121 protein-coding genes, 2 tRNA genes and 4 pseudogenes (2 of these 127 running past the window's edge) are annotated in these 111333 nt (G+C 66.8%); 75 read left to right on the top strand and 52 right to left on the bottom strand.

Features of this window, described 5'->3' with window-relative positions:
- On the bottom strand, window positions 1–170 hold the 5' end (the start) of the coding sequence (locus tag OG884_RS17690; protein ID WP_326646452.1) for a MarR family winged helix-turn-helix transcriptional regulator. It extends 283 nt beyond the left edge of the window; 170 of the gene's 453 nt are visible here — the first part of the coding sequence; it begins with the start codon at window positions 168–170; its stop codon lies beyond the left edge, outside the window.
- 72 nt (window positions 171–242) lie between these two features.
- Here OG884_RS17690 and OG884_RS17685 point away from each other — a divergent pair, with 72 nt between their 5' ends.
- Both OG884_RS17685 and OG884_RS17680 read left to right on the top strand, forming a co-directional pair.
- The gene (locus OG884_RS17685; protein ID WP_326646451.1) at window positions 243–752 is read left to right on the top strand and encodes a VOC family protein; all 510 of its coding nucleotides are present in this window, start codon (window positions 243–245) and stop codon (window positions 750–752) included.
- Window positions 753–824: 72 nt separating this feature from the next.
- A complete protein-coding gene (locus OG884_RS17680) occupies window positions 825–971 on the top strand; it encodes a hypothetical protein (protein WP_326646450.1) in 147 nt (48 codons plus the stop codon).
- A 272-nt stretch (window positions 972–1243) separates the two neighbouring features.
- Here the strand turns inward: OG884_RS17680 and OG884_RS17675 are convergent, their stop codons facing one another.
- Complete coding sequence (locus OG884_RS17675; RefSeq protein ID WP_326646945.1) at window positions 1244–2206, bottom strand: asparaginase; 963 nt, start codon at window positions 2204–2206, stop codon at window positions 1244–1246.
- 155 nt (window positions 2207–2361) lie between these two features.
- Here OG884_RS17675 and OG884_RS17670 point away from each other — a divergent pair, with 155 nt between their 5' ends.
- From OG884_RS17670 to OG884_RS17650, 5 genes and pseudogenes are all read left to right on the top strand, one after another.
- Window positions 2362–2814, top strand: coding sequence for a sensor domain-containing protein (locus tag OG884_RS17670; protein WP_326646449.1), 453 nt, complete (start codon window positions 2362–2364; stop codon window positions 2812–2814).
- The gene (locus OG884_RS17665; protein ID WP_326646448.1) at window positions 2799–3155 is read left to right on the top strand and encodes a histidine kinase dimerization/phosphoacceptor domain-containing protein; all 357 of its coding nucleotides are present in this window, start codon (window positions 2799–2801) and stop codon (window positions 3153–3155) included. The genes OG884_RS17670 and OG884_RS17665 overlap by 16 nt, the downstream gene beginning before the upstream one ends.
- An 8-nt stretch (window positions 3156–3163) precedes the next feature.
- A complete protein-coding gene (locus OG884_RS17660) occupies window positions 3164–3577 on the top strand; it encodes a hypothetical protein (RefSeq protein ID WP_326646447.1) in 414 nt (137 codons plus the stop codon).
- Window positions 3578–3676: 99 nt separating this feature from the next.
- A complete protein-coding gene (locus tag OG884_RS17655; protein ID WP_326646446.1) occupies window positions 3677–4306 on the top strand; it encodes a TetR/AcrR family transcriptional regulator in 630 nt (209 codons plus the stop codon).
- A gap of 22 nt (window positions 4307–4328) precedes the next feature.
- Window positions 4329–4570: pseudogene (locus OG884_RS17650) on the top strand (family 1 glycosylhydrolase); the annotation flags it as partial.
- Between the two features lie 217 nt (window positions 4571–4787).
- On the opposite strand, the gene OG884_RS17645 reads toward OG884_RS17650, so the two are convergent.
- The 3 genes from OG884_RS17645 to OG884_RS17635 all read right to left on the bottom strand — a co-directional run bounded on the left by OG884_RS17645 (window position 4788) and on the right by OG884_RS17635 (window position 8349).
- Window positions 4788–5333, bottom strand: a complete 546-nt coding sequence (locus OG884_RS17645) for a COG4315 family predicted lipoprotein (RefSeq protein ID WP_326646445.1) — start codon at window positions 5331–5333, stop codon at window positions 4788–4790.
- Window positions 5334–5582: 249 nt separating this feature from the next.
- Window positions 5583–6731, bottom strand: coding sequence for a hypothetical protein (locus OG884_RS17640; protein ID WP_326646444.1), 1149 nt, complete (start codon window positions 6729–6731; stop codon window positions 5583–5585).
- Window positions 6732–7881: 1150 nt separating this feature from the next.
- Window positions 7882–8349: a hypothetical protein gene (locus OG884_RS17635; protein ID WP_326646443.1), complete on the bottom strand. Its 468-nt coding sequence runs from the start codon at window positions 8347–8349 to the stop codon at window positions 7882–7884.
- Between the two features lie 369 nt (window positions 8350–8718).
- Between OG884_RS17635 and OG884_RS17630 the strand changes: the two genes are divergently transcribed.
- The 3 genes from OG884_RS17630 to OG884_RS17620 all read left to right on the top strand — a co-directional run bounded on the left by OG884_RS17630 (window position 8719) and on the right by OG884_RS17620 (window position 10066).
- Entirely contained in the window at window positions 8719–8919 is a 201-nt protein-coding gene (locus OG884_RS17630; RefSeq protein WP_326646442.1) for a hypothetical protein, read from the top strand.
- 239 nt (window positions 8920–9158) lie between these two features.
- A complete protein-coding gene (locus OG884_RS17625) occupies window positions 9159–9797 on the top strand; it encodes an HNH endonuclease family protein (RefSeq protein WP_326646441.1) in 639 nt (212 codons plus the stop codon).
- Window positions 9794–10066, top strand: a complete 273-nt coding sequence (locus OG884_RS17620; protein WP_326646440.1) for a hypothetical protein — start codon at window positions 9794–9796, stop codon at window positions 10064–10066. The genes OG884_RS17625 and OG884_RS17620 overlap by 4 nt, the downstream gene beginning before the upstream one ends.
- A gap of 25 nt (window positions 10067–10091) precedes the next feature.
- Here the strand turns inward: OG884_RS17620 and OG884_RS17615 are convergent, their stop codons facing one another.
- The 9 genes from OG884_RS17615 to OG884_RS17575 all read right to left on the bottom strand — a co-directional run bounded on the left by OG884_RS17615 (window position 10092) and on the right by OG884_RS17575 (window position 17826).
- The gene (locus OG884_RS17615; protein ID WP_326646439.1) at window positions 10092–11267 is read right to left on the bottom strand and encodes an acyltransferase family protein; all 1176 of its coding nucleotides are present in this window, start codon (window positions 11265–11267) and stop codon (window positions 10092–10094) included.
- A 159-nt stretch (window positions 11268–11426) separates the two neighbouring features.
- On the bottom strand, window positions 11427–12356 hold the full coding sequence (locus tag OG884_RS17610) for an urease accessory protein UreD (protein WP_326646438.1): 930 nt from the start codon (window positions 12354–12356) through the stop codon (window positions 11427–11429).
- A complete protein-coding gene (gene ureG, locus OG884_RS17605) occupies window positions 12353–12988 on the bottom strand; it encodes an urease accessory protein UreG (RefSeq protein WP_326646437.1) in 636 nt (211 codons plus the stop codon). Before ureG ends, OG884_RS17610 begins: the two co-directional genes overlap by 4 nt.
- Before the next feature lie 11 nt (window positions 12989–12999).
- Entirely contained in the window at window positions 13000–13710 is a 711-nt protein-coding gene (locus tag OG884_RS17600; RefSeq protein ID WP_326646436.1) for an urease accessory protein UreF, read from the bottom strand.
- Window positions 13710–15431, bottom strand: a complete 1722-nt coding sequence (gene ureC, locus OG884_RS17595) for an urease subunit alpha (protein WP_326646434.1) — start codon at window positions 15429–15431, stop codon at window positions 13710–13712. Before ureC ends, OG884_RS17600 begins: the two co-directional genes overlap by 1 nt.
- Before the next feature lie 6 nt (window positions 15432–15437).
- Window positions 15438–15872 carry an urease subunit beta gene (locus OG884_RS17590; protein WP_326646433.1) on the bottom strand — a complete coding sequence of 145 codons (435 nt, stop codon included), beginning with the start codon at window positions 15870–15872 and terminating at the stop codon, window positions 15438–15440.
- Window positions 15824–16594 (bottom strand): sirohydrochlorin chelatase, encoded by a 771-nt coding sequence (locus tag OG884_RS17585; protein WP_326646432.1) that lies wholly within the window; start codon window positions 16592–16594, stop codon window positions 15824–15826. The genes OG884_RS17590 and OG884_RS17585 overlap by 49 nt, the downstream gene beginning before the upstream one ends.
- The gene (locus OG884_RS17580; RefSeq protein WP_326646431.1) at window positions 16594–16902 is read right to left on the bottom strand and encodes an urease subunit gamma; all 309 of its coding nucleotides are present in this window, start codon (window positions 16900–16902) and stop codon (window positions 16594–16596) included. The genes OG884_RS17585 and OG884_RS17580 overlap by 1 nt, the downstream gene beginning before the upstream one ends.
- A 21-nt stretch (window positions 16903–16923) precedes the next feature.
- The gene (locus OG884_RS17575; protein ID WP_326646430.1) at window positions 16924–17826 is read right to left on the bottom strand and encodes an urea transporter; all 903 of its coding nucleotides are present in this window, start codon (window positions 17824–17826) and stop codon (window positions 16924–16926) included.
- A gap of 389 nt (window positions 17827–18215) precedes the next feature.
- Here OG884_RS17575 and OG884_RS17570 point away from each other — a divergent pair, with 389 nt between their 5' ends.
- Both OG884_RS17570 and OG884_RS17565 read left to right on the top strand, forming a co-directional pair.
- Complete coding sequence (locus tag OG884_RS17570) at window positions 18216–19391, top strand: ammonium transporter (protein ID WP_326646429.1); 1176 nt, start codon at window positions 18216–18218, stop codon at window positions 19389–19391.
- A gap of 401 nt (window positions 19392–19792) precedes the next feature.
- Window positions 19793–20305: a hypothetical protein gene (locus OG884_RS17565; protein ID WP_326646428.1), complete on the top strand. Its 513-nt coding sequence runs from the start codon at window positions 19793–19795 to the stop codon at window positions 20303–20305.
- A gap of 15 nt (window positions 20306–20320) precedes the next feature.
- Here the strand turns inward: OG884_RS17565 and OG884_RS17560 are convergent, their stop codons facing one another.
- From OG884_RS17560 to OG884_RS17540, 5 genes are all read right to left on the bottom strand, one after another.
- Complete coding sequence (locus tag OG884_RS17560) at window positions 20321–20467, bottom strand: hypothetical protein (protein ID WP_326646427.1); 147 nt, start codon at window positions 20465–20467, stop codon at window positions 20321–20323.
- Between the two features lie 200 nt (window positions 20468–20667).
- Window positions 20668–21639: an NAD(P)-dependent alcohol dehydrogenase gene (locus tag OG884_RS17555; protein WP_326646425.1), complete on the bottom strand. Its 972-nt coding sequence runs from the start codon at window positions 21637–21639 to the stop codon at window positions 20668–20670.
- A complete protein-coding gene (locus OG884_RS17550; protein WP_326646424.1) occupies window positions 21636–21869 on the bottom strand; it encodes a helix-turn-helix transcriptional regulator in 234 nt (77 codons plus the stop codon). Before OG884_RS17550 ends, OG884_RS17555 begins: the two co-directional genes overlap by 4 nt.
- Entirely contained in the window at window positions 21863–22291 is a 429-nt protein-coding gene (locus OG884_RS17545) for a hypothetical protein (RefSeq protein ID WP_326646423.1), read from the bottom strand. Before OG884_RS17545 ends, OG884_RS17550 begins: the two co-directional genes overlap by 7 nt.
- Window positions 22292–22531: 240 nt before the next feature.
- Complete coding sequence (locus OG884_RS17540; RefSeq protein WP_326646421.1) at window positions 22532–23125, bottom strand: leucine-rich repeat domain-containing protein; 594 nt, start codon at window positions 23123–23125, stop codon at window positions 22532–22534.
- A gap of 784 nt (window positions 23126–23909) precedes the next feature.
- On the opposite strand from OG884_RS17540, the gene OG884_RS17535 reads away from it, so the two are divergent.
- On the top strand, window positions 23910–25427 hold the full coding sequence (locus OG884_RS17535) for a hypothetical protein (protein WP_326646420.1): 1518 nt from the start codon (window positions 23910–23912) through the stop codon (window positions 25425–25427).
- A gap of 193 nt (window positions 25428–25620) precedes the next feature.
- A complete protein-coding gene (locus OG884_RS17530) occupies window positions 25621–26829 on the top strand; it encodes a methyltransferase (protein WP_326646419.1) in 1209 nt (402 codons plus the stop codon).
- Here OG884_RS17530 and OG884_RS17525 read toward each other — a convergent pair.
- Window positions 26819–26989 (bottom strand): pyridoxamine 5'-phosphate oxidase family protein, encoded by a 171-nt coding sequence (locus OG884_RS17525; RefSeq protein ID WP_326646418.1) that lies wholly within the window; start codon window positions 26987–26989, stop codon window positions 26819–26821. The two genes, OG884_RS17530 and OG884_RS17525, sit on opposite strands and share 11 nt — an antisense overlap.
- Window positions 26990–26991: 2 nt before the next feature.
- Complete coding sequence (locus OG884_RS17520) at window positions 26992–27156, bottom strand: hypothetical protein (RefSeq protein ID WP_326646417.1); 165 nt, start codon at window positions 27154–27156, stop codon at window positions 26992–26994.
- Between the two features lie 15 nt (window positions 27157–27171).
- Here OG884_RS17520 and OG884_RS17515 point away from each other — a divergent pair, with 15 nt between their 5' ends.
- Window positions 27172–27489 (top strand): hypothetical protein, encoded by a 318-nt coding sequence (locus OG884_RS17515; RefSeq protein ID WP_326646416.1) that lies wholly within the window; start codon window positions 27172–27174, stop codon window positions 27487–27489.
- 29 nt (window positions 27490–27518) lie between these two features.
- Here OG884_RS17515 and OG884_RS17510 read toward each other — a convergent pair whose 3' ends face one another.
- Complete coding sequence (locus tag OG884_RS17510) at window positions 27519–28469, bottom strand: helix-turn-helix transcriptional regulator (protein ID WP_326646415.1); 951 nt, start codon at window positions 28467–28469, stop codon at window positions 27519–27521.
- Window positions 28470–28560: 91 nt separating this feature from the next.
- Between OG884_RS17510 and OG884_RS17505 the strand changes: the two genes are divergently transcribed.
- The 4 genes from OG884_RS17505 to OG884_RS17490 all read left to right on the top strand — a co-directional run bounded on the left by OG884_RS17505 (window position 28561) and on the right by OG884_RS17490 (window position 31091).
- Window positions 28561–28968 carry a VOC family protein gene (locus OG884_RS17505; protein ID WP_326646414.1) on the top strand — a complete coding sequence of 136 codons (408 nt, stop codon included), beginning with the start codon at window positions 28561–28563 and terminating at the stop codon, window positions 28966–28968.
- Between the two features lie 31 nt (window positions 28969–28999).
- Window positions 29000–29143, top strand: a complete 144-nt coding sequence (locus OG884_RS17500) for a YdeI/OmpD-associated family protein (RefSeq protein ID WP_326646413.1) — start codon at window positions 29000–29002, stop codon at window positions 29141–29143.
- Between the two features lie 307 nt (window positions 29144–29450).
- Window positions 29451–29756, top strand: coding sequence for a hypothetical protein (locus OG884_RS17495; protein WP_326646412.1), 306 nt, complete (start codon window positions 29451–29453; stop codon window positions 29754–29756).
- A 1083-nt stretch (window positions 29757–30839) separates the two neighbouring features.
- The gene (locus OG884_RS17490) at window positions 30840–31091 is read left to right on the top strand and encodes a GntR family transcriptional regulator (protein WP_326646411.1); all 252 of its coding nucleotides are present in this window, start codon (window positions 30840–30842) and stop codon (window positions 31089–31091) included.
- A gap of 425 nt (window positions 31092–31516) precedes the next feature.
- Here the strand turns inward: OG884_RS17490 and OG884_RS17485 are convergent, their stop codons facing one another.
- Window positions 31517–32302 carry an ABC transporter permease gene (locus tag OG884_RS17485; RefSeq protein WP_326646410.1) on the bottom strand — a complete coding sequence of 262 codons (786 nt, stop codon included), beginning with the start codon at window positions 32300–32302 and terminating at the stop codon, window positions 31517–31519.
- A gap of 24 nt (window positions 32303–32326) precedes the next feature.
- On the bottom strand, window positions 32327–33142 hold the full coding sequence (locus tag OG884_RS17480; RefSeq protein WP_326646409.1) for an ATP-binding cassette domain-containing protein: 816 nt from the start codon (window positions 33140–33142) through the stop codon (window positions 32327–32329).
- A gap of 66 nt (window positions 33143–33208) precedes the next feature.
- Here OG884_RS17480 and OG884_RS17475 point away from each other — a divergent pair, with 66 nt between their 5' ends.
- The 7 genes from OG884_RS17475 to OG884_RS17445 all read left to right on the top strand — a co-directional run bounded on the left by OG884_RS17475 (window position 33209) and on the right by OG884_RS17445 (window position 39464).
- On the top strand, window positions 33209–34678 hold the full coding sequence (locus OG884_RS17475) for a recombinase family protein (protein WP_326646408.1): 1470 nt from the start codon (window positions 33209–33211) through the stop codon (window positions 34676–34678).
- 223 nt (window positions 34679–34901) lie between these two features.
- A complete protein-coding gene (locus OG884_RS17470) occupies window positions 34902–35111 on the top strand; it encodes a hypothetical protein (RefSeq protein WP_326646407.1) in 210 nt (69 codons plus the stop codon).
- Window positions 35111–35485, top strand: coding sequence for a hypothetical protein (locus OG884_RS17465; RefSeq protein ID WP_326646406.1), 375 nt, complete (start codon window positions 35111–35113; stop codon window positions 35483–35485). Before OG884_RS17470 ends, OG884_RS17465 begins: the two co-directional genes overlap by 1 nt.
- Window positions 35482–37302, top strand: a complete 1821-nt coding sequence (locus OG884_RS17460; RefSeq protein WP_326646405.1) for a hypothetical protein — start codon at window positions 35482–35484, stop codon at window positions 37300–37302. The genes OG884_RS17465 and OG884_RS17460 overlap by 4 nt, the downstream gene beginning before the upstream one ends.
- A gap of 403 nt (window positions 37303–37705) precedes the next feature.
- Complete coding sequence (locus tag OG884_RS17455) at window positions 37706–38365, top strand: hypothetical protein (protein WP_326646404.1); 660 nt, start codon at window positions 37706–37708, stop codon at window positions 38363–38365.
- A 284-nt stretch (window positions 38366–38649) separates the two neighbouring features.
- Window positions 38650–38937 carry a hypothetical protein gene (locus OG884_RS17450; RefSeq protein ID WP_326646403.1) on the top strand — a complete coding sequence of 96 codons (288 nt, stop codon included), beginning with the start codon at window positions 38650–38652 and terminating at the stop codon, window positions 38935–38937.
- Between the two features lie 284 nt (window positions 38938–39221).
- Window positions 39222–39464, top strand: a complete 243-nt coding sequence (locus tag OG884_RS17445) for a hypothetical protein (RefSeq protein WP_326646402.1) — start codon at window positions 39222–39224, stop codon at window positions 39462–39464.
- A 235-nt stretch (window positions 39465–39699) separates the two neighbouring features.
- Here OG884_RS17445 and OG884_RS17440 read toward each other — a convergent pair whose 3' ends face one another.
- Entirely contained in the window at window positions 39700–39933 is a 234-nt protein-coding gene (locus OG884_RS17440) for a hypothetical protein (RefSeq protein WP_326646401.1), read from the bottom strand.
- The gene (locus OG884_RS17435; RefSeq protein ID WP_326646400.1) at window positions 39920–40135 is read right to left on the bottom strand and encodes a hypothetical protein; all 216 of its coding nucleotides are present in this window, start codon (window positions 40133–40135) and stop codon (window positions 39920–39922) included. The genes OG884_RS17440 and OG884_RS17435 overlap by 14 nt, the downstream gene beginning before the upstream one ends.
- A 114-nt stretch (window positions 40136–40249) precedes the next feature.
- Here OG884_RS17435 and OG884_RS17430 point away from each other — a divergent pair, with 114 nt between their 5' ends.
- Window positions 40250–40522 (top strand): GntR family transcriptional regulator, encoded by a 273-nt coding sequence (locus tag OG884_RS17430; protein WP_326646399.1) that lies wholly within the window; start codon window positions 40250–40252, stop codon window positions 40520–40522.
- A 217-nt stretch (window positions 40523–40739) separates the two neighbouring features.
- Window positions 40740–42134: a phage major capsid protein gene (locus OG884_RS17425; RefSeq protein WP_326646398.1), complete on the top strand. Its 1395-nt coding sequence runs from the start codon at window positions 40740–40742 to the stop codon at window positions 42132–42134.
- A 273-nt stretch (window positions 42135–42407) separates the two neighbouring features.
- Here OG884_RS17425 and OG884_RS17420 read toward each other — a convergent pair whose 3' ends face one another.
- On the bottom strand, window positions 42408–42548 hold the full coding sequence (locus tag OG884_RS17420) for a hypothetical protein (protein WP_326646397.1): 141 nt from the start codon (window positions 42546–42548) through the stop codon (window positions 42408–42410).
- A gap of 123 nt (window positions 42549–42671) precedes the next feature.
- Here OG884_RS17420 and OG884_RS17415 point away from each other — a divergent pair, with 123 nt between their 5' ends.
- The gene (locus tag OG884_RS17415) at window positions 42672–43421 is read left to right on the top strand and encodes a TetR/AcrR family transcriptional regulator (protein ID WP_326646396.1); all 750 of its coding nucleotides are present in this window, start codon (window positions 42672–42674) and stop codon (window positions 43419–43421) included.
- A gap of 117 nt (window positions 43422–43538) precedes the next feature.
- On the opposite strand, the gene OG884_RS17410 is transcribed toward OG884_RS17415, so the two are convergent.
- On the bottom strand, window positions 43539–43970 hold the full coding sequence (locus tag OG884_RS17410) for a hypothetical protein (protein WP_326646395.1): 432 nt from the start codon (window positions 43968–43970) through the stop codon (window positions 43539–43541).
- A gap of 61 nt (window positions 43971–44031) precedes the next feature.
- Here OG884_RS17410 and OG884_RS17405 point away from each other — a divergent pair, with 61 nt between their 5' ends.
- On the top strand, window positions 44032–44340 hold the full coding sequence (locus OG884_RS17405; protein WP_326646394.1) for a MiAMP1 family antimicrobial peptide: 309 nt from the start codon (window positions 44032–44034) through the stop codon (window positions 44338–44340).
- 178 nt (window positions 44341–44518) lie between these two features.
- On the opposite strand, the gene OG884_RS17400 is transcribed toward OG884_RS17405, so the two are convergent.
- Both OG884_RS17400 and OG884_RS17395 read right to left on the bottom strand, forming a co-directional pair.
- Window positions 44519–46021 carry an MDR family MFS transporter gene (locus OG884_RS17400; protein ID WP_326646393.1) on the bottom strand — a complete coding sequence of 501 codons (1503 nt, stop codon included), beginning with the start codon at window positions 46019–46021 and terminating at the stop codon, window positions 44519–44521.
- Window positions 46022–46450: 429 nt separating this feature from the next.
- Window positions 46451–46990 carry a hypothetical protein gene (locus OG884_RS17395; RefSeq protein ID WP_326646392.1) on the bottom strand — a complete coding sequence of 180 codons (540 nt, stop codon included), beginning with the start codon at window positions 46988–46990 and terminating at the stop codon, window positions 46451–46453.
- Window positions 46991–47232: 242 nt separating this feature from the next.
- On the opposite strand from OG884_RS17395, the gene OG884_RS17390 reads away from it, so the two are divergent.
- The 4 genes from OG884_RS17390 (at window position 47233) to OG884_RS17375 (ending at window position 51677) form a co-directional block, all read left to right on the top strand.
- The gene (locus tag OG884_RS17390) at window positions 47233–48576 is read left to right on the top strand and encodes an alpha/beta hydrolase family protein (RefSeq protein WP_326646391.1); all 1344 of its coding nucleotides are present in this window, start codon (window positions 47233–47235) and stop codon (window positions 48574–48576) included.
- A 339-nt stretch (window positions 48577–48915) separates the two neighbouring features.
- Window positions 48916–50043 carry a sensor histidine kinase gene (locus tag OG884_RS17385; RefSeq protein WP_326646390.1) on the top strand — a complete coding sequence of 376 codons (1128 nt, stop codon included), beginning with the start codon at window positions 48916–48918 and terminating at the stop codon, window positions 50041–50043.
- Window positions 50044–50107: 64 nt separating this feature from the next.
- Window positions 50108–50725: a response regulator transcription factor gene (locus OG884_RS17380; RefSeq protein ID WP_326646389.1), complete on the top strand. Its 618-nt coding sequence runs from the start codon at window positions 50108–50110 to the stop codon at window positions 50723–50725.
- 280 nt (window positions 50726–51005) lie between these two features.
- A complete protein-coding gene (locus tag OG884_RS17375; protein ID WP_326646944.1) occupies window positions 51006–51677 on the top strand; it encodes a DNA alkylation repair protein in 672 nt (223 codons plus the stop codon).
- 233 nt (window positions 51678–51910) lie between these two features.
- Here OG884_RS17375 and OG884_RS17370 read toward each other — a convergent pair whose 3' ends face one another.
- Together OG884_RS17370 and OG884_RS17365 are read right to left on the bottom strand one after the other, a co-directional pair.
- A complete protein-coding gene (locus tag OG884_RS17370; protein ID WP_326646388.1) occupies window positions 51911–52534 on the bottom strand; it encodes a DUF6461 domain-containing protein in 624 nt (207 codons plus the stop codon).
- Window positions 52535–52576: 42 nt separating this feature from the next.
- Window positions 52577–52729 (bottom strand): annotated as a pseudogene (locus OG884_RS17365) (IS5/IS1182 family transposase); the annotation flags it as partial.
- Here OG884_RS17365 and OG884_RS17360 point away from each other — a divergent pair.
- Window positions 52729–53219, top strand: a pseudogene (locus tag OG884_RS17360) (IS5 family transposase); the annotation flags it as partial. The pseudogenes OG884_RS17365 and OG884_RS17360 sit on opposite strands and share 1 nt — an antisense overlap.
- Before the next feature lie 442 nt (window positions 53220–53661).
- Here the strand turns inward: OG884_RS17360 and OG884_RS17355 are convergent.
- Both OG884_RS17355 and OG884_RS17350 read right to left on the bottom strand, forming a co-directional pair.
- Window positions 53662–53734 (bottom strand) — tRNA-Arg (locus OG884_RS17355).
- A 152-nt stretch (window positions 53735–53886) separates the two neighbouring features.
- On the bottom strand, window positions 53887–54450 hold the full coding sequence (locus tag OG884_RS17350) for a hypothetical protein (RefSeq protein WP_326646387.1): 564 nt from the start codon (window positions 54448–54450) through the stop codon (window positions 53887–53889).
- A 131-nt stretch (window positions 54451–54581) separates the two neighbouring features.
- Here OG884_RS17350 and OG884_RS17345 point away from each other — a divergent pair, with 131 nt between their 5' ends.
- Both OG884_RS17345 and OG884_RS17340 read left to right on the top strand, forming a co-directional pair.
- Window positions 54582–55763: a sensor histidine kinase gene (locus OG884_RS17345; protein ID WP_326646386.1), complete on the top strand. Its 1182-nt coding sequence runs from the start codon at window positions 54582–54584 to the stop codon at window positions 55761–55763.
- A gap of 123 nt (window positions 55764–55886) precedes the next feature.
- Window positions 55887–56522 carry a response regulator transcription factor gene (locus tag OG884_RS17340; protein ID WP_326646385.1) on the top strand — a complete coding sequence of 212 codons (636 nt, stop codon included), beginning with the start codon at window positions 55887–55889 and terminating at the stop codon, window positions 56520–56522.
- A gap of 137 nt (window positions 56523–56659) precedes the next feature.
- On the opposite strand, the gene OG884_RS17335 is transcribed toward OG884_RS17340, so the two are convergent.
- The gene (locus OG884_RS17335; protein ID WP_326646384.1) at window positions 56660–57124 is read right to left on the bottom strand and encodes a MaoC family dehydratase; all 465 of its coding nucleotides are present in this window, start codon (window positions 57122–57124) and stop codon (window positions 56660–56662) included.
- Window positions 57125–57259: 135 nt separating this feature from the next.
- Between OG884_RS17335 and OG884_RS17330 the strand changes: the two genes are divergently transcribed.
- The 4 genes from OG884_RS17330 to OG884_RS17315 all read left to right on the top strand — a co-directional run bounded on the left by OG884_RS17330 (window position 57260) and on the right by OG884_RS17315 (window position 62294).
- Window positions 57260–58468, top strand: coding sequence for an esterase-like activity of phytase family protein (locus OG884_RS17330; protein WP_326646383.1), 1209 nt, complete (start codon window positions 57260–57262; stop codon window positions 58466–58468).
- Window positions 58469–58809: 341 nt separating this feature from the next.
- Window positions 58810–59247, top strand: a complete 438-nt coding sequence (locus OG884_RS17325) for a hypothetical protein (RefSeq protein WP_326646382.1) — start codon at window positions 58810–58812, stop codon at window positions 59245–59247.
- Window positions 59248–60539: 1292 nt separating this feature from the next.
- Window positions 60540–60785, top strand: a complete 246-nt coding sequence (locus OG884_RS17320) for a hypothetical protein (protein ID WP_326646381.1) — start codon at window positions 60540–60542, stop codon at window positions 60783–60785.
- A gap of 198 nt (window positions 60786–60983) precedes the next feature.
- Window positions 60984–62294 (top strand): ISAs1 family transposase, encoded by a 1311-nt coding sequence (locus OG884_RS17315; protein ID WP_326638736.1) that lies wholly within the window; start codon window positions 60984–60986, stop codon window positions 62292–62294.
- Window positions 62295–62671: 377 nt separating this feature from the next.
- On the opposite strand, the gene OG884_RS17310 is transcribed toward OG884_RS17315, so the two are convergent.
- On the bottom strand, window positions 62672–62926 hold the full coding sequence (locus tag OG884_RS17310) for a hypothetical protein (RefSeq protein ID WP_326646380.1): 255 nt from the start codon (window positions 62924–62926) through the stop codon (window positions 62672–62674).
- A 984-nt stretch (window positions 62927–63910) separates the two neighbouring features.
- On the opposite strand from OG884_RS17310, the gene OG884_RS17305 reads away from it, so the two are divergent.
- The 14 genes from OG884_RS17305 to OG884_RS17240 all read left to right on the top strand — a co-directional run bounded on the left by OG884_RS17305 (window position 63911) and on the right by OG884_RS17240 (window position 79530).
- Entirely contained in the window at window positions 63911–66652 is a 2742-nt protein-coding gene (locus OG884_RS17305) for a hypothetical protein (RefSeq protein WP_326646379.1), read from the top strand.
- A 304-nt stretch (window positions 66653–66956) separates the two neighbouring features.
- Window positions 66957–67049, top strand: coding sequence for a hypothetical protein (locus OG884_RS17300; protein ID WP_326646942.1), 93 nt, complete (start codon window positions 66957–66959; stop codon window positions 67047–67049).
- A gap of 127 nt (window positions 67050–67176) precedes the next feature.
- On the top strand, window positions 67177–68454 hold the full coding sequence (locus OG884_RS17295; RefSeq protein ID WP_326646378.1) for an ISL3 family transposase: 1278 nt from the start codon (window positions 67177–67179) through the stop codon (window positions 68452–68454).
- Between the two features lie 1796 nt (window positions 68455–70250).
- Window positions 70251–71108, top strand: coding sequence for a helix-turn-helix domain-containing protein (locus OG884_RS17290; protein ID WP_326646377.1), 858 nt, complete (start codon window positions 70251–70253; stop codon window positions 71106–71108).
- A 99-nt stretch (window positions 71109–71207) separates the two neighbouring features.
- On the top strand, window positions 71208–71615 hold the full coding sequence (locus OG884_RS17285; protein ID WP_326646376.1) for an ATP-binding protein: 408 nt from the start codon (window positions 71208–71210) through the stop codon (window positions 71613–71615).
- A gap of 415 nt (window positions 71616–72030) precedes the next feature.
- On the top strand, window positions 72031–72873 hold the full coding sequence (locus tag OG884_RS17280) for a sigma factor-like helix-turn-helix DNA-binding protein (RefSeq protein WP_326646375.1): 843 nt from the start codon (window positions 72031–72033) through the stop codon (window positions 72871–72873).
- Between the two features lies 1 nt (window position 72874).
- Window positions 72875–73696: a protein phosphatase 2C domain-containing protein gene (locus tag OG884_RS17275; RefSeq protein WP_326646374.1), complete on the top strand. Its 822-nt coding sequence runs from the start codon at window positions 72875–72877 to the stop codon at window positions 73694–73696.
- Window positions 73697–73823: 127 nt separating this feature from the next.
- Entirely contained in the window at window positions 73824–74249 is a 426-nt protein-coding gene (locus OG884_RS17270) for a plasmid replication, integration and excision activator (protein ID WP_326646373.1), read from the top strand.
- Entirely contained in the window at window positions 74246–74572 is a 327-nt protein-coding gene (locus tag OG884_RS17265; protein ID WP_326646372.1) for a hypothetical protein, read from the top strand. The genes OG884_RS17270 and OG884_RS17265 overlap by 4 nt, the downstream gene beginning before the upstream one ends.
- Before the next feature lie 85 nt (window positions 74573–74657).
- A complete protein-coding gene (locus OG884_RS17260) occupies window positions 74658–76082 on the top strand; it encodes an FtsK/SpoIIIE domain-containing protein (protein WP_326646371.1) in 1425 nt (474 codons plus the stop codon).
- Window positions 76079–76273 (top strand): hypothetical protein, encoded by a 195-nt coding sequence (locus OG884_RS17255; RefSeq protein WP_326646370.1) that lies wholly within the window; start codon window positions 76079–76081, stop codon window positions 76271–76273. The genes OG884_RS17260 and OG884_RS17255 overlap by 4 nt, the downstream gene beginning before the upstream one ends.
- Window positions 76270–77982 carry a replication initiator gene (locus OG884_RS17250; protein ID WP_326646369.1) on the top strand — a complete coding sequence of 571 codons (1713 nt, stop codon included), beginning with the start codon at window positions 76270–76272 and terminating at the stop codon, window positions 77980–77982. The genes OG884_RS17255 and OG884_RS17250 overlap by 4 nt, the downstream gene beginning before the upstream one ends.
- 1 nt (window position 77983) lies before the next feature.
- On the top strand, window positions 77984–78184 hold the full coding sequence (locus OG884_RS17245; RefSeq protein WP_030926231.1) for a helix-turn-helix domain-containing protein: 201 nt from the start codon (window positions 77984–77986) through the stop codon (window positions 78182–78184).
- On the top strand, window positions 78184–79530 hold the full coding sequence (locus OG884_RS17240; protein ID WP_326646368.1) for a tyrosine-type recombinase/integrase: 1347 nt from the start codon (window positions 78184–78186) through the stop codon (window positions 79528–79530). Before OG884_RS17245 ends, OG884_RS17240 begins: the two co-directional genes overlap by 1 nt.
- A gap of 89 nt (window positions 79531–79619) precedes the next feature.
- Here the strand turns inward: OG884_RS17240 and OG884_RS17235 are convergent.
- Window positions 79620–79709: transfer RNA gene (locus tag OG884_RS17235), tRNA-Ser, on the bottom strand.
- Window positions 79710–79979: 270 nt separating this feature from the next.
- The gene (locus OG884_RS17230) at window positions 79980–80543 is read right to left on the bottom strand and encodes a YceI family protein (protein WP_326646367.1); all 564 of its coding nucleotides are present in this window, start codon (window positions 80541–80543) and stop codon (window positions 79980–79982) included.
- Between the two features lie 102 nt (window positions 80544–80645).
- On the opposite strand from OG884_RS17230, the gene OG884_RS17225 reads away from it, so the two are divergent.
- On the top strand, window positions 80646–81137 hold the full coding sequence (locus tag OG884_RS17225; RefSeq protein ID WP_326646366.1) for a MarR family winged helix-turn-helix transcriptional regulator: 492 nt from the start codon (window positions 80646–80648) through the stop codon (window positions 81135–81137).
- 365 nt (window positions 81138–81502) lie between these two features.
- Here OG884_RS17225 and OG884_RS17220 read toward each other — a convergent pair whose 3' ends face one another.
- Window positions 81503–82099, bottom strand: coding sequence for a SigE family RNA polymerase sigma factor (locus OG884_RS17220; RefSeq protein ID WP_326646365.1), 597 nt, complete (start codon window positions 82097–82099; stop codon window positions 81503–81505).
- A gap of 215 nt (window positions 82100–82314) precedes the next feature.
- Between OG884_RS17220 and OG884_RS17215 the strand changes: the two genes are divergently transcribed.
- Both OG884_RS17215 and OG884_RS17210 read left to right on the top strand, forming a co-directional pair.
- Window positions 82315–83265 carry a hypothetical protein gene (locus OG884_RS17215; RefSeq protein WP_326646364.1) on the top strand — a complete coding sequence of 317 codons (951 nt, stop codon included), beginning with the start codon at window positions 82315–82317 and terminating at the stop codon, window positions 83263–83265.
- A 5-nt stretch (window positions 83266–83270) separates the two neighbouring features.
- Window positions 83271–84110 carry a MauE/DoxX family redox-associated membrane protein gene (locus OG884_RS17210; protein ID WP_326646363.1) on the top strand — a complete coding sequence of 280 codons (840 nt, stop codon included), beginning with the start codon at window positions 83271–83273 and terminating at the stop codon, window positions 84108–84110.
- 254 nt (window positions 84111–84364) lie between these two features.
- Here OG884_RS17210 and OG884_RS17205 read toward each other — a convergent pair whose 3' ends face one another.
- Together OG884_RS17205 and rplK are read right to left on the bottom strand one after the other, a co-directional pair.
- On the bottom strand, window positions 84365–85537 hold the full coding sequence (locus OG884_RS17205; RefSeq protein ID WP_442811698.1) for an AAA family ATPase: 1173 nt from the start codon (window positions 85535–85537) through the stop codon (window positions 84365–84367).
- A gap of 452 nt (window positions 85538–85989) precedes the next feature.
- A complete protein-coding gene (gene rplK / locus OG884_RS17200; RefSeq protein WP_326646361.1) occupies window positions 85990–86415 on the bottom strand; it encodes a 50S ribosomal protein L11 in 426 nt (141 codons plus the stop codon).
- A 53-nt stretch (window positions 86416–86468) separates the two neighbouring features.
- Between rplK and OG884_RS17195 the strand changes: the two genes are divergently transcribed.
- The 3 genes from OG884_RS17195 (at window position 86469) to OG884_RS17185 (ending at window position 89909) form a co-directional block, all read left to right on the top strand.
- Window positions 86469–87371, top strand: coding sequence for a MerR family transcriptional regulator (locus tag OG884_RS17195; RefSeq protein WP_326646360.1), 903 nt, complete (start codon window positions 86469–86471; stop codon window positions 87369–87371).
- A gap of 57 nt (window positions 87372–87428) precedes the next feature.
- On the top strand, window positions 87429–88226 hold the full coding sequence (locus OG884_RS17190; RefSeq protein WP_326646359.1) for a M15 family metallopeptidase: 798 nt from the start codon (window positions 87429–87431) through the stop codon (window positions 88224–88226).
- Window positions 88227–88892: 666 nt separating this feature from the next.
- Window positions 88893–89909, top strand: a complete 1017-nt coding sequence (locus OG884_RS17185; RefSeq protein WP_326646358.1) for a TerC/Alx family metal homeostasis membrane protein — start codon at window positions 88893–88895, stop codon at window positions 89907–89909.
- A 143-nt stretch (window positions 89910–90052) separates the two neighbouring features.
- Here OG884_RS17185 and OG884_RS17180 read toward each other — a convergent pair whose 3' ends face one another.
- Window positions 90053–91150, bottom strand: coding sequence for a DUF4328 domain-containing protein (locus OG884_RS17180; RefSeq protein ID WP_326646357.1), 1098 nt, complete (start codon window positions 91148–91150; stop codon window positions 90053–90055).
- A 342-nt stretch (window positions 91151–91492) separates the two neighbouring features.
- Between OG884_RS17180 and OG884_RS17175 the strand changes: the two genes are divergently transcribed.
- From OG884_RS17175 to OG884_RS17165, 3 genes are all read left to right on the top strand, one after another.
- Window positions 91493–92356 (top strand): NUDIX hydrolase, encoded by an 864-nt coding sequence (locus tag OG884_RS17175; protein ID WP_326646356.1) that lies wholly within the window; start codon window positions 91493–91495, stop codon window positions 92354–92356.
- 43 nt (window positions 92357–92399) lie between these two features.
- Window positions 92400–93431, top strand: a complete 1032-nt coding sequence (locus OG884_RS17170) for a permease (RefSeq protein WP_326646355.1) — start codon at window positions 92400–92402, stop codon at window positions 93429–93431.
- Between the two features lie 73 nt (window positions 93432–93504).
- Window positions 93505–94224: a TIGR03943 family putative permease subunit gene (locus OG884_RS17165; protein ID WP_326646354.1), complete on the top strand. Its 720-nt coding sequence runs from the start codon at window positions 93505–93507 to the stop codon at window positions 94222–94224.
- A gap of 28 nt (window positions 94225–94252) precedes the next feature.
- Here OG884_RS17165 and OG884_RS17160 read toward each other — a convergent pair whose 3' ends face one another.
- Entirely contained in the window at window positions 94253–95062 is an 810-nt protein-coding gene (locus tag OG884_RS17160; RefSeq protein ID WP_326646353.1) for a PrsW family glutamic-type intramembrane protease, read from the bottom strand.
- 52 nt (window positions 95063–95114) lie between these two features.
- Window positions 95115–95396 carry a cadmium resistance transporter gene (locus OG884_RS17155; RefSeq protein ID WP_326646352.1) on the bottom strand — a complete coding sequence of 94 codons (282 nt, stop codon included), beginning with the start codon at window positions 95394–95396 and terminating at the stop codon, window positions 95115–95117.
- A 111-nt stretch (window positions 95397–95507) separates the two neighbouring features.
- Between OG884_RS17155 and OG884_RS17150 the strand changes: the two genes are divergently transcribed.
- From OG884_RS17150 to OG884_RS17130, 5 genes are all read left to right on the top strand, one after another.
- Complete coding sequence (locus OG884_RS17150) at window positions 95508–96278, top strand: hypothetical protein (protein WP_326646351.1); 771 nt, start codon at window positions 95508–95510, stop codon at window positions 96276–96278.
- Window positions 96279–96423: 145 nt separating this feature from the next.
- On the top strand, window positions 96424–96945 hold the full coding sequence (locus OG884_RS17145; protein WP_326646350.1) for a hypothetical protein: 522 nt from the start codon (window positions 96424–96426) through the stop codon (window positions 96943–96945).
- 3 nt (window positions 96946–96948) lie between these two features.
- Window positions 96949–97335, top strand: coding sequence for a hypothetical protein (locus tag OG884_RS17140; protein WP_326646349.1), 387 nt, complete (start codon window positions 96949–96951; stop codon window positions 97333–97335).
- Window positions 97336–97457: 122 nt separating this feature from the next.
- Window positions 97458–97694, top strand: a complete 237-nt coding sequence (locus tag OG884_RS17135; protein ID WP_326646348.1) for a hypothetical protein — start codon at window positions 97458–97460, stop codon at window positions 97692–97694.
- A gap of 833 nt (window positions 97695–98527) precedes the next feature.
- A complete protein-coding gene (locus OG884_RS17130; RefSeq protein ID WP_326646347.1) occupies window positions 98528–98902 on the top strand; it encodes a hypothetical protein in 375 nt (124 codons plus the stop codon).
- A gap of 184 nt (window positions 98903–99086) precedes the next feature.
- Here the strand turns inward: OG884_RS17130 and OG884_RS17125 are convergent, their stop codons facing one another.
- Together OG884_RS17125 and OG884_RS17120 are read right to left on the bottom strand one after the other, a co-directional pair.
- Window positions 99087–99773: a hypothetical protein gene (locus OG884_RS17125; RefSeq protein WP_326646346.1), complete on the bottom strand. Its 687-nt coding sequence runs from the start codon at window positions 99771–99773 to the stop codon at window positions 99087–99089.
- Between the two features lie 441 nt (window positions 99774–100214).
- Window positions 100215–100778: a flavoprotein gene (locus tag OG884_RS17120; RefSeq protein WP_326646345.1), complete on the bottom strand. Its 564-nt coding sequence runs from the start codon at window positions 100776–100778 to the stop codon at window positions 100215–100217.
- Between the two features lie 15 nt (window positions 100779–100793).
- Between OG884_RS17120 and OG884_RS17115 the strand changes: the two genes are divergently transcribed.
- A complete protein-coding gene (locus tag OG884_RS17115) occupies window positions 100794–101132 on the top strand; it encodes a hypothetical protein (protein WP_326646344.1) in 339 nt (112 codons plus the stop codon).
- A gap of 169 nt (window positions 101133–101301) precedes the next feature.
- Window positions 101302–101721 (top strand): protein-tyrosine phosphatase family protein, encoded by a 420-nt coding sequence (locus tag OG884_RS17110; protein WP_326646941.1) that lies wholly within the window; start codon window positions 101302–101304, stop codon window positions 101719–101721.
- 321 nt (window positions 101722–102042) lie between these two features.
- Here OG884_RS17110 and OG884_RS17105 read toward each other — a convergent pair whose 3' ends face one another.
- The 3 genes from OG884_RS17105 to OG884_RS17095 form a co-directional block, all read right to left on the bottom strand.
- On the bottom strand, window positions 102043–103683 hold the full coding sequence (locus OG884_RS17105) for a serine/threonine-protein kinase (protein ID WP_326646343.1): 1641 nt from the start codon (window positions 103681–103683) through the stop codon (window positions 102043–102045).
- A gap of 11 nt (window positions 103684–103694) precedes the next feature.
- A complete protein-coding gene (locus OG884_RS17100; protein ID WP_326646342.1) occupies window positions 103695–104078 on the bottom strand; it encodes a creatininase family protein in 384 nt (127 codons plus the stop codon).
- Between the two features lie 149 nt (window positions 104079–104227).
- Window positions 104228–105352 carry a DUF5685 family protein gene (locus tag OG884_RS17095; protein ID WP_326646341.1) on the bottom strand — a complete coding sequence of 375 codons (1125 nt, stop codon included), beginning with the start codon at window positions 105350–105352 and terminating at the stop codon, window positions 104228–104230.
- A 240-nt stretch (window positions 105353–105592) separates the two neighbouring features.
- On the opposite strand from OG884_RS17095, the gene OG884_RS17090 reads away from it, so the two are divergent.
- Both OG884_RS17090 and cutA read left to right on the top strand, forming a co-directional pair.
- A complete protein-coding gene (locus OG884_RS17090) occupies window positions 105593–106705 on the top strand; it encodes a hypothetical protein (RefSeq protein WP_326646340.1) in 1113 nt (370 codons plus the stop codon).
- A gap of 293 nt (window positions 106706–106998) precedes the next feature.
- The gene (cutA, locus tag OG884_RS17085; RefSeq protein WP_326646339.1) at window positions 106999–107343 is read left to right on the top strand and encodes a divalent-cation tolerance protein CutA; all 345 of its coding nucleotides are present in this window, start codon (window positions 106999–107001) and stop codon (window positions 107341–107343) included.
- Here cutA and OG884_RS17080 read toward each other — a convergent pair.
- Window positions 107309–108304, bottom strand: a complete 996-nt coding sequence (locus OG884_RS17080; protein ID WP_326647137.1) for an XRE family transcriptional regulator — start codon at window positions 108302–108304, stop codon at window positions 107309–107311. The genes cutA and OG884_RS17080 overlap by 35 nt on opposite strands.
- 252 nt (window positions 108305–108556) lie before the next feature.
- Window positions 108557–108739, bottom strand: a pseudogene (locus OG884_RS17075) (helix-turn-helix domain-containing protein); the annotation flags it as partial.
- A gap of 1842 nt (window positions 108740–110581) precedes the next feature.
- On the opposite strand from OG884_RS17075, the gene OG884_RS17070 reads away from it, so the two are divergent.
- Together OG884_RS17070 and OG884_RS17065 are read left to right on the top strand one after the other, a co-directional pair.
- Window positions 110582–110821: a hypothetical protein gene (locus OG884_RS17070; protein ID WP_326646338.1), complete on the top strand. Its 240-nt coding sequence runs from the start codon at window positions 110582–110584 to the stop codon at window positions 110819–110821.
- A gap of 106 nt (window positions 110822–110927) precedes the next feature.
- Complete coding sequence (locus OG884_RS17065; protein WP_326646337.1) at window positions 110928–111137, top strand: hypothetical protein; 210 nt, start codon at window positions 110928–110930, stop codon at window positions 111135–111137.
- A 192-nt stretch (window positions 111138–111329) separates the two neighbouring features.
- On the opposite strand, the gene OG884_RS17060 is transcribed toward OG884_RS17065, so the two are convergent.
- Window positions 111330–111333, bottom strand: the final stretch of a protein-coding gene (locus OG884_RS17060; RefSeq protein WP_326646336.1) for a hypothetical protein. The gene runs 416 nt beyond the window's last position; the window shows 4 of its 420 coding nt (coding positions 417–420); its start codon lies beyond the right edge, outside the window; its stop codon occupies window positions 111330–111332.

The raw sequence follows: 111333 nt of genomic DNA, 5'->3' as shown, positions 1-111333 counted from the left end.
CGCATCATCCGGCCGGGTGCCTCGGAGAGTTTCACCAGCATGGCGTAGTAGGCGTGCGGCATGCCGGAGTCGCGCTGCAGCTGCCGGTCAAGCTCCTCCTGGACGAGCTGCGAGGCGGCCATGAACGCACGCCAGGTGTGCTGCTCGTCATCGTCCAGCCATCGCGTCACGGCGCAAGCTTACTTGAACTCTCAACAAAGTGGGAGTAATCTACTTGAGAGTTCAAGTTTTTGGGAGGAACCATGCCGGTCCAGCGGCTCAACCACGCCGTTCTCTTCGTGCGCGACGTCAAGCGCAGCGTCGCCTTCTATCAGGAGACGCTCGGCTTCAAGGTGGTCATGGGCATGCCGGGCGCCGCGTTCCTGCAGGCCTCGGGGTCCAGCAACGACCACGACCTCGGCCTCTTCGAGATCGGCGCGCAGGCGGGCCCCTCGGGAGCCGGGCGCTCGACCGTCGGCCTCTACCATCTGGCCTGGGAGGTCGACACGCTGCGGGAGCTGGAGCGGATCGCCGGCAAACTCGGCGAGCTCAACGCCCTCGTCGGCGCCTCCGACCACTCCACCACCAAGGCCCTGTACGCCAAGGACCCCGACGAGCTGGAGTTCGAGGTCTCCTGGCTGGTCCCCGCCGACCTCCTCACCGAGGAGACACTGAGCGGGCGCGCCGGTATCAAGCCTCTCGACATCGCCAGGGAGAAGGAGCGCTACGGCGCCGACACCCGCGGCGGCCTCGGCGTCTCGATCCCCGTCTGATCGTCGAACGGACATCTCCGTCCGCGCGGCTCCGGAGAACGTACCCTGGAAAAAAGATGACCAGGAGGCGCTGTGGAGCGGAAAGCGTCAAAGAAGTGGCAAGACCTTCCTGAGCGAATCGCCGTCGAACAGATGACGACCAGCCACCCCGCCGGGGGCGCGCCCGACCTCCCGACGGACCTCGACTCCGAGCTCAGGTTCATCCTCTACGGGCTCTGACGGCCTTCCTTCCCCTACCGTACCGTCACGGTCTCATCTCCTGGCTCCGGCGCGACCGACGCGAAGGCCCCCCCCCGCCTGATTCACACGCCGATCGCGCACCTGGGGTGGCACGGGGAGAAGACCTGGGGTGGCATGGAGAGAAGGGGGTGATCCGGCGGAGGCCTCCCCAGCCCTCCGCCGGATCACGGACTCCCCCGACCTGCCCGCCCAGCTCGGGGATACTCCCCCTTTTTACGATTTTCACCCGGCTGTAAATTCCCTCGCGGGTGTCAGAGCCTGCCGAACCAGTCGCGTACGGCGTCGATCCCGCCGGTCCCGAGGGCGACCATCAGCGCGCACCGCGCCTTCGAGGGGGCCAGGCCGCGGGCTCCGATCGCCCCGACGCCGGCGGCGAGCCCCGTACCGAGGCGCATCTCCTCAAGCGGGACCGCACCGGTACGGCACCTCGACGCGACGACCACCGGGATCCCCCACTCCGTCAGCTCGGCGATCGTCGTGAAGAGCCCGACCGGCACGTTGCCCAGCCCGGTCCCCTCCAGCACGACGCCCTGCGCTCCGGCGTCCACCACGGCGGTGAGCAGCACGGGGTCGATCCCCGGATAGGTCTTGATCAGCGCGACGTCCGACGCCGGATCCCCGCCGAACGCGGGCGGCCGGTGCGGCGGGGCGGACAGCGTCTCGACCCGGCCGCCGACCACCCGGCCCAGCACGGGGAAGGGCGCCGACGAGAACGCCGCGATGCTGGTGGCGTCGACCTTGGTGACCCAGCGGGCCGCGTGGATCTCGTCGTTGACGCACACGACGGCCCCGGCGCCCCGCAACGCGCCGTCGGCGGCGGCCACGAGGGAGGAGGCGAGATTGCGCGGGCCGTCGGGGGAGAGCTCGTCCAGGGAGCGGACGGCACCGGTCAGCACGATGGCGCCCTGCTCGGCCGCCCGGCCCGCGAGCAGGTCCACGAGGTAGGCGGTCTCCTCCAGCACGTCGGTGCCGTGAGTGATCACGACCCCGTCGAAGCCGCGTTCCAGGATGGCCGAACGCGCCCTGCGGGCCAGTTCCAGCATGGTCGAGGGGGACATGTCCCAGCTGGGTTCCGCCATCACGTCCTCGGCCACCACGTCCGCCGCGACCGCGCCGGGCGGGAGTACCCTCAGGACTTCGGCCCCTGACGCGACGCCCGGACGGACGGCGTCGTAGGAGTGGGCGATGGTGTCACCGGTCGCCAGCAGCAGCACACGCTTCAAGGGCGGGATCCCTCCGACCACCGTCGCCCCCGAGCGCGCGTCAGCGCGGAGAGACCCGGCCCGACCGAGGATGGTGGGGTTTGCCCCACCTTTTCCAGGATACCTCGCCCATGTGCCCGGGTCGCCGCAATCTCTACGGTGGTCCCATGAGCGGCATCGAGGCGACCACCCCCTGGGCGAGGATCAGCGCCCACTGGTCGGCGTGGACCTGGCTCCGCACCGCGCACCTGGTGACGGGCCTGCCGATCGCCCTGCTGGGCGCGGCGGCGATCGTGGGGCTGACCGTGGCGTCGGTGCTGTTCGTGTGGACCGTGGTGGTCCCGGTGGTCGCGCTGCTGCTGTGCTTCTGGGTCGTGCGGCTGCTCACCCGGGTGCAGCGGTCCCGGTTCGCCGCCTTCCTCGACGTCGACATCCCCTCGGTCCCGCACCGTCCCCTGAGCAGGAATCCCTTCAGGCGGCTGCTCCAGGAGGCCAGGACGCGGAGCACCTGGCGCCGGCTCTCGTACCACCTGCTGGCCCCGCTGATCAGCGGCGTCGGCGCCGCATCGAACGGGACCTGCACGACGGCACCCAGCAGCGGCTGGTGTCGCTGGCGATGAACCTGGGCATGGCCCGCGCGACCCTCACCGACCTGCCGGAGCCCGCCCGAGAGGTGATCGTGCAGGCACACGAGGAGGCCAAGCAGGCACTGAAGGAGCTGCGCGACTTCGTCCGGGGGCTGCACCCGGCCGTGCTCAACGACCAGGGTCTGGACGCGGCGCTGTCCGGCCTCGCCACGCGGTCGCCCTCACCGGGCGCCACCTCACCAAGGCCGCGGGGGTCGCGCTCGGCCTGTCCTGCGCCGAGGTCACGGTGGAGCACCGCGGCGACCATCCAGGCGGCAACCGTCCAAGCGACGACCGTCCAAGCGGCCCGAACTGCCGGGCCGACTACACCCTGAGCCTGCCCGTGACCACCGACGTCGAGGTGACGAGCCGCTTCGGGACCGTGTCGGTCAACGGCATCTGGGGCGACCTGCGCCTCTCGACCGCCGCGGGCGACGTGGTCGTGGACGGCGCGCGAGGTGCGCTGCGAACGCGGACGGAGGTGGGGAACGTGAACGGCACCGGTCTGAGGTCCGCCGGGGCCGATGTCGAGACCGGCATCGGAAACGTCGACCTGGAGTTCGCGAGCCCGCCCGGCGACGTCAGGGCCGTGGTGCGGACCGCCGGAAACGTGGAGGTCAGGGTGCCGGGTGAAGACGATTACGATGTGCGGGCCGACGACGGGAACGCGATCGTCCAGGTGCGGCGCGACTCCGCCGCCCCTCGGCGGATCACCACCGTGACCGCGGCGGGCAGGCTCCGTATCCTTCCCTCGTGACCCGCACCCTCACCGGCGGCACATTGCACACATAGGTTTGACCGGATCAAAACCAGTACGTGGCCGTCTCCGCCCTCATGCGGGACTTGAATTGGATTCATGATTCCCTCCGACGACCCGCGAAGCCAGGCGGTCATCGACATCGCGATGCGGCTCTTCGCCGCGTTCGGTTACGACGGCACGTCGCTGCACGACATCGCGGAGGCCGCGGGGACGAACCTGGCGTGGTTGCAGCAGCGGTTCGGCGACAAGTATGAGCTCTACCTCACCGTCATCGACCACAGCAGCCGGATGGAGCGCGGCATCGTGGAGGATGTGCTCGGCGCGCTCCCCGCCTCCGACTCCGCGGGGGTCCGCGCCGTCGTGCGCAGGCTCCCGGAACGTTATCTGGAGCTCTTCCTCACCAACCCGCGAATCCCCGCGCTGTGGGCACACCGCTGGCTCGGGGACGCCGCCGACATCCCCGACCTTGAGGAAACCTACAAGGACCCCATCATCGACCTCATCTGCGACGCGTTGCGCCCCGCCGCTCAGGCCGGTCTGATCGACGACCGGGTGAACCTGAAGCTGACGGTGCAGACGTTGATCTGGAGCGTGTACGGGTTCATGCACGGCGAGGCGGTCGCCGACGCGAACCACTCCCTCGCCGCCGACCCGCAGGCACAGCAGCGCTTCCTCTCCCATCTCCACCAGCTGGTCGACCGCATGCTGACACCACGCGACGGCTGAAGGGCTTACTCCCCGCCTGTTGTCGGTGGCCTGGCCCCGGATCCAGCCGTCGGGCTCCGGACCCGCCAACGCCGCCGGACTCGACTTCTACGACCGGCTGGTGGACGAGTTGCTGGCGGCCGACACGCGCCGTACATGACGCTCTACCACTGGGATCTTCCCCAGGCGCTGGAGGACCTCGGCGAGTGGACCAACCGCGACACGGCCTACCGCTTCGCCGACTACACGCGGGTCGTGCACGACCGGCTCGGCGACCGCGTCAGAACGCACTCGGGGTCTCGCACACTGGACAAACAATCTCTCCGATCGGGCGTAGGGGATCGGCCTCATGACGCGCGCGCGGGGCTCGCCGTCGGTCCGGCGGGCCCCGCTTCGCGCTCCAGGCGTGACGAGCTCGGTCGTGCGCCTTCTGCCCATCCGCGTCGACCGCGTGACGTACGGGGGGCTCGCCGTCGATCCGGGCGGGGCGAGCTCGGTCGGCTCAGTCGTGCGCCTTCTTCCCATCCGCGTCGACCGCGTACCAGTCGGCGCCGAAACCCTCGATGTCCTGCCCGTTCGTCTCGCCGGCCATGGTGTCCTTGATGAAGTAGTAGAGCGGGTGGCGGTTGTAGGTCACCTGGGTCGTGCCGTCATCCCGCTTGGTGGTGCCGAGCAGTTTCTCCTTGACGCCCTTGCCCGCTTTGGGCTTCCCTTCCGTGACGTACGGCGGCCACGCCTGCGCGCAGGGTCCGGAACACGACGACTTCCCGTCCTTGTCCTTCTCGAAGAGGTAGAGCGTGTGGTCCTCCTCGCCGACCAGCACCTCTCCGATCTTCGTCTTTCCCAGCCGGACCTCGGCCCTGGCCGCCGACGAGGTGGGGGGCGAGGACGAGGTGGAGGGGGTGGGCGAGGTGGGCGACGCCTTGACCTGGTTCGCGACCATCGGCTCGGTCGTGCTCCCATCGTCGGCGGCGCCGCACCCGGCCACGAGCACCCCGACCGCGAACGCTCCGAGCGCGAGCACGCCGGTATGAAGCAACTTCCCCATCTCCGACCCTCCAGGTAAGCGGTGTCACTGCTGCTGCACAGCAGACACTCCGCGGCACTGGTTCAGAGTCACGACACGGACTGCTTGGCCATGCCTTTGCCCACCGCCGACACCCACCCGGCAGCGGCCGAACCGATTCACCGACCACCTCCGTCTCACCACACCGGCCCACCTCCGCCAACCGCAAGGCGCGGTCGTTCAACTGGGCGGCGTGAGCCAGGAATCCCCGTCTTCGGGTCGGGGAGGATGTCAGGCCCAGGCCAGCATGCGGCGCATGTCCTGGGCCAAGTCCGCCAGCGTCGACGTCGGACCCGTTCCGGCACGCTCGATGCGGTCGGCGACGCGGAGCAGCAGGTTGGACGTACGCGCCGAGCCGATTTCGCTCGCCTGTGCCATCACGTCCACGACGATCGGCTCGGCCTCCTGCCATGCCTGCGCGTGCACAAGGCCATTGAGCAGGCTGGCCCCGAAGTTATAGCGAGAACGCCCCCGGGTCGATCCGTAGGCGTCCATGAGCGGGGCGACGGCCTTTCCCCACTCGCCCAACTCCGCGTGCGCCAACCCTTGATGCCCGGCCAACTCGGCCTCGTCCATCCACCACGCCCAGTACGGATCGCGGATGCTGATGCTCTCGGCAAGTGCGGACCGTGCCCGCTGAAGCGCGTCGAACCCCCGCGCCCTGTCGCCCAGAGCGGCGAGCGCCCGCCCCCGCCGTACCTCGAATATCGCTTTGACACGAGGAGGAAGAACGCTGTCGGTGAGTACGTCGTCGGCGATGCGCAGCGTCTCGTGCGGGCGATGCTGGGCCAGGGAAAGCATCGAGAGGTGGGCCAGTTCGAACAGTTCCATGTCACGATCTCCCGCGAGGCGCGAGAGCATCATCGCCTCGTGAATGATCTGGCGTGAGGCATCCTGTCGATCGGCGTCATACGCTATCCACGCGGCGACCTCTCCGGCCTCTCCGGTGGCGGCTTCAAGATCTCGCTCGACGGCCGTCGTGAAGCTTCCCGCGGCGAGTTTGGCACTGGCGGTCCGGAAGATCCGCAAGGCAAGGGGAAAAATCTCGTTTCCCCCGTACACGGTGTCCAGTGAGACAAGCGCCTGCCCAGTGGTCCGGAGCGTCATCACATAGTCCGCGTCAGCCAGTCGGCCATCAGCGGCAAACGGATCAAGCGCACCGATGCCCACCACCGCTGATGCATCCGGACTAATGGAGATGTTCTCCTTGAACAGCTCCGCTTCACTGAAGCCGAATACCCGGCAGTACAGGGTGATATATGGCTCCCCGGGCCGGTGTTTTCCCGCTTCCCATCCCTTGATCGAGCGCACCAGCGATTCCCTGGTCGGGAGGCGTTCGCGGGTCCAATCGTCAGCCGAATCGGCCAGGCGTTTGGCCATCTCCTTTTGCGACCAAAGCCGGGCGCACCGCTCATCACGGAGCCGAACAGCCCATACAGGAAGCTTTTTCATCGTGTACCTCGGGCCGAGGGGGAAAAGCCAACTCCCTCATTTTCCCCAACGCCACCTGCCGATACATAGTTTTACGCTGTGTGATGGGAAGAGGATTCAAACAAGCGGGACCCGTAGGCGCTCGCAACGCCGTACGGGTCCCTTGACCAGGAAGTGAGTCCTGATCCGTGAACAACTCTAGTGCGCCGATTCTCGATAGGGCCATGGCAGGCGTCTGCGATTGTTTCGCCGATGCGCCGCCGCTGCCGATGGGGTGCGCCGTCTGCGGGCACGCGCCCTACGCGCACGGTTGCCCCGATCGGCCCGCCGATCACGAGTACGCACAGCCGTCCGGTGCGTCAATGGCCATTCGCCTGCAGGCCTGTCGCACCGGGGATCGCTCCCTGCCCTGCTTCGAGCAGCCCGCCCCCGTGGCCCCAGTCGAGACGATCCCGCTGGTACCCGCGCAGCGCCGTCCCGAGCAGACCCCGGCCGCCGCACCCGCCATACCGGCGCCGTTGTCCCGGCGGGTGCCCTGCCGTCTTCGGCCGGCGATCCCGCCCAGAGCCGCCCTCACCAGACCACCCCGGTTCGGCAACGCGCGTCGCCTCGCGGCCCGCCCCAGGCGATCGGCCATCTGCGCCCCGCGCCGCGTGGCGGTCACCCCGTCTCCGTACCGGCCACCCGGCCCGTACGGCGTACCCCCGCACGTCCCTACCCGCTCCACAGAGCGGGCTCGTCCACCGCTGGAAACGTCCGGACGGGCCCTTGATCGGATCGAGGTCCAATCTATGACCGATGTTAGATCCACCACCCCTGGGCCTACCAGGCCCGAGTCGACGATCCCCGGCCGGCGGCTCATCCTCAGCGACGCCGGACGGCTGTGGGCCAGCCGGGCCGGGAGGGGGACAGCCCCCGGCCGGGCCGCCGAGCGCGGTGACGTCGACCAGATCGCGGCGAGCGCGTGCGACGCGCTGGGCAAGGGCCGCTTCGCGGCCGGGTTCGAACGCGGCGGGCCGAAACCCGACGAGGCCCGGTCGATCATCGACCGGGCCCCTGTGACCCCCTGCACCCCCGTGCGAGGAGACGCTCATCAGATTCAGAAGGCGTCGCCCCAGCGACCGCAGTCGTCGAATTTGTCGGTGCCCTCGCACACCCGGATCTTGAAGTCGTCGAAGCCGCTGCTGCCCTTGAACCCGCCGAACCGGTCGATGTCACTGTGACCACGGGTCTTGAAGACCTTGGTGTGCGAGCCGAACCGGTCGTGCCACTTGAACCACACGTAGCTGTAGGAGCGGTCGCGGTCACGGTCGAACAGGTCGCCGTAGAACCAGTAGCGGCCGCTCTCCTTGGTCCAGTAGCCCTTGTAGTAGGACCGGTGGCCGAAGTCCTCGCCCTGCCCGAAACCGGAGTAGTACGGGCCGAAGAAGTTCTTGCTGGAGGTCTGCGCCTGCTGCGTGGCGGTCGCGGTGGAGGCCGAGGCCATCGCCGCGGGGGCCACGGCCACACCGGCCAGCAGTGAACCGGCCAGGGCCGCTCCGGCAAGAAGTGCGCGTGTCGTGCTCATTTTCATGCTCCCGTGAGTGCGGTGTGGAGACGTTGTCGTTCGGACACCACAGACATTAGGAAGATGCGAAGAACCCTTCTGCGTACGAATCCACACTCATCCCCGAGGGTGCACTATTACACATTCCACCCTTTTCCTGATCACGCTCTCCAGCAACTGCCCGCTACCGGGCGAACGGCTGTGGCGACGTGTCTGGTTTGATCGCTTGTTGACAACGGACGGGCTGGTCGGCGACGGTGAACCCCTGCGAACGGGACCGTACCGGGAGTGGCGAAAGCTTGGACGAGGTCGGGGAAGAAAACGCGGCACTCGCGCCCAGGCAGGTCAGGACCCTTTTCGCGAAGGCGAACGGACAGCGTCGACCAGCGCATGCTCGACATCCTTCGCAGCAAGGCCAGGCTCTTCGACACCTACGCCCGCCGCAGTGAACTGGCGGAATCCACCCCCGACGCGATCGACATCTCCGAGCAGGCACTGGCCCGCCAGATCGTCGAGGAGGAGCAGCGGCGCCTTGCCGTAGGACCCGTGTCCGAAGTCGCGGCACCCGCGGCGGCGCTTCCGGAGTCATGATCCGCTGCGCGTCGGGGTCACGACTCACCGCGAGAGTCATAGGCGCGGCGGGCCGTCGCACCCGGCAGATCCGTCATCAGAGGGGCCGTATCTGATCGATCGCCTTCGCCGCGATCTCCACAATCACCTCGACCGTCGGCGCCGCCCAAGTCATGATCGCGTCATCGTGCATGCAGGGATCTCCATGGGGGCGCGCCGACGCGGGCAGGCGACGGTATCGATCATTACGGTGCCGGTGCGTGAAGATCCTCATGCTGACGGGCGCCGTGGCGTCCGCCCTCGCCCTGTCCCTGCCCGCACTCGCCACCACGGCACCGGCCGCGCTGCCTGAGCCGCCGTCCGTCACCATCGCCCGAGCCGAACTCGACCAGTTGAAGACGGCGGAGCCGCGCCCGATGGCAGGCTACTCCCGCGCCAGGTTCCCGCACTGGTCCGCTCAGGGCAGCGCCTGCAACACACGCGAGAAGGTCCTCGCCAGGGAGGGCTCGTACGTCCTCCAGGACGGTCAGTGCCGGCCCGTCTCCGGCACCTGGAGCTCGGCCTACGACGGGAAGACCATCTCTTCCGCGAGCCACGTCGACATCGACCACATGGTCCCCCTGGCCAACGCGTGGCGCTCCGGAGCAGGCGACTGGACGACGGCGAAACGAGGCGAGTTCGCGAACGACCTGAAGAACTCCCAGCTGATCGCCGTTTCCGCCGCGTCGAACAGGAGCAAGGGCGACCAGAGCCCCGACCTGTGGCGCCCGCCGCTGGTGAGTTACTGGTGCACCTACGCGCGCGCCTGGACCGATGTGAAGTTCGACTACGGCCTCACCGTGACCGAGGCCGAGCGGGCGGCCCTGAAGGAGATGCTCGACACCTGCGGCGCGGAATGAGCGAGCGGTACCGGTCCGAGGTGACCACCGGTCCCGGTGGCGTGATGACCGACGAGGTCGGAGTCGTCACCGGGGACCTCACCGTGGTCACCGAGGTGGCCGACGGCCAGGCCGCCGTCCGCGTGCAGTACACCGGCGCGGAGGAGCGGTACATCGCGACGGGCAGCCCGCTTCCCGTTTCGGCGGGCAACGGTGAGGGGATCCACGAGGCGGTGGTGGCGATGATCCGGCACGGCGCCCCCGAGGGCGTCGCCGGGGCGACCGGCTGATCCCGCAGCCTCTTCCAGCGCCAGATCATTCGTGGCGTCGCCCGCACAGGTCTGGCGGGGGAGCGACAGAGGGGACGGCGGGGGGAGTGAGTGAAGGCCGGCCCAGTCGTCTGCCGAGGCGCTGGGCCGGGGCCTCGATCAGCCGATGGGTCAGGTAGCAGAGCGGCAGCAGCACGAGGAAGAAGAACGGAAGGTTCGGGCTCACCCGCAGCAGGAGCGGATGGAGCAGGTAGAGGGAGAAGCTGATCACCCCGAGATGGGCGAGCCAGCGGGGAAACGACCTGTGCCGCAGCGCGAACGCGCCGCCGAAGAAAACGGCGGCCAGCAGGAGCGCGGGTGCCCAACCGGGATCGTCCTTGGCGAGGGCCCCGCAGGCCAGGACCGTCAGCACGGCGGCGATGGCGTCGGGCCATCGGATCGTCCCCTGCTCGGCGCGGTAGACGGCCGTACCGGCGAACATCATGGCCGGCACGGTCAGCCCCTGCCAGGCACCGATCCTGCTGCCCAGGACCACCAGCGCCAGGCCGAGGAGGCCGCCCGTCACCGCGGCGGCCGCGCGCGCCCCGCCGCGCGCGGTCGCCGACACCACGATGACCACGACGACCACGACACTGAGGAGCGCGGCGAGCAGGTCGGCGCGGCCACCGATGACCGGGCGGGGCAGCAGGAGTCCGAGGGGGACGGCCGACACCGCCAGGACGATCGCGACCGTCACCGACCGATGCGCCTGCCGCACGGTGAACAGCCCGACCGCCATCAGGTAGAACGCCATCTCGTAGGAGAGCGTCCACATCACGTCGATGACGGCGGGCACGCCGAGCAGCTCCTGCAGCATCGTCAGGTTCCCCAGCGCGACGAGCGGCGCCGGGCGCGTGCTCACGCCCGGGTGCAGGACGAACGCACCGGCGTACGCGAGCAGGAGCGCCAGACCGAGTGCGGCGAGCAGCAGGGGCAGGAGGCGGCAGGCCCGGCCGATCCAGAAGGCCCGCAGGTCGCCGCGCCGTTCCAGCGAGGCGGGGATGATATAGCCGCTGACCAGGAAGAACACGAAGACGCCCCAGGTGCCGACGTCGATCCTGCGGTCCACCTCGGCCCAGAGGTCCGGGATGAAGGTCCACCCGGAGTGGTGCAGCGTGACGGCCAGCGCGGCGGGTCCCCGCAGGGCGTCCAGCCAGGCCAGCCGGGAGGGAGTCGGGGCCATTCGCCCGACTTTAGGGGATGAATATTAGTTCTCGGGCGTCCCCCGGCCCTCGGCGCCATCGGATCGGGCGGGAATCCTCACCTTCGCGGGGGAGGCTTCGAGGGTGCCCGGCCGGTGAACCGCGAACCGGCGAATCCGGCCGTCCAGCCGGGGAGGACGTCACTGCTTGTGGCGATCCGGCGCGGGCACTCCCAGCAGCAGCTCGCGGACCGCGCTCCAGGTCCGGTGGAAAGCGGCCTCGACCTCGGGGGACCGGTCCCCGAGGATGCGGGCCCAGGCACCCCGGTCTCCGGGCAGGACGCTGGCACCGGCCCGCAGCCCGGTGCGCGCGAGCACCGCGTGCATCGTGTCGGCCACGACCTGCGCGGGCTCCGCGGCGGTGATGACGTACAGGGAGGACAGGAGTCCGAATCCGGCCATCACCGCGGGTCCGGTCACCGGCCGTTCCCCCGGCACCAGGCGGAGCGGGTCGGCGAAGAGCAGCCGTCCCCCGGTGTCGAGCACCTCGACGTCGCTGCAGTACGCCGCGTACGCGTGCCGCTCCCCCCGTGCCAGCCTGCCGGCCATCAGCGTCTCGCCCAGCACGACCGTCGCGTCCGCCGCGACGGTGACGCGGAGCCGCTGGTAGTACCGCGAGTCGACGAACGGGATCGTGGTGTCCGGCAGGTATTCCAGGTAGCCGCCCGGCCCCGCGACGAGGTTGACGAGCTGGGTGGCGTAGTCCTGTTCCATCCGGTAGAGCCGGGTGGCGGCCTGGGTGGTCAGGTGGACGGACGAGCCCGCACCGCAGGAGACGTCGATGCGGTAGCGGTCGCCCTGGAGAACGCCGCCACCGGACGACATGAACATGAGGTACGGCATGTCCGGGCGCTCGGGGTCGTAGTACAGCGGGCGGGCGATCTGCAGCGGTGTCTTCTGGTAGTGGCCGGTCAGCTCGGTCCGGCCGCCGACCCGCTCGAACGCCAGGTGCAGGATCCCGACCTTGCCGGGGCTGCCGACCGGCAGCATGTCCGGGTCGGCGGCATGGCGCGCCACCGAGCCCGGCAGCCACTCCGGCTGGTAGCGCTCCGGGGCCAGATGGTCGATCACCGCCCCGGAGTGCACACCGCCTCCAGCCGCGCCTCGATGAAGTCGGCGACCTCGGTGACACCGGTGCCGGCCAGGCAGTCGGTCAGCACGACCGGGCCGGTCCCGCGCACCATGCGCGCGTCCCGTTCCATCACCGACAGGTCGGTGCGCACGTACCGGGCGATGTCAATCTTGTTGATGACCAGCAGGTCGGAGTCCGTGGTGCCGGGGCCGCGCTTGCGCGGCATCTTCTCGCCCTCGGAGGTGTCCAGGACGAAGATGTAGACGTCGGCGAGCACCGGGCTGAAGGTGAGCGTCAGGTTGTCGCCGCCGCTCTCGAACAGCAGCATGTCGATGTCGGGGAACCGGTCGAGCAGTTCGGCCGCCGCCGCCAGGTTCATGGTCGGATCGTCGCGGACCGCGGTGTGCGGGCAGGACCCCGTCTCGACCCCGACGATCCGCTCGGGGTCCAGCACCCCGGCCAGCGTACGGCGGACGTGCTCGGCGTCCTCCTGCGTGTAGATGTCATTGGTGATCACGCCGGGGCTGTGCCCCCTGGCTGCCAGGATGGGGACCAGCATCTCGATCAGGGCTGTCTTGCCGGATCCGACGGGCCCCCCGATACCGACCTTGAACACCTTCCGCAGTTCCATCTCGGGTCCCTTCAGGTGATGAACAGACGGGCCGCCGCCCGCTCGTGCGCGGCTGAAACCGTGTCGGCGACGGGTACCGAGCCGTTCAGGTCCCTGGGGTCCTCGGCGCCGAGCGCCGCCCGCGCGACCCGGGCGAGATCCGGCCGGACCTCGCCCAGGATCTGCTGGGCCCGACGGAAGTCGGTGCGGCCCAGCCGCACCGCCGCCGCCGTCCAGCCTGCGGCGAAGGCGTAAAGGTCACCGGCCACCGCGTGGGCGACGGGCACGCCCATGCCCGCGTGGATCGCGCCGACCACGACCGCGTGGTTGCCCGGCGTGGCCTTCTCCGCCACCAGGGCCGCCAGCCGGGCGGCCTCCGGCGAGGCGAACGCCCATACCGCCGTGTCCAGGACCTGCCGGCCGGTCCTGGCCGAGGCGGAGCGCTGCTCGCGGTTGAGTTTGATCGCGTGCAGCCGCCGGTCGACCTCGACCAGCCGGTCCCAGTCGCCCGCCCCGACGGCGCGGTGCGCCAGCACCAGGGCCGTCGCGTCCCCCGGCCCCACCGAGTTGTACAGCAGATCGGTCAGCAGGCCACGCAGGTCCGCCGATCCGGCCGCCCCGATCTGGACGTACCCCTCCAGCCCGTGCGAGAGCGTGTACAGCCCGCTCGGGAAACCGGAGTCGGTGAGCTGGAGCTGGGCGAGCAGCGGGTCCAGGTCCTTCGTGTCCTGCGCGAGGCTCATCAGACGAAGTACAGCCGGTTCAGCGGCAGCTTGCCGGCCGGCTCGATGCTGACCGTCTTGCCGTTCACCGAGACCTTGTAGGTCTCCGGATCGACCATGATGTCGGCCAGCGTCGAGTTGCGCAGCATGTGGCGCTTGTCGACGGTCCGGCACTGGCGCACCCCCCGGATGAGCCGCTCCAGGCCGAGCTTCTCGGGCACGCCCTCGTTGATCCCGGCCTGCGACATGAAGGTGACGCAGGTCTCCTTCAGCGCGGTGCCGAAGGCGCCGTACATGGGCCGGTAGTAGACCGGCTGCGGCGTCGGCAGGGACGCGTTCGGATCGCCCATCTGGGCCCAGCCGATCATGCCGCCCTTGACGACCATGAAGGGCTTGGCCCCGAAGGAGTGCACCTGCCAGAGCACGATGTCGGCCAGTTTCCCGTCCTCCAGCGAGCCGATCGTGTCCGCCATCCCGCAGGTACGGGCCGGGTTGATGGTCAGCTTTGCCAGGTAGCGCAGCACCCGGAAGTTGTCGTTGCGGGAGGAGTCCTCCGGCAGCGCCCCCCGCTTGTCCTTGCAGTGGTGCGCGATCTGGAAGGCACGGGTGAACGACTCGCCCACCCGGCCCATCGCCTGCGAGTCCGAGCCGATCATGCTGATGATGCCCAGGTCGTGCAGGACCGTCTCGGCGGAGATGGTCTCGGCACGGACCCGGCTCTCGGCGAACGCCACATCCTCGGGGACGTCGTAGCTGAGGTGGTGGCAGACCATCGTCATGTCCAGCAGCTCGTCCACCGAGTTGACGGTGTAGGGCAGCGTCGGGTTCGTGGAGGCCGGCAGCACGTTGGGCTCCCCGGTCACCCGCAGGATGTCGGGGGCGTGCCCGCCACCGGCGCCCTCGGAGTGGTAGGTGTGGATCGCGCGGCCGTTGATCGCGCTGATGGTGTCCTCGACGAACCCGGCCTCGTTCAGCGTGTCGGTGTGGATGGTTATCTGGATGTCGTACTCGTCGGCGACGGACAGCGAGCAGTCGATGACGGCGGGCGTGCTCCCCCAGTCCTCGTGCACCTTCAGCCCGCAGGCGCCCGCCCGGATCTGCTCCTCCAGGGAACCCGGCAGGCTGCTGTTCCCCTTTCCGTACACCCCGACGTTGATCGGGATGCCCTCGTACGCCTGCAGGATGCGGGCGATGTTCCACGGCCCCGGGGTGCAGGTGGTGCCGCGGGTGCCGTCGGCGGGACCGGTCCCCCCGCCGACCAGGGTGGTGATCCCGTTGCTCAGCGCGTTCTGCGCCTGCTGCGGGGAGACGAAGTGGACGTGGGTGTCGATCGCGCCGGCGGTGGCGATGAGGTTCTCGCCGGAGATCACCTCGGTGCCCGCGCCGATGACGAGCCGCCGGTCGACCCCGTTCTGGGTGTGCGGGTTGCCCGCCTTGCCGATCCCGGCGATCCTGCCGTCCTTGATACCGATGTCGCCCTTGACGATGCCCAGCATCGGGTCGATGACCACCGCGTTGGTGATCACCACGTCCAGGGCGACCGTGAGGTTCCGCGAGGCCGGATCGGCCGACATCCCGTCGCGGGCCGTCTTGCCTCCCCCGTACTGGGCCTCGTCCCCGTAGTGCCCCTCGGTGTGGTCCTTCTCCACCTCGACGACGAGGTTGGTGTCCCCGAGGCGGATCCGGTCGCCCACCGTCGGGCCGTACATGCTCGCGTACTGTTTACGACTGATCGTGGTCATCGGGATTCAGCCCTTCTTCGCGGAGCCTGAGGAGCCGTTCTTCTTTGACGAGGCGGCCGCGGCCCCGCCCGGCTCGTCGAGATAGCCGCGTTCGCGCATTCTTTTCAGCGCCTCGCGGTGCGCCTCACGTGAACGGACACTTCCGTTGAGCAGCCCGCCGAAACCGTAGATCCGCAGGCCCCCGCCGTACTCGACCAGTTTCACCTCTTTGGTGTCTCCGGGTTCGAACCGGACGGCGGTGCCGGCCGGAATGTCCAGGCGCTTGCCGAACGCCTTGTCGCGATCGAATCTCAGCGCCCGGTTGGCCTCGAAGAAATGGAAGTGCGAGCCGACCTGAACGGCCCGGTCACCGGTGTTGTGCACGGTCAGCTTCGCCCTGGGCTGACCGGCGTTCAGCTCGATCTGTCCCTCGCCGTAGATGTAGACGTCGTCATCCGACATGTGATGTCGCCCCCTTTTAGGTTCGCCGCCGCCCGGAAGCCCTGGTGATGGTCGTCGTGGTCGTGGTGATGTCCGGGCGCCACGGCCGGCAGCCCGTCGTCACCGTGCCGGGCCCACCGCCGTTCCGCCTCGGCCACCCGTTCGTGGATCAGCGTGGTGAGCGCGGCCCGCCCCAGCAGCGGCCCGGCGGTGCGGGCGCCGGCTCGTACCGGCGCGGGAACGAACGAGGCGGGCACCAGTACGAAGTCGTCGGCGCCCAGCCTGCGGCAGCGTTCCAGGCCCTCGTCCACGTCCGGCTCGCCGCCCATCAGGGCGACCTCCACCCAGCGCACCTGCTTGTACTGCCACACCAGCCGTGCCACCCTGAACAGTTCCGCGTCCGGCCCGGGCCCGGCGGCGGGCGCCACCAGCAGCATCGCCTGCCGCGATGACCCGCCGCGCGACGCCTGGCCCACCGCGGACCTGATCCAGCCGACCAGGTGCTCGGTCGTGCCCAGCGGTCTGGCCAGCAGCAGGTCTCCGGGGGCGCGGGCGCGCGCCGCCCAGCTCAGGGTCTGCGCGGCGACGGCAGCCGGCCCCGGATCCCGGCCGAGCGTCATCGGCACCGTCACGGCCCGCGCGTGGTCCTGGAGGGCGGCGTGCAGGCCGCAGGCGTCGAGACCGCCGGATCCGGCCGGGCTCTCGTGCCCGCCGAGCAGCAGGACCGCGCGTTCCCCCGGCATCACTTCCCACCGACGGGATCATGACAGGAGACCAGCTTGGTACCGTCGTCGAAGGTGGCCTCGACCTGCATCAGCTTCAGCATCCCGCGCACGCCGGGCAGCACGTCGTCGGGCCCGACCACCTGTTTGCCCAGTTCCATGCACTCGGCGACCGTCTTGCCGTCCCGCGCCGCCTCCACGATCGCTGAGCTGATCAGCGCCACCGTCTCGCCGTAGTTCAGCTTCAGGCCGCGCTTGCGGCGCTGTTCGGCCATCTGGGCGACGAGGAAGATGAGCAGCTTGTCCATCTCGCGTGGTGTCAGATTCATCGGGATCCTTTCTCCGCACGGCTACCCGGCGCGCTGAATTTTCTTGAACATCGGGATGGCCGCCAGAAACACCCAGGACACGAGCACGAACGGCCAGGTGAGGGTGTGTCCGCCGGTTACCGCGAACAGGTTTCCGATACCGGCGGTCAGGGCCGCCGCGGACACCACGCCGATCACCGCGTAGACCGCACTCACCCGGTTCACCAGGACGAACGTGCCCCACAGCGCGAGCCCGGTCAGCACGGCGTTGTAGCCGTACAGGCCGGCCCCGAGGTCCGCGGCCTGCGCGCCCAGCACCCAGCCGGTGAGCAGGCCGACCAGGCTGGAGGCGAGCGCCACCATCCCGGTCACCCAGCCGGCCACGAACAGTCCGATCAGGAAGATCAGGCCGACGTACCACTGGTTCTGGAAGAACACCTGACCGACGCCACTGAGCGTGCCCTGCCAGAGGTCGTGCCAGGTCACCGCGGTTTCGGGAGCGGTGGCCGTCGGTGGGGCCGAGCGCGCGTGCTCCGCCCAGATCCGTCTGAAGGACGGGCCGCCGATCACCATCACACTGGTGATCACGCAGAAGGGCGCGGTGAAGGTCGGCAGGTTGTACGGGGTGAGCAGCACGTTCAGCGCCGAGGTGAGCACGCTTCCGGCGATCGCACCGGCGATGACCAGGACCACGGTCATCCACCGGGCTTCCAGGTAGAGCACCAGGCTGACACCGATCAGCGTGCCGCAGAAGCCCTCCAGCCCCACCGAGACCCGGTCCCAGGTGACACCGAGCAGGTGCGCGGTGACCGTGGCGACGACCGTTCCCAGCAGGCCGAAGGCGCCGAACCGCCAGCCGCCGGCGAACAACGCGACGATGAAAATCAGGCCCGTCCAGTAGTTGGGCTGTAAATCGACCTGCGCGACTCCACGGGGAATCGTCAACAGGTATTCAAGTGCGCGCCGCCCTGCGGCAGGGTGCCCGCCTCCGGGTGCGTCCGACGGCGAAGACGCCGATGCCATGAACGTCGCCCTTCCCGTCGCCGGTGTGTGTCCTGCCCATGAACGGCCGTCAAAAATGAATACGCGGTGTGGGCACACAGCACTACTTTCCATGTACCGAACCGGCGAAAATCCGCCAAGGCCAGCATTTGGTCAAATATCGAAGGCTCTGCGGTTAACCCCCTACTTGGACGCCAACCATGTGAGCTAGGGCATCTCCGTCGGCAGGCGTGAACGGAGCCGAAGGAGCAAACAAGACGAAGGGGCCCATGATGTCGGCCGGACTGAACACCTGGATATCAAGCGGACTGAACACCGGTGATTCAGCCTGGATGCTGACGAGCACCGCGATGGTGCTTCTCATGACTCCAGGGCTGGCCTTCTTTTATGGCGGCATGGTCCGTTCCAAGAATCTGCTGACAACGCTTTACATGAGCTTCATCTCGATCAGCCTGGTGACCATCGTCTGGTTCTGCTACGGATACGGGCTGGCCTTCGGAAAGGACCTCGGCGGCGCCGGGATCATCGGCTGGAGCAATTTCCGGTTCGCGAACATCACCCCCGAGACGCTGCACCAGCAGATCCCCACGTACGTCTTCGCGCTGTTCCAGTTGACCTTCGCCATCATCACGGTCGCGCTGATCAGCGGCTCGGTCGCGGGACGGACCCGGTTCGGCCCGTGGATGCTCTTCGGCGTCCTGTGGATGACCCTGGTCTACGCGCCGGTCGCCCACTGGGTGTTCTCCGACTCCGGCTGGCTCAAGACCTGGGGCGTGCTGGACTTCGCCGGCGGGCTGGTCGTCGAGTTGAACTCGGGCATCTCGGGGCTGGCCCTGGCACTGGTGCTGGGACCGGGTCTCGCCTTCCGGCGCAAGGACGCCCCTCGGCCCGAGAACATTCCCATGGTCCTGCTGGGCCTGGCCCTGCTCTGGTTCGGCTGGTTCGGGTTCAACGCGGGCTCCGCGCTGACCGACGGCCCGCTGGCCGCCAGGGCGTTCCTCAGCACGATGATCGCGGGCTGCGCGGGGATGCTGACCTGGCGGCTGGTGGAGTGGATCCGCTTCCGGCACCTGACCAGGATGGGCTCGGCCAACGGCGCCCTGGCCGGCCTGGTGGCCATCACCCCGTCCTGCGGGTTCGTCAACGTCGAGGGCGCGCTCGTCGTCGGCATCGTCGCCGCCCTCGTGTGCACGTACGCGGTCGAGATGAAACTGGTCCTCGGCTACGACGACACGCTGGACGTGACCGGCCTCCACGGGGCCGGCGGCATCACCGGCATCCTGCTGCTCGGGTTCTTCGCCACCGGCGAGCTCGTCGGAGCCCCCGGCCTCTTCTACGGCGGGTCGGCCGCGCTGCTGGGCAAGCAGGTGGTCGGCGTCCTGGCCGTCGGCCTGTACAGCTTCGTCGTCACGTTCATCATCGGAAGGGTGGTCGACGGGCTGTTCCGGATGCGGGCGACCGAGGAGGAGCAGCGCGTCGGCTCGGACGCCGGCTTTGCCGAGGGATGAGGCCGAACGCCGGCCTTGCCGAGGGATGAAGGCGCGACGCTGATCGGACTGGCACTGCTCATCCACCGCGACCGGGTGCAGCCCCGGTCTGCCTGCTGCCCTTCCGAATCAACATATAGCCGACACTGATGGCTCTTCCAGAGAAGGATGCGACCTTTCATGCCATGCGTTACTTATGGCCGAATTTAAGTGTCACGTCATAAGCCGATTTGAGTGTCACGCCCGACAGTTGGGCCGCCCGAATTGACATGATATTTCCGGCGAAAATGTTTAGCGCCCAGAATCACTACCTAATTCTTCGCAAGCCATCCGACTTGCTTATGGTCGCTTTGCCGTCAGCAGGAATGGTCGGTGCGAGCATCACCAGAGAGGCAGAACCGATCATGATATCTGGGGGAAAAATGCTTCGAAAACTGATTCTGGCGCTGGCCCTGGTCACACTGACCGGATCACCAGTCGCCACGACCGCGGCCTGGGCGGACAGAGCGTCCACCGCCCCGGCGGCGCAGGCTGCCGCCGCCGCGCCGGCCGCGCAGGCGGCGGGTAAATGCGATCCCGGATCGCCGTGCGCGGCGGTCAACTGCGGTCCCGGCCGCGTCTGCGTGCCCTCGCCCAAGCAGTGCTTCACCACACCGTGCCCGCAGTACGACTGCGTGCCCATAGGCAGCACGGTCGGTCAGCCGTCCTACCCGGGCTGGCGGCCTCCCTACCCGGGCTGGCGACCCCCGTACCCGGGCTGGCGGCCCCCGTACCCGGTCGGCTACCCGATCCCGCAGTACCCGGGCTGGCGACCCCCGTACCCGGGTTGGCGGCCCCCGTACCCGGGTTGGCGGCCCCCGTACCCGAACTCGTACCCGGTCCCGCCGTGGCGGCCTCCGTACCCGCCGCAGTGGCCTCCCTACCCGCCCCGCTGACGTGCGGCGAACCGCTTAGGGAGACACTCCTGCCGGCAGGCTCCTCGCCTTGACGACGGCGAACACCTCGCGAGCCATGGGCCGCGGCAGTTCGTCCACGCCGTACGGGATGGAGTCGAGCAGGCGGGCACCCGAGTCGCGAATATGAGAAGCCCAGGTCATCGACTGGTGGCCTGGGCCTTGCCCGGTCAGGTTCCAGGGTGAGCCGACGGCCCACACGTCAGCGTGACGGAGGTGCCTCAACCGATTCCGGCGCCCTGGCCTCCGTCGACCGGCGGTGACCGCGGTTCCGCCAGACGGGGATCAAGTCAGGCGACACGACCTGACGGCGCATTGGCGAACGGGCCGGCGCCGGTCGCGCCTCACACGGTGATGACGACCTTGCCACGCGCGTGGCCCTTTTCCAGGTAACGGATCGCCTCGGGTACCTCGCCCAGCGGGTACGTCCTGTCGATGACCGGCGTGACCTTACCCTCCTCGATCATCTCCCTCAACGACCGAAGGTCCTCCTCGCGCGGCATCGAGAAGAGCCCACGCAGCCGCTGCCCCACGAACGGTGCGAGCATGAGCGCCCGGAGCTGGCGATCGTTGCCTCCGATCCACCGCCCTCCCCGCTCGCCTCCCACGATGACGAGGGTTCCCCGAGGGGTGAGGGCGCGCCGCAGGTGTGACAACGGGCGGTTTCCGGCGGTGTCGAGGATGAGGTCGTAGTGGCGTGCCCGGTCCGCGAAGTCGTCGCGGGTGTAGTCGATGACGTCGTCGGCGCCGATCGATCGGACCAGGTCCGCCTTCGTCGTGCCGCACACGCCGGTGACCTCCGCGCCGAACGCCTTGGCCAGCTGCACCGCGAACGTCCCCACGCCTCCCCCCGCACCGATGATCAGGACCTTCTGCCCCGGCTGCACCCTTCCCGCGTCGCGAAGACTCTCCAGGGCGGTGCAGGCGGAGACGGGGACGGCCGCCGCCTGCTCGAAGGTGAGGTTCGCCGGCTTCGGCGCGAACCTGTCCTGCCGGGCGGAGGCGTACTCGGCGAAGGCTCCGTCGCAGGTGCCGAACACCTCGTCACCCGGTTTGAACCGGGTCACGTTCCCGCCGACCGCCTCGACGTGCCCCGCGACGTCCATGCCCCGAACGCGGACCTTGGGCCTGCGGAAACCGAAGCCCATGACCCGCGCCAGGTACGGCAGGCCCGTCATGAGATGCCAGACCCCCGGATCGACGGCGGCCGCGCGCACCCGTACGAGCAGGTCGTCGTCCCCCATCACCGGCCTGTCGATCTCCCTGAGTTCCAGGACATCGGGTGAGCCGTACGTGTCCTGGACGATGGCCTTCACCGTGTCTCTCCCTCACTGTCGGCGTACTGGAAGACGTCGTCGAGCGAGACGTCGAACACCCGGGCGATCTGAAAGGCCATCTCCAGCGAGGGTGAGTAGCGGGCCTGCTCGATGGCGATGACGGTCTGGCGGGTCACGCCGATGCGCTCTGCCAGCTCCGCCTGCGTCATCTCCCCGTGCGCGAACCGGAGGGCACGGATCGTGTTGGTGACCCTGGTCGGCTTCACCATGGCCAGAAGCCCTTGCGGTAGGCGAAGATCTTCGCCGTGGATCCGAGGACCGCCGACAGGACGAACGCCAGGTAGATGGTGTTGGCGATCCAGAAATGGTCCAGCTCGGCCAGCGACATGCCGAGCGCCGCCACCCCGCCCACGACGACGAACGACTGGCCGGCGTATTCGCCGAACCTGTAGATCTCCCGGTCACGCTGGTCCTTCTTGCCGGCGTCCTCGGGTGAGGCGATCGCGACCGCGACGTGGAGCACGATCGACGCCGCGATCGCGGCGCCGACGCTCCACAGCAGCGTCGACACGTACGGCACCTCGGTGAGGGGGACGCCGTCTGCTCGCCCGAGAACGATGACGAGGTAGGCCGCGTACGCGCACACCGCGACCACCCCCATGATCCACGCACTCTTCTCTTCGGATGACATGCCACGAATGTAAGGCAAAGCCGACACCATGTCTAGTTTTCTTAACATTCGCCCGCGTCGGGCATCCCGATGAGGTCACCTACCGCAGAGCCGCCCAACGGCGGCATGGAGCCGCGCGTCGACGCTTGTCCACCACCCGGTCGAAACGCGGTGGGCGGACCCTCCCCGGCGGAAACGGACGGCCTGCGGGAGAGCGGACGGCCTGCGGGAGAGCGGACGGCCTGCGGGGGAAGCGGACGATCAGCGGTTGCGGCTCGCCAGGAAACGGCGCCACTGCGGTGAGGTCCGGGCGAGCAGGCGCAGGGAGGCCGGGACCGTGGGCCGCGGGTCGTTACCTCCGAGACGGAGGGTGGTCAGCGCGGTGAGGTCCGGGAGCCATTCGGGGACCTCCGCCAGCCGGTTGCCGCGCAGGTCGAGCTCGGTCAGCGCGGTGAGGTTCCGTAGTGGCTCGGGAAGCTCGGTCAGCCGGTTGCCGCGCAGATCGAGACTGGTCAGACCGGTGAGGTTGCCCAGCAACCCGGGGATTTCGGCCAGTTCGTTGTCCCACAGGTAGAGCCAGGGGACACCAGTGAGGTTACCGATCGACTTCGGCAGGCTCGTCAGCCGGTTGTCCCACAGCGAGATCCTGGTGAGCGCGGTGAGGTCGCCCAGCCACTCGGGAAGCTCGGTCAGCTCGTTGAAGGTCAGGTCGAGCTCGCGTAGATGCGTCAGGTCTCTCATCCGCTCGGGCAACTCCGTCAGCTTCAGCCCGCTCAGGCTGAGCGTGGGCGCCCCTTCCCGCCCGCACTTGTTGATCCGGGTCAGGGCAGCTTTCGGACCGTTCTTGACCACCATTGAGAGATCCCCTTTCCGAGATGACCGGTGTGACCAAGGTGACCAAGGTGACCTGAGTGACCAAGGTGACCTGAGTGACCAGGGTGACCTGAGTGACCGAGGTGACCTGAGTGACCGAGGTGACCTGGGCGGCTCACCGGCGAGAAGCCTAGGGACCGGCACTTGTGGACGGCTTGTGCCCGGTCAGGGGTGGCCTGTTCCTTCTGGATCACCCGCCGCTCGGGTGGCACGGGCGCCCAGCGCGCGGAGGTACACCAACCGAACGGCTCCGCGAGCTGCTCGACGCCGGGCGCGGAGGCGACGCCGTACCTCTGTTCATGACGAACGTCGGCGTATCGGACGGTCACCTGAACGGGGGAGAGGCTCCCTCGCCCTCGCCGGCCTGTCCTCGGCCGCGGGAACCCCGGCGTTCGCCGCCGGGGCGGGGCACTCCGCCGTCGTGTGCCGTCGTGTGCCGTCGTGTGCCGTCGTGTGCCGTCGTGTGCCGTCGTGTGCCGTCGTGGGGAGACACCGAGCGCAGGCAGGGAAATCGGGGTGGCCCCCCAAGGCATCCCCCGTGAGCATATCGGCCCGCCCTAAAAGGGCCCAAATTTCCGGCCAGGCCGGAAAGCGCGATATTTATCGACTTTTTGTTATAAATCGAGGGCTTGATCAGCCCGGCGGGTAGCCGACCACCCATGATGTGGAATGGTCCAAAATCCCGTGACCTCCCACTTCACCAATCAGGCCACTTGTCGTAATTTTCCCACTTCTCTATCTCAAATCCCCGCCATAAAGTTCCACCGTGTCCCAACATATCGAGTGTCACCACAACCGGATCTACGAGATTACAGGCCTCGACGTCGTACCCCTGCCCGGAGAGGTCGACGCCGCGCAGGTGACCGCGAAGATCAACGCCGGCTACCTCAAGGGCAAGCTGGTCAAGGTCACCGGACCCGGAGTGCGGCCCGCGCTCACGGAAGCCGAGACGAGAGCGCTGACGTGGCAGCTCGCGGCGCTGGCGACCGGCCGCGACCTGCGACTCAAGCAGTACCGGCTGCTCGTGCCCCTCGACCCCGAAGGCTCCCTCGGGCAGGTGATCCTCAGCTTCGACCAGAACTACAACGCGGAGGCCACGCTCGTCGGCCGCGGCCTGCCCGTCAACGGTCCGGCTCTCGCCGGCAACCTCGGAGTGCTGAAGAAACAGCTCGTCGACACCTACCACCTCAGCGCGATCACCGGCGAATGGACCGTTCCCGACCTGACCAAAATCCACCACGCGCTGGCCCTCGTCCCCGCGGCGGACCGCGTGGCGCTGTACGGCCTTGAGCTGGCACGTGTCACCCAGCTGGCGGCCAAGGCCGACGACACCGTGGGCGGCCACATCCAGGCCAGGCTCACCGAGATCCTCAGCCCGTACTCGGGATCCTGGGGCAGGCTCACCGTGACGGACGTCACCTTCATCGACGACGAAAAGGGCTTCTATGGCGGAACCGCCGGCGCGCCCGCCCGGCCGCCGAGCCTCCAGGTCATCCTGCACGAGGTCGGCCACGCCCTCGACTCCCTGAACCGCAGGACCCTGTCCCGCCGGACCGCGGAGAAGGCCCTGACCGGCATCGGCGAAGGCGCCGGGGTGGGCACGCCCGCGCCACTGCCGCAGGACAGGATCGACCACGCCGTCGAACGGAAGATCATGAGCACCGCCCCGTGGCGGGAACTCGCGGTGCTGGCCTTCGACACAGTGGACGCGACGCAGAAGAGGACCGCCCAGGCCGACGCCCTGGCCGCCTCCTGCACGGCCAAGGGCGGGGCACTGGCCGACCTGGCTCAACTGCTGAAGTCCGGGCAGCAGAACAACGCCATCCAGCTGTACAAGCAGATCGAGCAGGAGTTCAACACCCTCAACACCGCCTACGACGCGATCGTGGCGCTCCTCAGGGCGCAGGGCCAGGGCGCCAAGGTGCCGCCCACCGAGTTCACGAACATCATCGGCAAGCTGCCACCGCAACCGGCCAATGTGATCTGGGCGGACCTGCACAACGAGATCATCAGGTTCTGCGGCATCCAGGCCGACGTCGCCCTGTGGCGCAGGAAGTTCATGGACGGCAAGGAATTCTTCACCGACCGTGGGAGCAAGTTCGTCGGCGCCGTCAACGAGGGCCAGATCTCACTGGGCCTGACGACCTACTCACACGCCACGCAGGACCCCACCGAGCTGTACACGGAGGCGTACGCGATCTGGATCCTGGACCCCGAGGAGATCAGGAAGCACAGCGCCGCCCTCTTCACCTACTTCGACACGGCGCAGTACCGCCTCCCCTGACCACTCTCACCTGGCCGCGCCGACCTCTCCTTCCACCGTCTTTAGAAATCATGATCGGGGTGCTCCGAGGCGGTGTGGGAGCAGCATGCGGGTCGCGGCGCGGCCGGCATGGTCTTCGCCCGGCGTACGCGACCGGTCCAGGCGGGGCGGGGATGTGACCAGCTCATCGCGCGACTCGCTAGCCTATGGCGCGATGAACCGTTTAACGACGTCGAGAGGTGAGTTCGACCTCACCCGCTTCCCCGAGGATCCCCGCGACCCGCTTCGCGCCTGGGACGCCGCCGACGAATATCTACTGCGGTACCTCGACGGAATCGACGGCGGCCCCACGGACCTGTCGGGCACCGTGGTCGTGCTGGGCGACCGGTGGGGTGCTCTGGTCACCGCGCTCGCCGATCACCGTCCCGTGCAGATCACCGACTCCTTCCTCGGCCGGCGGGCGACCCTGGCGAACATGGAGCGCAACGGGGTCACCGGGTACTCCGGGGACTCCAGAGATGCCGGGGACTCCAGAGATGCCAGGGACGCCGGGGACACAGTGCGGCTCCGTACGACCAGGGACGCACCCGTCGACCGGATCGACGTGCTGCTCATCCGAGTGCCCAAGAGCCTCGCACTCCTTGAGGACCAGCTGCACCGCCTTGCACCGCACCTACACTCCGGCACGGTGGTCGTCGGCGCCGGGATGGTCACCGAGATCCACACCTCGACGCTACACCTGTTCGAACGGATCCTTGGGCCGACCAGGACGTCGCTGGCGGCGAAGAAGGCACGGCTCATCTTCTGCGCACCGGACCCCGGGCTTCCCCGGAGCGACAACCCGTGGCCGCGAAGCTACCCGCTGCCCGCCGGTGTCGGAGCCGTCTCGGGGCTGACCGTCACCAACCACGCGGGCATCTTCTGCGCCGACCGCCTGGACGTCGGCACCCGCTTCTTCCTGAAGAATCTGCCGCAGCGCCGTGGGCGCGAACATGTCGTGGACCTGGGCTGCGGCAACGGGGTGGTCGGGCTCGCCGCCGCACTGGGCAACAGCGAAGCCCAGGTGACGTTCATCGACGAGTCCTATCAGGCGCTGGCCTCGGCGGAGGCCACCTTCCGGGCGAACGTGGCGGCGGGCACCACTGCGGAATTCCTGGCGACCGACGGCCTGTCAGGCGTACCCGCCGGGACGGTGGACCTGGTGCTGAACAACCCGCCGTTCCACACACACCGCGCGACGACCGACGCGACGGCCTGGCGCATGTTCAACGGCTCCCGCGCCGCGCTGCGCCGCGGCGGCGAGCTGTGGGTGGTCGGCAACCGGCACCTCGGCTACCACGCGAAGCTGCGCCGGCTCTTCGGCAACTGCGAGGTCGCCGCGAGCGACCCCAAATTCGTCGTCCTGCGAGCCGTCAAGCGCTGACCGCACACCCACCGTCCCAGGGGAATGCTGACCGCACACGGGCCAGCCTCGCCTGACCGTCCCCGGTGAAACGCACCGCGACCACGTGCGGCGAGCCGTCGGGACGCGAGGTGGTCAGGGTGGCCACGTGCGGCTCAGCGAGGAAATACTCGACCGACATGCTCACCGGAAGGCTGCGGCGCTGCGCTCGGCCCAGGCGGCGAAGGTGCCCGGCGCCCGGCCCAGGACGCGTTCGACGTCGGGGCTCACCCGCTGCTCGCCCTCGGTCGGTTCGCCCAGGATGGCCAGGGTGCCCTCGACCACGGGCAGCGGCATGAACCGCGCCATCAGCTCAAGGGTCTCGTGGACGCGTGGGTCGGTCAGCGCGACACCACGGCCCGCTACGGCTGTCCCACGGGCACCCTTGCCGTCGAACTCGACAAGCGAACCGAGAGTGGCCTCGACCTCGCGGCGGGCCATGTCATCCGCCGGCTGCTGGACTGGGTGGAACAGCAGTACCGCCAGATGGGCGTGGCCGACCCCGAGGGCCTCACGCTGACGCTCGTCGGCGCCTACCAGGGCATGTCCCTGCTCTCCAATGCTCTGCGCGACCCGGAGATCATGACCCGAGAGGGAGCCCGCCTCGTTCGCGAGCTCGACAGCCTGGACAGCCTGGCGTGACACGCGCCGCCCCAAGGCCGAACTCCGTGTCAGTGTCCGCTGGTGTAGCGGCCGGCGAGTTCGGCGCCGATCCGCGCCAGTTCGGCCTGGACGGAGTGCGGTTCGACCACCTCGATCATCGCGCCCCAGCCGGCCAGGTGCCGAGCAATGTCCAACGGGGTCGGTGCGGCGAGGCGGACCCGGACACGCCCGTGGTCGAGCTCGCCGTCGATGTGGCAGTGCCGTCCGAAGTGCGTTCGCAGTACCGGCACGAACCTGGCCTCGATGAGCACGGTGGCCCAGGTGCGTGAACGCCGCCGCTCCACCTCACCGACGACCTGTCGCCACGCGGTGGCGAGCGTGAAGTCGTCCGGGCGCTCGGCGGGCTGGTCGGTCGGCTCGGCTCCGATGACTCGGTCAACTCGGAAGGTTCGCCGCCCTCGTTCGGTCCCGGCGAGCAGGTACCAGATGTCGTCCTTGTCGACCAGGCCCCACGGGTCGACCAGCCGTTCGGTCCGCTCCCGGGCGCTGTCGGTGTAGGTCAGACGGACCTTTCGCCTGCGGATCACGGCGGTCTGCAGCAGATCGACCATCTCTGGCCGGTGGCGATCACGCTCGCCCCACCGGGTGGGGTCGATCATCGTGGCGTCGGCGGCGGCCTCGGCCTCGGCACGGAAGGTCTGTGGCAGCGCCCGCACGAGCTTGCGCAGCGCCGCCCTGGCCTCACCCGAGACGGCCGCGGCCGGGCCGACGAGCAGGAACAGTGCCTGCGCCTCGATCGCCGACAGGCCGCTGAGATCGGTGCGGGCACCACCGACGAGCGACCAGCCGCCGCCGCGTCCCGGCTGCGGGTACACCGGGATGCCGGCCGCGGACAGCGCCTCCAGATCGCGGCGAGCGGTGGCGACGGACACCTCCAGCTCGTCGGCCAGCTCGGCGGCGGTCACCCGGCCACGGGCCTGCATGAGCAGGAGGGCTGCGACGAGGCGATCAGCGCGCATGTCCCCCGGTTTCTCCAACAAAGTAGTCAGTTGGTGAGCACTTTAGGGGCGGAAAATGGTCACTGTCACCGACCGGAAGAAGGGATCTCCGATGTTGCGAGGACTGGCCACCGTCAGCTTCTGGGCCGACGACCTGGAGGCCGCCAAGGAGTGGTACGTCGAACTGCTGGACGTAGAGCCGTACTTCGAGCGTCCGGGTAACGGGCAGCCGGCCGCCTACTACGAGTTCAGGATCGGCGACTACCAGGCCGAACTCGGCCTCATCGGCCGGCGGTACGCCCCGCCGAGCGCGCCCGCCGCCCCCGGGGGCGCGATCATCCACTGGCACGTCGACGACGTGCGGGCCGCCCTGGACCGGCTGCTGTCCCTGGGGGCCATGCCGCACACGCCGCTCACCGAGTACGGCCCCGGTTTCGTCACCGCGTCCGTGGTCGACCCGTTCGGCAACGTGCTGGGCATCATGTACAACCGGCACTACCTGGAGGTCCTGGGCCGATGATGCACTTCGCGGACGCCGCCCAGTGGGAGTCGTGGCCAACCCGCAGGCCGCCGCCCGCTTCAAGGCACTCGACAAGACCGGCCGCCACCTGCTGATCCTGCCGCTGCTGAAGACCAGGACCCCGGCCGGCCGCGCGGCCCGCCTGCAGAAGACGATCTCCGGCTTGCTGAAGTGAGAAAGCCGCCGATACTCGCCGCGTTGTGGAAGGTGTTTCAGGGACCGTGAGCGTCAACGCCGGGCCGGGCGTAGCGCTTCACGTCGGAGACGTCGCAGCCATGTCCCTTCCGCCGGGCGGCTACGGTGCATGCCAGGTCAGCGGGATCGGCGATGACGGCTCAGCAACAGGTACGCACAGCTGTCGGGAAATCACCACAAACAAAAAATGCGGCCCCTCGCAGGGCCGCCCAGTTGGCCGTAACCAACTTCGTGTACCTCCATCGTAGCTACCATCGGCGAGGCTGGCCAATGTCGGAGGTGTCCTGGTGGACGTGGTCGCGTACGTCGATGGCTTCAACCTGTACCACGGGCTGAAGAGCAAGTACGGTCGCGCCTATTTGTGGCTTGACCTCGTCGAGTTGGTGCAGCAAATCCGCCGGGATGACGTAGTGCTCAAGGTGAGGTACTTCACCGCGATCGTCAAAGGCGAACCTGACGCTGCCCTGAGGCAGGAGACTTACCTGGCCGCCCTGGGCGCGTACCGTCCCGAGGTGGAGATCATCCGCGGCCACTTCAAGAAAAAAGACCGCACGATGCAGGGACTGTGGTTCCCGGTGGACGTGTGCGTGTGATCCATCCCAGACGTTCCATACATACGAGGAGAAACTGACAGATGTAGCACTCGCAGTGGCCATGACCATGGATGCGGCATCCGGCTGGCCCACAGCCGTCCGGCGTCGCTGAGGATCAGTCGCCGGCCGGGGATGGCCGGTTCGGGGGTGCTGGATCTAACATCGTCCATTGATTGGACCTCCATCCGATCAAGGGCCCGTCCGGTCGTTGGTAGCGGTGGACGGGCCCGCTTCATGGGGCAGGGCAGGACGCGGAGGGGTGCGCCGTACGGGCCGGGCAGCCGGTACGAAGACGGGGTGACCACTGCGCATCGCAGGGCGCGGGTGGCCGTTCGCCTGGCGCTAGGCGTGAGACGACGCCGGTGGCCAAGCCGGGGCGGTCTGGTGAGGACGGACCTGGACGGGCGCGCCGGACGAAGACGGCAAGGCGCCCGCCGGGGCAACGGCACTGGTAGGGCGGACTTGGTAACCGGGATCTGCTCGGGACAACACTGAACGGACACTGGTGGTGTCACCTCGGCAGGCCACTGCGCGGGCGCCGACGCCGACGCCTCAGCCGATGTCTGCTCACCCGGCCGCCGAGCAGGTACCGGTACGGCCTCGTCAGCCGGGGCCTGACCGGCAGATCTCTGAGCGGGTACCAACGGGATCATCTCAGCCGGGGTCACGGACGCGGACGGCTCAAAGCAGGACACGGAACGGTCTCCAGTGCGGCGGGCCTCCAGGCGAACGGCCATCAGCGCGCCGGAGGGCTGCGCGTACTGGTGATCGGCGGGCTGGTCGGAGCAGCCATGCGCGTAGGGCGCGTGCCCGCAGACTGCACAGCCCATCGGCATCGGCGGTGCGTCAGCGAAGCAACCACAACCGCTCGCCATGCTCTGGTCGAGCACCGGAGTACTAGGGTTGTTCACGGGTCAGGACTCACTTCCTGATCAAGGCCTCGGTACGGCGTTACAGCGCCTGCCGGGGCCGTTGCTTTGAGTGACTGCGGCAATACTGTACGTCTATCTCGTCCTACTCGTACAGCCCGTTCAATACGGACCGTCCGCCTTGGCCATCTGGCCTGTCCGTAACGTTTCATCCATGACAGTCGACCAGCTCAACCCCGAGCCCCTGTGGGATCAGCTCGCCGGGATCATCACCGCGAAAATCAAAGCGGGCGATTACCGGCCGCGGCAGGTGCTGCCCTCGGAAACCCGGCTACAGCAGGAGCACGGCGTGAGCCGGGGCACCGTCCGCCGGGCGATGCGGCACCTCGGCGAGCAGGGATGGACGGTGACCGTGCAAGGTCGCGGCACGTTCGTCAACGAGCGGGAGAACTGGCCGACCGACTGATCGCGACGGCGGTCGCTTGGAAAGCGGGTCCGTCGCCAGGCGCGACCCACCTACCATCTTGCATGGGCGAGGAACCCCCAGGAGCGAGTGGGGTCTGATCCGGACCATGGTCGATATCGATCCGCAGGCGGAGCTCTCGCGTTTGGACGATGTTCCGCCGACCGACTGATCAGCGCAGCGGTCACATGAGAAGCGAGCCCGTTCCGGGCCGGATGGCCGGACCTGACCAATGCGGAGCTGGACCGCCGTGTGGATGCTCGTAAAGCAAGGAAGATCACCCCTCTCGGATCGAAGCCACCGGTGCCGTACGTCCTCACAAATGTCGGATCAAGGTGGCCGAACCGTCGTGGTGCCGGGTGCGCCCTCGTGCAGCAGCTTCTCGAACGTGGCCATGCAGCCGGCATCACATCGGGTGCAATGCTTTCTCAGCCGCGGGTACGGCGGCGGAACAGCCAGGCGGCGAAGGTGAACGAGCAGGTCAGCAGGCCGACGCACCAGGCGAGTGCGATCCAGCCGGTGTTGCCGATCGGGGTCCCGGTCAGCAATCCCCGGACGGTCTCGATCACCGGGGTGATCGGCTGGTTCTCGCTCACCGCGTGCAGGAACGACGGCATGGTGTTCGTCGGCACGAACGCACTGCTGAGGTAGGGCAGGAACAGCATAAGGAAGCTCAGCGTGCTGGCCGACTCCACGGACTTCGCGATCACGCCGAGCCCGGCCGCCAGCCAGGACAGCGCGAGCACGTAAAGCAGGAGCAGACCGGCCGCCAGCACCCAGTCGGTGACCGTCGCGTCCGGGCGGAAGCCCATCGCGATGGCCGCGCCGATGACAACGGTGGTGGACAGCAGATTCCGGGCGACGCTGGCAACGACGTGTCCGGTGAGGACGGCGGAGCTGCGGATCGGCAACGAGCGCAGCCGGTCGATCATGCCGCTGGTCATATCGTCCGTGACGGACATCGCGGTGGACGCGGCGCCGTAGCCGGTGCACAGCAGGATGATGCCGGGCACCACATAGTTGATGTACTGGGTGCCGGTGTTGATGGCCCCGCCGAAGACGTAGACGAACAGCGACATCATCAGCAGCGGCAGGACGATCGACACGACCAGCGTGTCGACGTTGCGGCGGCTGAGCCGGATGCTGCGGCCGATCATGGTCAGGGAGTCGGTCACGGCGTTGCGGGCGCCGCCGTGCACAGCGGTGATGGTCATGGTCATGGTCCTTTCAAGAGCCGTTCAGACCTGGACCGAGGTCCGGCCAGCGGTGGTCAGGGACAGGAAAACGTCGTCCAACGTCGGCCGGTGCGACGACACCTTGACCACCGGCACGCCCGCGATCCGCAGGTCGTCCAGCACCCGGTGCAGGTGCTCCGCGCTGCCGTCGGACGGGATGCCCAGAACGAGCGGGTCGGTGCCGCGCGGCGCGTCGAACAGCGCGGCGGCGCGGGCCACGTCAGCCTCCACCGCGAACCGCAGGTCGAGTCGATCTCCGCCCACCTGGGACTTCAGCGCGTCGGCCGTGCCGGACGCGGCGACCTTGCCACCGTTGATCAGCACGATCCGGTCGGCCAGCCGGTCCGCCTCCTCCAGGTACTGCGTGGTGAGGACGATCGTCGTCCCCGACGAGACCAGGTCCTTGATGGCGTCCCACATCGTCGTCCGGCTGGACGGGTCGAGACCGGTGGTCGGCTCGTCCAGGAAGATCACCCTCGGCTGCGAGACCAGGCTCATCGCCAGGTCCAGCCGTCGGCGCATGCCGCCGGAGTAGGTCTTCACCCGCCTTTTCATGGCGTCCACCAGGTCGAACCGTTCCAAGAGGTCCATGGCACGACGGCCGGCGGCGGGTCTGCCCAGGTGCATCAGGCGGCCGATCATGACCAGGTTCTCCCAGCCGGTCTGCTGGTCGTCCAGCGCGACGGACTGACCGGTCAGGCTGATGACGCCGCGCACCTTGGTCGCTTCGCGCACGACGTCGTACCCGGCGATCCGCACGCTGCCGAGGTCGGGCCGCGACAGGGTGGTCAGGATGCGGATGGTGGTGGTCTTGCCCAACCATCGATTCCGACGCTTCTCGCGCATACGCTGTGACCAGCGGTCAAGCACAAGGGAGCACGGGACATGGCGAAGCGAGCGGCAATCCTGGCAAGGATCTCCGATGCCGAGATCGACGAGACGGCCGGTGTCGATGATCAGGTGGCGGACATGCGGAAGTACGTCGCTTCCCGTGGCTGGTCGCTCGACGAAGCCCACATCCTGATCGAGAACGACACGTCGGCGTACAAGGTCGATAAGCGCACCGGCCGGACGAACCGCCCGAAGTTCCACCGTGCGAACGACCTCCTTCGGACCCGTGCCGTTGACGTGCTCGTGGTGCTCGACATCGACCGGCTCGCCCGTCAGCCCCGAGACCTCGAAGACACGATCGACATCGTGACCGGCTCGGGGTTCGCCGTGACGTGCGAGAGCCTGACCGGCTCATGCCAGCTCACCGACGACGCCGGGATCATGGTCGCCCGGATCATGTGTGCAGCCGCGAACAAGTCGAGCCGGGACACCGCGCGCCGCGTCTCCCGAGCCCGTCAGCGTCAGGCCGAAGAAGGCACGTTCGGCGGGGGCCGACGTCCCTACGGCTTCGCCGACGACGGCGTGAGCCCGATCGAGTTCGAGACGGACGTGATCCGGCGCATGGCGGACGTGGTCCTTCTCCCGACGTTCGGCATGCCGAAGGGTCCGAGCGTCGCGGGTATCGCCCGCGACCTTCGCGCGGACGGCATCCCGGCGGCCGATGGTGGCCAGTGGACCGCGCCGACCGTCCGTGACGTGCTCATGCGCCCCCGGAACGCCGGGCTCATGGTCCACAAGAAGGGCACCGGCCGGAAGGTCTACACGCCGGAAGACGTCGTAGGAACCGCGCCATGGGAAGCGATCGTGAGCCCTGACGAGTTCTGGGTGATCATGGGCAAGCTCACCGACCCGAACCGCCGGACGAACCCCGGCGTCGCGCCCCGTCACCTTCTGTCCGGCATCGCGACGTGCCCGTGTGGCGCTGTGGTCCGCGTCTCGGGGTCGAGCGGCAAGCGCGACCGGCCGATCTACGCATGCCAGACGCGCGGCACCGGCGGGCACGCCACGGCACCGCAAGGCGAGCTTGACGCGCTCGTGGAAGCCCTGGCAATCGTCATCCTGGCTCGGGACGCGGCCGATCTGATCAAGCCGTCTCAGGGCACCGTGGACGCGGGCAAGCTTCGCGGTCAGGTGGCCGTGCTTCGCGAGAGCAAGGCTCAGCTTGGCGAAGATCGAGACATGGGCCTGGTCGAGCGTCCCGAGTACCTTCGCCGGGCGAAGAAGCTTCAGGTCCGGATCGAAGATCTCGAACGTCAGCTTGCCGAGGTCGCCGACACGTCGCCCCTGGCAGCGTTCGCCGGGGTCGAGTCCGAAGACGCGGCGCGGAAGGTCTGGGAAGGGCTCGGGGTCGGCACCCGCCGGGAGATCGTTCGCAGCATCATGACCGTGACCCTGAAGCCCGCCGGGAAGGGCTTCCGGCCGTCGATCGAAGACCGCGTGACGATCGAGCCTCAGAACATGTAATCAGCGAGATACAAAAGGGCCGGTGAGCTGGTAGAACAGCCCCGGCTCTTTGGTTGCGCTTTAGAAACAGACCCTCTAATCTGAATACAGATCAGCACGGAAGAGCTGGTCACGGCGAAGAGCGCTGAGCGCCCGCCGGGGCACATGGGACCGCCCAAAGGGTCCGGGGGATCGTGTAGACCGTCCATCCCTCGCGGCTTCCATGAGCGCGAAGGAACGCGCCATGGCTGAGACGCCGACCCCTACCGAGATCGCGTGCAAGATCGCGCGCACTCGGCGCTACGCCCCCGATGCGGACGTGACCGATCTTCAGCGGGAGCTTCACGCCGCGAAGATCGCGAAGTTCGTCCGCGAGACGGCCGACCGCTTCCCGCCCCTGAGCGACGACCAGAAGAGCACGCTCGCCCTACTGATCAAGGGCGGGGCTCACTAATGATCGAAAACAAGAAAGGCCGCCCTGGCGGGGGCGACCTTCCCGAGAACAGCTCGAACGCTCACCCCCATGATAGTTCGTCGCTATCGGGTCTGACAAACGGTCACAAGACCTACCCGACCAGCGAAGAAGCCGCTCCGATCGGCGGGCTTCGCTTCCCCGCGCCCCGTGGCGAGTACGTCGCGAAGTACGAGGACGGCGAGACCTGGGACGTGGTCGGCTTCGATCTCCGGGGCAACCCGTTGATCAGCGTCGCCGGTGAGATCGTCCGCGCGAACGCCTTCCCGCTCTACGAAGATCACGGATTCGCCGGACGCCTGCCCGGCACGTACAAGACCGGAAGCATCGTGGGAATGCGGGGGGTGGCGGCATGATCGACATCGAGCTGTGCGAGACGTGCCAGAGCGACCCGAACGCGGACCCGTGCCCCGAGTGCGCCGCGAAGATCGAGGCAAAGATCTACGGCCTTCGTGCCGAGACGACCACGGACGCATCACAGAGAGCCGTGTCGATCCGCGACCCGAAGACGGGGCTTCAGCGGATCAAGGTCGGGAGCAAGAGCGACACGAACGACTGGCTTCGTGAGGAGTTGGGCCGTGGTCCGCTCTCGGGTCTCTTCCGGCGCGGCGGCGAGATGGTGTTCACGCCCCGAGTCGGCGAAGACGGCTATGTCCCGCCCCGTGACGAGAGCGAGGAAGACGGACCCGCTCAGGTTCGCGCCATGACGGCGCTCGACCTGAAGACGGCCGTCGAGATCCGGTACTCGCTCGGGGTCGTCCGGCGGAAGGAGGTCAAGGGCGAGGAAGGGGACGAAGACGGAGAGGAGATCGAGACCACGACCAAGACCCGCATGTGGTGGGAGCGGAAGACGCTGCCGACCGAGTGCGCCAACCACGCGCATTCTGCGGCTCGCTCAGGTGACGGAGTCCCGAACCTTCGGGTCCTTCGTGGCGTCACGCACACGCCGATCGTGCGGCCGGACGGGAGCATTCTTGGCCGACCCGGATACGACGCGGCGACCGGTCTTCTGTACCTGCCGGAAACCGGGCTTGTCGTCCCGCCGGTGAGCGCGATCCCGACCCCCGGAGAGATCAAGGAAGCACAGCTTCTGATCTCGAAGATCGTGGCTGAGTTCCCGTTCGTCGAAGAGCACCACCGAGCGAACTGGTTCGGGATGCTCTTCACGCCGATCATGCGGGCGATGCTGCCGGGGCCGTACCCCGCGTTCGTCATCAATGCGCCGTCGCCGGGGGCGGGGAAGAGCTTCCTCGCGAGCATCCCCAGGACCGTTCACGGGGGCATCCTCCGTGCGGGCTTCCCCGAGTCGGACGCTGAGCTGACGAAGGGCGTTCTCGGCATCCTCACGGAGACGACCGCGCCCGTGGTCACCCTCGACAACGTCCGGGGAAAGATCAAGAGCGCGGCCTTCGAGGGGTTGCTGACGACGGCGACCTTCTCGGATCGGCTTCTCGGCAAGAACAGCGAGCGGACCGCGCCGAACGACCGCGTGTGGTCGATCACGGCGAACAACGCGGAGATCGGCGGCGACCTCGCCCGCCGGTGTTACTGGATCGTGATCGACCCGAAGATGCCCCGACCGCATGAGCGGGGCGGCTTCGCGCTCGATCTCCGGACGTGGGTTCCCGAGCATCAGGGGGAGATCATTCACGCTCTCCTGACGATCGTCAGGGGATGGCTCGCGGCCGGTCGGCCGACCGCGCCCCGCAAGCGCAGCGACGACTACGCCGAGTGGGACGCGGCCATGGAAGGGATGCTCTCGTGGGCGGGCTTCGCCGGTCAGTTCGGCCGGAAGGACGAAGATCACCTTGAGAGCGACGACGACAAGGAATGGCGCGAGTTCCTGACCGAGGTCGTTCGGGTCATGGGGATCAACCGGTCGTTCAAGGTCGTCGAGCTGGTCGAGACGATCGCAGATTCGGGCCTCGACCTGAGCCCCTTCGCGGGCGACGACGACGAATTCCCGGCGGGCAAGTTCGACCCGACCAAGCTTCCCGGCGACCTCGCGGACAAGTGGAGTCGGACGATCGGGAAGGCGGGCTTCGCGAGATCACTCGGGAAGTGGATCGCCAATCGCAAGGGCCGGTACGTCGGAGACCTCGCGATCGACGTCCGCACCGACCCGAAGAAGGGCAGCACGTACCGAGTCGTCAGATTCGGCACGGAGAGTTAGCACCCGATCGGCTCGACCGGCGGGGCTCGGAAGGGGGTGTAGGGGGTGTAGAGGGTCACTTTCAGTGGTTCTTCGAGAAACACAGGGCTGAAGGTACATGGGTGCCCTGGATCTACAGGCGGACTGTTGGAAATGACCCCCTACACCCCCTACACCCCCCATCCGAGCCCGGCACGGTGCCTCTCGGAAAGTCACGCAGAGTCAACAGGAAGGAGAGCGGGAGTGATAGCCCGACTGATGCACGCGACCGAAAGCCCGACCGAAATCGGCGACGCCTGCCAGGTGTGCGGGGCCTGGCACGAAGGCATGGAGCGCGAGCCCATCACCGCGAAGAACTCCGATGGCGGATCGCTATCGGTCATGGCGTGCGGCCGGTGCCGTACCCGACTCGGAAGGACGCACGATGCCTGAGACGAAGAGCGAGACCGCCACGAAGACGGGCACCTGTGATAGTTGCCCGCTCCGATCGACGGCGGAGAACGATAGCCGGGGCTACTGCGAGGGATGCTCTCTCGTCTCCCGGTACTGCCAGTCATGCGAGAGCAACAAGCCGCAAACGGGCTGGGGCTGGGGCTTCTACTGGGGCCTTCTCCGGTGGCTGTGCGCCGACTGCCGGTTCCCCGGCGAAGCCGACGTCACCGGCTCACACCCCCGGTTCGTCTACCGGCTTCCGGTCACGGGCGACGCTCAGCGGTACGCCATGATCACGGAGCTGAACCGCGCGGCCGGTAGTGCTCAGGCGGTCGGACCCGCGTCATGGGTCCTGACGCGGATGTCCCGTCAGCTCGTGGACAACCCGTCCGGAGACATCGACATCGACGTCTCGGACGCGGATCTTCACGCTCGGGAAGCCGTCAGCGTCCACCTCATCAACGCCCGGAACCTGGGGGATCAGCGGATGTACCAGCCGTTGACCACTCTCTACCTGGCGTGGTCGGAGTTCGTTCACGACTCGACCCCGAAGAAGGAGAGCCCCCGCCGTCCCGAGCCGACGCTAGGCGAGTGGTCGGCCGCGATGTACGGAGAGCAGAAGGTGACCAGCGAGAGCCCGGACGGGCTCTAGGAATCAGGACTAGGAGGGCGGACCCCTCGAAATACGCGGGGGCGCGAGCCCTTCCTAGATCCTCAACCGAGAGGGAGACCAGAGATGACCATGACCGAGCCGGGGCGGCTCATATCCGCCCCGGACCGGCCGACCTCATTCTGTCTGACGTGCCGACCGGCCGTCGTGATCGAGATGGGGCGGCCTGAGATCGCTCACACCGTCGAATGCCCGTGGGGGCTACTCGACTACCCCCAGGGGCTCACCACAGCTCAGGGGGGCTCACAGCGCCGGGAAGGGGCAGCATGAAGAGCCAGCTCGAACGACGGGCAGCAGCACAGGACACGGCGATCGTCGAGGCACCGACCGACTTCACTGGTATGCCGATCGTGATCAACGACGCGCCGACGTGGATCGAGATCATGCCCGATGACGCGGTCTTTGGCGCTTCGATCCAACGAGTGTGGCGAGTGATCATCGCACCGTTCCGAGCGCTCGCCGTGATCTTCCTCCTGATCACCGAGCGTTGGTACACGTTCGCGCTGATCGTCGCCACGATCGTCACGATGATCGTGATCTACGCGACGCGCTGACCAGCGGTCCGTACCGCCGTACCGGAACCATGTACCACAGTGGTCCCAAATGGTACGGAAGGTACCGAAGTACGTACCACGGTCGTACCGGTACCAAGCGGTACCAGACGGTACGCGCGGTACCACGAGTGCCATTCCTGGCGGGGTTCGGCGCTCGACAACAGAAGATCACCCGGATACCGGGGGGTGGGGGTCGGGATCGTGAAAACGCCCCTGACCAGGAAGACCCCGGCAATCAATCTTTTCTCTCCCCGCACCCCAGCCCAACCAGGAAGGACCCGAAGATGACCAGCCAGACCCCCGAGATCAAGCCCGATCCCGTCAAGGCCGCGTTCTCCACATACGTCGCCGGACTGCTGACCGAACTCTTCGAGCGGCCGGACGCGGCCGACGTGATCGAGCGTTGGGAGCGGAACGAGGTCTTGTTCCTGATCACTCCGCGCGGGCTCGCGGCCGTGCCCGCAACTGAAAGCCCAACTGAAAGCCCGGCGGCCGACGACAGGCCGGTGCCCGGCAACTATCTCTGACCGGCGCGTGCTCCCTGGCGGGGTTCGGCACGCAGTTCTACCCGGCGGGATTCATGACCGGCCGTCAGGCGCTAAGCGCCAACGCTAATCACGCACCCCCGATCACGTACGCGCGGGCGAGACTCGCCTAGCGCTAACGCCCAGCTCAGGGGCAAAGGCAAGGGCAATCACACACCCCCGATCACGTACGCGCGGGCGAGACGGCCGCAAGGGCAAACCGCTGGTCAGCGCTTGATCAGCCCCCGTCGCCCATGGCGACCAGCTTCCACAGATCGAGCGTCGCGCGGTGCGTCAGCGACCGGCCGACCTCGCTCACGACGGGTCGCTTCCCGCTTCGATCGGTCCGGCGGATCACGTCCTGACCGCCTTCGCTGCACAGCTCGAACTCGACCTTGCCGCGCGTGACGAACTCGGAGACTCGGGACCGCGTTCCCCGGCAGTCGTACGGCCGCCAGTCAAGATCCGGCATGGCCGTCGAGCGCTTCCGTGATGTTCGTGATCGAGATCAGGATGCGGACTTCGTACGCTCGCCAGACCAGAAGTTCCCAGTTGTCCGCGCTGATCGTCCGGCCGCTCTGCCGGTGCCGACCGCGCCACACGTCGGCTTCGGAGTCGTCTCGCCACACGTCGAAGCCGGGGATCGCACCGGCGATGTACTCAGGCTGGCTCATGGTCTCGACCTCGCCCTAGATGACTTCCCGTCATGGGCAAGATATAGCGAGATATAGCCCGGTGTCTCGCGCTCGACCTCGCCCGCGCTGACTAGCCGTCACTACGGTTGACGAGTGATCGAACTCGACAGAAGCCGTCCGCTCTGGCCCCAGGTGGCCGCGATCGTTCGCGAGCGGATCGAGTCGGGCGAGTACCCCGGCGGTGGGCGGGTTCCGTCCGTGCTGGCTCTCGTGACCGAGTTCGGCGTGACTCAGGTGACGATCAGGAAGGCCGTCGCCGCTCTCCGGGATGATCACTACATCCGGACCGAGACGGGCATGGGTTCGTACGTGCTGACGGCGAAGGAACGCCAGGATGCGCAGCGCGCCGGGGGCGACGTACGCTGATCACAGACCCAGCGTGATCATGCGCCGGTCGGATCGCCGGGCATCGCCCACCTTCCGAGACCGAGCATGAGAGCGCCGCGTGAACACGCGCCGGTCGGGTGACCCGAGCATCGCTCACTCACCAGATCGAGACGTGAACCACGCACAGCGAATCCGGGCGACTCTGCCCACTTCCTGACGGGTTGATCAATCCATGATCAATTCCAGGAGTTTCACCATGTCTGAACGACGTACCCCCGCCGTCATCCGTGCCGAGATCGAAGAGCTTCGGGCTCAGCTCGCGGAGATCGACGAAGCGGCCGGAGACGACACGATCCGGGGCGAAGACGTCGCCCGCTGGAACGAGATCGACGACCGGATCTCGGCTCTCACCCGTGAGTACCGGACCGAGCTTCGCCGCGAATCCCTCGCCCGCGACGCGCGCCGAACGGGCTCGATCGACCGTGCTCAGTCAGCCCCCCGCCGGGGGACGGCGAGCCGGAACCACGATCTCGCCATGTGGCGGCTCGACGATCTCGTGAACGGCAACCGTCTCCCGGCGCGTGCGGCCGAAGTGGCTCAGGGCCTTCTCGACGTCGGCCCGAAGCCGGAACGCGACCTTGCTACCCGGTGGGTCATGGCGACCGGTGACGACGCCTACGTTCGCGCCTTCGCCAAGCTCGCGGCCGACCCGAGCCGTGGTCACCTCATGTGGACCCCCGAGGAAGGCGCGGCCTACCGTGCGGCGACCGAAGTCCGGACCGCGCTCAACCTGTCCGGCGGTTCGGCCATGGTGCCACTCGTGATCGACCCCGCGATCATGCTCACGAGTGCGGGCAGCAACAACCCGCTTCGCCAGATCTCCCGCGTCGTGACCACCGTCAGCGACTCATGGAACGGCGTCACGTCCGCCGGTGCCACGGCCGAATGGAAGACCGAAGGGTCTCAGGCGGCCGATGGAACCCCGGCGCTCGCACCGGCACCGATCCCGGTGTTCATGGGCGACGTGGACGTGACCTATTCCTACGAACTCGGGATGGATGCGCTCGACTTCACGAACCAGCTTCGCCGCGTGGCACAGGACGCGGCAGATCAGCTCATGGCGACGGCCTACACGACCGGCAACGGCTCGACCGCGCCGGGTGGCATCGTGACGGCTCTCGTGGGCACCGCGAGCGAGATCAACACGACCGGCTCGGAAGCGCTCGACGACTCCGACCCGTTCGCACTCCAGAACGCCCTACCGGCGCGGTTCAGCGCGAACGCGTCGTTCATGTCCCACATCGCCACGGCGAACGCCTACCGGCAGATGGAGACCACGAACGGCGCTCTTCAGTTCCCCGAGCTTCGCCAGACGCCCCCGATGCTTCTCGGCAAGCCGTGGTACGAGAACAGCAACATGGACGGCGCGATCAATGCGGCGGCCACGGCGAACAACTACGTCGTCGTGTACGGCGACTTCTCACAGTTCGTCATCGTGGATCGGATCGGGACGACGGTCGAGTTCCTGCCGGACTACGGCGCGAACGGTCGGCCGACCGGTCAGCGCCACCTGTTCATGACCTTCCGGACCGGCAGTGACGCGCCGGTGATCGAAGCGTTCCGTCTGCTGGACGTGCCGACCGCCGCCTAGCATGTGATCGCCTCCTTCCGGGTATGGGCTGGTCACCCGTGAGCCCCCGCTGTGACGTGGTATCCGTCGCGGTGGGGGCTTTCCCATGCCTGGCGCTGTACGGCCCTGAGATCGCCCGTGAGCCACCGCGCCCCCTCTCCGGTGCCGTCTATCCGGGGGGACCGAGATAGGCCGTCAGCGTGGACTACAGCGCGCCGAATTTCGCGAGAGCGCGCCATATCTCGCCGTCAGGGCCGATCGTGTATTCGGCGGAATTCAAGAGGCACAGTTACGTCACAATCCCGCGTCCGGCTTGCCGGCACCGTTCGGGCCCAGCAGTGCGAAGACCGTGCCCTCTGCGACGTGCAGGTCCACTCCGGCCAGAACCTTGGTGGACCCGAAGGCCTTGTGCAGGCCGGTTGCCTCGACGATCATTTTCACTCCTCAGACACGACGACTTTAATGCGTATGGTCTACACCTAATAGCGTAGCTCATACGCATCGGAGCGTGGAGGGGTGTTCCTAGACTGTGTCTGTGTTCGTGATGAGAGGGACCGGATGACCGACGAGATCGAACTGCCCGCCGAGGTGGCCCTCCTCTGGGGGTTGCGCGAGACGGTGCGGCGGGGGCGCAAACCGTCCCTCACGGTTGCTGACATCACGCGGGCCGCGGTCGAGGTGGCGGACGCGGAAGGGCTGGCCGCGGTGTCGATGTCCAGAATCGCCACCCAGCTCGGCAACGCCACGATGGCGCTGTACCGCTACGTGAAGAGCAAGGACGAGCTGCTCCTGCTGATGTCGGACGCGGCCCTGGACAGGCCACCGGACCTGCCGGACGACGTGGACTGGCGGACCGGGCTGACGTTGTGGGCACGGAGCGTGCTGAAGGCGCAGCGACGGCACCCGTGGACCGCGCAGATCCCGATCAGCGGGCCCCCGCTGGGGCCCAACAGCCTCTGGTGGTTCGACCGTGCGCTGCATGCGTTGGGCGACACCGATCTCAGCGAGGAGGACAAGGTGGGCGTCGTGATGGGCCTGCTGACCTTCGTGCACGGCGAGCTCCGGCTGAGCACCGATCTGTCCAGGAGTTACGCGGAGAACCCTCAGGCCTTCGGCCGCCAGTACGGCGTGGCACTCGCGCGGGTGGTGGATGCGCAGCGGTTTCCCGCGTTGAGCAAGGTGATCGCCGCCGGCGTCTTCGAGGGTGAGATCCCCTACGACGAGGAGGCCGAGGTGGAGTTCGGGCTGGGCCTGTACCTGGACGGCGTGGCCGCGTTCATCGAGCGCAGAACCGCAAGGCAGGGGTAATACCGAAGCCACTCGGATCTGTCGGCGGCACCTGTCTCATTGAGCGACATGGAGGGCGGCCTCCTCACTCCTGAGATCATCCACCTGACCTACTGACGCAGAAGATCAATCTGACACCTACTCCACCCACCACCAGCCGTCTCCAAGATCGCGTGTGGCACTGCCGAGGTCACCGCTTGCCGTCTGGATCGTCGTGCCTCGACCATCGGAACCCGGTATATGGGCAATGCCCCTGCCGCTCTCCGCCCGCCAATCTTCGAACACCGGCAGGTAGAGAACGTCGCGTTGTGGCCGTACTTGACCGTCTATCGACAGGTACTCCATCCACCCGGGCACGGCGAGCGTCCGGTGGTGCTCGTGGTCGGCGGCGAGTTCAGCGAATGCGTCCCTGTGCAACCAGACCTGGCCCTCCGCATACACCCTCTGCGGTGTCATCAGCGGCTCCACATATGGCCTGTCCAACTTGCAGGACCTCGCCATCAGCGCGGACGGCGCCATGGTCTTCTCCGCTTTCGGCGAGCGGTCCAGACCATGTGCGGCATGCTTCATTCACTCAGAGTAGTCATATGTATACTCTCGGTGGATCATTGAGGTCATCGGGAGGATCATCGTGAAGCGAATCGCCCTCGTCCCCGTCATCTCCGCCGCCATGGTCGCGATCATGGGCAGTGCCGCCTACGCCTCACAGTACGTGGCCTACGAAGGGCCGGGCTTCACCGGCCGGTCGGTGGTCATCGACCGGTGCGGCCCGTCCAACATCCCCTTCCACGGGTCGTACAAGTGGTACGGCGACGGCCAGAGCGGCCGGATGTACAACCAGCCCGACACGCAGGGTGTGATGCACTTCGAGCTGCCGTCCAACCGCAACGCGGAGCAGAGGACGCCCGTCGGCTGGAAGAGCATCTTCATCGTGTGCTGACGCCCGGAAGGCGGACGGGCCGGCCCTCCGGTCAGCACTCACTGAGGCCGACAGGTTCCGCACCGGCCCCTCTCCGTCAGACTTCAGCAAGACATGGGATGAACAACTCCTTTTGATATGAGGCAGGGCGAGACAGGACGATCGAGACAGTGACGATGACCGTCATCGACCAGCGTCGTCACGCCGGTTTCATCGGCCGGGTCCCCCTCGAACTCGCCGGCGCTGTCCCCTCGATCTCGTCGGCGCTGTCCGCTCGGGCGGGTAGGAGCAGGGCGGTGATGACCACGGCCACGGACAGCACCGCGCCGATGATGAAGGCCAGCCGCATGCCGTCGAGGTTGGCGAGCGCCTCCGTGGCTCCCGCGGCTCTCAGGGCATCGGCTCGCGCGCTCATCACGGTGATCACGAGCGCGGTGCCGACGGCTGCGGAGACCTGTTGCAGCGTGCTCAGGATCGAGCTGGCGTGGGAGTAGAGCGGCGGTGGAACCGCTCCAAGCCCGAGGGTGAATACCGGGGTGAAGGTCGCGGCCAGACTCACCATCAGCAGCGCGTGCAGACCGAGGAGCTGCCAGAACGGCATGGTCATCGTGACCTGGGTGAAGCCGGTGAGCGCGAGCGTGATCCCGATCGCGCCGGGGATGACCAGAACCCGGCCGCCGAACCGGTCGAACAGGCGGCCGACGGTCGGACCGAGCAGCCCCATCGCGAGGCTGCCCGGCATCACGAGGAGTCCGGTCTGCAGGGCGCTGAGCTCGCGGACGTTCTGCAGGTACAGCGGCAGCAAGATCATCGAGCCGAGCATCGCCATGAAGGCCACCGACATCAGGATCAGCGCGACCGTATAGGTGCGGTGGCGCAGGGTGCGCAGGTCCAGCAGCGGCACGCCGCGCTTCTGCAACGACAGCTGGCGAACGACGAAGACGGCGATGGCCACCAGGCCGGCCGCCACGATCGCGGCGGCGACGCGGACGTCACCGCCCTCGAACCGGCTGAGCCCGTAGACCAGGCCGCCGAAGCCGGCAGCGGCGGTCACCGCGCTCAACCAGTCGATGGTGCTGATCTGGGGCTCTCCGACGTTCTTGAGCTGCTTCAGGCCGCGCCATGTGATCACGGCGGCGATGGGGAGCACCACGGCGAACAGCAGCCGCCAGGACCCGAATTGGAGGATCACCCCCGAGACCGTCGGGCCCATGGCGGGCGCGACCGAGATGGCCAGGGAGACGTTGCCCATCACCCGGCCCCGGTCCTCCTCGGGCACCACCTGCATCAGCGTGGTCATCAGCAGCGGCATCATCACAGCCGTCCCGGATGCCTGGATGATGCGAGCACCCAGCAGCACCTCGAAGGACGGCGCGACGGCGGCCAACGCCGTACCGAGCAGGAACAAGCCCATCGCGGTGGTGTACGCGCTGCGGGTGGACACCCGCTGCAGGAACCATCCGGTGATCGGGATGACAGCGGCCATGGTCAGCATGAAGGCGGTCGAGAGCCACTGCGCGGTCTGCTCGGTGATGTGCAGCGCGCTCATCAGCCGCGGGATCGCGTTGATCATGATCGTCTCGTTGAGGATGACCACGAATGTGGCGAGCACCAGCAGCCGGATCACGGCCGGGGTGCGACCTGAAACGGCGGTCGCGGGCTTGGCGGGTGAGTCGAGCTTGTCGAGCTGTGGGCTGGACACGGCACCTCAATCGGGGTTGTCGGACAGGACGTGGTCATGGCCGGCGTCCCAGCCTTGGGTCTCACCAGGAGTTGTGGTCATGCAAAGACTGACCGACACCACCGACAAAACTCATCGCCCGTCCCCAGCCTTCCGGCAAGTGATGCGAAATGTCACCCGATTTTCACCGGCGGACGACGATCTCCAGATCACGCGAAGGAGCACCGAACCGCTCTACTGATCAAGAAGGTCTGGGGTTACGACAGCTCGGGCTCAGGCTGGTCTCGGCGATGAAGGCCGGTCTCGGCGATGAAGGCATCAAGCGATCCGGGCTGGCACTACATGCGCTTGAGATGGCTTTTTAGCAATACGGCGAGTGCGTCGACGCGTGGATGGCGGGGCGGCATGCCTTCTCCCCCGGTCGGGCCGACGAAGTTCTTACGGGACGGGTTACGAGGCAAGTAGATCGAAATGAAAGCCGGTAATCAGAAGTACGGTCGCCACGACACGAATGTGAACCACGCGAGGATGCATGAAGATCGCAGGTAGCTTCGCGCACACCTTGTCGATGAGGAGTACGGTCCCCGCCACGGCCAGGGGGGCCAGACAGAGCAGCGTGACGACGACGACAACCTTGAGGAGGCCGACGAGCACGTTCAAGCCGGGGACACCGGCCGGTACGGGAAGGTCGATGCTCCATATCTCCCATATGACGACCCAGCTGAACGCCAGGACAAACGCGCCGACCGAAAACGAGTAGGCCAGCGCGCGGTTCCAGAGAGCCTGGATGAGGGCGTGTAGCCGGTCTGCGAATGACACGAGACGCTCGGGTCCCGCGATGTCGAGCAGGATCGTCATGCCGCTGACGAAAGCCGCGATCTTCCCCGCCCTGCCCCACCAGATCATCGGCAGACCGAACATGTCGTTTCCCAAGGTGGACCTGCCGTCCAGCCACATCTGCCATGCCTCGAAGTAGCCGATGTCCGCCACGATCGGAGGGTATGGCCGAGTCCACAGCTTGACCAGCGTTCCGCACCAACCAGCCTGGAAGGTTCAGGTGAACGGGGTACGGGCAGTCGCGGGGGAGAAAGGTGAATGTCCAGGCCGGCCGCCTGGTGCGGGCCTCACCCGCGCTGCCCGTGAGATTTGTCATCGGCCGGCGGGGAAGAACGCATCTGAGCCGGTGAGTGTTGGCACTACTTCATAGCCGGGCAGCATCGGACGCTGGAATCATGATGATGCCTGATCGATTCTCCCCGATCTTCCGGCCCCGACCGGCTGATTCGGCTCCACGAGAGGTCGGCTCGCCCCGGCGAGGAGTCACAGCGCTCTACCGCGCCACGCTGGCGTCGGTGCTGGGGTTGGCGCTCGTGGCCGGTCCCGCACTCGCCGGCCCCAGCGTCGCCCGCCCCGCACTCGCTGGAACGACGTCGGCTGAGGACGGTTCTGACCTCGGTGCCAACCAGGTGGCACCCGTCCGGCTCACGCTGCCGAAACCCACCGGTCCGCTCCAGATCGGGACCGTGTCACTCCACCTGGTCGACCGTGCACGGCCCGACCCATGGGTGCCCGCCAAGTCGTCCCGAGAACTCATGGTCCAGCTGTGGTATCCGGCCCAGAAGGCGGCGGCGTATCCCCGGGCGCCATGGCTCTCACCCAAGATGGCGGAGGCCGTCCTGGCAGGTGTTCCGGCGGGAACCGTACGCCTGCCGGTCACGCACGGGCGAGTGGGGGCGCCGGTGTATCGAGGGCGGGGGCCACGACCGGTGTTGCTCTTCTCACACGGCTTCGCCGCCGACCGTGCCTCCAGCACCGCCTTGGCGGAGGATCTCGCCAGCCACGGTTACGTGGTTGCCGCCATCGACCACACCTACGATGCCGGAGCGGTGGAATTTCCGGACGGGCAGGTGGAGATCCACGCGGCGAGCTCGCCACCACCGAACTTCGACGAGCAAGATGATCCCGTCGCCACCAAGGCAGTGGCCGCCCGCCTCGCCGACACACGTTTCGTCATGGACCAGTTGACCGCGCTCAATCGCGGACGCGTCATCGACGCCGAGCGTCGGTCTGCGCCCAAGGGGCTGCGCGGTGTGCTTGATCTGTCCCGCATCGGCATGTTCGGGCATTCGCTGGGTGGTGCCACCGCCGCCGCGACCATGCATGCGGACTCGCGAGTCAAGGCCGGCATCAACCTGGACGGCGCGATGTTCGGGCCGGTCCTGCAGGAGGGACTGGACCGGCCGTTCCTACAGGTCGGCAGCTCGGAGCACGGCCGGGGCAACGACCCGAGCTGGGCGGCGCTGTGGGCCCGCCTGCGAGGCTGGCGGCTGGAACTACGGCTGGACGGTACGGGCCACACTTCGTTTACCAACCTTCAGGTGCTGCTCCGGCAACACTCGCTGGGACTGCCGCCGGATCAGGTCACCGAGATGATCGGCAAAATCGACGGCCCTCGTTCGGTGCTGATTCAACGCATCTACATTCGTGCGTTCTTCAACCGCCATCTGCTGGGACAGCCAAGCCCACTGCTCGCCAAGCCGTCCAGGCGCTGGCCGGAGATGCGGTTCGCGCCGTAGCGGGCCACACGGTCGGAACGAGCTGTGGACGAGCGGCCTGGGCGCCACCCGGGCCACACGGCCACGGCGTCCACAGTGGCCAAGAGCGCCAGAACGCCGGAGCGTCAGGGCGGCCGGGTAGCGCGACCCGGAACAGGGGCGCCGGGGTCGGGGCCGGAAACGTTCGCGGGAGCATTCCGCGAAAACGGGTGCGATCATGACGGGGTGGGTGAAATGGGAAACAGGCTCACGGACCGGTTGTGGCAGTGGCGTCGGCATGGCCAGGCGGAGCACTGGGACCTGTGGACCCGCATTTCACTCTCCGGGGCGTACGTTCTTGAACCGGCGTGGACCGCCATAATGATCGGCCCAGAGGTGGGGACGCTCGCGCGGTGGGTGATGTTGGCCTATATCGCCCTACATGCCATCACCTGCGCGCTGCTCGTTCACGCGGGCCTGAATCACTACTTGGGGCGTCGGCCCCGGCCGGTGGGGCTGATCGCCCTCACCACCGGGCTCACGGTCGTGGGCGTGGTGATCGGGACTGTGGCTTATCCCGACGCGCAACCCGGTCACCCCGACGGTCCGGCCTCGGGCCTGGTGGTCGTCCTTGCGATCGCGTTCGTCACCGCTGTGTCATCGGTGGTGCCGCTCTCCGTCGCCATGGGCGTGCTGGCGGCGGCCGTGGCGACAAAGTTCGTGGTGTCCCGGATAGAGGGCGCTCCCATGTCGATCGCTGTCCCGGCCGCGATCGGCCTGGGCAGCCTCATGGTTGCTTGGCTGCTCACCTACCGTGCCTCGATGTGGGGGCTGAAGAACGTCTGGGAACTGGATCACTCCAGGAAGGCGCATGCTCGACTCGCAGTGGCCGAGGAGCGGCTGCGCTTCGCTCGCGATCTGCATGATGTGATCGGCCGCAACCTGTCGGTGGTGGCCCTCAAGAGTGAACTCGCGGCGCGGTTGGTCGAGCGTGGCCGGTCCGGGGCGGTGGACGAGATGCGCGAAGTGAGCAAGATCGCGCATGAATCGCTGGCCGAGATGCGTGCGGTGGTGCGCGGGTACCGTACCGCTGACCTGGACATGGAACTGGCCGGTGCCAGGTCGGTGCTCGCCTCAGCCGGGGTGCGCTGCCAGGTGATCGGCGACGGGCGCAGCCTGTCCGCCGAGGTACAGAGCACGCTTGGCTGGGTGGTACGAGAAGGTACGACAAACGTGCTGCGGCACAGCGAGGCGCGGATGTGCACGATCTCTTTACACCGGTCGACGACCGGCGGCACCGATCGGCTTACGCTGAGTATGGAGAATGACGGAGTGACGGGTCCGGAATCTCCCGATGTCCACCAGCCGACCGGCAACGGTTTTCCCGGCGTGGCGGAACGTCTCGCGGCGCTTGGCGGGAGTGTCGTCACCAAGCGGAAGCCACCCGACCGGTTCCGTCTCACCGCCGAACTGCCATTGCCCGTGGCTACCCAGGAGGAGACCCGGTGACCGCTGTGGTGCTGCCGCCGCACATGACCACCAGGCAGCTCCCGGCTTGGTGGAAGGACGTCCGGTGAACAGCGCGCCGATCCGGATCTTGCTTGCCGAGGACGAGCACCTCATCCGAGGTGCCCTGGTGGCGCTGCTCGCCCTCGAAGAGGATCTGAGCGTGGTGGCTCAGGCGGCCACCGGCGCCGACACGATCGCCATGGCCCGCGTCTTCCAGCCGGACGTGGCCATGATCGACTTGCAACTGCCCGATCTGGACGGCGTGACCGTGGCCCGCATGATCCATGAGGAGTTGCCGGGTTGCCACACCATGATCGTTACAAGCCATGGCCGCCCCGGGCACCTGAAGCGGGCGCTTTCCGCCGGTGTACGGGGTTTCCTTCCGAAGACCGTCTCCGCCGCCGTGTTGGTCGACGTCGTGCGCACGATTCACGGCGGGGGCCGCTACGTCGACCCGCAACTCGCCGCCGAAGCGATCGGCGCGGGCGACAGCCCGCTCACTCCACGCGAGGCCGACGTGCTGGAACTGGCCGCCGAGGGGGCGCCGGTGGAGGAGATAGCCCGCAGGGCGGCACTGTCATCTGGCACCGTACGGAACTATCTTTCCTCCGCGGCCGGGAAGATCGGCGCTGCGAACCGTCATGAGGCCGCGCGCATCGCCCGCCAGTACGGCTGGATCTGAATTTTGAAACCCTCAGTGAGGCGCCGCAGACCGTCACACACCGCAACCGTCACATTGCCGAGAAGACTTCAATCACTCTCCTAACCGGGTTAGCCAGGAGTTGGATGGCTGCTCGGAGTGAAGGCGAGGGCCAGTGCCGAGAACTGCTGCAAATTTGTGAAGACGCGGGATTTCGTGTCGGTGGCTGTCGTCGAACCGGCGTGTGCGGCAGGAGGCCGACTTCCGTCGTAGGCTGAATCTCGCACGTGATGGACAGGAGTCTGAGGTGGCCGAGACGACGCTGACCGAGACAGTGGTGGCCGAGGTGGTGGCCGAGCTGGCCGAGCTCGAGGACCCGAAGATACGCGAGGTGAACGAGAAACACGGTGACGATCACGGTGTGAACCTCAGCAAGCTGCGCGCGCTCGCGAAGCGGCTGAAGACGCAGCAGGAACTCGCGTGCCAGCTCTGGAAGACGGATGACACCGCGGCGAGACTGCTGGCGATCCTGATCTGCCGCCCGAAGGCGTTCGAGCGTGACGAGTTGGACGTCATGTTGCGCGAGGCTCGCACACCCAAGGTGCACGATTGGCTCGTGAACTACGTGGTGAAGAAGAACCCGCACTCCGAAGAGCTGCGCCGAGCCTGGTCCGCCGATCCGGATTCAGTGGTCGCGAGTGCCGGCTGGGCGCTGACCACCGAACGCGTGACGAAGAAGCCCGAGGGCCTCGACCTCGCAGGACTGCTCGACGTCATTGAGGCGGAGATGAAAGACGCCCCGGATCGCCTGCAGTGGGCGATGAACCACTGCCTGGCTCAGATCGGGATCGAGCATGCCGAGCACCGCGCCCGTGCAATCGGCATCGGTGAGCGCCTGGAGGTGCTCAAGGCCTACCCGACTTCCCCGGGCTGCACGTCTCCGTTCGCGCCCATCTGGATCACCGAGATGGTGCGCCGACAGCACGATAAGTAGGAAGGTTCGCGCTCACGCTCGTGCCGTCAAGCATCATCCGACGCCAAAGCGTCAAGCATCGTCATATCGCCGATTCGACCTTGGACGACTACGAGGACACGGTGCGGCTCCATCTCAAGCCGGGGCTCGGGCGGCACAAGCTCACCGCGGAGAACGGTGCTCCCGTGGAGCCTGCAGCGGAGCGATCCACCGTCCGCGGCCAACCCGCGGGGGCCATGGACGGTGGGTTCTGCTCACCTCGATCCGGGAACGCCTCCGCACAGGTAGGTGGACTCCTCCAGCAACTGCGGCGTCATCGTGATCCCGGTGAGGCGCTCGGCCAAGAGGAACGCCGGCCCTTCGTGGGGGTCGGCGATCGGGTAGACAGGGGAGTCGATCCGCTCCAGGATCTCTGCGAGTTCGTCCGGCATCTCCTCCGAGTAGCTTTCATGGTGCCTGAACATGAACTGGATCTTCCCGTCTTCGATCCAGTGGGAATAGCCTTCCTGGTACGCGAACTCGAACCGGATCTTTCCGTCGTCGATCCAGTAGAAGTAGTCCATGCCGTCGACGTCGAGGTAGAAGTGGGAGACGAGACGGGTGCCCGCCGACAGCGGCATAATGATCTCTTCGGTGACGCCAAGCCCGCCGTAGGCCTCGACGAGGAGTACCCAGTCTCCAACGGCGACGGCACCGAAGGTTTGCCGCCGGATCAGCTCATCAAGCGTCACGCGAGAGCAGTCTTCAACCCGGACGCCGAGCCGGGTCATCAGTTCCTCAGGCGTCAGGCCGCGGACGTAGGTGAAGCAGTAGGTATCGGCCAGCTCGGGGAAGCGCTCGCGGGAGAACCAGGAGTAGTCGTCAGGGGTCGCGATCATCCCGTCATGCTCGCAGCACCCACCGACACAATAAGAGCCATTTCATCCTGAGTAGCGGCCTTCTTCCACGAGCTGTAGCACAAGGATCGCCTGCACGAGCGCGGTCGCTCGATGCGGGCAACAGCGCAGCCCGGTCAGCACTTTGCAGCCCTTCAAGGTCGCGCCGGCACGCTCACCGATGGCCCGGATACGAGCTGTGGGCGCGGATCGAGCCGTTGTTGCCGAGGGGGGAGCGCCGCTACCGGCATCCCGGGCGTAAGCGGCTCGATGACCGCAAGGCCTTGTGCGGGATCTTGTTCGTGCTCTACACCGCGATCCCGTGGGAGTTCCTGCCCCAGGAGCTGGGCTTCGGCTCGGGGATGACCTGCTGGCGCCGGTTGCGTGACTGGCAGCAGGCCGGGGCCTGGGATCGGCTGCATCAGCTGCTGCTGGCCGAGCTGCACACCGGCGAGCAACTGGACTGGTCCAAGGCGGTGATCGACAGCTCCCACGTGCGAGCGCTCAAGGGCGGCCCAAAACCGGTCCGAGCCCGGTCGACCGCGCCAAAACGGGCTCGAAACACCACGTGATCACCGATGGCAACGGCATCCCGCTGGCCGTGAGCCTGACCGGCGGCAACCGTAACGACGTGCTGCAACTGATGCCGCTGCTCGAGGCGATCCCCCCGGTGCGCGGCAAAGTGGGCACCGGCCCCGGCGGTCGGGGCTTTCACGGCGTACAGGGGCACGTGCTGGCCACCAGCACTATTCAACGAGTGTGGGACAGGGCTCGCCGGGACGCGCTGAGCAAGGAGGAATACGCCTCACCGCTGGCCAAGCGGCCCTATGACCTTCGGCACGCCTGCCTGTCCACCTGGTTGAACGCGGGGGTCTCACCAAAGCAGGTGGCCGAGTGGGCAGGCAACAGCGTGGAGGTCCTGCACCGCACCTACGAGAAGTGCCTCGTAGGGCACGACGAGATCGCCATGCGCCGGATCAGTGACGTTCTGCGCCCCGGAGCACGGGAACCCATTGGGAAAGATCAGCCGGAGACAACCGCCGACAGCCGGACACGGCCAGACACCCGCACCTGATCCAGAACACGAAAAAGCCCAGGTCATCGCGGTGATGACCTGGGCTTTCGCACTGTGCGGCCGGAGGTACTCGAAACCCCAACCTTCTGATCCGTAGTCAGATGCTCTATCCATTGAGCTACGGCCGCTCGCTGCGTAAGCAAGCATAGCGGGTTTTGCGGGGTGCCTCGAACCGGTTAGCCGATCCGTTCGTGATCAAGGGCGACACGAGCCGGGGCCGAGCGGCGTGGCGGGCCTCACGTCATAAGGTCAGGCGGACCGGATGATCTTCAAGTTGAGGTCAGCCGCTGGAGTTGCCCGCGACACCGTTTCTGGCGACCTTCTCCGGGAAGAGCGTGTAGCTCACCGGCCAGAGCACGGCGATCAGCGGAACCTTGAGCGCGCCGGTCATGAAGGCGTTCAGCGCCACCGTCCGCGACGGGTCGTCGACGATGAGGATCAGGCCGAACAGCAGGGCGCAGGCGATGCCGTACGCGAGGACGATCCGGAGCCAGATCCCCCATTCGTACCGGGCCCTGGCCACGCCGCCGGACGGGGGCTTCCAGGGTTCCGGGCCGCCCGCGAAACGGTGGGCGAACCTCGCGTCGGCCCAGGTGATCGTACGGTGGCCGAAGACGATCGAATAGGCGAGGTAGGCGGCGGCCAGCCCGTGGCGCCAGTCCGCCTGGGCGCCGCCGCGCATGTCGATGACGGAGGCGATGAGGAGGACCACGTCGAGCAGCGGGACCGCCAGCAGCAGCGCCGTGCTGAGCCGACGCATGCCCCACAGGTAACGTGAGACGAGCCCCAGTCCCAGCAGGATCCAGAACCCGATCTCGCATCCGATGATGACCGCCAGAACCATGGATTCATCGTCCCAACCCGGTTGGTCTGGGACATCGTCGGAGCTGATGAACCGGTGTACATCCTTTTATGTACCGGCGATCCTCCCGACGCCGCTCCTGCGGACCGTACCGGAATGGTGGGATGAGAGGCATGAGACGAGACGCGCTGGTGGCCGTGGCGTGTTTCGTCGTCGGTCTCCTGCTGCTCGCCGCGAACGCCTACCAGCACCGATGGGCCGCCGCCCCGCTGTTCGTCGGGCCGCTGGCGATCTCATGCGTGGGGGTCCTGGTACGGCGGAGCAGGCCGCTGCTCTCGCTCGGGCTGGGGGTGGTGGCCCTTCTCGGCGACTTCGCCATGGGCCCATCGCTGGGCACGGTCCTGATCGTCACGGACAACCTCTACGCTGGGGTCAGATACGGCCCTCGCGCGCTGGGCAGGTGGATGCTCGGCATCACCTCGGTGGGCGCCGTCGTCATGGGCGTGATCGGCGGGGCCCTCTTCAGGCACTGGTCGGCCGCCGCCGTCTTCCTGGTCCAAGGCGGTCTGGTCGGGATGACCCCCGTCTTCACCGCGATGATCGTAAGACAGCTGGAGGACCAGGCGACGTCCGAGCGAGCGCGGGCCGAACAGGTGGCGCGGCTGGCGGAGCTGGACCGGGCGGCCGCGGTGCAGGCCGAACGGGCCCGGATGGCACGGGAGCTGCACGACATGATCGCGAACCACTTCAGCGCGATCGCCATCCAGTCCACCGCCGTCCTCTCCCGCCGGGACCTGGACGCGCAGACCGTACGGAAGGTGCTGGAGTCGATCAGGGAGAACAGCGTCGAGGGCATGGGCGAGATGCGTGCCATGATCGGGCTGCTCCGGCAGGACGGCGAGGAGCCGGAGGCGACCCGGCGCCGGGTGGCCGAGGCGGAGGAGCTGGCCGAGCGGGCCCGGGAGGCGGGGCTTGACGTGCGGATGCGAGTGGACGGCGATGTCAGGGAGCTGCCCGCCTCGGTCGACCTGGCCGGTTACCGGATCGTCCAGGAGTCGCTGACCAACGCGCTCAGGCACGGCGGCAAGGCCGCCGACGTGGTGATCGGCTACCTGCCGGGGCTGGTCACGCTGACCGTGGACAACCCGGTGGGCGGTGCGAGGCTGGGACCTCCCGGCGCGGGTGCGAGGCTGGGACCTCCCGGCGCGGGTGCGAGGCTGGGACCTCCCGGCGCGGGTGCGGGGATCATCGGCATGCGGGAGCGTACGAACCTTGTCGGCGGTGTCTTCGAGGCCGGGCCGCATAATGACGGCTGGCGCGTCCGCGCCGAGCTGCCCACCCGGGAGGTCGTGTGAGACTCCTCGTCGGCGGACCGTACGACGACGGCCGGCGTGTCCGTGCCGAGCCGCTCACCCCGGAGCACACGTGACCATCCGAGTCGTCGACGGCCGCACCACACCACCCACCCTGGAGAGCACGTGACCATCCGAGTCCTCGTCGCCGACGATCACGCGGCGGTCCGCACCGGGATCGTCCTCATCCTCGACGGTCACGACGACATCGAAGTCGTCGGCCAGGCCGCCAACGGCGAGCAGGCCGTCTCGATGGCCTCCGAGCTTCGTCCGGACGTGGTGCTGATGGACATCCGGATGCCGAAGCTCGACGGGATCTCCGCGACGCGCGCGCTGAGCGGGATCGCCGACGTGCTGATCCTGACCACCTTCGACATCGACGAGTACGTCTTCGGGGCGCTGCGGGCCGGAGCCGCCGGGTTCCTGTTGAAGAACACCGACGCCGACGCCCTGGTGGACGCGATACGGGTGGTGGCCAGGGGCGATGGGCTCATCGCGCCCTCGGTCACCCGGCGGTTGATCTCGGCCTTCGGCGCGTCGGTCCCCGAGCGCAGGCCGTACGAGGTCGGCGGCCTCACCCCACGCGAGCGCGAGGTGCTGGCCTGCATCGGCCGGGGCCTGTCGAACACGGAGATCTCCGCGGAGCTGGACATGGCGGAGGCGACGACGAAGACCCACGTCAGCCGGCTGCTGAACAAGCTGGGTCTCCGCAGTCGCGTCCAGGCCGCGATCCTGGCTCAGGAGCTCTCCAGGGAGAGGTGACGCGCGTAAGTGCGGATCGGATGCCCTCCGCGGGAGAGGCGACCGCGCGGGTCAGGGGCTCTCCCGCGGAGAGGTGACCACACTGATCAAGGGCTTTCCGGCGGAGCGGCTTCGGGAACGGAGACGGGACGTCCGGGTCAGGAACTCTCCGCCGGAACGTACAGGGAGAGGGTCTCCGCGACGCAGGCGGGCTTGGGCCTGCCCTCGACCTCCACGGTCAGTCGCATGTTCGACAGGTAGCCCGAGGGGATGCCCTTGAGGTCGACGAGTTCGGCGCCGGCTCGGACCCGTGCGCCGACCGGGACCGGCAAGGGGAAGCGGACCTTGTTGAGCCCATAATTGATGCCCATGGCCAGGCCGTCCACCTGGAACAGCTCCACCATGAACGAGGGCAGCAGTGCCAGGCTCAGGTATCCATGGGCTATGGTGCCGCCGAACGGCCCCTGCTCCGCCCTCTCCACATCCACGTGGATCCACTGGTGGTCGCCGGTCGCGTCGGCGAACAGGTTGGCCTGATCCTGGGTGATCTCGCGCCACTCGGTGTAGCCGAGATGTTCCCCAACGGCGGTCTTGAACTCGGTGATGTCGGCGAAAATCCTCATGTCTGGAACTTTATTCCGCCGAGGGTGCGGCGAGAAACTTCAAGAGTGTCAACTCGCTCAGCCAGGTCTTTGTTTTCGCGGTACGGTCCGCGACGCAACACCGGCCGTTCACGCGGGTTCCCTAGCGTGCCCACCATGAGACGACGTATGACGATCACCATCGGCGCGGCCGTACTGGCACTGGCGGTGTCCGCACCGGCGGTGGCCGACCCGGGGCAGCCCGGTTCCGACAGGGCCGGCCGCTCCGAATTCGGGCGCGCCACTCTGACCGGGTTCGCCTCCCTGCCCGCGCTGACCTTCGTACCGGGCAGCGAGCAGTCGGGGGCCCAGCTTGGCACGGCCCCGATCAACGGGGTGACCCCGCCGTTCACCGGACAGCCGGTGCAGGGCTTCAGCGGCATCGTGCGGCGGCACGACGGCACCTTCGACGTACTGTCGGACAACGGCTACGGCGGCAAGGCCAACAGCGCCGACTTCCTGCTGCGGGTGCATCGGGTGAAGCCCGACTTCAAGCGCGGCAAGGTGGCGGTGCTCGGCGGGTTCGACCTGAGCGACCCCGACGGACACGTCGGCTGGGCGCTGACCCGGGCGGACCGGAAGCTGACCGGCGCCGACTTCGACGTGGAGTCGATCGTACGGACCTCTGACGGCACCTACTGGATCGGGGACGAGTTCGGCCCGTTCCTGCTGCACTTCTCCACCACGGGCAAGTTGCTTGAGGCACCTGTCCCGCTGCCCGGCGTGAAGGCCCCGGAGAATCCGTCCCTGGGCGGCGAGCAGCCCAACCTGGGACGGAGCAAGGGCTTCGAGGGCATGGCCCGCTCGGTCGACGGCCGCACGCTGTACCCGCTACTGGAAGGCACCGTGACCGGCGACACCGCCGGGACGCTGCGGATGAACGAGTTCGATCTGCGTAAGCGGGCCTACACCGGCAAGCGCTGGACCTACCGGCTGGAGAGCCCCGACAACGCGATCGGCGACATGATCGCGGTCGACCGGCACCGGTTCCTCGTCATCGAGCGCGACAACCTTGAAGGGGACGCGGCCAAGACCAAGCGCATCTACCTGGTGGACATCCGCCACGCGGACCTGCACAAGACCCTCGTCGCCGACCTGCTAGACCTGGCCAACCCGCGCGGCCTGGGTGGGTTCGGGGAGACCTTCCGGTTCCCGTTCCAGACCATCGAGGATGTGGTGATCCTCGACGACCGGACCCTGGGCGTACTCGACGACAACAACTTCCCGTTCTCCGCCGGCCGCACCCCGGGCCGGCCCGACGACAACGAGTTCATCACCGTACATCTGTCGCGCCCGCTCCTGGCCGACCCCCGCGTCTACCGGTAACGGCCCGTGGCCCTGCCTGGTAATGCCGGTAACACCGTCATTACCAGGCAGGTCGTCTCGGTGACCGACGGTGCCTGGCCCCGCCTCGAAGCTTCCCGCCGAGGAACCGGCCTGGAATTCACGGCAACCTCGCCTCTCGTAACATACGAACAACTACGACAAAATCGTAAATAACAATAGATAAACTCCCGTCGGCCCTCACGGTGCTATTTATTTGCTCTGCCTCAACCGTTTCAATGAGCTATCTCACTGTCCGAGGGGTATCTCCTAGCTGCTGCCACTTATGAGGTAGTGAGGGATATCAGATGTTTTCGGAACCAGAAACGAGATGGGGAAATAACGTGCTTCCTCGAAAGAGCAGACGGACACCGGGGCCGATCTCCGGCAGGCGGGTGGGCGTCCTCGCCATCGCGGCAGTCTCCGGCATCCTCATGACGTCGAACCAGGCACCGGCCAACGCCGCCATCGGGCAGGCCCAGGCGCTCGGCTCGATCTCACAGCTGAATGCCGACAGCACTCTCGACGGCCGCCTCTCCCCCTACCCCAACCCCTCCCGCCGACAGTACCGCGAGGACAGGCCTTCGGACAGATGGCGGGGAAGGCCGCACCGCTACCAGGACCGTCCCTACGACCGTTACCGCGGCCACCGGGACGGTAACAACTTCAACGAGAACGCGGGACCCGGGCGGGGGCGCGAGCGCCTCACCCGCTCGGAAAGAATGATGAGAGACCTCCAGAACGACCCGTCATTCCCGGAGATCATCATCCGTGACAAGTGATCCCTGACACCTGGCCTCGACAGTGACACGCCGCCGAGCGAAATCTCTCGGATGACGGTACGGCACGACGAGCAGCAGCGGTCACCCGCGTCGGGGGCGGAAAAGAAGTGTGTGTCGTACCGGTACGCACCGGTACGACACACACTGCCGCCAAAAGCCCGACATTACCGGTGACCACGTCTCCGACCTGCGAGTACATATGTTTCCAGGCAGCGCCGACCTTCGATCACCGGCACCAGGCCACCCCACCCTGCCCTCTCCTTCCCTTGCTTATCGGACATGAAAAGAGCGCTTATAGAGCACTACGACTGAATAATTATTATAAATCTGACTAAACCATAGATGAGACGTAGGTTTTCCTGCACGGTACCGCTTATTTGCTCTTCCCGAACTATGCCTGAGCGCTATCCCCATAAGCCTCGGGTATCTCCTGTTTCGCCGTCACTTCCGTGGCTGCACGACGGATCCGGAAATTTTCGGAATTAGTAACGATATGGGGAAATAACATGCTTCCTCGTAGGAGCAAGTGGGCGCCAGCCCTCTCCGGTAAGCGTGCCGGCGCTTTGGCCGTCGCAGCGATGGCAGGCCTCCTCTCGATCTCGTCGAACCAGGTGCCGGCGAACGCCGCCGCCGACAATGCAAGCCTTCTGTTCGCGCCTTACGGCGACAATGGGGATAGCGGAGGTAGTGGGGGCAAGGCCCGCCTTCAACATTCCGTGCACAGCAGCGAGAAACCCATTCTTCGCCCGTGCCGGTCCTGCGGATGCCGCAGAGGAGGCCGTCACTGCGGATGCCCCGGCGGTCGCGGCTGGGGTCGGGACCGGGACGACGATTGCGGCCGGGGAAACGGACATGACCGTGGCATCGGGAACGGCTTCGACAGGGACCGTGACCGAGACGACGACCTAGATAACCTAGATGACGAGCGGGACGAGCCCAGAGTGATCGACCTCACCACCCCCGGGCCTTCCACCGCAACCAGTTCCACCAATGGCGCAGCCGTAAAAGCAGGGCCCGCGGGACCTCCAGGCGAAGCGGGCCCAGCCGGACCCCCCGGACCAGCAGGACCTCCCGGACCGACAGGACTTGCCGGACCCCCCGGACCCCCCGGATTGGCCGGCCCCCCCGGACCGGCAGGCCCCAGGGGGGCGACGGGCCCCGCAGGACCGGCAGGTGGGGTGACCCTGGCAGGACCAGCAGTGCCCGGACCGGCAGGACCCAGAGGCCCAGCAGGACCCCCCGGACCGGCAGGACCCAGAGGCGCGACGGGCCCCGCAGGACCGGCAGGTGGGGTGACCCTGGCGGGGCCCGCCACGCCCACCTCCAGCGGATGCGTCGACCTGACCGGCTCCATGGTCGCCCTGCAACCCGTCTGTGCCGCCACGCCTGCCGGCCTTGCCGGGTACGTCTACTCCGCCATACCTGCCGGCCTTGGCGGACACGTTTACTCCGCCGCACCGGTCAACCTCGCCGGATCCATCTGCACCACCGGTGCTATGAGCCTTGTCAGCTCGTACGAGGCCGTCGGGTGCGTGTAGCCCGCGGCGAAGAGGCCTGCTTCTGCGGCATTCGCAGGCCAGCGGCCGCAACCCGGCGTAGTACCAGGGCCCCGGCGTTCCCGGGTTCTGATGCGGTATGCCGACGTTGAGCGTTTGGCCAGGTGGAACGCGAAAGAGCGCGACTTCTGCTGATCTTTCGGGTGTCGAAATCCGGAGATCATCGCAGGAGTCGCGCTCGTGTCCCCATCTTCTCTGACCAGTTCCCCGCATGTCTCGTGTCTTGACCAGCTCGCCGACTTGGCATTGTGGGAGTCCGAACTGGCACCCGATCCGGTCGTGGTGGAATCGGCGTTGATGCGCCGGTTGGCGACGGTTCCCGATCGGCGGTCTGCTTGCGGTCTGCGCCATCCGCTGGTGGCCATCTTGACGTTGGCCGCGTGCGCGACCCTGGTCGTCGGCGGCGACAGCGTCGCGGCGATCTGGCAGTGGGCCGCCCGAAGCCCGCAAGCGGCGCTGGAGCGGCTGGGCGCCTACCGTGATCTGTTCACCGGGTTGTTCCTCGTGCCCAGTGAGCGTACCTTCCGCCGTGTTCTGGCGGAGCTGGACGCCGATGCGCTGGACGCCGCGATCAGCGGCTATGTCGCCGAGGTGATACGGCAGGAGGCTCTGACGCCACAACTGCCCGACACTCCCGGCCCCGCCGAACGGGAACAGCGCCGCGCGGCACGACGCCGGCTCAGCCATCCCGCCCCGGCCGGGCTGCTGCCCGCAGCGGCGCTGGACGGCAAGGCCCTGCGCGGGGCACGCACCAGCGAAGACGGGAGGGTCTTCCTGGTCGGCGCGATCAGCCACGAGCACGGCGTGATCCTGGGCCAGTGTCAGGTCGCCGGCAAGAAAGGCGAGGGTCCCGCCGCCCGCGCGATGCTGCCCCACCTGCGGGTGGCCGGGATGGTCTTGACCTTGGACGCCCTGCACACCACCAAGACCACCGCCCGTCTGATCACCCAGCTGGGCGGCCACTACGTCCTCATCCTCAAGGGCAATCAACCGCTGGCACGCGCCGCCGCGCACGCGCTGTTGTCCGGGCCGGATGCCGACTGGACGCAAACCACCGCGGTCGATGACGATCACGGGCACGGCCGCAGGGAACGCCGCACCATCCGCACCGCCTCTGCCGATGACGGCCTCTTCCCCGGCGCCCGGCAAGCCTTCCGGCTCCGCCGCGACGTCGGCGAATTGGATGGCGCCTGGACCAGCAAGGAGATCGTGTTCGGCATCACCAGCCTGCCCGTTGAATTGGCAGGCCCCGCGCACCTCAACCACTACGAAAGGGCGCACTGGGGGGTGGAAAACCGGCTGAATTGGGTCAGGGACGTCACATTCGCGGAGGATCATTCCCAGGTCAGGACGGGTACCGCACCCAGAACCCTAGCCAGCCTCCGGAATCTGGCGATCAGCACCATCCGTCTGGCCGGCCGGGCCAACATCGCCCACGCTCGCCGCGATCTCCTCGACCACGATGCCGCATTCGCCGTCTACAACATCTGATCAACAGGACGGACTTGGACATAACAATTCAACGCCGGGGCCCTGGGCGTAGTACGGGCACGAGCTCCTGGAACCCGTGCGATGCCGGGTCGCACTGTCCCCGGGCCGGATGACAACGATTCAAGAGGAGGGTGGGCTGCCGTACCCGGTGTCACTCAGACGCGGCAGCCCACTCAGCTTTAAAGATCAAAAAGGCCCTCTCCCGAAATCTGGGAGAGGGCCTCTGTACTGCGGAGGCTCGGGGATTTGAACCCCGGATGGGCGGTAAACCCAAACCGCATTAGCAGCTCTGATCCTGCCCGTCCCAATCAGTTCAACGTGGATCAATAGGCGCGACTGGTCCGCCTGGAACGGCATGGAACAGCGCTGGATTGCAACTAGAACTGCAACTGGGGAGCAGTCGCCACGGGCGGCATGACCTTGGTGATGCGTGCCGTTCCAACGGGCGGCCGCATCTCGTGCAGGGTGATCACATCACCCGGTTTGAGGTGCTTCCAGTGCTCAGGGGTCAGGGGAATAAGCCTCACCCGCGCGCACTCACCCGGCTTCAACGGATCACGACCCTCGCCCCATAGGGAGGCGATGCTGACTAGGGATTCACCTTCGGGCGTACGGCGGTCGATGTCCCACATGGGCCGGAGCGACCCGCCAGGAGATACCGACAGTGCACGACCTCCGTCCTCGGTACGCACCAGGCAGAGTTCAGCCCGGAGGGCGCCGGTCCGGGCCTCGCTGCTCCGCCACTCGTACCAGCCGGCATCCTCACGAAGCCATATCAATCGAGCGGCGTCGGCCAGCAGGCTCCAGAACTTGGCGGCTGTGGGTGAGCATCACCGAGATCTTCAAGCCATCCTGAACGGCCTGGAACGGCTTGGAACTGCAACGGATATTGCAATTGGCCAGATCTAGTTAGCGATCTTCGATGGCTCCGCTACGCCGGGATAAGAAGCTGAGGCTAGCCACGTTCCCCAGTGGGCAGGGGCTGAGGAACGAAGTCCCGGACCGTCGATCGCCCCCGACCCTGTACGGAGATCAGCCCGCATCAGGCGATCGTGAGGGCGGTACCACTTCACTAGTAGTGCCCGGTCGGCTTCGGACGCGACGGCGTGTCGGTCCCTTGAAGACGAGGCGGAAGAGACGCAGAACCCCAGACGGGACGGATGAGATCCAATCGTCGCCCCACTCGAGGCCCTGCCGTCGGGCGACTCGCCGGGTCGACCTCCACTTGACCAGGCCCTACTAGTGCTCCGTTCCTCAGCGGAGGTTGTGAACGCGCTGCAGGGAAACCGAGATTGTCGGGCTTGCCTTCCTGATGCCAGGACCGGGGTGGATCTGTACTTCAGGCAAGGAACGTCGCACTAAGTGCCTCGATGGACGCGACAGCCAGATCAATCGTCGAATCAAGCTTGCCCTTGATGTTTGATTAAGGGCATCTGCTGGAGGGCCTGATCATCCCCACGTAGTGGGGCCAGGATGAAGGGTGTCGCCGAGGACCTTGGCTACAGCCGCCTGGGGCTGATCCGTGGGCTGTGACACACAGCCCACGGACCTGAAGTTCCGTCCTACGCGAGCAGATAACGGGGCACGTACCCACTTTTTCGGCCATAATAAAAGGCATGCATCAAGATGCTATGCGCCCCAAGCTACCGGATGGCCAGCAGATCGCCTTCGACATGCTGTTGGACACATGGACGAATCTATCCGAAGCGACAGTCATTCGCATAGCAGCCCCCCTTGGCAGAGGGAAGACCCACGTGGTGCAGGCGTTCTATGAATATCTCGCCGAAAACCATCAAATATCAAATGGGTTCTATGCTTCGAAAGCTTCCGAATATAGAGAGCTGACTTCCTGGAGGAAATCACGAAAGAGCATTTCGGCATCCTTGCCTAATTGGGAAGCTGAACCTGATTGGGTTTGGCTTTCCGTGCGGGCATTGCCGATGGCTGTATCGGATTTGCTGGGCGATCTCAAGGAGGCTGTCGCCGGGTTATTGGAGTATCTCACAGCAGAAGGGCTTGAGTCGGCCAAGGCTGTTCGTCTTAAGAGTGCGCTTCCTGATCAGTTCGCTGGAATCGCGGGTAGGGCCGCCGCTGACCTGCTGCTTGACCAAATCCCGTTCGGCAGCACGACCAAGACGTCACTGAGAGCAATTATCGAGACCTATAGCGCAATGCGAGGCCGCGGAGCTCCTTTGAAGGAGTTCGCAGAGTTTCTTGAGAGCGATACATCGTATGCATACATCATTTTGATGTCTCTCCTTGGGCAGTTGCGTGACCCGCAAATTGGTCCCGCTATCCTCCCTGGCATTATGGTCATCGAGAATGCCGAGCAACTCGAACCCACTGCCCTACGTTCATTGCATGAATTGCTTGCCTGTGATCCAGATGTACTGCTAGCGGAGAGAAATACGCTATCTCGATCCATCTACCGCCAGCTCAAACAGCATGGCATTCCTCCGCGGCTCCCACTATTGCTTGTTCTGATGGAGACGACGGATTCTGGAGATGAGTCCGTACTTGCGCCGAATCAGGAAAGAACGGAAAGATTCAAGGCAACTACGAGCCCTCTCGACCCATGGCTTGAGCACTGCCGTCAGGCAGGAATACCCGTAAAAGAAGTTGACTCCACCATGCTTAGGCTAATGGTCAAAGATGAAGCAACGGATATTGCCTCGAAGCTGCTCCCGGGCGGGCTTAGTGAGCGGCATGCCTCAATGATTGTAGATCGGGCGACGGACCCTTTCATGGGAGGAGTAAACGCTGCTCTGCTCATATCTCATTGTGCCAAGGTTTCGGTGCTTTCTTCGCCTGAGGAGGCTTTAACTTCAGCGTGGGCGAGTCAACACCTTCCTTTCTTTCTTTCTCTTGAAACCGAGCAGCGCTTTGAGGCGCTTTCAGAGGAGGAGCGAAAGGTCATCGGAGCTGCTGCGCTAGCTGGTATTGGTTTCTCTGAAGCCACCGTTAATTCTCTGTTGCCTGGCCTGGATATCCATCGAGTCTTGATGCAGATGGAGAAGTCCGGTTATCTCCATAACTGGGGAGAGGATGGCCTGTACTGCTTCGATGACAACATGCTGTATGAGTATGCCGAAAAAGCAGTGCTGTCGGATCCGCATCTGTGTCGAAGGGCGCTCGATGTAACAGAGGCGCCGAAAATTCGTGATCTAGCCGCAGCCTGTTTCGCCGGAATAACTTACTCGAAGGCATGGGTTTATGACTTCCTCCGCGGCTCACTGTGGAGATATGTAGAAATAGCGACAGGGGCAAATCTCAGTCGACAGTGGGAGACTCACCGTGATATTTGGCTGGCAGCTCTCACGCTGACCGCCGACCGAGACCTTGTGTTCGCTGCGCTCGAAGAGAACGCCGATAAGAAACAACGTATTGACCTCCTGTTCCAGTACCGAGAATCTGCCCCTGAGGGAGATGAGAGCGAACTTCTTTGGATGATTTTGGTTCGCTGGCATGTGCATCGACTCACCCCGGGACCGATGACTCCTAATTCGCTCCGCTCGGCCATTTCCTATGGCCAAGACTTGAAGGATAACACCAGAACACTAACTTCATCGCATCGGATGGCGGCTAAAATAGCTGGCCGTGTTCTTCGTGCATCGATACTCAAGCGAGGACAGATTGGCGAACTAGGGATTAGATTGGTGGCCAGGTTGGGTCCGTATGCGAGACTCATGACTGGCGAAGAGCGTTTGTTGGTAGCCCAATCACTTCTCCGAGCGGGCCTTTTCTCCGCTACTGCCGCACACCTATGTTGCTTCGAATACGCGTCTCTGCTCAATGAGGCGGAACTCCTCACTCTGAAACGACAGCTTGCTTGGTGGGCAACTATGCCTGAATCACCTGTCAGGCTTCGTAGCCTCTTGGCTATATCTCGCATTGAAGGAAGCGCCTCCGAGGTGGATCTTCTTCCTCAATTGGAGGATTTTCTCATGCAAGGCGAGAAAGATGATATGTTTCGGGACTTTGACAATATAACTAGCATTACTTTTGGACATGATCCTCTCGGATACCCATGGTGGGGTCTTCGCGTACTGCTGTGTCAGGAGATTCTACGATTGACTGAAAGTTCTTTGGGGGAAAGGTCGTTGCTTCGGAATGCTGTCAAGGAGGCTCTCCAAGAGGAGGCTGAGAGGCATCCGTCCGCCGTTGGGCTGCTAATTGAGAACTTCTCCGGCGAATTGCCGGAAGATCAGATCGAGAATCTTAAAGAGCTTGCTGCCCATTGGAAGAAGACCCGTTTGCTTGAGCATTCAGAGCAGGCGGGGATCGTGCCATTAAAGGGGGTAGGGAAAAGGAGGTCGAACGTTACGAATCGCTCGAAAAAGAAGAAGAAGCGACGCTAAATTACATTTAGATGAGGAGCAAGTTTAGATTCACCTGAAATTGTTGCTGACTGGTGGGTCAAGATCAGTCGCCGAGTCGTAGCACAGCCGCTGCGACTAGTGCTGCGTTCCTGAATGGAGGCGGAGATCTCTGCTGACCTGAGGTAATGATGGTCTCAGGGGGGATTTTCATGCCGAAACTGCTGCATGCGCTTCCACCAATGGACGCCGAAGAGGAACGACAGATCCGCAAGCTTGCCGGGGCCCGTCATGCCCGGCCGACTGGATCATGCGGGCGCAGATCATCACATTCAGCTAGCAGGGGCTGCGCACCAGCGCCATCGCCGCCAAGCTCGGCTGTCACATGCAAACCGTGCGCGAGCGGATCGAGCGCTTCAACGCGGCTCTTCGATGTTGAGGGGGAAGTGCCCGGGCGTGGCCTGACGGGCGAGAGCTCGTGACCCCGCGACACTGGCTGTTGATCAATGGACAGTTGGTGACGGGGGCCACAAGCTGTGAACGACAGTACTTCGATTCTGTTCGGCATGCCGGAAATCGCGGTGGTGAAGGTCGAACGCGTCACCGACGACGGCGGACAACCGGGGCGGCTGGTGCATATCGAACGCCCCGAGGAGTGGGCGGCCTGCCCTGAGTGCGGGGTCATCTCCACCCGGGTGCGCCAACGGCGCACGACCCGCCCTCGCGATCTTCCCTACGGCCCAGAGCCGCTGGGGGTGCGCTGGCACAAGCGGCAGTTCGCCTGCGCCGAGACGCTGTGTGCGCGCAAGGCGTTCACCGAGTCGGTGACCGAGATCCCGCCGCGGGCGCGGGTGACGGGCCGGCTGTGCCGGGCGGCGGCCCGCCAGGTCGCCTCCGGCCGCTCGGTAGCCGCGGTGGGCCGCGAGTACGAGATGGGCTGGCCGCTGGTGCACCGCCACTTCGCCGCCCACGCCGACGCCGTCCTGGCCGAGCCCGAGCCGCCTCGGGTGCTGGGCATCGATGAGACTCGCCGGGGTAAACCCAAGTGGATCAAGGACGAGGTGAGTGGAAAATGGACCCGGACCGAGCGGTTCGAGACCAACTTCGTTGACCTGTCCGGGCCCGGTGGGTTGCTCGGCCAGGCCGCCGGCCGTACCGGCAAGGCCGTCATCGACTGGCTCAACGAGCGCGGGGCGCGGTGGAAGAGCCAGGTGCGGGTGGTGGCGATCGACCCGGCTACCTGCTACCGCACCGCGATCAAGCAGGCGCTGCCGCATGCCGTCATCGTCGTCGACCACTTCCACCTGGTCGCGCTCGCGGGCAAGGCTCTCACCACTGTGCGCCAGCGCGTCACCCGTGAAGAGCGTGGGCGCCGGGGCCGGACCACCGATCCGGAATGGGCCAACCGGCGCCGCCTGCTGCGCGGCCGTGAACGCCTCTCGGAGCGCACGTTCACCCGGATGTGGAACGACCTGATCGACCACGAGCCCACCGGACAGATCCTGACCGCGTGGATCGCCAAGGAAGAACTCCGTGCTCTGCTGGCCTGCGCCCGCGAGCAGGCACCGCGCTCGGTGATCTCTCAGCGGCTGTTTCGGTTCTCCTGCTGGTGCATCGACTCCGGCATCCCCGAGCTGATCACCCTCGCCGAGACGATCGACGCCTGGTGGCCCGAAACGCTGGCGTTCATCACCACCGGCGTCACCAACGCCCGTACCGAGGGGACCAACCGGCTGATCAAGGACACCTCCCGCGTGGCGTTCGGCTTTCGCAACCTCACCAACCAACGCCGCCGCGTACGGTTGCACTGCACACATCAAACGATCAACGTGCCAGCGGCATGAGGGCGAACTTCCCCCTCAACATCGAAGAGCCTTCAACGCCGAAGGCCTGACCGGCCTCGGCGACCGGCCCGGGGCGGAACGCAAACCACGAATCACCGAGGTCGAACGCGGACAACTCATCACCCTGGCGCGCTCGACTCCGCCTGGATGGCTGAGCCGCGACCAGACCGGGGACCTGGCCGCAGACGACGAGAACGGCCCCGCACAGCGGATGCTGGACAGCCTGACCGCCGTCGGCGCGTAGGACATCGTCATCGCGCGCAGCCAAGTACGCCGGATCCTGCTGAAGGAGAAGGTCCGCTGGCGCTATCCCCGCTCCTGGACCACCTCCACCTATCCGGACTTCGCCTCAAAAGGGCCGAGGTCATCGGCTGCTACACCGACCCACCGCCGGGCACCACGGTCATCTGCACCGACGAAATGGGGCCGGTGATCCTGCGCACCTTCCCACCGGCGCCCGGCTGGTCGGTCGGCGGACACCGGATCAAAGCGCCGTTGGAGTACTCTCGCGGCCTAGATAAGACCTGGTGTACAGCGGCCTGCGCATCCGCGATGGCATCGAGCTCACCTTCTGCGCGCCCTTGCGTAACAGCGACGGCTGGATCGGGCTACTTCAGCAGATCACCAGGGCTAACTGACGTGGCCCGATCGTGGTCATCACCGACAACCTGTCCAGCCATTCCAGCCGGAAGGTCCGCCAATGGCTGCTGCGCCATCTGTGGATCCGCTAGGTGCTCATCCCGATCAAGGCCTACCGGCTGAGCCTGGCCGGGGCTGGTGACGGCTGCTGCGCAAGGCGGCGTTCTTCGGGCAGACTTTCGCCGACGCCACCGAGATCGCCCACGCGGTCACCCTCGCCACCGCCCAGCTCAACGCTAACGCCCATCCCTGGATCTGGGGACGACCGCCCTCGCAGCCCCGAGCCCTGTGCCGCAAGTTCGTCTACTTGCTATGAGGAACGCAGCACTAGCAGCTTTCAGGATCACTATCGTTCGCCTGCTACAAGAAGCCTTCAACCTACGAAAGCCCGTATGCTTGTCATTCCATAGCAGTATGAAGCAGGGTTGCCATGGCGATTCCTGCCCCAATTCCCACAGCGGGATTTCCAGCGGTCATTCCCGCCAGTATTCCAACGGCAGTTGCTACGCTGTTGATGATCGCCCAACGCTGCGAAAGCCGTACAGGCTCCTTAGATGCCTCGTTCTTCTCTGCCCTTGGCATTCTTGATAAGAGTCTCAATTTCACCCTTCCTTGTGTTGAGCACGAGAGTGGGCTAAGAGCAGCCCCCTCCCTGACCCGCAGAGAGCTACTCGTTTTGCAGTGCCGAGCCTACGTGCCCGCCCACGAGATGATTCTGCCCCCTGTCCTTCGTGAAGCACAGGGGGGTCTGCCTTGAGTTGTTTAGGGCTGTAAACAATTGATGCTTGACAAAATCCGCCTGTAATGGTCTACGCAGGTCATCCCTGTAGGGACGCCATCTCGTTGGCAGTTCAAGTAGAAGTTTTGTCGAACAGCAAGAGCAGACAAGGAGGGCCACCGCGGATGAGGTCAAGGCCGGAGGGTTCTGACTGCCTTGCCCATCCATAGGCATATGTCCGCTACTGAAGTACGGCACTGCTCCCAATGGGTTCGTTGAGAAGTCGCGGCCCGAGCCGCCGCCGGTCGGGACCGGCCTCCAGGCCGCATGCCCGGCCGGCGAGCTGGCGACAGGCCGCGAGGCGGCGCGCAGCGCCGCCCTTGATACCCCATGAGAACAATTCGGCAGTGATCCGTGATGGGCTGCGCTCGATGTGCGGGTGGCTGGTAGAACGCTGGATGTGGAGGATCGTCGGGATCGCCTGCGGGCGCTGGGTGAGTTGCTGCGTCGGCTGCGTAAGGATGCTGGGCTGACGGGGAAGGATCTGGCGTTGCGGGCTGGGGTGGCTCAGCCGACGATCTCTCGGATTGAGACGGGGCGGCTTCTTCCGGTTCCGGAGACGGTGGATCGTCTCGTTGAGGCGTTGGGCCTGGATGATGCGGGCCGCGGGGAGCTGAATGCTCTGCTTGTGCGGCTGCGCGATGAGGTGTCTCGTCTCAAGGGCGGGCTTGCCGGCCGGGAGGCGGCCAATGTCGCTCGGTTGCGGTCGGCGCGTCGGGTGGTGGTGTTTTCTTCGGCAATGGTTCCGGCGTTGTTGCAGACGGCGGAGTATGCCCGGCTGGCGTTGGCGATCGGCCGTGAGGTGGATGAGGAGGACGCGGCCAAGGCTGCGGCGGTTCGGGTGGAGGGGCAGGCGGTCCTGTTCGAGTCCGGCCGGGAGTTCTCCTTTGTGCTGACCGAGGGGGCTGTGCGTACGTGGCCGGGGTCGCCGGCGTTGATGCTCGCTCAGCTCGATCGGCTGTTGCAGGTGGCGACGCTCCCTCACGTCACTCTGGGGGTGGTGCCGTGGTCGGTGCAGGCTCCGGCGTTCCCGTTGCATGGGTTCACGGTCTATGACGGTGCGGTGAGCGTGGTGGAGAGCCTGACGGGTGATCTGACGTTGACGGAGCCTGGGGAGCTGTCAGCTCATGGGGAGACCTTCGAGGTGTTCGCGGCGGTGGCTGTCTATGGCGAGGAGTTGCGGGATCTTCTGGGGCGAATCGGTGCCGACTATCGCACCTTGGCGACACACCTCTAACGTCTGACGCATTTATGCGTCGAATTCCTTGAGATGCTTCTAGCATCACTCATACGCTGGCGCGGTGGATGTATAGCCCCCTAGACATCGGAGTCCGCTATGTCACCCTGGCGCATGTCCCGCACCTTTCCCGGCTCTCCCGTGGCGATCACCGAAGCGCGACGATTCGTCACCGCCCTTCTGGGTGCCTGGCCCGGGATCGAAGACGCCGAACTGATCGTCAGCGAACTGGCCACGAACGCTATCCGTCACTCCGCAAGCGGCCGGTTCGGCGGCTGCTTCACCGTTGCCGTCCAAGCCGACCGCGGCCGGATCTGGCTCGGCATCCTGGACCAGGGCGGCCAGCGTGCACCGCATCCCCTCCCTCCTCAAACGGACAAGGAAGGGGGACGCGGCCTGGCCCTCGTCGCCGCACTGGCGGCCAGCTGGGGTGTGACCGGAGACGAGCAGGGTCGCATCGTCTGGGCCACCTTGAACCTGACTCCTGAGAAGACGGCTGCCCGGTGAGAAGGTGCCTGGCCCCGCACCTGGGACCGTTGCAGGCCGGTCATGTCCTACTGGCCTGGATCGACCCGCGAGACGACGGGCGACGGCGAGTGATCGCCTGGACCTGTGACTGCCGTTCGGTCGTCTACGAACTGTGCTCGGCAGGCGGGCAGTCCTACCTTCGCCGTACTGTGCAAGGCGCTCAGCTCGATGTCAGTGAGACTCCCCGAACTCGCGCCAGTGAAGCGCATGACCTTTGGGCCGAGCTGTTGACAGGGCACGTGCGATGACGCGCGGTGTGCCAAAGCGACGCTCAGCGATTCGGGCAACCAGCCCGAAAACCGGCGAACCTCTTAAAGCCGTACTGTCGAGGGGGATAGACGACATTTCGTCTAGGGGTCTAGACTCGGCTGAGCACCATCGAAAGGGAACCGCTGTGCCGCCGAGTGACCTTGAGCGCATCGCCGCCATGGGCGACCCGTATCTGTTGATCCGGGCCGCAACCGAGCGGCTGAGTATCGCGCAACAAGAGGTCACCGAACTGGCTCGCCTCCGACGCCGCGTCATCCAAGAGTTGCACGCCCAAGGTGTCTCGTATGCGCAGATCGCCGAGCAGGCCGGCCTGTCGCGCGGACGCATTCACCAGATCAAGCACACCGGACCGGCTCCGGAAGGGGCGTTCCTCGGTGTCGGCACGGTGACCGTGGTGACCCCGCTGCGGCTGGACCCAGAGCGAAACCGGCCCGTGGTCGCTCTGGACGACATGCGCTCGGGCAAGCGGCTGGAAGACCTCGCGCGCTCCTTCGGTCTCACCGTGGCCTCCGACAACGTCTCGGTAGACGGGCAGATCGATCTCAACCGGCCCGGCCTGCTCGTCATCTGCGGTCCCCGGATGGCCGAAGCGATGCGCACCGCGTACGACACCGACCCCGTGATCAGATGGGAGCGCGACGACCTCGGCTGGCTGCTGCGCGACACCCGGACCGGCGTCGCCTACCGCTCCGGCAGCCAGGTCGACCCGCCGCAGCCGACCGACTCGGCCTACCTCGGCCGTCTCCCCCGGCCCGATGGCAAAGGCACGTTCCTGGCCATCGCGGGTATTCACCCCAATGGCTCGCTCGGCGTCGTCGATCTGCTCGCCTCCGAGATCGCCACCATCTGGGGTCAGGTCGGTGACAAGCGTTTTTCCACCGCCGTCGCCGTCGAATACGACCCCGCCACGGGGGAGCCGGTCCGTACGCAACTGGCCAGCCCTCTCTATCGGCACGAGAACGACTGATATGCGGCTCAGTCTCGCCACCCAACCCGCCCACCCCGATCGGCCCAACGAAGACTTCATCGGGGCCACCTCTGACGCGGTGGTACTCCTGGACGGCGCCGGGACCCCGGCGGGACTGAAAACGGGCTGCTCCCACGGCGTCGCCTGGTACGCCCACACGCTCGGCTCAACCCTGCTGGCCGCGGTCACCCAAAGCGCCGGCCCCCTGACCGAGACCCTGGCCGAGTCGATCAAGAACGTCGCCTCGTTACACGACTTCACCTGTGACCTGGTGCATGCAGGATCCCCTTCGGCCACGGTCTCGATGTTGCGCCGTACGGGTGACGTCCTGGAATGGCTGGTGCTGGCCGACTCCGCCGTTGTCCTCGACACCGGTACGACAGAGCCGACGGTGATCTGTGATGATCGCGTGAGCCGCATCGGGGCGCGCTACCGGGCGTTGATGGATGGCCTCCCGGGGGGAAGCCCAGAACATGCCGAGGCGTTTCGTGGCTACGTCGAGACGTTGCGCGATCATCGCAATCGGGACGGCGGTTTCTGGGTGGCCTCCGTTGATCCCCTCGCCGCAGAACAGGCCCTCACCGGTACCGCCCCGCTGGATCAGGTGCGGGCAGTGGCATTGTTGAGCGACGGTGCCTCCCGCCTCGTCGACCGCTTCGCCCTGGCAACCTGGCGGCAACTCCTCGACCTCCTCAACCAGGACGGCCCCGCCGAGTTGATCCGCCGTGTCCGAGAGGCCGAACGCAGCGATCCGAACAGCTCCCGCTGGCCTCGGGGCAAGATCCATGACGATGCCACTGCGGCGCTCTGGAAATTCTCCTAAGCCATTTCGTCGACCCCCCTAGACAGTTCGTCGACTCGGGCCTAACTTACTTGCATAGCCCCCTAGACACCTTGTCCTCGCGGAACGGCCGCACCTGTCTAGGGGGGTCGACAACAGGAGTTGCATCATGGCCATCCAAGGCCCCATCCCCGTCCGTTTCGAGCAGGTCTTCCCGCACGGCTGCTTCATCGTCGGTGAGGTCGAGCAGGTCAAGGACTTCGACGCCTCGTCCAAGGGCCGCACGGTCTACGCCAAGGACAAGACCACCGGAGAGCTGGTGTGGCAGGTCGCCGTCATGGACGCCGACCCCACCGTCAAGGCCGGACAGAAGACGGTGGCGGTCAAGATCCTGTCCCCGGTTCAGCCCGTCGTCCCGGCTGCTCTGCCGGGTCTGCCATTCGTGCCGGTGGAGTTCGACGGCATGACCGCCACCGCCTACGTCGGCCAGAACACCGGCCGCCTGGCCTGGTCGATCCGGGCAACCGCGATGCGCGCTCCCCGCTCTGCGGCGGCTCCGGCCAAGGCTTCGGCCGGTAAGGACGTGGCGGCATGAGTGAGCACAAGCCCTACACCTACGTCACTGCGTCGATCCGTGAGGGCGTCACCCGGTTCGATGTCTCCTTCTGCACCTCGGAGGTGTCGGCCAAGGCGTTCGGGGGCGACAGTGAGCGGCCGTTCCTGACCCTGTCCAGCGCTGAGGCACAGATGACGGTCACCACCACGGGCGGCGGGCCGGTCACCGAACGGGACGTGACCCTCGCCCGGGAGATCTTCGCTGCTGCCGCGCGCTACCTGGCCGACTGCGAGCGGCTGCACACCGCACAGTCCACCAACCCCCACCAGGCCGACAAGTCCGAGCAGGGCAAGGCGGCCTGACACGAAGCGGGGCCGCTGGAACTGGCATTCCGGCGGCCCCTCGGTTCTCCCTCTCACGCGAATTCAAGGAAGAGGCTCCAGCCTAATGTTCAAAAAACTGCCCGGCGACGAGGCACAGCACCTCGTCTCCACGACCCCCGATACCGCCGTCGTCTTCCGCCCGGCCGTCCTGCGGACCCCGGCGATCATCACGATTCTGATCTTCGCGTGGCGGCTGCTGGCCGGAGTCGTCCGGCTGATCTGGCGTCACCCGGTCGCCCTGGCCGTGCTCGCCGTTCCCTGCCTGCTCGGTGTCCTGTACGGCTGGCGACTTGCCCTGGTCGTCGTCGCTGTTCCCGTCTCGCTGCTGGCTCCGTGGCCGTTCTTCGATCGGGCCTCGTTCAACCGGTGGATGGGCTGGCGGCTGCTGGCTTGGTGGCGGCTAGTGTGGGTCTACCGGCGGCACTGGCAACCGGTAGTGATCATCTCCGGTCTCGGCCGGAACCTGCGCGGCCGGGACTACCTGCCCCGCCTGGTCAAAGTCACCTGTACCTCGTGGGCCGACCTGGTCACGGTGAAGATGCTCACCGGACAGTCGGTCAAGGACTGGACCGACCGTATCGAGCACCTGGCCCACGGGTTCGGCGCTACCTCCTGCCGGGTGACCGTCGCCCGGTCGGGCCGGCTGCTGCTGGTCTTCCCTCGGCGTGACCCGCTGGCCATCCCCTTACCCGCTCTCCCCATCCCTGAGGCGGCGTCGGTCGGGCCGGTCGAGATCGGCCAGTGTGAGGACGGCACCCCGTGGCGGCTCAAAGTCCACGGCACTCACGTCCTGGTGGCCGGTGCCACCGGAGCGGGCAAGGGCTCGATCATCTGGTCCACCATCCGTGGCCTCCTGCCTGCGGTGCGGGCGGGCCTGGTCCAAGTCTGGGCGCTGGACCCCAAGCGGATGGAGTTGTCCTTCGGCCGCGACCTGTTCGGCACCCGCTACGCCGCGAACCCTGCCGACTGCGCCGATCTCCTGGAAGCAGCCGTGCAGATCATGCAGGAACGGGCCGACCGGTTCGCCGGACTCCAGCGCAACCACACTCCAACCCTCGATGACCCGTTCGTCCTGGTGGTCGTCGACGAGGTGGCGTTCCTGACCGCCTACCAATCCGACAAGGGCCTGAAACTGCGCATCTCGGCCGCGCTGGCAACGCTCACCACCCAAGGCCGTGCGGTCGGGTTCGGCGTGATGGCGGCCCTCCAGGACCCCCGCAAGGAGGTCATGAACGTCCGCAACCTGTTCCCCGACAAGATCGCGCTTCGGCTGGATGAGTCCGAGCAGGTGGACATGGTGCTCGGCGACGGTGCCCGTGATAGGGGTGCGCTGGCCGATCACATCTCCCCGGTTCCCGAGCAGGGCGCTGGCATCGGCTACGTCCGGCTGGAGACCTCGCCCGACCCGATCCGCGCCCGTGCCGGCTACGTCTCCGACGCCGACATCCGCGCCATGGTCGCCAACTTCGCCGGGGAGGCACACCAGTGAAGATCATCATTCAGGGCACCCTCGCCGAGATCGACGCGATCCCCTTCCGCCTCCTCGGCTCTCTGGTCGACTCCCCGCCGCGATTTGAGCTGGTGCTGTCCGACCTGGTCAACATCCGGCTGCGTCGCGACCCCTACAGCGCCTCCTACCGGTTCACCGCCGACGTGCTCGACCGAGAGGAGGACAGGTGACCGATACCCCCATCCCCTCGCCGGACGGCTCCGACCACACCTTGCCCCGCCTCGTCCGTGACACCCTGCCCCTCGCCCTGGATGTGGCAATCGAGGTCGCCAAGCTCAACGGGGTCTGCATCCGCCCCCTCGAACTGCGGCGCCTGGACACCCACACCGGCATGACCGAGTCGTTCAACATCCCCTGCGGCACCACCCAGGAAGCCAAATGCCCGCCCTGCGCTCAACGCAACAAGCAGCTGCGCAAAGCCCAGTGCCGGGAAGGCTGGCACCTGGAGGCCGAACCCATCGCCGAACCGCACCCCTCTACCGAGGATCAGCGGTGGCTGATCGAGTTCCGGGCCGACGTGCAGGCCAAACGGGACGAGGCCGAACGCGACGGGGAAGAGGTGACCGACTGGGATGAGGCCATCGCGGGCATCGATGCGGAGATCAACGCCGCCGGGATGCGGGGCAATGTCCTGGGTGGGCGGTCGGCTCCCAAGCGTTCTCGTTCGACGAGGCGGCGTCAGGATGCGCCGGACCTGCCCAAGCGGGCCAAGCAGGACACCACCCTCGGCCGGACCTTCATCGCCCCCGATGGCAGGGTCTACCGGCCGTCGCTGTTCGTCACCCTCACCCTGCCCTCCTACGGCAAGATCCGTTCCGGTCTGGGCGTGCCGGTCGATCCGAGCAGCTACGACTACGCTCGCGCGGCTCGCGATGCCCTGCACTTCTCCAAGCTGGTCGATCGGTTCGTGCAGAACCTGCGCCGGGTGGCGGGCTATGACGTCCAATACTTCGCCACTGTCGAACCACAGAAGCGGTTCGCTCCGCATCTGCACATGGCAATCCGCGGGACCATGCCCCGCGCGGAGATCAAGGCGATTGCCGCCGCCACGTATCACCAGGTGTGGTGGCCCTCGGTCGATGAGGTCTGCTTCGACGGTGACCACCTGCCGGTCTGGGCGGAACGGGCTGAACTGGGCGACGGCGTCACCTACCCGGATGGACAGAGCGGTGATTACCTCGACCCCGTAACCGGGGAACTGCTGCCCACCTGGGACGAGGCGCTCGACCGGCTCGACCAGGACGACGAGGCCGAACCGCTGCACGTGGTCCGCTTCGGTCCCCAGGTCGATGTTCAGGGCATCGTCGCCGGATCACCGGACGCGCACAAGCGCATCGGCTACCTCACCAAGTACCTGACCAAGAACCTCGGCGACCCCCTCGACCCCGACGACCCCACCACCGACAACCCTGCTCGCCGTGACCACGCCGTTCGGATGGTCGAAGCGCTGCGCTACGAACCCTGCTCACCGACGTGCCCGAACTGGCTGCGCTACGGCATCCAACCCAAGGGCGCCAAAGCGGGCATGCTGCCGGGCCGATGCAAGGGCAAGGCACACAAGGCCGAACACCTCGGCTACGCCGGACGCCGCGTCCTGGTCTCCCGCAAGTGGTCCAACAAGACCCTCCGCGAACACAAGCAGGACCGCCGGGCCTGGGTGCTCGACATGCTCGGCCTGCCCGACGACACCGTCACCGACCCGCACCGCTACATCTGGCGACCGGTCTCCTCCAAAGACCCCAACCGAACCCCACTGGCCAAACGCCTACTGCGCGAAGTCGCCAACCGCCAGCGCACCCGCGCACGCCTGATCGAACTCCAAGCCAGAGCAGACGGACGACCCATCGAAAATCTTTCGGCAATCGGAGAGGCGGCCTGACATGGAACCACTGTTCTACCGGCCCAAGGATGCCGCCGTGATGCTCGGCATGAGCCGTACGGCCGTCTTCCGACTGATCAAGACCGGCGAACTCAAGTCGATCAAAGACGAGGGATACCGGCTGGTCCCCCGGTGGGCGCTCCATGAGTTCGCCCGCGCACTGGAGGCCAAGGCAGGGCTCTCCCAGGAAGAGGCTGCGTGATGGCAAAGAAGCCGGACGGCCGATCCTCGATCTACTTCGGCAACGATGGCTACTGGCACGGCTGGGTCACCTTGGGGATCAAGCCGGACGGCTCCCTCGACCGTCGTCACCGGATGGCCAGGACTGAGGCCGAGGTGACACGCAAGGTCAGGGAACTGGAGAACAACCGGGAGTCCGGACAGGTCACCAAGCCCGGCCGTGCGCCCACCGTCGCCGAGTGGATGACCGAGTACCTCGACGTGATCTGTGAGCGGCTCGTGATCTCCGGCAAGATGGCGCCGCGCACCCTGACGGACTACCGGTCCAAGACGCGTCATTGGATCATTCCGCTGCTCGGGCGGCATCGGCTCAACCGGCTCGCTCCTGAGCACCTCGACACGGCTTACACCACAATGCTTGAGAAGAACCTCTCGACCAGCACCGTGCTCAAGGTTCATCGCATCCTGTCGCGGGCGCTGACCATCGCGGTACGCCGCAACAAGCTCACGCGGAACGTCGCGACTTTGGTCGACGCTCCCTCGGCTGCGGCCACCGAGATCGAACCGCTGACCCGCGAGGAAGCCCGCAACATCCTCGACGTGGCCGGCACCCGGCGGAACGGGGCGCGCTGGTCGGTCGCTCTCGCTCTCGGCATCCGCCAGGGCGAAGCGCTCGGGCTCCGCTGGCAGTACGTCGACCTGGAGACCGGAGTGATCAGGGCGTGGTTCCAGATCCAGCGCACCGAATGGCAACACGGGTGCACCGATCCCCATAAATGCGGGGAGAGGTGGCACCGCTGGCCCTGCAAGAAGAAGTGCAGTGATCACGGGCATAACCCCGGCTGCAAGGAGGACTGCAAGAAGCAGGGGCACACTTGCTTCAAGAGGACCTGTCTCAAGGACTGTACGAGTCATGCCGACCGGTGCCCGAAGCGCACGGGCGGGGGCATCGTCTTCCGCCAGCGAAAGGGCAAGAGCAAGCTCACCCTTCAATGCCCTCCCGAGCTGCTCGCGCTCCTCAAGGCACACCGCAAGATCCAGGCTGCGGAGCGTCTCAAGGCGGGGGATCGCTGGGAGGATCACGATCTCGTGTTCGCCACCCGGCATGGCGGTCCGATCGAGCGCACCGAGGACTGGAAAGTGTGGAAAACCATCCTCAAGCAGGCCGGGGTTCGGGACGTCCGTGTGCACGACGCTCGACACACGGCCGCGACGCTTCTCATCGAGCAGGGTGTGAACATCCGCGTCGTTCAGGAGGTCCTGGGCCACACGAGAGTTACCACGACCGAGCGTTATGCACATGTGTCCACACCGCTCATGCGCGATGCCGGGGAGCGCCTGGCCTCGGTGCTCTGGGGGGAGTCCTGAATCCTCGTTGCAACTAGGACTGCAACTATGACGCCCTTGGAGATCAAAAAGGCCCTCTCCCCGTATCTCGGGAGAGGGCCTCTGAACTGCGGAGGCTCGGGGATTTGAACCCCGGATGGGCGGTAAACCCAAACCGCATTAGCAGTGCGGCGCCATAGACCTGACTAGGCGAAGCCTCCTGGTAACCGTTCGGCTCAGGACAGAGTACCGGCCATCCGGCGAGGCGGCAAAGCGGTTAGAGATCGCGTCGCGGGCAAGAGCCGGGCGAGAGTTGTCCACAGGCGGTGGATAACTCTCGCCGCCCCTGTGGACAAACTCGGGAGTCCCCAGCTGAGCCGACGGAAATCCCGTGGATTCCCATTTTGCGAGACGCTACATCTCACTGGGCGAACACATTGGGGCCCCTCGCCGCCCGAGAGGACGGGAGAGGCCCCGAGTGGTGGCGGAGATCAGGCGGCCGGGTTGGCCTCGCCCTCGATCTCGATCTTGATCTTCTTGCCGACCAGGACGCCGCCGGTCTCCAGCGCCTGGTTCCAGGTCAGGCCGAACTCCTCGCGGTCGATCTCGGTCGTGATCGAGAAGCCCCAGACGTCCTGGCCCCACGGGTTGGTGCCGGCGCCGCCGTACTCGACGGTGAGCTCGACCGGCTTGGTGACGTCGCGGATGGTGAGGTCACCGACGAGGGTGAACTCGTCACCGGAGTGGCCGACGACGCGGGTGCTGCGGAAGGTCAGCGTGGGGAACTTCTCCGCGGAGAGGAAGTCTTCGCCGCGCAGGTGGGCGTCGCGGTCCGCGGCACCGGTGGTGATGCTCTCGGTCTTGATCGAGATCTCCGCGGAGGAGTCCAGGGGGTTCTCGGCGACGTTGACGGTGCCGGAGAACTCGTTGAAGTGACCGCGGACCTTGCTCACCATCATGTGCTTGACGACGAAGCCGATCCGGGTGTGGGCGACGTCCAGAGCGAAGGTGCCGGCGGCGGGGATCTGAAGATTCTCCCAGGTCCGAGTGGTCATGCTGTGCTCCTGATGAGATGATTGCCGAGTAGATGATTGCGCCAACAGATTTCTACACGAGGAATATTCCTTCCGTCAACTACCTTCGGATAGAGTGTGAACGTGATCCCCTTTGATGACTCCCGGCTGACGGCGATGGGCCTCCTGGCAGAGGTCTACACCGGCATCTCGGCCAAGACGCATGAGTCCTTTGTGGCCGCGGGGCTCTCAGAGATCGACTTCGAGACGTTGATCAGGTTGGCGCGCTCGCCGGGACGGCGGCTGCGGATGAGCGACCTGGCGGCGCAGACGAGCCTGTCCACCAGCGGGATGACCCGGGTCGTCGACCGGCTGGAACGCGAGGGACTCGCCACGAGGCAGGCGTGCGCCACGGACAGGCGGGCCTCCTACGCGGTCATCACCGAGGCCGGCGCCGACCGGCTCAGCGGCATCCTCCCTCGGCACCTGATCGACATCGATACCTGGTTCACCGGCCTGCTCTCCCCCGAACAGCTCAGCACCTTCCTCGACGCCCTCAGAATCATTCGCGACGCCGTACGGCCGTGTGCCACCGCGGGGGCGGAGGCCGAGTCCACCCCGTCTCCCCACAGCTAGAGCCGAGGGCTTTCAACCTTCACGGATCAGGTTTCCCGAATGACGATGTCCCAGCAAAGGCTCCGGTCAACGTGCGGGGATTACCGGCCTGGGCCCGTCGGCGGATCCTGCCATGGCGAGGATCGGTCAGGTGGTGCCTCGCAAGAGCAGCGCGCCGCGGTGACCGACAACAACTCCGACGGCAACTCCGACGACAACGTGGCGAGGCGCCGCACGACCGCGACGGGCAGCAGGTCCAGCCTCCTGACCGCGACGGGCAGAAGATCCACCTCCTGACCGCGACGGGCAGAAGATCCACCTCCTGACCGCGACGGGCAGAAGATCCACCTCCTGACCGCGACGGGCAGAAGATCCGAGGGACAGCTCTAAGCCCGATGCTCCAACTCCCGCGGTTCGGAGAGGGTGAGGTCGCCGCGGAGCTTGGCCATCCCCCTGGAGACCGTGCTCTTGACGGTACCGACGCTGATGCCCAAGGTCTTGGCGATCTCCGACTCGGTCATGTCCTCGTAGTAGCGCAGGACGACGGCGGTCCGCATCCGGGTGGGCAGCCGGTCGAGGGCCTGCTCGACCCGCTCGGGCAGGTGGGGGCCGCCCGCGAGCACCGGTTCGGGAAGTTCCTCGGACGGATACTCCTCCAGCTTGCGCCGCCGCCACCAGGAGATGTTGATGTTGACCATCGCCCGGCGCACATAGCGGTCCAGGGCGGTGTGGTCCTGGATGCGGTCCCAGGCAAGGTAGGTCTTGACCAGTGCCACCTGCAGCAGGTCCTCGGCATCGTTCGGATTCCCGGTGAGCTGGTAGGCGGCACGCAGTAACGCCGGACCGCGAGCAACGACATACTCGCGGAACTCCTCGTCGGTCCCGCCGGCCACCGCGATCACCAGCCTGTGCTCCAGGTGCGTATGGTGGTCAGAATCGCAGCCCGAACCCATACTGCGGCTGAACCGAAATCTATGTTTCATCCCATCAACGGTAAAGATCGGCTTCGATGGGCGATGGAGCACGCAAGAGATACTAGATAGCGGTTTGTCGTTGAGTGGACACCAATGCGTTCTACCGAGGAGGGGAACTGTAGTACCTGGTTGGACACCTGCCGTGATTATTGGTGGAGCGGACAGCGGGACTCCGCGAAGCGTGTGACGCTGATGCGACACCTCGCAGAACCTGGGGAGCGACGATGCCCTATCTCAGCGCCGATCGCCGCCGCGCGCTGTCGGCGGCCGCGCTTGGCCGGGCTGTGCAGGAGCCTGGCCCCCTTCCCGTCGAAGGTGAGTCCTTCCACTCTGTCAGCGGTGCGATCCTCGACGTCAGTCCGCACCTGATCATCATCGACACCCCGGACGGCCACGAGGAGCGGCTCGTCATCGCACCCTGGGCGACCGCCTGGCGTGGCGAGGCCGTCAGCCCGGCCGATCTTCCCCTGGGCTCCAATGTGATCATCAGAGCGCTGCGGGCCGGCCGGGTCGTGGACCGGATCTGGGCGGACATCACCAGGATCACCGGTGTGATCCAGTCGATCGACTCGGAGGGCAAGGACCACTCCGTGGAGCTGTACTGCGGGCCGCACCGCGGGCGGCGCACGATCGTCATCCCCTACCGTGCCTCGGGGCGCCTGCGAGTCAGGCATCCGCAGTTCGAATCCGGCTACCTGTTCGACGCCATCGGGGTCCGCGAGGGCGGCGTGGCACAGGCTCGCCTGCCCGCGACCTCGCAGCCGCCCTACCGGTGGAAGGCCGTGCCGCCGCCTCCGCCCGGCTACAGCGGTATGCAGGCGCGGATCTCGGGCACGGCCACCTGGTCGGACACCTTCGACTGTGGAGAGCAGGGGGTGGCCTACCCCATGTTGGAGCGGTCCGATACGGCGTGCGACGACGCCGGGGTGTCCTGCACCGGGCTGCCGTACCTGTCTCTGGGGTCGATGCTCAACGTACGCAACGTGTGCGCCGGGCGGACCTCGGTCCTGCCGATCGTGGCGTGCGGCTGTCTGGCCGGCCGATTCTGCGACCGGTGCCTGGAGTGCGGCACCTCCCCGCGCGGCCGGATCCTGGAGTTGTCACCGAGTTCCTTCGTGGAGCTCGGCGGAGACCTGACCGCCGGATGCTTCAACGCCAGACTTGGAATGGGGTGACCCGGATGCTGACGACGATCGCCGCCGGACAACTGCCGGTCCTGCTCCTGTTGCTGACCGCGGGTATGGTCGCGAAGTTCTGGACCGTCGCGCGCGAGGCCGAGCCCGGCATGCTGAGCAGGCTGGGGCCTGCCATGCTGGTGCACGAGCGCTGGCGTAAGCACATGATGGTGGCCTGTGCGCTCGGCGAGCTGTTCCTGGCGTGCGGTTTGCTGGTGAGTGGCCATCCGTTCTTCCGGTGGGCGGTCGTCGCGTTCTTCGCGGTGTCCACCTATGTCCTGTGGGAGCTGCGGCGCCGGCGCCCGGACGCGGGATGCGGCTGCTTCGGCGAGGTCAGCGCGGTCCCGGTGGGACGGCGATCGCTGGGCCGCACCATGGTGCTGACGGCCATGTCCGCGGGGCTGGTCCTGACTCCGGAGATCTCCGGCTGGGAGGCGATCGTTGGCATGACGTGGACGCACGTGCCGTCCATGATCGCCGGATTGCTGGTGCTCGCCGCGCTCTCGCCGGAGATCGAGGAGGCGGTCTCCCGGCTCCGCTACCGGGCGCCCTGCGAGCAGCGCCGCTTCGACCCGGCCACCGCGCTCGGCCGACTGCGGTCGAGCACGGTCTGGCGCTCGCACGCCGACCGGCTGTCGAGCAAGGAGCCGGTCGACAGCTGGCGGGAGCTGTGCTGGCGGTTCTTCGTCTATCCGGGACACAGCCACGCGGGCGAGCCCGTCGACATGGTCTTCGCGGTCTATCTGAGCGGGCGCCATCCGGCGGTGCGGGTCGCCATGGTCGGCTCCGACGGGCGGCCGGTGGAGGCCACATCTCTTCCGGAATCTCTGCCGGTATCGGCTTGACGCTAGAGGACCCTAGATTCTTCTAGCCCTGCCCCTATGGATCTTCTGCCCACTGCGGTCAGGGGGCGCCTCGCCGCGTTGTCACCGGTCACCTCGCTTGCCAGGCGGCCACCTGGCCGATCCGGCCACGACAGGATCCGCGGGACCGCGCCCAGGGCAGCACGATTGGACTCTATATGGCTCTCTAGCTTCCCCATTAGAGAGCCATATAGAGAGCTAGGGGTCCTCTCGCATTATATCGAACAAATGTTCGCTCAGATCGGTTGGGATCGCAGGAACTTTCCGAAGTGCGGCACGGTGAACGCGATCAGCCCTCGCTCCGCGCTGTAGATCAGGCCCTTCTTGATGAGGCTGTCACGGGCCGGAGAGAGGCTCGACGGTTTACGGCCGAGCCCTTCGGCCACCTCGGCGGTGGCGACGGGCTCGTCGCCGATGGCGGCCATGGCGTGCATGTAGTCGCGCTCGGCGGGGGTGGCCCGCTCGTAGCGGCTGCCGAAGAAGCCGACCGCGAGTTCCTCCTCGGCCTCCGGCGCGGAGACCCTGATGTCGTCGGCGGTGATCGGGCTGCGCAGCGCCAGGTCCCAGGCGACCTTGCCGTACGCCTGGACGAAGTAGGGGTAGCCGTCGGCCGCCACATAGAGGGCGTCGAGGGCGTCCTGGGTGAACTCCACGCCCTCACTCTCCGCCGGGGCGATGAGCGCCAGGTCGGCCGCGTCGCGGTCGAGACGGTCGATCCTGGCATAGCGGAAGAGCCGTTCGGAGTAGCTCTTGCTGGCCGACAGCACACTGGGTAGATGCGGCAGCCCCGCGCCCACCACGATCAGCGGGCCGCCACTCTGGGAGAGCTCGTGACAGGCCGCGCAGAGCGCCGAGACGTCGGGAGCCTGCACATCCTGCATCTCGTCGATGAACAGCGCGATGCCGACGCCCAGATCGGTGGCGACCCCGGCGGCGTCGACGAACAACTCGGTGAGGTCGATCTCCAGATCCCCTGAGTCGGCGCGCCCCCGCCCGGCGGGCACGTCGATCGCGGGCGACCAGTGCGAAGTGCCCTTGGCCGCGGACGGGTCGCGCATCGCGAACGCCTTGAGCACGCCGAGGAACTCCTCGATGCGCTCGGGCGCCCGATGCCGGGGGGCCAGCTCGCGGACCGCCATGTGCAGGGCGGCGGCCACCGGACGCCGGATCGACTGGTCGGGCCTGGCCTCGATCTTCCCGGTGCCCCACAGCCGCTGCATGGCCATCGATTTGAAAGTGTTGAGCAGGACGGTCTTACCGACGCCACGCAGCCCGGTGACCACCATGCTGCGCTCGGGGCGCCCTCGGGCCACCCGCTCCAGGACGATCTCAAACTGCTGTAGCTCACGGTCGCGACCGGCGAGCTCTGGGGGGCGCTGTCCGGCACCGGGAGCGTAGGGATTGCGCACGGGGTCCACGCTCTCGGACTTTATGACGGGATATAGCGGCCGGCTTAGATTTCCGTAGAAAGGACTACGGCGTGTCGCACCGCGCTCCACCGGCACCCGAGGGAACGGGGCGTGTGTCGCGAGCATCGCCATGGCACACCCCTTCACCTGGGCGGACGTCAGTCCGAACCCGTGTTCGACCCCGTGCCCATGACTGTAGCGCGGGTTCGAACACAGGCGCGATACGTTTCGATGAAAAGCCTTCCCAAGGAACCCAGGTTCGTGTGCCAAGCAGCTACAAACCCGGGCGTAAGCCCTTAGTCCTCAGCACCGTCAACCACGGCTGGTCAGTCCCGGGCGATCAGTCCCAGGCGGTCAGACCCGGACGGTCAGTCCCAGGCGGTCAGACCCGGACGGTCAGTCCCAGGCGGTCAGACCCAGGCGGTCAGACCCGGACGGTCAGTCCCAGGCGGTCAGACCCGGACGGTCAGTCCCATCGAGCGCGCGGTACCGGCGACGATCTTCTCGGCCTGGTCCAGATCCGCAGTGTTGAGATCGGGCATCTTGCTCCTGGCGACCTCCCGCAACTGCGCGCGGGTGATCGTGCCCACCGCCTGATGCCCGGGGCGGGGGCTGCCGGCGTCCAGGCCGATCGTCCGGCGGATCAGCGAGGCCGTGGTGGGCATCTTGACCGCCAGTTCGAACGAACGGTCCTCGAATACGGTGACGACGACGGGGACCACGAATCCCCGCCGGTCCTGCGTGGCGGCGTTGTACCGGCGGCAGAACTCCATGAGGTTCAGCCCCAACGGGCCGAGGTCCTTGCCAACGGTGGCGGGACCGGCCTCGCCGGCCTGGAGTTGGAGTTTGGCGATCCGGCTGATCTTCTTCTTCGACATGCCTGGCAAGCTAAAGTCTCCTGTTACTGGAGGCTCAACAGAATAATGAGGGCATGAGCTACACGATCGGACAGCTCGCCAGGCTCTCCGGGCTGCCGGTGAAAACGATCCGCTTCTACTCCGACATCGGGGTGCTTCCCGAACGCGGCCGCACCCGGAGCGGCTACCGCCTCTACGGCGACGAGGACCGTGGGCGGCTGGAGCTCGTCAGGGCGCTGCGCGAGATCGGCGTCGACCTGACGACCATCAGGTCACTCGGCGACCGCGACCTGGGCGAGGTGCTCTCCCTGCATCTCCGTACGGTCGAGGCAAAGATCAGGTCGCTGCAGCGGACCCGTGCGGTACTCAGGGCCACGCTGGAGCGGGACGAGGTGTCCGACGACGATCTGCGTCGGCTCAACGCCCTCGGGCGGCTCGGTACGGCGGAGACGGCCGCGCTGGTGCACGAGTTCGTCGACGAGGTCTCCGGCGAGAATCCCGCCAGGCGGAAGTGGCTCGCCGGCCTGCGCGCGGCCATGGTGCCCGACCTGCCCGACGATCCGGACATCGGGCAGCTCGACGCCTGGCTGGAGCTGATCGAACTGCTCTCCGACGACGACTTCCGCGCCTCCCTGCGCGAGATGGGCGGCGAGTTCTGGGAGAAGGCCGACGATCTCGATCCGACCGCCTGGCACGAGGCCAACGCCCTGATCATGGAGAGAGGGCTGACCGCGGTGCGCGACGGCGTGGCCCCCGAGTCGGAGGCCGCCGCATCCATCGTGGCCGGGATCCTCGCGCTCATGGCCGACGCGCAGGGGCGCACCCCGGAGTCGGTGGTACGGGACTACACCGAGCACGACTCGCGCGCCGAGCGATACTGGGAGCTGGTGGCCGTGGTCAACGGCACACCCTGGCCGCCGGATTCCGTGATCGCCCACGAGTGGATCGCCGCCGCGATCGCCTGTCACCTCGGGTAATTGATCAACTACAATGAACTATTGTCGCTTTTGTCCGTTTTGGTAAGGGGGTAGCGCGTGGCAAGGTCCAGATTCACGATCCGTACACGGGCGGCGCTCGCGGTGACCGTCGGCTGCCTGGCTGCCGCCTCCTGCGGCACGGCCACCTCCCAGCCCACATCGGCCCAGCCCACATCGGCCGCGCGGCCGACCTCGGCGGCTTCCGGGCCGACCGGGCCGCAGGCTGCCGCCGCGACACCGACGACGGCCCCGGAGCCCACCACGGCGACACCGACCCCGACAGGCCCGCCGAAGTTCTCCGCGAAGATCTCCCCTGTCACCCGCCAGCAGCTCAAGTACTCCTGGCGGCCCGGATGCCCGGTCCCGCTCAGCGACCTGCGGCTGATCACGATGACCTACTGGGGTTTCGACGACAAACCGCACACCGGCGAGCTGGTCGTGTACAAGGGCGTGACCGACGACATCGTCTCGATCTTCCGGCAGCTGTACGACTGGCGCTGGCCGATCAACAAGATGGAACTCGTCGACGTCTACAAGGGCGACGACTTCGACTCGATCGAAGCCAACAACACCTCGGCCTTCAACTGCCGCCCGGCGACGGGGTCGAGCAGCTGGTCCAAGCACGCCTACGGCCGGGCCATCGACATCAACCCGCGCGAGAACCCGTACGTGTCGGCGGACGGCTCGGTGGCGCACAGCAACGCCCGCAAGTTCGCCAAGCGTCCGGTACATGCCCCCGGCGTGATCAACCCGGGTGACCGGGTGGTCAAGGCCTTCCAGGCGAAAGGCTGGGAGTGGGGCGGCTACTGGTCAGGTATCAAGGACTACCAGCACTTCAGCAAGGGCGGCGGCTGAGGTCGAGGCCGATGTCATCGGGCGGTCTCCGCCACCTGGTCCGATGTCTCCTCTGGTCCGATGTCTCGTCCCCGTGCCCCCACCACCGCCGTGATTGCCCGGCCGATGCAGGTGGACTTCACCCCGGCGCCTCGTGCCGGTCGCCGGCGGGCGGCATGGCGGGAGCGGTTCACGAGTGGACGGCAGCCGGGGCCCGGGCCTTCCCGGCCACAGGACGGCAACGGTGACGATCGCGGAGATCGTCAGCAGGATGCCCAGCAGAACTTCGAGAAGCACGGTGATCGACATCGAACCCTCCCTCGACCGCGCAGTGGACATGTGCCCACCAGGACGAAGGCCTTCCCACACCCCCATGTCACACCAGGGGGCCACCCCGCCGGGTCACCCCACACTCGGGGACCGTGTTGACGATCGGGGTGTCGGACAGTGAGTACTCTCCGTCCCGTTGATTCCACTATCCGCGCGGGTCAGAGCCCGGTCAAATACCCGTGGCAGCCCCCGGAGGTAGAAGCCTGTACAGAAACTGCCTTAACCTGGGACGACGAGGGGAGTACTTCCCAAGAGCCGATCCGGTCAGTACGGATGTTTCATAACGTCCCCGGGCGGCCACCTGCACGGTGCAGGTGAAGGAGACCTCGAACGGCCAAGCACGTTCGAGGAGGTTTCATGCCCACCGAGGCATTGCTGTCAGCAGCCAGTCTTGAAACGATCGGTTCGCCACAGCTGTGGATCATCACCGTGGCCGCCCTGCTGCTGCTGCTCGCCGTGGACTTCATGCTGACGCGGCGCCCGCACGAGGTACGGATGCGCGAGGCGGTGGGCTGGTCGGTCTTCTACCTGGCACTGCCCCTGATTTTCGGCGTCTACGTGTGGGGGGCCTTCGGGTCAGGTGTGGCGGTGGAGTTCTTCACCGGCTACGTGGTGGAGAAGTCCCTGTCGGTGGACAACCTGTTCGTGTTCATGTTGCTGCTGTCCGCCTTCGCGGTCCCGGCCGCCCTGGCCCAGCGGGTCCTGCTGTACGGCATCATCGGGGCGCTGGTGCTGCGTGCGATCTTCATCGCACTGGGGGCGGCCGTCCTGCAGAGCGGCACCTGGGCGTTCCTGCTGTTCGGCGGGATACTGATCGTCACCGCCGTGAAGATCATGAAGGACGCGCTGCGCGGGAAAGAGCAGCATGTCGACATCTCCTCCATGCGCACGGTCCGGCTGCTACGGCGCTTCATGCCGGTCACCGACGACTATCGCGGTTCCCACCTGGTCGTTCGTGAGGGCGGCCGCCGCGCCCTGACCCCGCTGGCGCTGGCCATCGTGGCCGTCTTCGCCACCGACATCGTCTTCGCCGTCGACTCGGTGCCCGCGGTGTACGGCGTGACCGAGGACCCCTACCTGGTCTTCGCCACCAACGCCTTCGCCCTCCTGGGTCTTCGCGCGCTCTACTTCGTCCTCCTGGGCGTCCTGGCGAAACTGCGGCACCTGAACCACGGACTCGGCATCATCCTGGCCTTCATCGGGACCAAGCTCGTCCTGCACTGGGCGCACGGCGTCTGGACATGGGTCCCGGAAATCCCCACTCTGGCCTCGCTGGGGGTCATCGTCGCGGTCCTGGCCACCGTCACGGCCACAAGCATGTACGCCAACCGCCTCGACGCGAGGGCCGCCTCCTCACCCGCCGGACACAGGTAGCCGGACACAGGTAGCCGGACACGGATAGCCGGACACGGGTAGCCGGACGAACACGATCGGGCGTGACGAAACCCTGGCTAGGACACGACCACGGGGCCGCGCGGCGGACGTCCGGGCTTGACCGGTCATCCGGTCGGCGAGGCTCAGCCGTACGCGGGTGAGACGCGGGGCTGGAGCAGGTCCCAGCGGTTGCCGTACAGGTCCAGAAAGACGGCGACCGTACCGTAGGGCTCCTGCCGTGGGGTCTCCTCGAAGGTGACGCCCGCCGCCAGCATCCGCTCGTGGTCGCGGGCGAAGTCGTCGGTGTGGAGGAACAGTCCGACCCTGCCACCGGTCTGGTCGCCGACGCGAGCCTCCTGCTCGAGGCCGTCGGCCCGCGCGAGCAGGAGCGCCGTCTCCCGCGCGCCTCGCGGACGGACGGTCACCCAGCGTCCGCCCTCACCCTGGGGCGTGTCCTCCAGAAGTTCGAAACCGAGGACATCGACGTAGAAGGCGATGGCCTCGTCGTAGTCACGCACGACAAGCGCGGTGAGCCCGAGGTGCGGTTTCCCGACCGGGCCCCTTTCCGGGAGCCGTACCGGCCCTTTCACGCGGGCGGTCTCCTGAAGGTCGGTGATCGTCAGGACGACCCGGATGGCGAGCAGTCCTGCGGCGATCGGCAGCGCGATGCCGGTGATCAGGGCAAGGTCTGCCAGGCCGCTTTCCAGAGCGCTTTCCATATCCTCCATGTCCGTCCCCGCCAGCCCCACGGACGCCAGCGTCGCGTACGGCCACAGCACCCACGTCAGCCACCAGGCCCAGACCAGCCCCGAGCGGCGGGCCCTGAAGAGGTCGCTGCCCGGTCGCAGGCCACCGGGCCGGGAGGTGGCCAGGATGTCGTCGACGATCCCCTTGGGAGCGAACAGGTTGACGATGGGGAGGACCCAGCCGAGCACCAGGTACGGCGCGGCGTACGTGTGAAAGACCCCTGGAGAGATCGCGTACGCGTTGGCGCGAGCGCGGAACAACCAGCACACGAAGGCGATTCCGGCCAGAAGGTAGAGGATCGGGAAGAGGAGGACGATCGGGGAGAGGAGGAGCGTGTACAGGGCCTCCCACTCGTAGACCAGTCGCCAGAGCCGATCCCCCTCGTAGAGGATCCGCAGTCCCGACAGACCCACGGCCACGATGGAGACCAGCGCGATCAGGGTGATGGCAACGGTCGCGAGCGCACGAATCGGGCGCAGAGGGCGAACATGCACAGAGAACGCGCTCGAATACATTCGGGTCCTTTAACGGGGGGTAGGACACGCGCCAGTATGGCGGACCCGGCATAGCCGATATAGATGTATTTATTGCCATTGGCAGATTGCTGGGCTAAACGTGCTCTCCGGAGATGCGGAAGGCTTCCCCGCTTCACCTCACTGCTTCCCCGCTTCACCTCACTGCTTCCCCACTTCCCCACTTCCCCACTTCCCCACTTCCCCAAGGTTCGCCGCAGCCTCTCACCCGTGAGCGTTGATCCGCGACAGGCCTCCGGGAGCATGAGGGGGAAGGCCGACCCGGCCCGGTGCCGCCGGACCGGGCTGATGCATCATTGGTCCATGGCGGCCAAGGATGGAGACGGTTGGGCCCAGTGTGATCGCGGACACCGGCACTGGGGGGTGTACGGGGCGGCCGGTCTGCTCGCCGTCCACCACGACGCCACGGGGAAACCGCACATCCTGATGCAGAAACGCTCCGTGTGGAGCCACCACGGCGGCACCTGGGGGCTGCCGGGCGGCGCCCGCGACAGCCACGAGGACACCGTCACGGCCGCCCTGCGCGAGGCGTTCGAGGAGGCCATGCTGGACGGCACCGGCCTGCGGGTCCAGGGCGTCTACCTCGACGACCACGGCGGCTGGTCCTTCGAGACCGTGATCACCGAGGCCGTGGAGCTACTGCACGCGGTCCCCGGTAACAGTGAGAGCGCCGACCTGCGCTGGCTTCCCGTCGAGGAGGTCTCCACCAGGAACCTCCACCCCGGCTTCGCCGAGACATGGCCGGTGGTCGGTCTCGCCCTCGCCCCCTCCCTCGTCGTCCTCGACATCGCCAACATCGTGGGCGCCCGCGCCGAACACGGCTGGTGGAGGGACCGCGCCGGCGCGGCGGCCAAGCTGCTCGCCGAGGTCGGCACGCACGCCGCCGGTGGCCTGCGGGCCGCGCCCGGTCAGGTCCCGGCCCTGGCTCGCTGGTTCCCCCGGGTGACCGCGGTCGTCGAGGGAGCCGCCCGCGACGCCGCTCCGGCGCCCGGCGTCTCCGTGATCACAGCGCAGGGCAGCGGAGACGACGCCATCGTCCAGGCCGTACGGGACGCCCTACCGTGGGAGCGCGTCCTGGTCGTCACCGCCGACCGGGGGCTGCGCGAGCGGGTCACGGAACGGGGCGCCGAGGTCACCGGCCCCAGATGGCTGCTCTCGCAGTTGTAGCGTTTCACGTGGAACATCACCAAGATCTGGCACGATAAGGCGCATGTCCGAGCTTCGAACCGGTCCGCGAACCGCGTGGGCCGACGACGACAGCCTGGTTCCCCCTGACTCCTGGGGGCGCGAAAACTCCGCGAAAAGGGCTCTGCCCTGGGGTTTCGTGCTCCTCATGGCCCTGCTGGTGACGGGCCGGTTCGCACTCGCCCCCCACCTGACGGCGCCCGCGCTCCAGACATGGGCCACGATCTTCGTGGCGATCTGCGTGCAGGCTCTCCCGTTCCTGGTCTTCGGCGTGGCGCTGTCCGCGGCGATCACGGCATTCGTCCCGGCATCGTTCTGGACCAGGGCGCTGCCGGGGAATCCAGTGGTCGCCGTACCGGTCGCCGGGGTGGCCGGGGCGGTGCTGCCGGGTTGCGAGTGCGCGTCCGTCCCGGTCGCGTCGGGGTTGATGGCCAGGGGGGTGACTCCGGCCGCCGCGCTGGCGTTCCTGCTCGCCTCTCCCGCGATCAACCCGATCGTGCTGGTCGCGACCGCCGTCGCCTTCCCCGGGCAGCCGTTGATGGTGCTGGCCAGGTTCGGGGCGTCGCTGGCCGTGGCTGTGCTGGTCGGCTGGCTCTGGCTGAGGTTCGGCCGGAGCGAGTGGCTACGGATCCCCTCCCGCCCGCACGGTGACGGCCCCCGGTGGGCGCGGTTCGGCGAGGCGATGCGGCATGACCTGCTGCACGCGGGCGGGTTCCTCATCGTCGGTGGACTGGCCGCGGCCACGCTGAACGTCACGATCCCCCGCGAGTGGCTGACCGCGATCGCCGGGGTGCCGTGGCTGGCGGTCCTGGTCATGGCACTGCTGGCGGTGCTGCTGTCGATCTGCTCGGAGGCCGACGCGTTCGTGGCGGCTTCGATGACCGCGTTCTCCCCGACCGCGAAGCTGGCCTTCCTGGTGGTCGGGCCGATGGTCGACCTGAAACTGATCGCGCTGCAGGCCGGTACGTTCGGCACGGCCTTCGCGGTCAGGTTCGTCCCGCTGACCTTCGCTCTCGCCATCCTGGTCAGCGCGTTCTTCGGGTGGTTGCTGCTTTGACGTCCTGCCTCTCTCTCCGGGCGGCGAGGTACGCCGACGGCTCCGCCGCTACGGAAGGAACCCTCGAACTTCGATGAACCGGGTGACCCAGAACCTGATCCTGACCTTGCTGGGCTGCGCCGTCCTGCGGATCTCGGCGTTCTCCACGACCTACCTCAACTACGTCAAGCCAGGTTTCCGGCCGTTCCTGATCGGTGCCGGGACGGTGCTGGTGGTTCTCGGGGTCATCGGGGTGTTCCAGGCGTACCGGCTGGAGAAGGGTGCGGCGGAGCGGGAGACACACGGGCATGCACACGGCGGGCCTCGGGTCGCGTGGCTGATGTGCCTGCCGGTGTTCGCGATCTTCCTGATCGCACCGCCCGCCCTGGGCTCGTTCGCCGCCTCCCGGGATGACACCCCGCCACCCCGCGACCAGACGCTGAACTCGTTCACCCCGCTGACCGGCGCGGGTCCGGTGGACATGCCGATCGGCGAGTTCATCGGCCGGGCCTGGGACGACGACAAGAAGTCCCTCACCGGCCGCGAGGTCAGGCTGACCGGCTTCGTGGTGCCCGCGAAACGGAAAGGGCAGTGGTACGTCACTCGTATGCAGATCGCCTGCTGCGCCGCGGACGCGTTCCCGCTGAAGGTCTCGGTCAGGGGCCTGGAGATGCCACCGGCCGACACCTGGGTCGAGGTCACGGGTACCTGGATCCCGCAGACGTTCGGGAAGATGCCCAACGGGGTCATCTACCCTCGGCTGACCGGGAAGAGCCTCACCAGGGTGACGCCCCCCGACGAGCCGTACGAGTAGGCCGGGAGGCGCGCCTGGCCCGGTGGGGTCAGGAGCGGCAGGGCGCCGGCTCTGGAGCGGCCAGCGGTTTCAGGTCGCGGGTGGCCCGGTGGAACAGCCAGTAGCTCGCCGCGGCGACGACGAGGAAGAGCAGGCGGGCGGGCTGGGGGATGTCCAGGATGAGCAGGCCGTCGCTGAGCGAGTGAAGCAGGGCCGCCGTCATGAAGGCGGCGATGATGGGGATGGTGACGACGGCACGGCCTCTGATCTGCCAGGCCCCGAAGGCCACCGCGCACACCAGACCGGTCCAGACGAGGTGGCTGAAGGGGGTGCTGAGACCGCGTATGAGGAGAATCGTGCCCGCGCCGACGGCACCGCCGTTGGCGACGTTCTTCCAGGCGTAGGCCATCGACTCCATGATCGTGAATCCGGTCGCGCAGGACAGGCCGAGCGCGACCCCTGCGGCCTTGGTGAGGTGGCGCCCGGTGAGGGCGACCGCGAGAGGTGGGACGAGCTTCGCGGGTTCCTCGATCCATCCGACCCGCAGGATCGAGGTGCTGTTCTTCTGGGAGATGAAAAGCGAGTCGAAATAACCGCCGAGCAGCAGGGCGACGCCCCCGCCGAACAGGAACATCCCCATCAGCGTCATGGCCGGCACGCTGGTGGCGATGTGGATACGGTCGTGGATGGCGAGCAGGAGCGCGACGGGCCCGGCCGCGGCCCCGTAGAAGAAGGCCGCGGGCATGACGGCCTGGTTGCCGGCCGCCTGCATCATGGCGATGAGCGAGAAGGACAGAACGATCATGGCGATCCACGCCTTGAACCATCGATGCCGGTAGAAGCGCAAATGGTCTCGCATAATGATTAATTCCCCGATATACCTGCCCCGAATTCAGGCGAATTGTCCATATTTATCTAAATATCGACTCCGCCACAATGGCCACACCGATGACCATGAACACCACGGGTACCAGCCACCTGCCCGACCGTTCCACCAGGTCGATGATCTTCCTGTGTGAGCCGAGCCAGGACGCCGCCACGCACCAGACCGCGACGAGCAGCGCGAACACGGCCACCGTGACGGCGCTGGATGCCGGACCGATCGTGCGGAACAGCGGGGTGTAGACGAAGATGTTGTCGGCCCCGCTGGCGACGGCGAAGACGGCGGCGGCCGTACCGATCGCTTGAATCACGGGCGCATTATGTCCCCTTTCTCCCAGGGCAGGTGGCGATCGTGGTCAGCCGCGAGCTACGGGCATTATGATCACGTTCATCCACTCTTGTCGGCCCTTCGGAGACCGCACGTGGGCTATCCGCCGCAGTACGGCCAGCCGCCGCGGGGCGAGACCGGGCGCGGGCTGACCGTGATAGTCATCATGGCCCTCGGTGTGGCCATCGGGGCCGTCATCACCGTGTTCATGGTGCTCAACCCGCCCTCCTCGCCGCCGGGCTCGGCCCCGACACCCGATGCCGAGCACTCGGAGGTCTCGGTCCGCCAGGCCGCCCAGCCGGCACTCGACGCGTACAGCAGCGGTTCCTACGGTGACTTTTGGGACCTGTGGACCACCGGGGCGCAGGGGCTGATCACCCGGGAGGAGTACGTGAGGCTGTTCGATCTCTGCCCTCAGCTCGCGGCCGACTCCCCGTTCACGATCGCCACCGTCGCGATCACCGGTGACAGCGCCATGGTCCAGGCCGATCGGCTCGGTGACACGACGGAGTTCGGCTTCGTCTTCGAGAGCGGCTCGTGGCGGTACGAGCCGCCGCCCGAGGAGCAGTCGGAGTACCGGAAACCGGTCGACCAGATAGCCGAGCAACGACAGGCCGCAGGGTTCTGCGGCACCGTCACCCCTGCCCCAGGCCCGTCCGACCCCGCGTCCGATCCTGCCCCAGGCTCGTCCGACCCCGCGTCCGATCCTGCCCCAGGCTCGTCCGACCCCGCATCCGGCCCTGCCCCAGGCTCGTCCGACCCCGCGTCCGACCCTGCTCCCGGCCCATCCGACCCCGCGTCCGGCCCGTCCGTTCCCGGTCCGAGTTCGTCCGCCTCCTCCCAGTCATCAGGTTTCCTTGAATGATGAATTTGGACCTACACATATATGTATATGTGGATACGCTCGGTTGCATAGGGATGCGTGTGGCCCTGGGAACGCCCGAGACCGGTGATGTCCCGCACCAGGAATGAGACGGCGGCCTCGGGGCTTGGAAAGGCAGGTGAGGCGGATGATGGATGGCACGCGGCCGGGAATCCTGCTCGCGCCTGCCATCGAAGTCACACAGAAGTGCTGCCATAATCCACAATTCACAGCTACTGTCGAACTTATGGCCCACTCCATGCCGGCAAGGCAAGACGGCACAGGATCGGAAAAACCATCAGAAAATGATCACGATGGCGCCAGGCAAGAATCGGACTCGGTTCCGCTCTGGCTGGCACATCTCCAGCTTAGAGAAGGACAGAAGACAATCAGCGCATCAGCTCCAGACACCTCTATCACCATAGAGCTGGATAAAGCGGATTATGAGGCACTTTCCCGTAAGGCGCGGCTGACCGGAAACCGAATCGTCGACATGATCCACACGGCGGTCCAGCGAGAGATCGGCAACAAACCTCACGTGATCACCCTGATGCACCGCTGGAACCTGCACCGAGAAGATCTCGACATGGCGGCCGAATCCCTCGGGGTCGACCAGCTCTCCGAGGCGGAGTGGGGCCAGATCGGCATTCGCCCGTTCAGGAGGCGTTGAGCCATGCTTCCCGGTCGAGTACTCGACGTGAGCGCGCTGGTCGACATCGCGGTGGCGAAGACCGAATACTCCAGAAGCATCGCCGCCATGTGCCTTTTCCGCGGCGGTGGGATATGCGTCCCGGCGACCAGCCTCGCGGCCGTCCTGTCCATCTCCCCGATCTCGACCCAGGTGGAGCTGTTCGAGCTCGTCACGACACCCGGCGTGAAGATCGATGACTTCACACACGGGAAGGTCGGAGACATCGCGGAGATCCTCGACGGGTCGCGCGACATCACGGCCGGACACGTCATCTGGTGTGCCCGCGCCACCCGGTGGCCCATCCTCACGGATCGCGGGGCGGAGCTCGTCCAGTACGACCAGAATCTCGAGATCGATCCGCTGCCGTAGGTCCCCGCCGGCCACGGGGGCGCCGTCCTTGGCCGACCGCCATAACCACCCGGTTGAAACCGATGCCAAATATCGTTGCGCGCGCGATCGATTTTCGGAGCCGGGGCTTTCACACTGGGAGAGTGACGTTCGAGACTAGGCGCATCAAGCTAGACATTCCTGACGGACCGGAATACGACCAGGTGCGCGATATGCACGGTCACTCGGTCACGGTGTTCGCGTCCACGGAGATCAACGGTGAACGCTCCCTGAAAATCGGCAGCCGGACGTTGCAGCTGAGGAAGGTGGGCGTGGACGAGGACGGCGAGGAGTCGATGGACGTCTACCGAGCCGAGTCCATCTCGGACCCGTCGTACTGAGGACCCATCACCGAGGACCCCCCGTACCAAGGACCCCTCGCACTGAGGACCCCCCGTACCGAGGACCCCCGTACCGAGGACCCGTCGCACCGAGCGCACCCGCCCGCGCTCGGCGCGTGCGACCACGTCCCCGCCCGCTGATCACACTCCCGAACGGGTACGCCGCGTTTCCGTACGGGGGCACCTGATCGCGGATCCGTGGCGGAGACACCGGCGATTCGCCTGCGACCTCACTCGTCCCGGCGCGCCACCTGTTCGGGCCGACCATGTGACGCGATGCCCTCGGCACACTGGAAAGGTCCGAACTCGGCGAACCAATTCGCCAGGCGGAGCCGGGCACACAGGCCCCGCGGCTCCGCGGCCTCACGGCTCCGCGGCTCCGCGGCTCCGCGGCTCCGCGGCTCCGCGGCTCCGCGGCTCCCAGCGGCCTCGGGCGAGAATTCATGGCGGCGCGACCGGCTGCCCGGAGCGGCCTGGAAGATCATCGGCGCTGGAGACATCGGAAATCATCATGTTTTTATGATTCCGTCCTAATCCTCACCTGCTCGGTTGCGCGAATATCCGCCTTGAGGCGCTTCCGAAGGGAGTACTTTTCGACAGAGGTGTTGCCGCAACCGCCCGGTACGCAGGCCGGATATCAAGCCCCCAAGCGAGGTAGCGATGCTGTCTTCCTTTGACCCGGAATATGCCCCGGTTGGCGATGTAGGGACCGCGCTGCTCTACGTCGACTCGCTTCTCACCCGTATTCGCGAGGGTGCCTCGCAGGCCGATCCCAAGCAGAGAGAGCTGATCGACGAGTTCTTCGGATCTTCTCCAGCGAGGACGCCAGTGACGTGCTCGACGGCGCCTGCACGCTCGTCTACCTGTACATGGAATGGCTGCGCCAGGCCCATGAGGAGCAGGATCGTGACGTGGTCGAATCCGTGGTTCCCTACGTCATCGGCAGCATGCGCAAGATGACCATAAGCATCAGGCCCGAAGCCATCCCCGTCATGGCGGGCATGCTGACCGCCAGCGCCATCGGCCTGAGCCCGACACTCTGGCGCAAGCAGTACGGGCCCTGGACCGAAGCCGAGATGAACGCTCTGGAAGCGACCCTCGTCCTGCTGGCCGACTACATCAACCATCTCACCAACGACGAAACCATGGCAATTCGCATGATCGTCGACATTATGGAATCTATGGAGCAAGCGGGTGATGCGGGATAAATCTTTTATATGCGGTTCCGTTAAACGCGGATCGGCGCCGATGGTCGTCAAATGACCGTGCCGGGCTCCGCCGACCAGGGGCGCCTTTCTCTCACCCGTTCGTGGCACAGGCGCCCTCCTCACACCCGTTCGTGGCACAGGCGCCCTTCTCACATCCGTTCGTGGCAGGACCCGCAGGTGACCTTCATCCGGACCGCTCCGGACCGTCCAGATGGAGGAAGAGCTCGTGCGCCGAATCGATGCTCGCACGCAACGCCTGCTCCAGTTCGTCGGCCTCACCCGTGAGATGTCCGATCTCCGGCATGCTCAGGGCGTCGGCCCCCGACTCGGCGAGCAGTTCCTCATAGCGGGGCAGCCGCTCCACCAATGCCTCGATCTGGTCACGGGCCTGGTAGGCACGTTCGGCGTCGGCGACATGAGCCGCGTACCGTTCCAGCGCCTCCACCTTCGCAATGACGGCGCCCTCACTGCCGGCGAGCGCTCGCTCCAGCGGTTTCACAGCGGCTGCCACCTCCCGGGTGACCCCGCCACGCATGAGGTCGCGGTGTTCCTCCCGGAGGGAGGAGAGCTTGGCCAGCAGGCGCGCGATCTCCCATTCCTGTGGCGGCAGCATGACCGCGTTCCGCGCGACGTCGAGCAGTCCCTCGGTGTTGACGCGCGATCGCAGGACGGAGCCGACCGCCCCCCGTGCACGGGCGAACAGGTTCCTCGCATCGGTGTCGAAGTCGTCAAAGAGAAAATAGGAATCCCGGTAGCGGTGCGCGAGACCGTACAGTTCCCGCTCCGGAGTAACGCTCTCGACATCCCCCGCAGCCCTGATCGCGGCGGAAAGAAACCAGGCGAGCACGATGAACAGCGGGATTACGGCCATGGCTCCCCACCCAAAGGAGAGCGCCGCCAAAATGCCGACCGCGGTGAGCATGCCGCCGACCACCAGGGGGGCCGCGGATTTTTTCCGTGGTTCTTCCAGTGGCCTCCAACCTGATCGTATGCGCGCCAGCAACGCTGGATTCGCACGGAGCAGATCCGCGACCTCCGGGGACAGGCCGGGATCGACCACCACACCGAATCGCTGTCTTCCCAAGCCTTCCAGATCATCACCTCTTTCCAGTGATCATTCTAAGGCCGGGCAGTCCCGTCGCATATGAGTCGACCACTCGAAGAATGATCGAAGCGAACCGGGAACCACGAAAATCAATGGCGTTCACACCTGGCATACCGCGGCCCGCGCCCCTCGCTGCGGAAACACCTTTTCGCGGCAAGACGTCACCGGCTCGTACGGCGAGACCGCGAAGCGGTGTTCCATGCCTGTTCACTCACGACGGTGCCGCTCGATTCCTTCAAGGGCTTCGAGGGCTTCGAGGGCAAGGGCCCAGGGACGGCTCTCCGCTTCCCCGCCTCCGGCGGCGGCCGTGTCCGGCTCGGACCTACCGGAGCCGAGCAGGACGGGGACGCCCTCGGCCCGAAGGCTTTCGACGCTCCGGCGGAACGGCTCGCGCGAGGCGAGGCCGCTGTTGACGAAGGGCAGTACGATCACGGGGATACCGAGCCCGGGGGCTTCGGCGAGGAGGCCGAGGGCGTAGGTGTCGGCGATCCCCTGGGCGAACTTGTTGATCGTGTTGTAGGTCGCGGGGGCGACGATGATCGCGTCGGCCCTCGGGGGCTTGGGCTCGTCCGGCTTGCGATACCGGCTGCGGACGGGGCGGCCGGTCTGCTGTTCCAGGGCGGGGACGTCTATGAAGTCCAGGGCCGGCGGGGTGGCGACGATCTGGACGACCCAGCCCTCGTCCTGGGCGAGGGTGACGAGACGACCCACATCACCGGCGCCACCCGCGGCACACACGATGACGTAGAGGACCTTGCCGGACTGGCTCACTGGTGCACCATCCTCTTGCCGGTAGCCGAAAGACCGCTGACGCACCCGAGGTGCCGCCGGGTCACCGCCCTGCTCGCTCAACCAGATGAGGTCCAGCGTGAGTCCTCATGCGTCGACTCCAAATATGGAAACTCCAAATATGGAAACTACCCGCTGGCCCAGGGCCTCGGCATCGGGCACTTCGGCTCCGCGGGCATCGATGTCATGCGGGTGCTGTGGGACATCGAAGTGGTCATGTCGGCCTTCGCCGCGTACTTCCTGGCCGTCACCCGTCATCACGCGTGCACCGAGGCGCCGGGACTCGGGCGAGTGAGTCGCCCCAGCGTTCCAGACGGCGGCCTTCCCCGCTCATGAACTCGGGATCCCGCGTGACATTCCCGATGCCGCGGCTCGGCGGGTTGTCCATGCCGCTGGAACACGACCGAACTGCGACCTGCCTGGCCGAGGAAGTGCGCCGGTACGGCGAGCGCTTCTGGTCAGCACACTGACCGAGCGAGAAGGCTACGCTCGTGCCGTGATCGCTATGTGGGAGCCCACGATGGCGGGCGTACTGCGACTGCCCTCCGGTCGGCTCGTCCGCGGCCGGGGGTTGCGCCGACCGCTCCCGGAAGGTCCCGCGCCCACCTTCGCGCTCTACCTGCTGGGCCATGAACCACCCCCCGTCACCTGGGAGACCCGGTGGCTCCGCTGGCCCGACTTCTGGTTGCCGTCCGACCGTACGGCGACCAGCGACGCGTTACGCGAGGCATGGGTACGCGCCGAAGCCGAGCGCGTCGAGATCGCCTGCGGTGGTGGATATGGCCGGACAGGCACTGCACTGGCCTGCCTCGCCGTACTGGACGGGGTACCGGGCCACGAAGCGGTCGCCTACGTCCGGCGGCATTACGCCCGCCGCGCCGTCGAGACACCATGGCAACGCCGCTTCGTCTCCCGCTTCCGGTAGGCGGCTCACCCACCCGACATCTCGCCGGAGAGGTCCTCGGCCGCCCCTGACCAGCCCGATACCGCGTGCACATGAGGCTCAACGGGGAACCGGGCCACCCGTGTTGGAGAGTCCGAGTGCTTCGCATGCGAATGGTGCCGTCTGGAGCATGTGACGTCGAAGAAAGATTTACAGCAGCGCTGGAATGATCTTGAACGAGCTCACGTATTCCATGAGGAGTGTGAGCGCAATTCCCGGGATGTCCAACCGCAGGCCCCTCTCACCTACTTCTCAACAGGCGAGAACGCTTTATCTCTACTATGTGGCCGGATGTCCCACCGCCTAACCAAACGTAGAGAAGGTGTCTTCGATGTTGCGGCCCACAATCCTCTTTATCGCATCAATTTCGGTGCCGATCGCATCGCGTAGCGTGTCGATTTTTCTGAGTTGCAACTCTAGCGCCCGGTCCAGGGGTTCCATGTCTGTCGCTTGTTTCGCGAGATCTTCTTTCTCCGCCTGACTGCGTGCGGCGGCGCTCTGTGTGATCAAATTCGCGATCTTCGTAGCGACTCTGCGTCGCAGCGTGTTGATCGAATCGGCTTGCAGTTTCATGTCGCTGCTCAGTGACGTCAGCTGCAACAGTCGTGCTTGTGACGCCGCATAGGAGAGAGTACCTTTCGGCTTCTCAAGCGACTCGTACTTCGAGCGAAGCCCCCGATTCACCTGCTCTAGTCGCGCTATCTCCTTTGATGCCTCCGCAGAGTTGAGATCACTGTCCACAGGCTGCGCACCGCCACTTGTGCTAGGCGAGGCGGAAGCGGGCGTGGTGGTCCCGGAGGGTGATTCTCGGCCCGTACCGGATCGCGTCTCTTGCGCATTCAGGGCGATGACAACAGCGGGGACGACGATGGCGCAGAGTCCGGCGAGCAGGAGAACGCGGCGCCGGCTCAGTTTTCGGGGCGGCGCCGGGGGGAAGTCGGTGTGACCGGTACCGACGAGTTGCCGATCCGGCAAGACGACGAGTGAGGTGACCTCGGGTGACCCATTAGGTGAGGGCTCCGCCGGAATGACCGGATCGGCCGATGGCTGTGGAATCGGCGGGGAGGGCTGGGGGTCGGCAGGCAAGGCAGCGGTCCCGAGCGAGGGAGGAAGGGCGAGTGACCACTGGTGTTCGATGCCGGGGTGCGTGAGCCGGGCGAGGATCTGGTCGACCGTGGGCCGACCGGTGGGAGCCTTGGAGAGGCAGGAGGCGATCAGGTCGCGTAAGTCGTGTCGGTGAGGGACCTGGCTGAGGTCGGGTTGATAGGTGATGATGCGCAGCACGATCGCGGGCAGCGAGTCGGCGTCGAAGGGGCTTTGGCCGGTGGCCGCGAAGGCCAGCACGCAGCCCAGGGAGAATACGTCCGAGGCCGGAGCGGCGGACTCGCCATTGATCTGCTCGGGAGACATGTAGGCGTAGGTGCCGACCACGACGCCGGTCTCGGTGAGGGTGCTGGCGTCCAGTAGCCGGGAGATGCCGAAGTCAATGATGCGAGGGCCGTCGTCTGCCACGATCACATTGCGCGGCTTGAGGTCGCGGTGCACGAGACCGCAGGCGTGAATGGCGGCCAGGCCCTCAGCCAGTCCGGCGCCCAGCGCGCACAGCGCCTCGGCGGCCAGCGGACCGTGCGCGGCGACAAAGGCGGACAGGGATGGGCCGGGGATATAGGCGGTGGCCATCCACGGCGGGTTAGCGTCCGGATCGGCCTCGATGACCTGGGCCGTGTGAAAGCCGCCCACCCGGCTGGCGGCGTCGATCTCGCGGGCGAACCGGGCACGGAATTCGGGCTTGGACGCGTGGTGGCGGTGGATGCGCTTGACCACGACCGTGCGTCCGGCAGGGGAACGTGCCAAAAACACCTCGCCCATGCCGCCCTCACCCAAGCGGCCCCGCACTCGATAAGGGCCGATCTGGCGAGGATCATCCGGAAGCAGGTCATTCATCCGTGGTGCGCCTAATCGTGCTTCTCATGACTAGTGCAAACCATCCTGGAATAGTAGGTACCTCTCCGGAGCATACACTTTCGGAAAGCACACCCCCTGCTCATGGGCATGCGTAAAGGCGCTCTGACACAAGGTGGGTGCATTTGTAACCAGAGATGATTCCACCAGCGACCGTGCAGGGGAAAGAGCGCCATAGTGCGGCCTTCGGCGTTGCCTTCCTGGACAACGTTGCTCAGCACGTAGTTGCCGCCGTGGCCGTTGACGACGACCAGGGCCGTAGGACCGGAGCGGGTGACGGAGTCGTGGACGTCCGTGACGATCGCGTGCAGGGTTCGCGCGGAGATGCCGGCGGTTCCCGGCCAGGTGCTGTGCTCGTGCGAGCAGGAGATCGTCACCGGCGGGACAGGACGGTCACGATCCCGGTGAACAGCGTGTTCCGGCGGATGCGGTCACGGGCGATGACCTGTCGATCGGCCGACAGCACGTCGGCATGACCCTCTCTGTCAGACTCTCGTGAGCTGACCGCCCAAAAATGAATAAAGCACTAGCAGTTGCAGTTGCAGTTGCAGTCGCAGTTACAGCAGTCGGAACAACCGGAGCAACAGTCACAGCAACCTGAGCACGCGTCGCCGCACTGCCCGCAGGCGTCGCAGCCGCTGGCGTCACAGCGCTCACCGCATGATTTGTAGCGGTCCTCGTCCCACGGCGGCCGGTACAACCCGCAGGTGCAGCAGGCCGCCGACATGCACAGCAGCGACAGCAGCCCGCCAGGGTCCGGCTTCAGCCGCGGATCGCCTGGGGGCGCCTCGGGACTCTCCTGCTCGGCCTCGCCGAAGATCCGGCCGGTGGCGCGGCCGGTCTCCCTGACCAGCAGCGCGTTGACCAGACGGCGTCGCTCCAGGTCCAGCTCGGCCACCGCCAGACGCAACCCGTGCACGGCGTCGTCGCAGTGCCGCCGTGCGGCGGCCAGGTCGGTACCCGAGGCGACGAGCGGGTTGTAGGCCCCATGGGCGCGGTCACGGGCCAGGTCCTCGACGGCGTCCAGCAGGTGCGCCAGGCGGCCGAAGTAGCGCCCGGCCTCCTCCAGCGTCTCCCGGTTGTGCGGCTTGCCGGCCAGTACGGCGGTGTGCCCGAAGGCGGCGGCGACCGCGGCCTCGGTGGGGGCGGTGAGCTGGAGCAGGCTCGGGTTCGGCAGGCGCTCCAGCCGGGTCTGCTCCTCAACCGCGACGAGGAGCGGAGCGGGATCGAACCCGAGGGCGGAGGCCGTACCCGATCCGGCGGCCGACCAGCGTGCGGCCACCCGCCCCGCGCCGGCCGCCACCAACCGGCGGGCGTAGATGCCGTCGCCGTCCTCGACGTGGTCCCTGACCTTGCCCGCGGCCAGGATCAGCGAGACCGAGGCCGCCAGCCGTACCCCCTCGGCCTCGACGACGTCGGCGCCTTTGAACCCGCGCAGGGCGCAGGCCGCCGCGCGCCGGTGCGGGGAGGAGGCCGGTGCCTGCGCCTCGGTGAGCACGGACACCAGTAGACCGTCGTAGTTGGTCACCAGCCGGGAGGCATGCCCGTGCTCATCCCTGAGGGCCAGGCAGAGCCCGCACAGGTGCGCCATCCACTCCTTGAACAGCCCGCCGCACATCCCGTGCCGGCATGGGCGAACAATCCCAAACATAGGTCCCTTCCCTGAATGTCCATCATCCAGCCTGCCAGGCTCCACTTGTCACACACTTGCAACGCGGCGGTTGCAGCGATCTCTCACCCAAATACCAGCGGGTCCCCGGATGATGATCTCGTTCACAAACCCGAAGGAACGAGATCATGAGAAGAGCACTGACCCTCCTGCTCACGGCGGCGGCCGGGGCGGTCAATGGCTAAGGTTCCGAATGTGCGTGGGCTCGGGTTGTTTCTTGCGATGTCAGGCCTGGTCGTGGCGGGTTGCGGCGGAGCGGAAGACCCGGCCCCGGCCACCCCGGATGCCAGACCCCCGGGTGCCCGGGCCACGCTGGATGCCAGGCCTTCGGGTGCCCCTGCCTCCCCGGTCACCGGCGCCGGGGAGTCCGGCGGACTGCGCGAGATGATGAAAGCGTTGTCAGCCGGCGGACCGGCCGCCGAATACCTGGAGTACGGAGAGATGGCGCACTGGCGCGAGCTGGGCGTGGTCACCGCGAGCGGCCCGGAGAAGAGGGAGGAACGCTGGTTGCCGGCGATCGGCTTCGGCTTCGGCGCGCTCGGCAGCAGCGCGCGGCTGCTCCCCGAGAGGACCGGAATCGACGTCTACGGAGCCGTCCGAGCCGTCTCCTTGGGCAACCCGCCGAATACCGCGATCCGTATCGAAGGCAAGCAGGACGCAGCGGCCATCCGTACCAAGCTGACCGCCCTGGGGGCGAAGCCGCGCACGATCGGTGGACAGCGGGGACTGACGCTGGCCGCCGACGGCGCGATCGACCCGGACAGCGTGCTGACCAGCGAGCTCGGCCTGCTCAACCGGCTCAACCAAGTGGTGGTGACCGATTCGGTGCTGGTGTCCGGAGCCTCGGCCGATCCGGTGGCAAGTGCCCTGGGCGGCAACCCCTCCCTGGCAGCCGACCCCGATCACGCCGCGATCGCCGAATGTCTGGGCGACGTGGTCGCCGCCGCGGTCACGGTACCGTCTCCGCCGACGGCCGTGGCACTGTACGGCGTGGGCCTGCGCCGCCCCGCGGCCACGACCGACCAGGCGGTCAACGTCGTGTGCGTGCTGCCGCGTGGGAGCAAGGTGAAGGAGACCTTTACCGGGAAGTTCACCACGAAGGCCGTGACGCAGTCCGGCACGCCGCTGTCCGACCTCGTCGAGGACATCGCGCACGACGAGGTCGGCTCCGGGGACGGTGCGGTGCTGCGGGCCACGCTGAAGATCAAGCAAGACGGGCCGGTGACCCTGGTGCTGAAGATGCTGCTCACGGGCGAGCTGCCCGGGCTGTTCGACCCGTCGGCAGCCCCCGATCCCTCGGACCTCGTGGACGACTTCCTGAAGTCGCCCTCCTGACCCGCTGATTTTCCGATTCGAGGTTCGGGGTCGGACCCGGGATACGGATCATCCGACGCCGGTCGGATGTCCGTGCCGAGTCCGGCGAACCCGTCCTCGGCGAGGCTCGGTGCCGCGGCCGAACCCCTGATGTCCTCGCCGAGGATGATCACCCGCGTCCTACCTAACCGTCGCCGTGACGTGTGCTCCGGCTCCGCGCTTGCCACCGATCAGATGCGTCGACGACATTCAGGACTCCTGAGCGCGGAGTGCCGTTCTTGATACTCATGGGGATGATTCGGCAGGGTGTTGGCATGGTCGAGAATGCTTCGGACTGTGTCGAGGTTCGTGTCACCGCCGGCAGCCGCGAAGAGGCGGAGCGGATCTGTTCGGCGGCGGTGGGACAGCGGCTGGCCGCCGACTGCCAGATCATCGCTCCGATCGAGTCCGTCTACTGGTGGGCGGGCGAGGTCCAGCGCTCCGAGGAGCTACTCCTGCTGATGAAGACCACCGTGGAACGGTTCGAGGAACTCGCCAAGCGGGTGCGGGAACTGCATTCCTATGAGGTGCCACAGATCGTCGCGGTCCCCCTGGTGGTCGGCAACACCGACTACCTCGACTGGATCAGGCGGGAGACCTCTCCAGCCTCTGACGGGTAGAGACGATGTCACCGACCAGTTCCCTGGCCGCCCGGTCCGACTGAGACGCGAGGACCCTCTCCACGGCGGTCAGGCGCCGCAGCCCCCAGGTCGTCTCGCTGCGCTGGGCAGCATCGAGCGCCTGGCGGGCGTAGGCGACCCCTTCGGCGATGTCGCCGATCTGTAGCTGGGCCTGGGCGATGTCAGCATAGACGATGGCCGCTATCTTGCCGTCGGTGTCCTGGCCGACAGCCGACAGCGCGGCCTGTCCGGCCTCGACCACCTTGCGCTCGTCGCCGAGTCGTACATAGGTGGAGAGCCGGAAGGCGGCCATCCGGCCAGAATCGAGGAAACGGGTCCATGCTTGTTCTCTATGGGGTTGCGCCCGGCTGTACGCCTCTTCTGCCTGGTGCAACAGGTCAATGGCCCGGCGGTCACCGAGTGCGGCCAGTTCCTCGGCCTCCCGGCTGAGCAGCCATGCTCGGGTGGCGTCATCACCCTGGGCGGGCAGGAACTGCTGGGCCTGCCGTACGGTCTCGCAGGCGGCTTGGCCTTCGACGGCGTAGGACCTGTAGGCATAGGTGCAGGCCTGGATCACCGAGTGCCCACTCTCCTTGGCGGCCAGGGCGGAGACGCGCTCGAACGCGGCGGACTGGCCGGGCTGCTTGAGGTCCCAGGCGATCCAGGAGGCGAGAGTGGCGGCTTCACCGGCAGTTGCCGCCAGGCGGCGGCAAAACCGATCGGGCAAGCCGCTCTGGAGCAGATTGCTCAGCTCGTTGATGTGGGTGCTGATCCCCTGGTAGATGGCTCGGGCGGGAAGGACGTACTCCAGACGGTGGAAGCCGATGGTGCGCGCTTCGAGGCGTTCGACGGTGTCCTCATCGAGGGTCTGCGGTCCGGTAAGCGCACGGGAAAGGCGCTCCCAGGGGCCGTTGAGAGTGGCCGCGGCTTCGGCGGTCATTCCGGCAGCGAGGATAAGCATCGTTCGACGGTCCACGGATGAGTCCAGCCTTCCCACAATCCAGGCCAGGGTCAGAACATCGATATCCCACGGGTCAACGCTCTGAGACTGGCCAACGGCAACGGTGCTCTCCACGCTAAGCAGGGCAATTGTTGGTGTTCCATCCCGAGGCGGGATGGATGGGGAGGGATAGGGAACAGCGTCGATCGTCCGTGGTGCTGGGGGATGGATAGGGGCCAGACTCAGGATCATGCGGCCGGGGTCGGGCATCTGCAGGCCCTCAGCGATGCGCTCGAACACCTCAAACGAGGTGACCTGGGCGCTCCCCTTCATGATCTCGCTGACCTTGCCCTGGCTGAGATTCACCGCGACGCCGATACAAGTCGGACTGAAACCGGCATATTGGCGAATTAGCCGGAAGAGTTGACCAATATTCCGCTCTCGGAGAGCCGACATAACTTCGGGACGTTGCCATAGCTCCGGCAGGATGACGATTGGTTTAGTCGTTTCTGCAGGCATTCGACACACCCCCTTCGATGCCTCGACCTCTGGATATCCAACGCTTAACGCTAGGGGTTATCCCGTCAAGGGGTATCGATTATCCTGCCGAAGGATTCCGGCTCGGGATGGGTCGCGTAATCCCAGGTGAACAACCTTGACGCATGATTTCCGAAGGTGATCCGAAAGACGGGGGGCGCGAAGCCTGCTGCGGTCGCTCCCGTTGCCCAATGTCACGGCAGAGGCATTGTTTCGCCGACGCGGCACTGATGCCGATGGGCTGCGCCACCTGCGGGCATGCCCCTTACGCACACGGCTGCCCCGACCAAGCCGCCGACCATGAGTATGCCCAGCCCTCCGCTGCGCTGATGGCCACCCGCCTGCAGGCCCGCCGGACCAGAGACTGCTCCCTGCCCTGCTTCGAGCCGCCCGTCCGCATGGTCCCCGCCGAGGTGATCGCAGCTGTGCCCGCTCAGCGGTCTGCTGAGCAGTCCTCGGTTGAGGCGATTCCGCCGGTACCTGTGCAGTGGTCGGACGCGCAGACCTCGGTTGAGGCGGTGGCGTCGGTGCCCACCCAACGGTCTGCCGAGCAGGCCCTGGCCGAGGTGGCTCCGCGGGTGCCCGTCCAGCGCCGTCCCGAACAGGCCCCGGCCATCGTGCCTGCCATGTCGGCGCTGTTGTCCCGGCGCGCACCCTGTCGGCTTCGCCCGGTGCCCTCGTCCAGATCGGCCTCTACCAGGCCACCTCAGACCGACCACAGGCATCACCTCGCGGCCCGCCCCAGGCGATCGGCTGTCTGCGCCGGTCGCGTCCACGGACGTGGTGTACGAGCATCCGAGTCCGGTGAGCCGGTCACGGTAGAAAAGCGCGGCGTCGTCCGTGGGGGAAAAGCGCGGCGAGGGGGGTGGAGTGGTTCAGGGCCGCTCGTTGGTGTCGCGTCGTGCGGGGTCAAAGGTCAAAAGCGCGCCGAGGACCGTGGAGTGGCCCAAGACCGCTCATCGGTACGGGTCCGCCGCGGTGCGGAAGGATCCGGGGCCGCTCCTCGCCGCCGCCTCGCGCGGGGCTCTCGCCGTACGGGGCTCTCGCCGTACGGGGCTCTCGCCGTACGGGGCTCTCGCCGTACGGGGTACGAAGGTCCGCGGGGCGTCCGGTCACGGGTCGCCCCCGGCCGGGGGCGGGGACGAATCGGGCCTTCCACCACGAAAAGCGGCCCACCCGAGGGGCGGGGAGTGGCGCCTTCCTTGATCTGGGTGAATCCGCACGCCCCCAGCGTGCCAACTCATCCAGATCATGGAAAATCCCCGATCGTCACCACCACGGCCCCGCCTCCACGCCCGCCATGACCCGCTTTGCCCCCTCCCAGAGCTCCACCGGCCCGCCCCCGGTCACCCACACCCGACCAACGCCCGCCACCACCCCGCACGACGCGTTACCGGTGCGCGGCCCCACACCACTCCACCACCCCCGCCGCGCTTTTGACCTTTGACCCCGCACGACGCGACACCAACGAGCGGCCCTGAACCACTCCACCACCCTCGCCGCGCTTTTCCCCACGGACGACGCCGCGCTTTTCAACGGCGATCAGCCAGGCGCGACGTAGGTACCGATCTCAAACACTCGTACACCACCTGCGCGGACGCGACCTCTACGGCCCCGCACCGCGCGGTGCTCACCTCGTCTTCGTACCGGCCGCCCGGCCCGTACGGCGCGCCCCTCCATGTCCTTGCCCACCCCATGAAGCGGGCCCGTCCACCGCTGCGAACGACCGGACGGGCCCTTGATCGGATGGAGGTCCAATCAGTGAACGATGCTAAATCCACCGAACCCGAGCCCACCATCCCCGGCTGGCGACTGATCCTCAGCGATGCCGGACGACTGTGGGCCAGCCGGGAGCAGCCCTTCCCCCTGGTCGCGTTCCACGCCGGAGCCGAACGGACCGTCGACGCCGACACCCTGGAGGCCCTGCGCTCCGAGACCGACCGGCAGGAGACCATCGCCCAGCAGGCGCAGGAACAGGCCGCCGGGCAGGTGATCTCATGATCCGCCGCCGCCCACCCGCCACGCGCGGACGCCATCGCGACGGCCAAGCCACCGCCTCGCTCCCGCACTACACCTGGGACCACGAGGCCCGCTCCGAAGCCGCCATGTGCAGATCACCCGGCCGGGCTGGGTCGTGCTCTACGGCACCGGCAGCCGTCTCTTCCAGGCCATCGCCACCTGGCCCACCCCCGAACCGCTGCTGCTCTGCGACCGGACCGCCGAGGGCCTGAAAACCCAGATGCGCGAGGCCGAGGCGACCGCGCTCCTGCACCGCTTGGCCCTCACCTCCACCTCGGCCACTGTCGACCACTTCTGAGCGGGCACGGCGGCCTCCCTTCCCCGGTCCGGGCCGCCGTGCCGTGGCCTCCCTCGCGACGGCGGGTTCTGGGTCGCCGTGGTCGCCCTCTCGCCGCCGAACAGGCTCTCAGCGGTGCCCGTCGCTTCCCGGCGTGTTTGTCAGGACAGCCTTGATGCGGCTCTTCCGGCGGCGGTCACGAACCGACGAGGTTCAA

The organism is Streptosporangium sp. NBC_01755, from assembly GCF_035917995.1.
Lineage (GTDB): Bacteria > Actinomycetota > Actinomycetes > Streptosporangiales > Streptosporangiaceae > Streptosporangium.
This window is presented reverse-complemented; position numbering and strand designations above follow the sequence as displayed.

Coding starts and splice junctions, on each gene's coding strand:
- OG884_RS17655 (WP_326646446.1), top strand. CDS start 3,677: ATGATTCCCTCCGACGACCCGCGAAGCCAGGCGGTCATCGACATCGCG.
- OG884_RS17560 (WP_326646427.1), bottom strand. CDS start 20,467: ATGACCTGGGCTTCTCATATTCGCGACTCGGGTGCCCGCCTGCTCGAC.
- OG884_RS17330 (WP_326646383.1), top strand. CDS start 57,260: ATGAGACGACGTATGACGATCACCATCGGCGCGGCCGTACTGGCACTG.
- OG884_RS17440 (WP_326646401.1), bottom strand. CDS start 39,933: ATGCCGGATCTTGACTGGCGGCCGTACGACTGCCGGGGAACGCGGTCC.
- OG884_RS17645 (WP_326646445.1), bottom strand. CDS start 5,333: ATGGGGAAGTTGCTTCATACCGGCGTGCTCGCGCTCGGAGCGTTCGCG.
- OG884_RS17185 (WP_326646358.1), top strand. CDS start 88,893: ATGCCCACCGAGGCATTGCTGTCAGCAGCCAGTCTTGAAACGATCGGT.
- OG884_RS17215 (WP_326646364.1), top strand. CDS start 82,315: ATGCCCTATCTCAGCGCCGATCGCCGCCGCGCGCTGTCGGCGGCCGCG.
- OG884_RS17095 (WP_326646341.1), bottom strand. CDS start 105,352: ATGTTTGGGATTGTTCGCCCATGCCGGCACGGGATGTGCGGCGGGCTG.
- OG884_RS17455 (WP_326646404.1), top strand. CDS start 37,706: ATGCCTGAGACGAAGAGCGAGACCGCCACGAAGACGGGCACCTGTGAT.
- OG884_RS17105 (WP_326646343.1), bottom strand. CDS start 103,683: ATGAATGACCTGCTTCCGGATGATCCTCGCCAGATCGGCCCTTATCGA.
- OG884_RS17685 (WP_326646451.1), top strand. CDS start 243: ATGCCGGTCCAGCGGCTCAACCACGCCGTTCTCTTCGTGCGCGACGTC.
- OG884_RS17295 (WP_326646378.1), top strand. CDS start 67,177: ATGCCGGAAATCGCGGTGGTGAAGGTCGAACGCGTCACCGACGACGGC.
- OG884_RS17520 (WP_326646417.1), bottom strand. CDS start 27,156: ATGGCGCGGTTCATGCCGCTGCCCGTGGTCGAGGGCACCCTGGCCATC.
- OG884_RS17485 (WP_326646410.1), bottom strand. CDS start 32,302: ATGACCATCACCGCTGTGCACGGCGGCGCCCGCAACGCCGTGACCGAC.
- OG884_RS17460 (WP_326646405.1), top strand. CDS start 35,482: ATGATCGACATCGAGCTGTGCGAGACGTGCCAGAGCGACCCGAACGCG.
- OG884_RS17370 (WP_326646388.1), bottom strand. CDS start 52,534: ATGATCGCGACCCCTGACGACTACTCCTGGTTCTCCCGCGAGCGCTTC.
- OG884_RS17125 (WP_326646346.1), bottom strand. CDS start 99,773: ATGGCCGTAATCCCGCTGTTCATCGTGCTCGCCTGGTTTCTTTCCGCC.
- OG884_RS17465 (WP_326646406.1), top strand. CDS start 35,111: ATGATCGAAAACAAGAAAGGCCGCCCTGGCGGGGGCGACCTTCCCGAG.
- ureG (WP_326646437.1), bottom strand. CDS start 12,988: ATGGAACTGCGGAAGGTGTTCAAGGTCGGTATCGGGGGGCCCGTCGGA.
- OG884_RS17270 (WP_326646373.1), top strand. CDS start 73,824: ATGGCCATCCAAGGCCCCATCCCCGTCCGTTTCGAGCAGGTCTTCCCG.
- OG884_RS17170 (WP_326646355.1), top strand. CDS start 92,400: ATGTCCGAGCTTCGAACCGGTCCGCGAACCGCGTGGGCCGACGACGAC.
- cutA (WP_326646339.1), top strand. CDS start 106,999: ATGGTCGAGAATGCTTCGGACTGTGTCGAGGTTCGTGTCACCGCCGGC.
- OG884_RS17345 (WP_326646386.1), top strand. CDS start 54,582: ATGAGACGAGACGCGCTGGTGGCCGTGGCGTGTTTCGTCGTCGGTCTC.
- OG884_RS17110 (WP_326646941.1), top strand. CDS start 101,302: ATGTGGGAGCCCACGATGGCGGGCGTACTGCGACTGCCCTCCGGTCGG.
- OG884_RS17310 (WP_326646380.1), bottom strand. CDS start 62,926: ATGTGGGACATCGACCGCCGTACGCCCGAAGGTGAATCCCTAGTCAGC.
- OG884_RS17145 (WP_326646350.1), top strand. CDS start 96,424: ATGATGGATGGCACGCGGCCGGGAATCCTGCTCGCGCCTGCCATCGAA.
- OG884_RS17240 (WP_326646368.1), top strand. CDS start 78,184: ATGGCAAAGAAGCCGGACGGCCGATCCTCGATCTACTTCGGCAACGAT.
- OG884_RS17470 (WP_326646407.1), top strand. CDS start 34,902: ATGGCTGAGACGCCGACCCCTACCGAGATCGCGTGCAAGATCGCGCGC.
- OG884_RS17265 (WP_326646372.1), top strand. CDS start 74,246: ATGAGTGAGCACAAGCCCTACACCTACGTCACTGCGTCGATCCGTGAG.
- rplK (WP_326646361.1), bottom strand. CDS start 86,415: ATGTCGAAGAAGAAGATCAGCCGGATCGCCAAACTCCAACTCCAGGCC.
- OG884_RS17090 (WP_326646340.1), top strand. CDS start 105,593: ATGTCAGGCCTGGTCGTGGCGGGTTGCGGCGGAGCGGAAGACCCGGCC.
- OG884_RS17435 (WP_326646400.1), bottom strand. CDS start 40,135: ATGAGCCAGCCTGAGTACATCGCCGGTGCGATCCCCGGCTTCGACGTG.
- OG884_RS17490 (WP_326646411.1), top strand. CDS start 30,840: ATGACAGTCGACCAGCTCAACCCCGAGCCCCTGTGGGATCAGCTCGCC.
- OG884_RS17220 (WP_326646365.1), bottom strand. CDS start 82,099: ATGAAACATAGATTTCGGTTCAGCCGCAGTATGGGTTCGGGCTGCGAT.
- OG884_RS17140 (WP_326646349.1), top strand. CDS start 96,949: ATGCTTCCCGGTCGAGTACTCGACGTGAGCGCGCTGGTCGACATCGCG.
- OG884_RS17585 (WP_326646432.1), bottom strand. CDS start 16,594: ATGCCGGGGGAACGCGCGGTCCTGCTGCTCGGCGGGCACGAGAGCCCG.
- OG884_RS17385 (WP_326646390.1), top strand. CDS start 48,916: ATGATCGGCCCAGAGGTGGGGACGCTCGCGCGGTGGGTGATGTTGGCC.
- OG884_RS17305 (WP_326646379.1), top strand. CDS start 63,911: ATGCATCAAGATGCTATGCGCCCCAAGCTACCGGATGGCCAGCAGATC.
- OG884_RS17080 (WP_326647137.1), bottom strand. CDS start 108,304: ATGCTTATCCTCGCTGCCGGAATGACCGCCGAAGCCGCGGCCACTCTC.
- OG884_RS17475 (WP_326646408.1), top strand. CDS start 33,209: ATGGCGAAGCGAGCGGCAATCCTGGCAAGGATCTCCGATGCCGAGATC.
- OG884_RS17525 (WP_326646418.1), bottom strand. CDS start 26,989: ATGTCGGTCGAGTATTTCCTCGCTGAGCCGCACGTGGCCACCCTGACC.
- OG884_RS17615 (WP_326646439.1), bottom strand. CDS start 11,267: ATGGCCCCGACTCCCTCCCGGCTGGCCTGGCTGGACGCCCTGCGGGGA.
- OG884_RS17550 (WP_326646424.1), bottom strand. CDS start 21,869: ATGGTGAAGCCGACCAGGGTCACCAACACGATCCGTGCCCTCCGGTTC.
- OG884_RS17420 (WP_326646397.1), bottom strand. CDS start 42,548: ATGATCGTCGAGGCAACCGGCCTGCACAAGGCCTTCGGGTCCACCAAG.
- OG884_RS17450 (WP_326646403.1), top strand. CDS start 38,650: ATGAAGAGCCAGCTCGAACGACGGGCAGCAGCACAGGACACGGCGATC.
- OG884_RS17230 (WP_326646367.1), bottom strand. CDS start 80,543: ATGACCACTCGGACCTGGGAGAATCTTCAGATCCCCGCCGCCGGCACC.
- OG884_RS17425 (WP_326646398.1), top strand. CDS start 40,740: ATGTCTGAACGACGTACCCCCGCCGTCATCCGTGCCGAGATCGAAGAG.
- OG884_RS17415 (WP_326646396.1), top strand. CDS start 42,672: ATGACCGACGAGATCGAACTGCCCGCCGAGGTGGCCCTCCTCTGGGGG.
- OG884_RS17580 (WP_326646431.1), bottom strand. CDS start 16,902: ATGAATCTGACACCACGCGAGATGGACAAGCTGCTCATCTTCCTCGTC.
- ureC (WP_326646434.1), bottom strand. CDS start 15,431: ATGACCACGATCAGTCGTAAACAGTACGCGAGCATGTACGGCCCGACG.
- OG884_RS17540 (WP_326646421.1), bottom strand. CDS start 23,125: ATGGTGGTCAAGAACGGTCCGAAAGCTGCCCTGACCCGGATCAACAAG.
- OG884_RS17530 (WP_326646419.1), top strand. CDS start 25,621: ATGAACCGTTTAACGACGTCGAGAGGTGAGTTCGACCTCACCCGCTTC.
- OG884_RS17285 (WP_326646376.1), top strand. CDS start 71,208: ATGTCACCCTGGCGCATGTCCCGCACCTTTCCCGGCTCTCCCGTGGCG.
- OG884_RS17590 (WP_326646433.1), bottom strand. CDS start 15,872: ATGTCGGATGACGACGTCTACATCTACGGCGAGGGACAGATCGAGCTG.
- OG884_RS17630 (WP_326646442.1), top strand. CDS start 8,719: ATGCTCGACATCCTTCGCAGCAAGGCCAGGCTCTTCGACACCTACGCC.
- OG884_RS17390 (WP_326646391.1), top strand. CDS start 47,233: ATGATGATGCCTGATCGATTCTCCCCGATCTTCCGGCCCCGACCGGCT.
- OG884_RS17510 (WP_326646415.1), bottom strand. CDS start 28,469: ATGCGCGCTGATCGCCTCGTCGCAGCCCTCCTGCTCATGCAGGCCCGT.
- OG884_RS17545 (WP_326646423.1), bottom strand. CDS start 22,291: ATGTCATCCGAAGAGAAGAGTGCGTGGATCATGGGGGTGGTCGCGGTG.
- OG884_RS17600 (WP_326646436.1), bottom strand. CDS start 13,710: ATGAGCCTCGCGCAGGACACGAAGGACCTGGACCCGCTGCTCGCCCAG.
- OG884_RS17565 (WP_326646428.1), top strand. CDS start 19,793: ATGCTTCGAAAACTGATTCTGGCGCTGGCCCTGGTCACACTGACCGGA.
- OG884_RS17670 (WP_326646449.1), top strand. CDS start 2,362: ATGAGCGGCATCGAGGCGACCACCCCCTGGGCGAGGATCAGCGCCCAC.
- OG884_RS17410 (WP_326646395.1), bottom strand. CDS start 43,970: ATGAAGCATGCCGCACATGGTCTGGACCGCTCGCCGAAAGCGGAGAAG.
- OG884_RS17335 (WP_326646384.1), bottom strand. CDS start 57,124: ATGAGGATTTTCGCCGACATCACCGAGTTCAAGACCGCCGTTGGGGAA.
- OG884_RS17245 (WP_030926231.1), top strand. CDS start 77,984: ATGGAACCACTGTTCTACCGGCCCAAGGATGCCGCCGTGATGCTCGGC.
- OG884_RS17175 (WP_326646356.1), top strand. CDS start 91,493: ATGGCGGCCAAGGATGGAGACGGTTGGGCCCAGTGTGATCGCGGACAC.
- OG884_RS17640 (WP_326646444.1), bottom strand. CDS start 6,731: ATGGCCAAACGCCTGGCCGATTCGGCTGACGATTGGACCCGCGAACGC.
- OG884_RS17505 (WP_326646414.1), top strand. CDS start 28,561: ATGTTGCGAGGACTGGCCACCGTCAGCTTCTGGGCCGACGACCTGGAG.
- OG884_RS17350 (WP_326646387.1), bottom strand. CDS start 54,450: ATGGTTCTGGCGGTCATCATCGGATGCGAGATCGGGTTCTGGATCCTG.
- OG884_RS17620 (WP_326646440.1), top strand. CDS start 9,794: ATGAGCGAGCGGTACCGGTCCGAGGTGACCACCGGTCCCGGTGGCGTG.
- OG884_RS17210 (WP_326646363.1), top strand. CDS start 83,271: ATGCTGACGACGATCGCCGCCGGACAACTGCCGGTCCTGCTCCTGTTG.
- OG884_RS17260 (WP_326646371.1), top strand. CDS start 74,658: ATGTTCAAAAAACTGCCCGGCGACGAGGCACAGCACCTCGTCTCCACG.
- OG884_RS17275 (WP_326646374.1), top strand. CDS start 72,875: ATGCGGCTCAGTCTCGCCACCCAACCCGCCCACCCCGATCGGCCCAAC.
- OG884_RS17165 (WP_326646354.1), top strand. CDS start 93,505: ATGAACCGGGTGACCCAGAACCTGATCCTGACCTTGCTGGGCTGCGCC.
- OG884_RS17160 (WP_326646353.1), bottom strand. CDS start 95,062: ATGCGAGACCATTTGCGCTTCTACCGGCATCGATGGTTCAAGGCGTGG.
- OG884_RS17445 (WP_326646402.1), top strand. CDS start 39,222: ATGACCAGCCAGACCCCCGAGATCAAGCCCGATCCCGTCAAGGCCGCG.
- OG884_RS17570 (WP_326646429.1), top strand. CDS start 18,216: ATGCTGACGAGCACCGCGATGGTGCTTCTCATGACTCCAGGGCTGGCC.
- OG884_RS17195 (WP_326646360.1), top strand. CDS start 86,469: ATGAGCTACACGATCGGACAGCTCGCCAGGCTCTCCGGGCTGCCGGTG.
- OG884_RS17635 (WP_326646443.1), bottom strand. CDS start 8,349: ATGAGCACGACACGCGCACTTCTTGCCGGAGCGGCCCTGGCCGGTTCA.